The organism is Arcticibacter sp., assembly GCF_053551015.1.
On the sequence record NZ_JBMQOB010000021.1, the window covers coordinates 173,015 to 287,444 of the forward strand.

Annotated in this window: 107 protein-coding genes and 1 tRNA gene (2 of these 108 cut by a window edge); 61 read left to right on the plus strand and 47 right to left on the minus strand. The window is 47.7% G+C overall.

The features are described 5' to 3' along the window. The 4 genes in view from ACO1NU_RS14580 to ACO1NU_RS14595 are tightly spaced (at most 6 nt apart) and all read right to left on the minus strand, a layout consistent with a single transcriptional unit that may run on beyond the window. A protein-coding gene (locus tag ACO1NU_RS14580; RefSeq protein WP_448819222.1) for a THUMP-like domain-containing protein crosses the window boundary here: on the minus strand, positions 1-994 show its 5' portion. 188 nt of this gene lie to the left of the window's left edge; only the first 994 of its 1,182 coding nucleotides appear in the window; it begins with the start codon at positions 992-994; the stop codon falls past the left edge of the window. A gap of 6 nt (positions 995-1,000) precedes the next feature. Continuing rightward, the gene (locus ACO1NU_RS14585) at positions 1,001-2,260 is read right to left on the minus strand and encodes an aspartate kinase (protein WP_448819223.1); all 1,260 of its coding nucleotides are present in this window, start codon (positions 2,258-2,260) and stop codon (positions 1,001-1,003) included. Next, positions 2,253-2,744, minus strand: a complete 492-nt coding sequence (locus ACO1NU_RS14590; RefSeq protein WP_448819224.1) for an N-acetyltransferase family protein — start codon at positions 2,742-2,744, stop codon at positions 2,253-2,255. The genes ACO1NU_RS14585 and ACO1NU_RS14590 overlap by 8 nt, the downstream gene beginning before the upstream one ends. Next, the gene (locus ACO1NU_RS14595; protein ID WP_448819225.1) at positions 2,745-3,488 is read right to left on the minus strand and encodes a YggS family pyridoxal phosphate-dependent enzyme; all 744 of its coding nucleotides are present in this window, start codon (positions 3,486-3,488) and stop codon (positions 2,745-2,747) included. Positions 3,489-3,528: 40 nt separating this feature from the next. Here ACO1NU_RS14595 and ACO1NU_RS14600 point away from each other — a divergent pair, with 40 nt between their 5' ends. After that, a complete protein-coding gene (locus tag ACO1NU_RS14600; protein ID WP_448819226.1) occupies positions 3,529-4,107 on the plus strand; it encodes a DUF4296 domain-containing protein in 579 nt (192 codons plus the stop codon). Continuing rightward, positions 4,107-6,473 carry an endonuclease MutS2 gene (locus tag ACO1NU_RS14605; RefSeq protein ID WP_448819227.1) on the plus strand — a complete coding sequence of 789 codons (2,367 nt, stop codon included), beginning with the start codon at positions 4,107-4,109 and terminating at the stop codon, positions 6,471-6,473. Before ACO1NU_RS14600 ends, ACO1NU_RS14605 begins: the two co-directional genes overlap by 1 nt. Before the next feature lies 1 nt (position 6,474). Here ACO1NU_RS14605 and ACO1NU_RS14610 read toward each other — a convergent pair whose 3' ends face one another. The 3 genes from ACO1NU_RS14610 to ACO1NU_RS14620 all read right to left on the minus strand — a co-directional run bounded on the left by ACO1NU_RS14610 (position 6,475) and on the right by ACO1NU_RS14620 (position 7,780). Next, positions 6,475-7,008: a pyridoxamine 5'-phosphate oxidase family protein gene (locus tag ACO1NU_RS14610; RefSeq protein ID WP_448819228.1), complete on the minus strand. Its 534-nt coding sequence runs from the start codon at positions 7,006-7,008 to the stop codon at positions 6,475-6,477. A 79-nt stretch (positions 7,009-7,087) separates the two neighbouring features. After that, complete coding sequence (locus ACO1NU_RS14615; RefSeq protein ID WP_448819229.1) at positions 7,088-7,387, minus strand: SelT/SelW/SelH family protein; 300 nt, start codon at positions 7,385-7,387, stop codon at positions 7,088-7,090. Positions 7,388-7,399: 12 nt separating this feature from the next. After that, positions 7,400-7,780, minus strand: a complete 381-nt coding sequence (locus ACO1NU_RS14620; protein ID WP_448819230.1) for a hypothetical protein — start codon at positions 7,778-7,780, stop codon at positions 7,400-7,402. A 226-nt stretch (positions 7,781-8,006) separates the two neighbouring features. Here ACO1NU_RS14620 and ACO1NU_RS14625 point away from each other — a divergent pair, with 226 nt between their 5' ends. The 10 genes from ACO1NU_RS14625 (at position 8,007) to ACO1NU_RS14670 (ending at position 16,400) form a co-directional block, all read left to right on the plus strand. Beyond that, positions 8,007-8,453, plus strand: a complete 447-nt coding sequence (locus tag ACO1NU_RS14625; RefSeq protein WP_448819231.1) for a protein-disulfide reductase DsbD domain-containing protein — start codon at positions 8,007-8,009, stop codon at positions 8,451-8,453. An 11-nt stretch (positions 8,454-8,464) separates the two neighbouring features. Then, positions 8,465-10,162 (plus strand): protein-disulfide reductase DsbD family protein, encoded by a 1,698-nt coding sequence (locus ACO1NU_RS14630; RefSeq protein WP_448819232.1) that lies wholly within the window; start codon positions 8,465-8,467, stop codon positions 10,160-10,162. A 70-nt stretch (positions 10,163-10,232) separates the two neighbouring features. Then, positions 10,233-10,412, plus strand: coding sequence for a histone H1 (locus ACO1NU_RS14635; protein WP_448819375.1), 180 nt, complete (start codon positions 10,233-10,235; stop codon positions 10,410-10,412). Between the two features lie 156 nt (positions 10,413-10,568). After that, the gene (locus ACO1NU_RS14640) at positions 10,569-11,375 is read left to right on the plus strand and encodes a DUF2249 domain-containing protein (RefSeq protein ID WP_448819233.1); all 807 of its coding nucleotides are present in this window, start codon (positions 10,569-10,571) and stop codon (positions 11,373-11,375) included. Continuing rightward, a complete protein-coding gene (locus ACO1NU_RS14645; protein WP_448819234.1) occupies positions 11,372-12,655 on the plus strand; it encodes a hypothetical protein in 1,284 nt (427 codons plus the stop codon). The genes ACO1NU_RS14640 and ACO1NU_RS14645 overlap by 4 nt, the downstream gene beginning before the upstream one ends. Further along, positions 12,652-12,984, plus strand: coding sequence for a metal-sulfur cluster assembly factor (locus ACO1NU_RS14650; RefSeq protein ID WP_448819235.1), 333 nt, complete (start codon positions 12,652-12,654; stop codon positions 12,982-12,984). The genes ACO1NU_RS14645 and ACO1NU_RS14650 overlap by 4 nt, the downstream gene beginning before the upstream one ends. Before the next feature lie 85 nt (positions 12,985-13,069). Further along, positions 13,070-14,023, plus strand: coding sequence for an iron-sulfur cluster repair di-iron protein (gene ric, locus ACO1NU_RS14655; protein ID WP_448819236.1), 954 nt, complete (start codon positions 13,070-13,072; stop codon positions 14,021-14,023). Positions 14,024-14,069: 46 nt separating this feature from the next. Continuing rightward, complete coding sequence (locus ACO1NU_RS14660) at positions 14,070-14,498, plus strand: RrF2 family transcriptional regulator (protein WP_448819237.1); 429 nt, start codon at positions 14,070-14,072, stop codon at positions 14,496-14,498. 125 nt (positions 14,499-14,623) lie between these two features. Further along, positions 14,624-14,875 carry a YtxH domain-containing protein gene (locus ACO1NU_RS14665; RefSeq protein WP_448819238.1) on the plus strand — a complete coding sequence of 84 codons (252 nt, stop codon included), beginning with the start codon at positions 14,624-14,626 and terminating at the stop codon, positions 14,873-14,875. A 133-nt stretch (positions 14,876-15,008) separates the two neighbouring features. Continuing rightward, a complete protein-coding gene (locus tag ACO1NU_RS14670; protein WP_448819239.1) occupies positions 15,009-16,400 on the plus strand; it encodes a PAS domain-containing sensor histidine kinase in 1,392 nt (463 codons plus the stop codon). On the opposite strand, the gene ACO1NU_RS14675 is transcribed toward ACO1NU_RS14670, so the two are convergent. After that, on the minus strand, positions 16,397-17,719 hold the full coding sequence (locus ACO1NU_RS14675) for a chloride channel protein (RefSeq protein WP_448819240.1): 1,323 nt from the start codon (positions 17,717-17,719) through the stop codon (positions 16,397-16,399). The two genes, ACO1NU_RS14670 and ACO1NU_RS14675, sit on opposite strands and share 4 nt — an antisense overlap. Positions 17,720-17,996: 277 nt before the next feature. Between ACO1NU_RS14675 and ACO1NU_RS14680 the strand changes: the two genes are divergently transcribed. The 4 genes from ACO1NU_RS14680 to ACO1NU_RS14695 all read left to right on the plus strand — a co-directional run bounded on the left by ACO1NU_RS14680 (position 17,997) and on the right by ACO1NU_RS14695 (position 21,869). Then, on the plus strand, positions 17,997-18,575 hold the full coding sequence (locus tag ACO1NU_RS14680) for a YceI family protein (protein WP_448819241.1): 579 nt from the start codon (positions 17,997-17,999) through the stop codon (positions 18,573-18,575). Between the two features lie 7 nt (positions 18,576-18,582). Beyond that, positions 18,583-19,152, plus strand: coding sequence for an NADPH-dependent FMN reductase (locus ACO1NU_RS14685; protein WP_448819242.1), 570 nt, complete (start codon positions 18,583-18,585; stop codon positions 19,150-19,152). Positions 19,153-19,374: 222 nt separating this feature from the next. Further along, on the plus strand, positions 19,375-19,659 hold the full coding sequence (locus ACO1NU_RS14690; protein ID WP_448819243.1) for a hypothetical protein: 285 nt from the start codon (positions 19,375-19,377) through the stop codon (positions 19,657-19,659). A gap of 638 nt (positions 19,660-20,297) precedes the next feature. After that, a complete protein-coding gene (locus ACO1NU_RS14695) occupies positions 20,298-21,869 on the plus strand; it encodes a calcineurin-like phosphoesterase C-terminal domain-containing protein (protein ID WP_448819244.1) in 1,572 nt (523 codons plus the stop codon). A gap of 65 nt (positions 21,870-21,934) precedes the next feature. Here the strand turns inward: ACO1NU_RS14695 and ACO1NU_RS14700 are convergent, their stop codons facing one another. Then, positions 21,935-22,804 carry a UbiA family prenyltransferase gene (locus ACO1NU_RS14700; RefSeq protein WP_448819245.1) on the minus strand — a complete coding sequence of 290 codons (870 nt, stop codon included), beginning with the start codon at positions 22,802-22,804 and terminating at the stop codon, positions 21,935-21,937. Positions 22,805-22,843: 39 nt separating this feature from the next. On the opposite strand from ACO1NU_RS14700, the gene ACO1NU_RS14705 reads away from it, so the two are divergent. Genes ACO1NU_RS14705 through ACO1NU_RS14715 form a run of 3 tightly spaced genes read left to right on the plus strand, consistent with a single transcriptional unit; the run spans position 22,844 to position 25,762 of the window. Continuing rightward, positions 22,844-23,947: a type III polyketide synthase gene (locus ACO1NU_RS14705; protein ID WP_448819246.1), complete on the plus strand. Its 1,104-nt coding sequence runs from the start codon at positions 22,844-22,846 to the stop codon at positions 23,945-23,947. Next, complete coding sequence (locus ACO1NU_RS14710) at positions 23,940-24,635, plus strand: methyltransferase domain-containing protein (protein ID WP_448819247.1); 696 nt, start codon at positions 23,940-23,942, stop codon at positions 24,633-24,635. Before ACO1NU_RS14705 ends, ACO1NU_RS14710 begins: the two co-directional genes overlap by 8 nt. Next, positions 24,632-25,762: an NAD(P)/FAD-dependent oxidoreductase gene (locus tag ACO1NU_RS14715; protein WP_448819248.1), complete on the plus strand. Its 1,131-nt coding sequence runs from the start codon at positions 24,632-24,634 to the stop codon at positions 25,760-25,762. Before ACO1NU_RS14710 ends, ACO1NU_RS14715 begins: the two co-directional genes overlap by 4 nt. A 1-nt stretch (position 25,763) precedes the next feature. Here the strand turns inward: ACO1NU_RS14715 and ACO1NU_RS14720 are convergent, their stop codons facing one another. From ACO1NU_RS14720 to ACO1NU_RS14735, 4 genes are all read right to left on the minus strand, one after another. Further along, positions 25,764-27,122, minus strand: a complete 1,359-nt coding sequence (locus ACO1NU_RS14720) for a TolC family protein (protein WP_448819249.1) — start codon at positions 27,120-27,122, stop codon at positions 25,764-25,766. Continuing rightward, on the minus strand, positions 27,112-30,216 hold the full coding sequence (locus ACO1NU_RS14725) for an efflux RND transporter permease subunit (RefSeq protein WP_448819250.1): 3,105 nt from the start codon (positions 30,214-30,216) through the stop codon (positions 27,112-27,114). Before ACO1NU_RS14725 ends, ACO1NU_RS14720 begins: the two co-directional genes overlap by 11 nt. Positions 30,217-30,223: 7 nt before the next feature. Further along, the gene (locus ACO1NU_RS14730) at positions 30,224-31,264 is read right to left on the minus strand and encodes an efflux RND transporter periplasmic adaptor subunit (protein WP_448819251.1); all 1,041 of its coding nucleotides are present in this window, start codon (positions 31,262-31,264) and stop codon (positions 30,224-30,226) included. A gap of 96 nt (positions 31,265-31,360) precedes the next feature. Continuing rightward, positions 31,361-32,017 (minus strand): Crp/Fnr family transcriptional regulator, encoded by a 657-nt coding sequence (locus ACO1NU_RS14735; protein WP_448819252.1) that lies wholly within the window; start codon positions 32,015-32,017, stop codon positions 31,361-31,363. Between the two features lie 146 nt (positions 32,018-32,163). Here ACO1NU_RS14735 and ACO1NU_RS14740 point away from each other — a divergent pair, with 146 nt between their 5' ends. After that, positions 32,164-33,957, plus strand: coding sequence for a mechanosensitive ion channel family protein (locus tag ACO1NU_RS14740; protein ID WP_448819253.1), 1,794 nt, complete (start codon positions 32,164-32,166; stop codon positions 33,955-33,957). A 56-nt stretch (positions 33,958-34,013) separates the two neighbouring features. On the opposite strand, the gene ACO1NU_RS14745 is transcribed toward ACO1NU_RS14740, so the two are convergent. Beyond that, on the minus strand, positions 34,014-35,246 hold the full coding sequence (locus tag ACO1NU_RS14745; protein ID WP_448819254.1) for a Bcr/CflA family efflux MFS transporter: 1,233 nt from the start codon (positions 35,244-35,246) through the stop codon (positions 34,014-34,016). 223 nt (positions 35,247-35,469) lie between these two features. On the opposite strand from ACO1NU_RS14745, the gene ACO1NU_RS14750 reads away from it, so the two are divergent. Then, positions 35,470-35,543 (plus strand) — tRNA-Ala (locus tag ACO1NU_RS14750). A gap of 228 nt (positions 35,544-35,771) precedes the next feature. Here ACO1NU_RS14750 and ACO1NU_RS14755 read toward each other — a convergent pair. Then, positions 35,772-36,497 (minus strand): helix-turn-helix domain-containing protein, encoded by a 726-nt coding sequence (locus ACO1NU_RS14755; RefSeq protein ID WP_448819255.1) that lies wholly within the window; start codon positions 36,495-36,497, stop codon positions 35,772-35,774. Between the two features lie 234 nt (positions 36,498-36,731). After that, positions 36,732-37,163 (minus strand): toxin-antitoxin system YwqK family antitoxin, encoded by a 432-nt coding sequence (locus tag ACO1NU_RS14760; RefSeq protein WP_448819256.1) that lies wholly within the window; start codon positions 37,161-37,163, stop codon positions 36,732-36,734. Between the two features lie 190 nt (positions 37,164-37,353). Between ACO1NU_RS14760 and ACO1NU_RS14765 the strand changes: the two genes are divergently transcribed. The 3 genes from ACO1NU_RS14765 to ACO1NU_RS14775 all read left to right on the plus strand — a co-directional run bounded on the left by ACO1NU_RS14765 (position 37,354) and on the right by ACO1NU_RS14775 (position 40,329). Beyond that, complete coding sequence (locus tag ACO1NU_RS14765; protein ID WP_448819257.1) at positions 37,354-38,358, plus strand: LLM class flavin-dependent oxidoreductase; 1,005 nt, start codon at positions 37,354-37,356, stop codon at positions 38,356-38,358. Positions 38,359-38,391: 33 nt separating this feature from the next. Next, positions 38,392-39,141 carry an ROK family protein gene (locus tag ACO1NU_RS14770; protein ID WP_448819258.1) on the plus strand — a complete coding sequence of 250 codons (750 nt, stop codon included), beginning with the start codon at positions 38,392-38,394 and terminating at the stop codon, positions 39,139-39,141. Between the two features lie 90 nt (positions 39,142-39,231). Continuing rightward, entirely contained in the window at positions 39,232-40,329 is a 1,098-nt protein-coding gene (locus ACO1NU_RS14775) for a mandelate racemase/muconate lactonizing enzyme family protein (RefSeq protein WP_448819259.1), read from the plus strand. On the opposite strand, the gene ACO1NU_RS14780 is transcribed toward ACO1NU_RS14775, so the two are convergent. Next, positions 40,322-41,389, minus strand: coding sequence for an aminotransferase class I/II-fold pyridoxal phosphate-dependent enzyme (locus tag ACO1NU_RS14780; protein ID WP_448819260.1), 1,068 nt, complete (start codon positions 41,387-41,389; stop codon positions 40,322-40,324). The genes ACO1NU_RS14775 and ACO1NU_RS14780 overlap by 8 nt on opposite strands. Before the next feature lie 158 nt (positions 41,390-41,547). Here ACO1NU_RS14780 and ACO1NU_RS14785 point away from each other — a divergent pair, with 158 nt between their 5' ends. Then, on the plus strand, positions 41,548-43,521 hold the full coding sequence (locus ACO1NU_RS14785) for a DUF3857 domain-containing protein (RefSeq protein ID WP_448819261.1): 1,974 nt from the start codon (positions 41,548-41,550) through the stop codon (positions 43,519-43,521). Between the two features lies 1 nt (position 43,522). Beyond that, positions 43,523-45,457 (plus strand): DUF3857 domain-containing protein, encoded by a 1,935-nt coding sequence (locus ACO1NU_RS14790; protein ID WP_448819262.1) that lies wholly within the window; start codon positions 43,523-43,525, stop codon positions 45,455-45,457. A gap of 19 nt (positions 45,458-45,476) precedes the next feature. On the opposite strand, the gene ACO1NU_RS14795 is transcribed toward ACO1NU_RS14790, so the two are convergent. Continuing rightward, on the minus strand, positions 45,477-46,028 hold the full coding sequence (locus tag ACO1NU_RS14795) for a hypothetical protein (protein ID WP_448819263.1): 552 nt from the start codon (positions 46,026-46,028) through the stop codon (positions 45,477-45,479). A gap of 179 nt (positions 46,029-46,207) precedes the next feature. Between ACO1NU_RS14795 and ACO1NU_RS14800 the strand changes: the two genes are divergently transcribed. Further along, a complete protein-coding gene (locus tag ACO1NU_RS14800) occupies positions 46,208-47,215 on the plus strand; it encodes a TerC/Alx family metal homeostasis membrane protein (RefSeq protein WP_448819264.1) in 1,008 nt (335 codons plus the stop codon). A gap of 82 nt (positions 47,216-47,297) precedes the next feature. On the opposite strand, the gene pncB is transcribed toward ACO1NU_RS14800, so the two are convergent. Next, positions 47,298-48,479, minus strand: a complete 1,182-nt coding sequence (pncB, locus tag ACO1NU_RS14805; RefSeq protein ID WP_448819265.1) for a nicotinate phosphoribosyltransferase — start codon at positions 48,477-48,479, stop codon at positions 47,298-47,300. Between the two features lie 8 nt (positions 48,480-48,487). Next, a complete protein-coding gene (gene purU / locus ACO1NU_RS14810; protein ID WP_448819266.1) occupies positions 48,488-49,327 on the minus strand; it encodes a formyltetrahydrofolate deformylase in 840 nt (279 codons plus the stop codon). Between the two features lie 111 nt (positions 49,328-49,438). Here purU and ACO1NU_RS14815 point away from each other — a divergent pair, with 111 nt between their 5' ends. Further along, positions 49,439-49,777, plus strand: a complete 339-nt coding sequence (locus ACO1NU_RS14815) for a hypothetical protein (protein ID WP_448819267.1) — start codon at positions 49,439-49,441, stop codon at positions 49,775-49,777. Between the two features lie 33 nt (positions 49,778-49,810). On the opposite strand, the gene ACO1NU_RS14820 is transcribed toward ACO1NU_RS14815, so the two are convergent. From ACO1NU_RS14820 to trpS, 4 genes are all read right to left on the minus strand, one after another. After that, positions 49,811-51,229: a peptidoglycan DD-metalloendopeptidase family protein gene (locus tag ACO1NU_RS14820; protein ID WP_448819268.1), complete on the minus strand. Its 1,419-nt coding sequence runs from the start codon at positions 51,227-51,229 to the stop codon at positions 49,811-49,813. Positions 51,230-51,322: 93 nt separating this feature from the next. Further along, entirely contained in the window at positions 51,323-52,087 is a 765-nt protein-coding gene (gene kdsB, locus ACO1NU_RS14825; protein ID WP_448819269.1) for a 3-deoxy-manno-octulosonate cytidylyltransferase, read from the minus strand. Positions 52,088-52,117: 30 nt separating this feature from the next. Further along, the gene (locus tag ACO1NU_RS14830) at positions 52,118-52,750 is read right to left on the minus strand and encodes a deoxynucleoside kinase (RefSeq protein ID WP_448819270.1); all 633 of its coding nucleotides are present in this window, start codon (positions 52,748-52,750) and stop codon (positions 52,118-52,120) included. A 1-nt stretch (position 52,751) separates the two neighbouring features. Beyond that, positions 52,752-53,747 carry a tryptophan--tRNA ligase gene (trpS, locus tag ACO1NU_RS14835; protein WP_448819271.1) on the minus strand — a complete coding sequence of 332 codons (996 nt, stop codon included), beginning with the start codon at positions 53,745-53,747 and terminating at the stop codon, positions 52,752-52,754. Between the two features lie 139 nt (positions 53,748-53,886). On the opposite strand from trpS, the gene ACO1NU_RS14840 reads away from it, so the two are divergent. The 6 genes from ACO1NU_RS14840 (at position 53,887) to ACO1NU_RS14865 (ending at position 56,977) form a co-directional block, all read left to right on the plus strand. Next, positions 53,887-54,612 carry a lysophospholipid acyltransferase family protein gene (locus ACO1NU_RS14840; RefSeq protein WP_448819272.1) on the plus strand — a complete coding sequence of 242 codons (726 nt, stop codon included), beginning with the start codon at positions 53,887-53,889 and terminating at the stop codon, positions 54,610-54,612. Between the two features lie 44 nt (positions 54,613-54,656). Then, entirely contained in the window at positions 54,657-54,950 is a 294-nt protein-coding gene (gene gatC / locus ACO1NU_RS14845; RefSeq protein ID WP_448819273.1) for an Asp-tRNA(Asn)/Glu-tRNA(Gln) amidotransferase subunit GatC, read from the plus strand. Positions 54,951-54,985: 35 nt separating this feature from the next. Then, positions 54,986-55,747, plus strand: coding sequence for an ABC transporter ATP-binding protein (locus ACO1NU_RS14850; RefSeq protein WP_448819274.1), 762 nt, complete (start codon positions 54,986-54,988; stop codon positions 55,745-55,747). A gap of 1 nt (position 55,748) precedes the next feature. After that, the gene (locus ACO1NU_RS14855) at positions 55,749-56,306 is read left to right on the plus strand and encodes a cob(I)yrinic acid a,c-diamide adenosyltransferase (protein WP_448819275.1); all 558 of its coding nucleotides are present in this window, start codon (positions 55,749-55,751) and stop codon (positions 56,304-56,306) included. A gap of 71 nt (positions 56,307-56,377) precedes the next feature. Then, a complete protein-coding gene (locus ACO1NU_RS14860) occupies positions 56,378-56,599 on the plus strand; it encodes a DUF2795 domain-containing protein (protein WP_017258669.1) in 222 nt (73 codons plus the stop codon). A 225-nt stretch (positions 56,600-56,824) separates the two neighbouring features. Further along, positions 56,825-56,977 (plus strand): lmo0937 family membrane protein, encoded by a 153-nt coding sequence (locus ACO1NU_RS14865; RefSeq protein ID WP_448819276.1) that lies wholly within the window; start codon positions 56,825-56,827, stop codon positions 56,975-56,977. A gap of 51 nt (positions 56,978-57,028) precedes the next feature. On the opposite strand, the gene ACO1NU_RS14870 is transcribed toward ACO1NU_RS14865, so the two are convergent. Together ACO1NU_RS14870 and queA are read right to left on the minus strand one after the other, a co-directional pair. Beyond that, positions 57,029-57,703 carry a 2-C-methyl-D-erythritol 4-phosphate cytidylyltransferase gene (locus tag ACO1NU_RS14870; RefSeq protein ID WP_448819277.1) on the minus strand — a complete coding sequence of 225 codons (675 nt, stop codon included), beginning with the start codon at positions 57,701-57,703 and terminating at the stop codon, positions 57,029-57,031. A gap of 6 nt (positions 57,704-57,709) precedes the next feature. Continuing rightward, positions 57,710-58,759 (minus strand): tRNA preQ1(34) S-adenosylmethionine ribosyltransferase-isomerase QueA, encoded by a 1,050-nt coding sequence (gene queA, locus ACO1NU_RS14875; protein WP_448819278.1) that lies wholly within the window; start codon positions 58,757-58,759, stop codon positions 57,710-57,712. Between the two features lie 259 nt (positions 58,760-59,018). On the opposite strand from queA, the gene ACO1NU_RS14880 reads away from it, so the two are divergent. Next, on the plus strand, positions 59,019-60,266 hold the full coding sequence (locus ACO1NU_RS14880; protein ID WP_448819279.1) for an ABC transporter permease: 1,248 nt from the start codon (positions 59,019-59,021) through the stop codon (positions 60,264-60,266). 30 nt (positions 60,267-60,296) lie between these two features. Here ACO1NU_RS14880 and ACO1NU_RS14885 read toward each other — a convergent pair whose 3' ends face one another. The 4 genes from ACO1NU_RS14885 to ACO1NU_RS14900 form a co-directional block, all read right to left on the minus strand. Then, positions 60,297-61,271, minus strand: coding sequence for a bifunctional heptose 7-phosphate kinase/heptose 1-phosphate adenyltransferase (locus tag ACO1NU_RS14885; protein WP_448819280.1), 975 nt, complete (start codon positions 61,269-61,271; stop codon positions 60,297-60,299). Then, positions 61,268-62,464, minus strand: coding sequence for a pyridoxal phosphate-dependent aminotransferase (locus ACO1NU_RS14890; RefSeq protein ID WP_448819281.1), 1,197 nt, complete (start codon positions 62,462-62,464; stop codon positions 61,268-61,270). Before ACO1NU_RS14890 ends, ACO1NU_RS14885 begins: the two co-directional genes overlap by 4 nt. Positions 62,465-62,603: 139 nt before the next feature. Continuing rightward, positions 62,604-63,002 (minus strand): hypothetical protein, encoded by a 399-nt coding sequence (locus tag ACO1NU_RS14895; RefSeq protein ID WP_448819282.1) that lies wholly within the window; start codon positions 63,000-63,002, stop codon positions 62,604-62,606. Positions 63,003-63,074: 72 nt separating this feature from the next. After that, positions 63,075-63,851, minus strand: a complete 777-nt coding sequence (locus ACO1NU_RS14900) for an XRE family transcriptional regulator (protein ID WP_448819283.1) — start codon at positions 63,849-63,851, stop codon at positions 63,075-63,077. A gap of 89 nt (positions 63,852-63,940) precedes the next feature. Here ACO1NU_RS14900 and ACO1NU_RS14905 point away from each other — a divergent pair, with 89 nt between their 5' ends. Beyond that, positions 63,941-64,285 carry a GIY-YIG nuclease family protein gene (locus ACO1NU_RS14905; RefSeq protein ID WP_448819284.1) on the plus strand — a complete coding sequence of 115 codons (345 nt, stop codon included), beginning with the start codon at positions 63,941-63,943 and terminating at the stop codon, positions 64,283-64,285. 52 nt (positions 64,286-64,337) lie between these two features. On the opposite strand, the gene ACO1NU_RS14910 is transcribed toward ACO1NU_RS14905, so the two are convergent. The 3 genes from ACO1NU_RS14910 to ACO1NU_RS14920 form a co-directional block, all read right to left on the minus strand. Next, positions 64,338-67,535 carry a DPP IV N-terminal domain-containing protein gene (locus ACO1NU_RS14910; protein ID WP_448819285.1) on the minus strand — a complete coding sequence of 1,066 codons (3,198 nt, stop codon included), beginning with the start codon at positions 67,533-67,535 and terminating at the stop codon, positions 64,338-64,340. Between the two features lie 47 nt (positions 67,536-67,582). Beyond that, on the minus strand, positions 67,583-70,033 hold the full coding sequence (locus ACO1NU_RS14915; protein WP_448819286.1) for a penicillin-binding protein 1A: 2,451 nt from the start codon (positions 70,031-70,033) through the stop codon (positions 67,583-67,585). Between the two features lie 61 nt (positions 70,034-70,094). Beyond that, complete coding sequence (locus ACO1NU_RS14920; RefSeq protein WP_448819287.1) at positions 70,095-70,874, minus strand: nitrilase family protein; 780 nt, start codon at positions 70,872-70,874, stop codon at positions 70,095-70,097. A gap of 125 nt (positions 70,875-70,999) precedes the next feature. Here ACO1NU_RS14920 and ACO1NU_RS14925 point away from each other — a divergent pair, with 125 nt between their 5' ends. The 6 genes from ACO1NU_RS14925 to ACO1NU_RS14950 all read left to right on the plus strand — a co-directional run bounded on the left by ACO1NU_RS14925 (position 71,000) and on the right by ACO1NU_RS14950 (position 79,034). Then, positions 71,000-71,770, plus strand: a complete 771-nt coding sequence (locus ACO1NU_RS14925) for a queuosine precursor transporter (RefSeq protein WP_448819288.1) — start codon at positions 71,000-71,002, stop codon at positions 71,768-71,770. 77 nt (positions 71,771-71,847) lie between these two features. Further along, positions 71,848-72,654: a hypothetical protein gene (locus tag ACO1NU_RS14930; protein ID WP_448819289.1), complete on the plus strand. Its 807-nt coding sequence runs from the start codon at positions 71,848-71,850 to the stop codon at positions 72,652-72,654. Next, positions 72,644-74,686 (plus strand): helix-hairpin-helix domain-containing protein, encoded by a 2,043-nt coding sequence (locus tag ACO1NU_RS14935; RefSeq protein ID WP_448819290.1) that lies wholly within the window; start codon positions 72,644-72,646, stop codon positions 74,684-74,686. Before ACO1NU_RS14930 ends, ACO1NU_RS14935 begins: the two co-directional genes overlap by 11 nt. A gap of 32 nt (positions 74,687-74,718) precedes the next feature. Beyond that, positions 74,719-76,824: a ComEC/Rec2 family competence protein gene (locus ACO1NU_RS14940; RefSeq protein WP_448819291.1), complete on the plus strand. Its 2,106-nt coding sequence runs from the start codon at positions 74,719-74,721 to the stop codon at positions 76,822-76,824. A gap of 446 nt (positions 76,825-77,270) precedes the next feature. After that, positions 77,271-77,579 carry a YgaP family membrane protein gene (locus ACO1NU_RS14945; protein ID WP_448819292.1) on the plus strand — a complete coding sequence of 103 codons (309 nt, stop codon included), beginning with the start codon at positions 77,271-77,273 and terminating at the stop codon, positions 77,577-77,579. A 93-nt stretch (positions 77,580-77,672) separates the two neighbouring features. Next, the gene (locus ACO1NU_RS14950; protein ID WP_448819293.1) at positions 77,673-79,034 is read left to right on the plus strand and encodes an NAD-dependent succinate-semialdehyde dehydrogenase; all 1,362 of its coding nucleotides are present in this window, start codon (positions 77,673-77,675) and stop codon (positions 79,032-79,034) included. 2 nt (positions 79,035-79,036) lie between these two features. Here ACO1NU_RS14950 and ACO1NU_RS14955 read toward each other — a convergent pair whose 3' ends face one another. Then, positions 79,037-79,933, minus strand: a complete 897-nt coding sequence (locus tag ACO1NU_RS14955) for an aldo/keto reductase (RefSeq protein WP_448819294.1) — start codon at positions 79,931-79,933, stop codon at positions 79,037-79,039. A 105-nt stretch (positions 79,934-80,038) separates the two neighbouring features. On the opposite strand from ACO1NU_RS14955, the gene cobA reads away from it, so the two are divergent. After that, a complete protein-coding gene (gene cobA, locus ACO1NU_RS14960) occupies positions 80,039-80,782 on the plus strand; it encodes a uroporphyrinogen-III C-methyltransferase (RefSeq protein ID WP_448819295.1) in 744 nt (247 codons plus the stop codon). A 121-nt stretch (positions 80,783-80,903) separates the two neighbouring features. Here cobA and ACO1NU_RS14965 read toward each other — a convergent pair whose 3' ends face one another. Both ACO1NU_RS14965 and ACO1NU_RS14970 read right to left on the minus strand, forming a co-directional pair. Beyond that, positions 80,904-81,917, minus strand: coding sequence for a glycosyltransferase family 2 protein (locus ACO1NU_RS14965; protein ID WP_448819296.1), 1,014 nt, complete (start codon positions 81,915-81,917; stop codon positions 80,904-80,906). Continuing rightward, the gene (locus ACO1NU_RS14970; protein WP_448819297.1) at positions 81,907-82,791 is read right to left on the minus strand and encodes a lysophospholipid acyltransferase family protein; all 885 of its coding nucleotides are present in this window, start codon (positions 82,789-82,791) and stop codon (positions 81,907-81,909) included. Before ACO1NU_RS14970 ends, ACO1NU_RS14965 begins: the two co-directional genes overlap by 11 nt. A 52-nt stretch (positions 82,792-82,843) precedes the next feature. Between ACO1NU_RS14970 and ACO1NU_RS14975 the strand changes: the two genes are divergently transcribed. After that, a complete protein-coding gene (locus ACO1NU_RS14975) occupies positions 82,844-83,452 on the plus strand; it encodes a WbqC family protein (RefSeq protein ID WP_448819298.1) in 609 nt (202 codons plus the stop codon). 192 nt (positions 83,453-83,644) lie between these two features. Beyond that, entirely contained in the window at positions 83,645-84,994 is a 1,350-nt protein-coding gene (gene mgtE, locus ACO1NU_RS14980; RefSeq protein WP_448819299.1) for a magnesium transporter, read from the plus strand. A 23-nt stretch (positions 84,995-85,017) separates the two neighbouring features. Here mgtE and ACO1NU_RS14985 read toward each other — a convergent pair whose 3' ends face one another. After that, complete coding sequence (locus ACO1NU_RS14985; RefSeq protein WP_448819300.1) at positions 85,018-87,147, minus strand: FUSC family membrane protein; 2,130 nt, start codon at positions 87,145-87,147, stop codon at positions 85,018-85,020. Positions 87,148-87,259: 112 nt separating this feature from the next. Between ACO1NU_RS14985 and ACO1NU_RS14990 the strand changes: the two genes are divergently transcribed. Beyond that, complete coding sequence (locus ACO1NU_RS14990) at positions 87,260-88,516, plus strand: putative DNA modification/repair radical SAM protein (protein ID WP_448819301.1); 1,257 nt, start codon at positions 87,260-87,262, stop codon at positions 88,514-88,516. Continuing rightward, positions 88,513-89,265: a TIGR03915 family putative DNA repair protein gene (locus ACO1NU_RS14995; RefSeq protein WP_448819302.1), complete on the plus strand. Its 753-nt coding sequence runs from the start codon at positions 88,513-88,515 to the stop codon at positions 89,263-89,265. Before ACO1NU_RS14990 ends, ACO1NU_RS14995 begins: the two co-directional genes overlap by 4 nt. Positions 89,266-89,270: 5 nt before the next feature. Here the strand turns inward: ACO1NU_RS14995 and ACO1NU_RS15000 are convergent, their stop codons facing one another. Genes ACO1NU_RS15000 through ACO1NU_RS15010 form a run of 3 tightly spaced genes read right to left on the minus strand, consistent with a single transcriptional unit; the run spans position 89,271 to position 93,041 of the window. Beyond that, positions 89,271-91,544, minus strand: a complete 2,274-nt coding sequence (locus ACO1NU_RS15000; protein ID WP_448819303.1) for a penicillin-binding protein 1A — start codon at positions 91,542-91,544, stop codon at positions 89,271-89,273. An 11-nt stretch (positions 91,545-91,555) separates the two neighbouring features. Further along, entirely contained in the window at positions 91,556-92,296 is a 741-nt protein-coding gene (locus tag ACO1NU_RS15005; protein ID WP_448819304.1) for a metallophosphoesterase family protein, read from the minus strand. A gap of 1 nt (position 92,297) precedes the next feature. Then, positions 92,298-93,041 (minus strand): nucleotidyltransferase, encoded by a 744-nt coding sequence (locus ACO1NU_RS15010; RefSeq protein ID WP_448819305.1) that lies wholly within the window; start codon positions 93,039-93,041, stop codon positions 92,298-92,300. Between the two features lie 118 nt (positions 93,042-93,159). Between ACO1NU_RS15010 and ACO1NU_RS15015 the strand changes: the two genes are divergently transcribed. Both ACO1NU_RS15015 and ACO1NU_RS15020 read left to right on the plus strand, forming a co-directional pair. Then, positions 93,160-93,540, plus strand: a complete 381-nt coding sequence (locus ACO1NU_RS15015) for an SRPBCC domain-containing protein (RefSeq protein ID WP_448819306.1) — start codon at positions 93,160-93,162, stop codon at positions 93,538-93,540. A gap of 6 nt (positions 93,541-93,546) precedes the next feature. Then, complete coding sequence (locus tag ACO1NU_RS15020) at positions 93,547-93,948, plus strand: (deoxy)nucleoside triphosphate pyrophosphohydrolase (protein WP_448819307.1); 402 nt, start codon at positions 93,547-93,549, stop codon at positions 93,946-93,948. Between the two features lie 89 nt (positions 93,949-94,037). Here ACO1NU_RS15020 and ACO1NU_RS15025 read toward each other — a convergent pair whose 3' ends face one another. After that, positions 94,038-94,424, minus strand: a complete 387-nt coding sequence (locus tag ACO1NU_RS15025) for a hypothetical protein (protein ID WP_448819308.1) — start codon at positions 94,422-94,424, stop codon at positions 94,038-94,040. 163 nt (positions 94,425-94,587) lie between these two features. Between ACO1NU_RS15025 and ACO1NU_RS15030 the strand changes: the two genes are divergently transcribed. Continuing rightward, positions 94,588-96,564, plus strand: coding sequence for a heavy metal translocating P-type ATPase (locus ACO1NU_RS15030; RefSeq protein ID WP_448819309.1), 1,977 nt, complete (start codon positions 94,588-94,590; stop codon positions 96,562-96,564). Positions 96,565-96,632: 68 nt separating this feature from the next. On the opposite strand, the gene ACO1NU_RS15035 is transcribed toward ACO1NU_RS15030, so the two are convergent. Continuing rightward, the gene (locus ACO1NU_RS15035) at positions 96,633-97,646 is read right to left on the minus strand and encodes an acyltransferase (RefSeq protein WP_448819310.1); all 1,014 of its coding nucleotides are present in this window, start codon (positions 97,644-97,646) and stop codon (positions 96,633-96,635) included. 124 nt (positions 97,647-97,770) lie between these two features. Beyond that, the gene (locus ACO1NU_RS15040) at positions 97,771-98,217 is read right to left on the minus strand and encodes a KTSC domain-containing protein (RefSeq protein WP_448819311.1); all 447 of its coding nucleotides are present in this window, start codon (positions 98,215-98,217) and stop codon (positions 97,771-97,773) included. 161 nt (positions 98,218-98,378) lie between these two features. On the opposite strand from ACO1NU_RS15040, the gene ACO1NU_RS15045 reads away from it, so the two are divergent. The 7 genes from ACO1NU_RS15045 to nrdF all read left to right on the plus strand — a co-directional run bounded on the left by ACO1NU_RS15045 (position 98,379) and on the right by nrdF (position 106,457). Then, positions 98,379-99,527, plus strand: a complete 1,149-nt coding sequence (locus ACO1NU_RS15045) for a lactonase family protein (protein ID WP_448819312.1) — start codon at positions 98,379-98,381, stop codon at positions 99,525-99,527. 163 nt (positions 99,528-99,690) lie between these two features. Beyond that, a complete protein-coding gene (locus ACO1NU_RS15050) occupies positions 99,691-100,260 on the plus strand; it encodes a hypothetical protein (protein WP_448819313.1) in 570 nt (189 codons plus the stop codon). 21 nt (positions 100,261-100,281) lie between these two features. Next, positions 100,282-102,450, plus strand: a complete 2,169-nt coding sequence (locus ACO1NU_RS15055) for a cation:proton antiporter (RefSeq protein ID WP_448819314.1) — start codon at positions 100,282-100,284, stop codon at positions 102,448-102,450. A gap of 242 nt (positions 102,451-102,692) precedes the next feature. Continuing rightward, positions 102,693-102,929 carry a glutaredoxin domain-containing protein gene (locus tag ACO1NU_RS15060; protein ID WP_448819315.1) on the plus strand — a complete coding sequence of 79 codons (237 nt, stop codon included), beginning with the start codon at positions 102,693-102,695 and terminating at the stop codon, positions 102,927-102,929. A 4-nt stretch (positions 102,930-102,933) separates the two neighbouring features. Further along, complete coding sequence (nrdI, locus tag ACO1NU_RS15065) at positions 102,934-103,299, plus strand: class Ib ribonucleoside-diphosphate reductase assembly flavoprotein NrdI (RefSeq protein ID WP_448819316.1); 366 nt, start codon at positions 102,934-102,936, stop codon at positions 103,297-103,299. Next, the gene (gene nrdE, locus ACO1NU_RS15070) at positions 103,296-105,386 is read left to right on the plus strand and encodes a class 1b ribonucleoside-diphosphate reductase subunit alpha (RefSeq protein WP_448819317.1); all 2,091 of its coding nucleotides are present in this window, start codon (positions 103,296-103,298) and stop codon (positions 105,384-105,386) included. Before nrdI ends, nrdE begins: the two co-directional genes overlap by 4 nt. An 87-nt stretch (positions 105,387-105,473) precedes the next feature. Then, positions 105,474-106,457 (plus strand): class 1b ribonucleoside-diphosphate reductase subunit beta, encoded by a 984-nt coding sequence (nrdF, locus tag ACO1NU_RS15075; RefSeq protein WP_448819318.1) that lies wholly within the window; start codon positions 105,474-105,476, stop codon positions 106,455-106,457. A 70-nt stretch (positions 106,458-106,527) separates the two neighbouring features. Here nrdF and ACO1NU_RS15080 read toward each other — a convergent pair whose 3' ends face one another. From ACO1NU_RS15080 to ACO1NU_RS15095, 4 genes are all read right to left on the minus strand, one after another. Further along, positions 106,528-107,043, minus strand: a complete 516-nt coding sequence (locus ACO1NU_RS15080; protein WP_448819319.1) for a plastocyanin/azurin family copper-binding protein — start codon at positions 107,041-107,043, stop codon at positions 106,528-106,530. A gap of 358 nt (positions 107,044-107,401) precedes the next feature. Beyond that, entirely contained in the window at positions 107,402-107,896 is a 495-nt protein-coding gene (locus tag ACO1NU_RS15085; protein WP_448819320.1) for a hypothetical protein, read from the minus strand. 125 nt (positions 107,897-108,021) lie between these two features. Beyond that, positions 108,022-108,294, minus strand: a complete 273-nt coding sequence (locus ACO1NU_RS15090; RefSeq protein ID WP_448819321.1) for a phosphatase PAP2 family protein — start codon at positions 108,292-108,294, stop codon at positions 108,022-108,024. Positions 108,295-108,298: 4 nt separating this feature from the next. Beyond that, on the minus strand, positions 108,299-108,787 hold the full coding sequence (locus ACO1NU_RS15095) for a hypothetical protein (protein ID WP_448819322.1): 489 nt from the start codon (positions 108,785-108,787) through the stop codon (positions 108,299-108,301). 356 nt (positions 108,788-109,143) lie between these two features. Between ACO1NU_RS15095 and ACO1NU_RS15100 the strand changes: the two genes are divergently transcribed. The 4 genes from ACO1NU_RS15100 to ACO1NU_RS15115 form a co-directional block, all read left to right on the plus strand. Continuing rightward, the gene (locus ACO1NU_RS15100; protein WP_448819323.1) at positions 109,144-109,716 is read left to right on the plus strand and encodes an RNA polymerase sigma factor; all 573 of its coding nucleotides are present in this window, start codon (positions 109,144-109,146) and stop codon (positions 109,714-109,716) included. Positions 109,717-109,785: 69 nt separating this feature from the next. Then, a complete protein-coding gene (locus ACO1NU_RS15105; protein WP_448819324.1) occupies positions 109,786-110,778 on the plus strand; it encodes a FecR family protein in 993 nt (330 codons plus the stop codon). A 202-nt stretch (positions 110,779-110,980) separates the two neighbouring features. Beyond that, positions 110,981-114,268 carry a SusC/RagA family TonB-linked outer membrane protein gene (locus tag ACO1NU_RS15110; protein ID WP_448819325.1) on the plus strand — a complete coding sequence of 1,096 codons (3,288 nt, stop codon included), beginning with the start codon at positions 110,981-110,983 and terminating at the stop codon, positions 114,266-114,268. A 16-nt stretch (positions 114,269-114,284) separates the two neighbouring features. Next, positions 114,285-114,430: the beginning of a RagB/SusD family nutrient uptake outer membrane protein gene (locus ACO1NU_RS15115; protein ID WP_448819326.1), read on the plus strand. Its footprint extends 1,477 nt past the window's final position; 146 of the gene's 1,623 nt are visible here — the first part of the coding sequence; its start codon is at positions 114,285-114,287; the stop codon falls past the right edge of the window.

The window sequence follows — 114,430 nt, forward strand, 5'->3', positions numbered from 1 at the left end:
TGTATTCGATTTGAAAAACCTTCCCAGGAAATTCTTCCTGCAGTTTTTCGGAGGTGTAGAGATGAGTGTTAACATCCAGTTTTTTCAAACTGAATCTGGATACAAGCGTCTTGAACGCGCCGCCTTTCAACACTGCAACATCGGGTTCATACAAATAGGCAGCAGGGAAGGCATAGTCACTCACAACTTCGCTGCGTTCTTCCGAAAGCTTGAAGCGAAACTCCAATGGCCGCGCACTTCCTAGCATCGAACATACAATCTGCGCCTCTTCCGTGTTTTTCGCTGACAAGACCCAAAGGAGTTCCTTACAATCGTTCTTCACACTCACAACATGCAGCTCTTCCGTATAGCCTCTAAAAGCGATCAAACCAGATTGTATGTCCAGCATCGGTGATGTTTTAATAACCAGGCGGTCGGCTACCTGGAAAAATAGCTCCAGGTTCTCTACTACATTGGGTTCCGTATCTTCCAGCAGGAATATTTTTTTATTTTCTACTCTTCTTGACGGATCGACGTATAAGGTGTCAAATCTCTCCTCAGATCCACTAAGAAACGCGAGGGCATCATCAATTACAAACGAGGCGTTGCTGGCTCCCAGTAGCCTGAGATTGTGTTGAGCGATCTGAGAGAGCCTAGGGTTCCTTTCCACATGTGTAATAGATTCCACCTGCTTCGAGAAATAATAGCTGTCCACTCCAAACCCACCCGTAATATCAATGGCTTTTTTTCCTGTCATCAATCGGGCCTTGTATGCGGCGGTTATTTCAGATGAGGTCTGCTCTACAGAAAGCTTAGGCGGAAAGTAAATGCCTTCCTGCCTAAACCAGGTTGGCAGCTTTTTTTCCGACCGTTTCTTGCTGTCGATCTGTTCAGCCAGCTCCTTTGAACTGATTCCCTCGAACGGACTTTTCCCCAGCATCATCTTGTGAACATCAGCATGCAGGTTGTCCATTATAAACTTCTGGACGGCGGGTTTCAGTAAAGCATCATTCATCTTCAACTATTTCAAAACAACCTGAGCGGTAACGCGACTGCTTTGTTCCAGCATGATAGTTCTTCCTTTTGTAAATTCATTTAGAAGCTCTCTATCATAATGTCTCATGGTGATCAGTTGAAGGCCCTCGTTATACTTGACTCCAAAGCCCTGCTCCAGCCGCTTAATCAGACTAGAAAATGTCCGCTGGTCACTATCGATACAGCCCGACAAGCTAGTCGCTGATACCTGGACAACATTCATCTTAATAGCAACATCAGCAAAGCTCTTGTAAATGGTGCTGATATGCTCTTCCGTTATAAACGAAAGATCCTTCGTTGTGAGCGAAATCAGAATCTGGTCGTTTTTAATAATCACCGCTGGCTCCGTAACCTTCACATCCGTGTTCGTGATGCAGGTTCCAGATTCCTCAGGACTCGTAAAAGGCTTCACATATAATGGAATCTGGTGATTCTGAAGTGGCTTTATAGTCTTTGGATGGATCACGGTAGCCCCGTAATAGGTCATCTCAATGGCTTCACGGTAAGAAAGTTCGTCGTATTTCTTGGTATTGGCAAATAGCTTCGGGTCTGCGTTTAATACCCCCGGAACGTCCTTCCAGATCGTAACCGCCTGCGCTCCCAGACCGGTTGCAAAGATTGCTGCAGAATAGTCAGAACCTTCGCGACCCAGGGTCGTGCTGAAGTTCTCTGAGGTCCCTCCGATGAAGCCTTGCGTGACAATATACTGGTCGGCCAGAACGGGGAGGAGTTGTTCCCTGATCCTGTCCGAGGTCTTTTCCCAGTCCACCTTTCCTCGCCGGTAGGTATTATCTGTTTGGATATAACTCCGCGCGTCCGCCCATTTATTGCTGAAGCCGGAGCTATTCAGGTAATGACTAACGATCTTTGACGATACCAGCTCTCCTACAGAAACGATCTGATCATACAGATAGTCGTAAGTGTCATAAGGTTCCTCCTCCAGTATCCACTCAATTTCTACAAACGCGTTCGCCACGTCATCGTAAATAGGGTGGGACACATCTTCAAAGAGGTCATGGATGATGTTCTCGTGATAGAGCTTGATGGCATCAAGGATATCCTGCGTATTCTCTTTACGATCAACATAGGCGTTGACGAGCTCCTCCAACGCATTGGTTGTCTTTCCGATTGCCGAAACAACAATCAGAAGCTGAACCTCCGGTCTTAGTGATAATATATGGCCGATGTTCCTGATACCTTCTGCATCTTTAGACGAGGCCCCTCCGAATTTGTATACTTCAATCATGTATTGCTGGTATAATGCTACCGTCTGAAAGCTGATCAGCGCTTAGTGAAACATTGATCCATTCGCCCTCAAACCGTGCATTGTATTTCTTGTAAAAGTTGATAGCCGGCTCATTCCAGTCGAGCACCTGCCAGCTGACGCCGTTAAATTTTTTCTCCTTCGCTTCCTGCAGAATACGCTCGAATAGCATGGTGCCCACACCCTTGCCTCTCAGATCTTCATTTACGTAAAAATCTTCCAGGTACATCCTGCAACCCTTCCATGTAGAAAAGCGGATATAATACAAGGCAAAGCCTTCAACCTTGCCCTCTACTTCCGCCACGAATGCGGTCCAAACCGGAGCATTCCCGAATCCTGCATCGGTAAACTCTTCAATGGTCACGGTCACCTCCTCGGGAGCCTTCTCATAGAGCGCAAGCCCTTTCACCATTTCGAGCAGCTGCGGGCAGTCATCCCGATGTGCCCTGCGAATATTGATATTCATCTAATTTAGTGTTGAATCTGGTTGGTCGGATGGGGGAATAGCCGATTCTGAGGCATCCTTATTCTTCCAGTGCGGAATTACACGCTTACCGAATATCGTACTTCCGATACGAAGCATGGTACTTCCTTCTTTTATGGCGATCTGATAGTCTGAAGACATGCCCATCGATATTTCTTTAAAGGAATCCTCCTTGCGGAAGAATGATACCTTTAAGCCATCAAAAAAGACTTTCAGTTCATTAAACTCGTCTCTGATCTGTTTTTCATGCTCTGTATTGGTAGCAATACCCATCACGCCCACGATCCGCACGTGTTTCATCTCTGCAAATTCATCTGACCGCAGCAATTCGATAGCTTCATCAAAGCCGAGTCCGAACTTGGTATCTTCATCTGCAATATAGATCTGAAGCAGACAGTCAATAACCCGTTTATTCTTTGCTCCCTGCTTATCAATTTCTTTCAAAAGCTTCAGGCTGTCTACAGAGTGGATAAGGCTCACAAAAGGAGCTATATATTTTACCTTATTTGTTTGAAGATGTCCCAGTAAGTGCCATTCGATATCCTTAGGCAATTCCTCGTATTTCTCTACCATTTCCTGAACCTGATTTTCCCCGAATAACCGTTGACCGGCTTCGTAAGCCTCCATGATGTCGGCCACAGGCTTGGTCTTGGAAACAGCGATCAGCTTAACCCCCGAAGCGCTCACTTCATTCTTTAATTTCGTCAAGTTGGCTGCAATGCTCATTTATGCGTATTTTTAACCCCTAATCTGGCTAAATTACTAAATGAAGCGTTTATTGTTATTGTTTTTTGTGATCATTTTTCTTAATGCCTGTGAATCTGATGATAGGCCCGAGGGTGTGTTGGAGAAGAAGACGATGATCGAGGTGCTCACCAATGTTCACCTGGCCGATGGCTATGCAAGTTCGCTTTATTCACACAGCAGCAGAAACACGATCGCTGCCATGTACGGATCGATATACAAGAAATACAATACGGACTCGCTCGGTATTCGCAAGAGTCTGGAGTACTACTCCCGTAATCCGGCCGAACTGAAAGCCATGTACGAAACAATCGTGAAGAACCTGGAGGCCTTAGAAAAGGAACAGCGCCTGATTGAAGAGAAAAAACAACAGCAAGAACAGGATGCCTATAACAAACAACAGCAACGGCTCGCACAACAGCTGAAGCTGAAGAAAGATTCTTTACGAAATGACTCCCTGAACAAGCAATATATCAAGATCGATACGTTTAAAGTTATTCCGGTTAAAAGATGGACCTTCCAGCAAATGCTGGAAAGAGAGAGAATGAGAAAACAGGATTCCGTCAGGCGGGATTCAATGATGAAAGCGAGAATTAAATAATGATCTACCCCAATAATGCTGCTGATAAACTAGGGTTTACAGAAGTTAAATCACATATACAATCACTTTGTCTGAGCGATATGGGCCGCCAAATGGTCGATAAAATTCAGATGATGTCGAACTACGAGAATATCGGCAAGTTCCTGCGTCAAACCAGGGAGTTTAAAGAAATTCTTGAGAACGACTCCCCACTGCCTATCCGCAATCTTTTTGATATCAAGTCCCTGGCTGAAAAGATTCGTGTGGAAGGTGCTTTCCTGACTGAAGCCGAGCTTCATCAGGTTCTTCTTTCCCTTCAGACCGTATTTTCAGTCATCAGCTATTTCAATGAGCGGGAGGGACGTTATCCAACGCTGGTAGCTCTTTTCGAGCACCTGCCGATCGAGAAGAAGATCATCCGCAGCATCGAATCGGTAATTGATGAAAAAGGAAAAATAAGGGCAAACGCATCGCGGGAACTGCAGGAAATTGTTGCAAATATTGCCCGCGCTGAACAGGAGGCGAGGAAGAAGATCGACCACATTTTCAAGAATGCACAGAACAGCGGCTACACTGCCGATGGCTCTTTAACCATTCGTGACGGCCGGCTCTGTATCCCTCTGCTCGCCGAGAATAAAAGAAAGGTTAAAGGCTTCGTGCATGACGAGTCTGCCTCTGGACAAACCGTTTATCTTGAGCCTGAAGAGGTCTTTCAGCTGAACAATAAGATCAGGGATCTGGAGTTCGACAAACGCAGGGAAATTATTCGTATTCTCGTTGCCCTGAGTAATGATCTCCGACCATACGTTCCCTTGTTTATGGCCTACCATGGCCTCCTCACCAAGCTGGATTTTGTCAGAGCTAAGGCCCTCTTTGCTATCGACACGGAATCGGAGATGCCTGTCCTGGTCAACAAAGCAGAGCTCAGTCTGGTCAACGCCCGGCACCCGCTCTTGCTGCTCGCGCTCCGCAAGGAAAAGCAAACCGTTGTTCCCCTGAATATCAATATCGACGAAAAGCAACGTGTTGTCGTCGTGTCCGGCCCTAATGCTGGAGGGAAGTCGGTTTGTATGAAAACCGTCGGACTCCTGCAAATCATGGTGCAGGCCGGTCTGCTTGTACCCGTTGATGAGCATTCCGTCTTCGGCGTATTCAAACAGGTCTTTGCCGATATAGGTGATGATCAGTCAATAGAAAGCGACTTAAGTACATACAGTGCCCATCTTTCCAAGATGAAGTACTTCGTGGAGAATTCAGGAGGGAAAACGCTGGTGCTTATCGATGAGTTCGGTACGGGTACCGACCCCCTCTTTGGTGGCCCCATTGCTGAAGCGGTGCTTGATGCGCTTAATCGCAAGAAGATCCGTGGAGTGGTCACCACCCACTATTCTAATCTGAAGCTCTTCGCTAATGCAACAGAGGGACTGGAAAACGCATCCATGATGTTCAATAACCTCGAGATGCAACCGATGTATATTCTGGAGATGGGCAAGCCCGGAAGCTCCTACGCATTCGAGATCGCACAGAAGATCGGGCTGCCCGAGCCTGTGCTCAACGCAGCAAAGAGTAAGATCGGTACTCATCAAAAGAAGGTTGATACCCTGTTGGTGGATCTGGAGCGCGATAAAAAAGAGGTTTTGGAGAAGAAAGTCGCTCTGGATAAACAACAAAGACGGGTGGATGCACTGCTTCGTGAGAACGAGCAGCTCAAAGAATATCTGGATGAAAATAAGAAAGCTATCCTGAAGGAGGCCAAGAAAGAAGCGCAGTCGATTATTTTGAATGCCAACAAGCTCATCGAGAACACCATATCAGAAATCAAAGAAACCAAAGCAGATAAAGAAAGTACGGTAAAACTCCGCCAGAACCTGCAACAGGAACTGAAAAAGCATCAGGTCACAAAGGAAGCTCCAAAGCCAGTAGCTAAAGCTGATCAGGAGCTTAAACATGGCGACTGGGTTAAACTGGTTGATTCAGAGACTGTAGGGCAGGTTATTGATGTGACTAAAGACAACGTCATTCTCGCTATAGGCGACCTCCGCTCCGTCGTGAAGCGGAAAAGGGTGGAACGTGTAACCAAAAAGGAAGTACCCAAGGAAATCCGCAAGTCCTACTCCTCACAGCTGACTGACACCTATGCATCGTTCAGTCCGGAAATAGATATCCGCGGTATGAGGGGAGAAGATGCCGTGCAGGAAATTGAAAAGTATCTTGACCGGGCACTTATGATGGGTATGTCAAGCCTTAAAATCATTCACGGAAAAGGGGATGGGATATTGCGTAAACTGATCCGCGGATACCTGAGCAAGTATTCTCAGGTATCGCGGATGGAGGATGAGCATGCCGATCGCGGAGGCGATGGCATCACCTATGTCTATCTGAGCTAGTCTAGAAGTCTACTTCTTTATGTTCGCCTTCTTCATTCGCGTTGCCTTTTATGGTATTCTTCACGAGTGAAACAATCTGCGCCAGGAGAAGGTCGGGTGTATCCCAATACTCGGCCTTTTCAGGCTGTATGCGCAAAAGGCATAACTCCGGGTCTTCCTTGCCATAAGGGAACCAGGTTTTATACCTGTCGGTCCATAGCTCATCAATCTTAACCGGATCGTGTGTAACCGTCGCCGTGCCTTTTACCGTTACATACAGGTCCTGTGCCGGATCGCTGTAGTTCAGCATCACATTTGGATTTAGTCCGATCTCTGTCGTTTTTCTTGAGCTCTTCCGGGCAAACATCCAGATCAAGCCGTCGTCCCCGACCTTGAAGGTGTACATCGGGCGGCTGTCTATCGTGCCATCCGCCTCTGTGGTGGTGAGCATCGCGATTTTGATATCCGCAATCTTAGATGACAGCTCGCGGGCCTTTTTTATATACTCGATCTCGGCAAGCTGTTCCTGAACAGTGTTTCCAGTAAGTTGTGTCATAGGTACTTGTTTTATATTTTTGATATAAATACAAGGCTTGACGACCGATTTTGTTTAGATAATTTTAATTTGGATAGCTCTACCGGTCTGAGTGTCCGAGGCTCTTCCCGGGGTTCACATGGTCCCGCACCAGTTGCTTCAGCTCCTTGATCTCCGGAAAGCGTCCAGCCTGCTTCCTGTCGAAGATAATCTCGTCGTCCACCCGCACCTGAAAAGTTCCACTCGTCTCCGAAGGCTTGAGCAAAACGCCTTCCAGATCCTCCGAAAAGGTGGTCAGAAGTTCCTGAGCCATATAGGCCGAACGCAGAAGCCAACCGCACTTCGGGCAATATTCCAGGCTCACTGTTTTCTTCGTTGGTGTACTTTTATTGTCTTCCATAAGATGCTGTCTCTAAGAAATATGAAGCTCTTTACCTGTAAGTTCAAGATAGGTATTTTGCAGCTGATGAAGGTAGATGAGTTCCCTGTCCGCCGCATTTCCAAATACACCTGTCTCCCCCGAAAAAATAAATGCAAGCTGGTTGTCCGGACTGATCCATTGCCCCGTAGCTCCAGGGTCTTTTCTGAATGAAGCCTTGACGAGCCAGTCGGTCGATAACTTTACCGGATTAACCTCATTGAAACGGATTCTGAACTGGTAGCCCGGTCGCGGACTCAGCATGTCGCAAAGGAGACTGCCGGGCTGTACTTCTTTCACAGACAGGATGCCCTCCTGATTTGCTCTCGGATATACAACAATGATATTTCCTTCTCTTAACTGGCCGATATCCATACGGTCTGGTGTTTTGTTAAAGCGTGAAATAATAAACAATGCTTCATCGCGGTATCAATCCTCATCGCGATGTTACAGGTACGAATATAAAAAATAAGTAGTTTAGCGTTAGCAAAGCCTGTATTTTGTTAAACACAGGTAATAAAAGCATCAATATCTCCGTATCACTTTCAATGCAACTTTAAAAGGCAGATATTTGAATTGTTGTAAATTTCGAAAAGAAACCATGAAGAAGTTTTTTCTAGTTCTCCTGACCGTCATCATCGCACGGTCTACCCAGGCACAGGTTCTCGAACCCGTGAAATGGTCTTATGCAGCTAAACGTCTGAACAGTACCGAAGCAATGGTATTGATTAAGGCCACCGTAGATCGTGGCTGGCATATCTACTCCCAACATGTTGCTGATGGCGGCCCTGTGGCTACTTCCTTTACCTTCGCACCATCTAAAGCCTTTACGCTCGTTGGCAAGACGATCGAGCCTAAGCCAGTTACCAAGTTTGAAAAAGCCTTTGGTATGAATGTTAGCTATTTCGAGAATGCCGTGGTATTCCAGCAAAAAATAAAAATCAAAGCCGGACAGCCAGTGGTGAAGGGGACCCTCGAATTTATGGCCTGCAACGACGAGAAGTGTCTTCCGCCTGATGAAGTCAGCTTCAGTATTCCCGTTAAATAGCTTCCCCTTACATGATGAAATTCAGAAAAATAAGCGTTCTTTTCTTTTTCCTGATCGCTCTCTTTACTGCACGCGTCCAGGCGCAGGACAGCACGGAAGCTATTGACTTCAGCGATGTTGAATTTACTGAAATTACGCCTGATACTGCTGCCGACAGTTCTTCTCTTACGGCAACTGAACAAGTGCAGGTCACTACAGGAGCAGATAGCAGCAGCAAGGCTCAGGTGGCCGACGGGACAGCCGTGTCCAGACATAACCAGAGCCGTTCTCTATGGGCCATTTTCATTGCGGGGTTCCTCGGTGGGATAGCGGCACTCATCATGCCCTGTATATTTCCCATGCTTCCTCTTACGGTAAGTTACTTTACCAAAAGTGCAGCCAGTAAATCCGGGGCAGTAGTCAAAGCGGTGATCTACGGCTTATCTATCATCGTTATCTATGTGATTCTTGGCCTCATTGTTACCGTGATCTTCGGTGCCGATGCGCTGAATAACCTTTCTACAAACGGAGTATTCAACCTGCTCTTCTTTGTCATGCTTGTGGCATTTGCCGCGTCATTCCTCGGCGCTTTCGAGCTTACGCTTCCTTCATCCTGGGTAAACAAAGCAGACGCTAAATCAGATAACAAAGGCTTTGTCGGCATTTTCTTTATGGCCGCCACACTGGCCTTGGTGTCCTTCTCATGTACCGGCCCGATTATCGGATATCTTCTGGTAGAAGCCGCCACGATGGGGGCACTCTTAGGTCCTGCAGTCGGTATGTTTGGGTTTTCACTGGCCCTCGCAATACCATTCGCGCTGTTTGCCATGTTTCCTTCTCTGATGCAGTCTCTCCCTAAATCGGGTGGCTGGCTAAACAGTGTGAAGGTGGTACTCGGCTTTCTGGAGCTTGCACTTGCTCTCAAGTTTCTCTCCAACGTCGATCTTGCCTATCACTGGGAATGGCTTGACAGGGAGGTGTTCCTGAGCCTCTGGATCGTTATATTCGGTCTGATGGGCTTATACCTGCTCGGCAAGCTTACTCTCTCTCACGACTCTCCGATGAAGTTCCTGTCGGTACCGAGGCTCTTCATGGCGATCATTGTGCTCGCCTTTACGGTTTATATGATCCCGGGACTTTGGGGTGCTCCGCTCAGCTCGATATCTGCATTCCTGCCTCCGCAGCATACGCAGGACTTCGACCTGTATACTGCTTCCCTCAAAGCCGGCAACACAAACTCTTCCTCATCCGAAGGTCCGCAGCCGGCTAAGTACACCGATCTTTTCGAGGCACCATTGGGTCTGACAGCTTTCTTTGACTATGAGGAAGGGCTCGCTTACGCGAAAAAGGTGAATAAGCCCGTACTTATTGACTTTACAGGACACGCCTGCGTCAATTGCCGCAAGATGGAAAGCTCTGTATGGCCCGATTCACGGGTCTTGAATATCATTCGTAATGACTATGTGCTGATCCAGCTGTATGTGGATGATAAAACCGCATTACCAGCTAACGAGCAGTATGAGTCAGCAAGAGGGAAGAAGATCAAGACTGTGGGCAATAAGTGGAGTGATTTCCAGACTTCCAGGTTCAACGCCAACTCACAGCCGTTTTATGTATTGTTATCTCCGCAGGAAAGCGTACTCCTTGATCCTATCGGTGCGGATTTCAACATCGACAGTTATGCGGCTTATTTAAAAAGCGGCTTGGATGCCTTTAAAGCGGGAAAATAAATTCAATAAATATTCATTTACAGCAGTTTTTTCGTTGAAAAATATATATTTGCTGCAAAAGAATATTATTATGGAAAAATTCACAAAGTTGAAAGAGCTTGTTGCTTCAATGGAAGCTGATGCTGACAAATTTTACACAAAGGGTAGCGGTGCTGCCGGAACCCGTGTTCGCAAGACCCTGCAGGAAATTAAGACGCTTGCTCAGGAAATTCGTAATGAAGTAACCGAAATCAAAAACAAAGAAGCTTAATCCGCTTTTTATAATAATTAAAAAGGCTGTCCTAACCGACAGCCTTTTTTGTTTGACTGCAATTTCCATGATGAAATGATCTTCGTCATATCTGCTTTTTATAAAAGATAAACTTATCTTTTATTGTGTATTTTTGGAGATATAAAACCCATAACCATGGTTATCTCCAGAAAAACGCTCATCATTGACCTCCTGAAGGCAGAGAAGGAAGCTGTTCTCAACCGCCTCATTCAGCTGCATCCTAATTTCTCCCGCCTGCGCAATCCCGTACTAAGAAATGTACTCGCCAGAATGGTCGATATCGAGGGAGCCTGTAAAGTGGCGGGATGCGAAGTTCCTGCATTTCTGGAAGCCATGCAGCAGATCGGCTTCGTCGTTCAGGATCAGACCCCGGCAAAGCCGGCCCCTGAAGTCAAACAGGTGCCGATCTCACGCGGAACAGTCCGCGTATTAGACGTGCGACCCATACTCGCAAATAAGAAGGACCCGCTGAAGCTGATCTTAGAACATGTTGATGAATTGAGTGATGACGAATGTCTGAAGCTGATCGCGCCTTTCGAGCCGGTTCCCCTGATCCACATGCTCCGGGCAAAAGGCTTCTCCCATGAAATAGAGCAGGAGGAGGGGAGCGTCATCACCTATCTGAAGAAGGCTGCTGCCGGCGCCCGCCCTGTGGCAACTCCGAAGGCAGCCCCACGTGAGTCCGCTCAACCTGCATTTGAAGATCTCCTTCTACAGTATAAAGACCGGCTCCGAACCATAGATGTTCGTCATCTCGGCATGCCCCAGCCGATGATCATGATCCTGGAGAATCTCCAGAACATGCCGGATGAGGAGGCACTGTTCGTGCACCATAAGAAGCTTCCGGTATACCTCTTGCCACATCTGCAGGAACGTGGATACGAGCACGTCACACAGCCGACAGATGATGGAAAAATGAACCTCATTATCTACAAGCCATGAACCAGCTACCCAAAACAGCCCCGGGAATGTACCGGCTGATCATCATCCACTATCTGATCTCGGGACTATGCTTTGCCCTGCTGGCCGTTCTCCTGCTGCTGCTGAGCGGAGATTTTCCGCAGCACTATTTCGCACCGGGTACGCTCGCGATCACCCATCTTGCAGCACTGGGCTGGGGTACACTCATCATCTTTGGCGCCTGTTATCAGTTGCTGCCCGTGCTTCTGGAGTGCGAGTTATTTAGCATCCGGCTGCCCTGGATTATCCTGGCACTGTTCTTACCGGGACTATTCTGTCTTGTGTTCTCGCTCTGGACCTTTGATCCGGGCCTCCATATGCAGGTAGGGGGACTTTTACTTTCTACCTCGGTTATCCTGTTTTGCATTCTGGTGTACAAGACGGCCTCCCGGAGTCATATCCATTCGGCTTATAAAGATTTTATCCTGACATCCTGCATCTGGCTGCTGGCCACCGTGATTCTGGGAACACTTCTGGTATTTAACTTTCAATATGGATTCCTGCCCAAAGACCACCTGCACTTTCTCCGGCTGCATGCCCATATGGGTATTGCCGGATGGTTTCTCATGCTGATCATAGGCGTTAGTGCCAAGCTTATACCCATGTTCCTGGTATCCAGGGATCAACCCGCACACCTGCTTAGCTGGAGCTACTACCTGATCAATCTCTCCCTGATCCTGTTCATAGTGGATGCTTACCTGAACGGACTAAGCGCGCATACGCAGCTTATACTATTGCCCATGTTAGCTGGCCTCGGCTGCTATTTCGTGTATGTCCGCAGATGCTTCCGTTCGCGGCTCAAGAAAAAGCTCGACATACCTATACTCAAGACGGCCCTCTCCATTTTCTTCTTGTCGCTGGCTCTCTTACTGCTTCCGGCCATCATTCACTATGCCGGTGTTTCTAATGCCTGGTCTGTGAAGCTCTCGAGCCTATATGGTATGCTGATCTTCATGGGCTGGATCACAGCCCTCATTATGGGGCAGACTTTCAAAACACTGCCATTCATTGTATGGGTAAAAAAATATGAGCATCTCAGCGGTAAAGCGAAGATTCCCATGCCTGCTGATCTGTATCAACCCAGGCTCCTGCAGCTTCAGTATATCGCTTATCTGGCCTTCTGCCTGACGTTTTTCACCGGCTTCCTGCTTTCATACAGCACCCTGATGATCATCGGTGCCGTATGTATCATTGTTGCCGCATGTGCCTATCTCGGCAATGTCATTATCCTGATCACCCATAAAACAACTATCAAGCCATGAAAGAATTCAATATCACCAACCAATCCTCCTTTCGCGAACTCCAGATCATCGAGTCGCTCAGAACAGTGCTCGACCCCGAGCTGCAGATCAACGTAATCGATATGGGACTTGTGTATAACATCAGCGCGGAACCCGGGTCTGAGGAGATTCGCATCGAAATGACCCTCTCATCTTCTCACTGCCCCATGGGCGAGGCGATTCTCCAGTCGGTCAAGAACCGTATCGAAACCGATTTTCCCGGTACTGACGTGCATGTTCAGCTGGTTTGGGAACCTCAGTGGACTTATGAGAACATCACTGAAGAAGGACTTAAACAACTAAGGCGTTAAATAAAAAAAAAGCAGGATGTGACCAGCGTCATTTCCTGAACAATCAATAAAAGATATATTTGTCTTCTATTAAATCATAAACAATATGGAAACTATAGCCACCCTGAACGTAACTGAAATTGAACCACGGTTCAGACATCCGATGATTTTCGAACAATTCGACGCCCTGGAAGCAGGAGAGGGATTTGTGATTTCAATCGACCATGATCCCAAGCCATTGTACTATCAGCTCATTGCTGAACGCGGAAACATCTTCAGCTGGGATTATCTGGAAAGCGGTCCTGATAACTGGCAGGTTAAAATAGAACGTAAAACTACTGAAGAGCAGGAAGCTACTATTGGTGAGATCGTTGCCAAGGATTACCGCAAGGCGCAGGTCTTCAAAAAATTCGGTATTGACTTCTGCTGCGGCGGCAAGAAGAAAGTAAGTGAGGTGTGCAGCAAAAAGGGAATCGACATAAACGACGTGAAACGCGAACTAGCTGTCATGGACCAGGCTCAGGGTACTCCTTCTCAAAATTACCAGGGCTGGGAACTCGATTTCATGTGCGATTACATTGTTTCTACACATCATAAATACGTTAAAGATACCATTCCCTTTCTTTTAGAAATGTCTGCGAAGGTGGCACGCGTACACGGTGATGCCCATCCGGAAGTCATTGTCGCTGCTGAAGCATTTGCCGGCGTAGCTGCCGATCTGAGCCTTCATCTTCAGAAAGAAGAACAGATCCTGTTCCCTTACATCAAACAGCTGGTCGCCGCCAGAAGAGCCAACACAGCGCTGCCCGCAGCTGCTTTTGGCCAGGTTGCTAATCCGATTCAGGTGATGGAAGCAGAGCATGAGCATGCCGGAGAAGATTTATCTGAGATTCGTGCGGTTACCAACGACTTTGCCGTACCGGAAGATGCCTGCACCTCTTACCGCATCCTTTTCAAGATGTTTCAGGAGTTTGAAACTGACCTGCACCAGCATGTTCATCTGGAGAACAATATCCTGTTCCCTAAGGCCATTGAGCTTGAAAAAACATGGAATAATTAACGGCCTTTTCCTTAGAATGCGCTAAACTTGCAGGAGTTTTGAAGATATGATACTTTCTAAATCATGTGAATATGCCATCCGCGCTGCCATCTATGTCGCTTACAAGACTGTTCGCGGCGAAAAGACCGGGATAATAGAAATCTCGGAGGTCATTGGCTCGCCCATGCACTTTACAGGTAAGATATTGCAGACGCTTACCCGGAAGAAAGTTCTATCTTCATTGAAGGGCCCAACGGGTGGATTCTATATAGAGGATCCATCCTCCGTGTACCTCGTCGATATCATCCGTGCCATCGACGGCGACGGTATCTTCAAAAACTGTATCATGGGTTTAAGCAACTGTTCAGAGGCCCGTCCATGTCCCATGCACCATCAGGCAAAGCCTATTCGCGACCAGCTATGTAATGAGTTCAGCAGAAAATCAGTATTCGAAATGGTACAGTCGTACGAGAAGAATGAGTACTTTTTGCGTTGAAGATTGAAATAATTGATTCCTAGTAATTTAAAAAAAACTTGAGGTCAATCTTCCACCGATGCCCAACACTTCAGCATTCTTTTTGTTATACTTACAATTCGGAATGATAAATTAATGTAGTGTCTATGAACAATCAATCAAAAATAATAGCTGCATTGCTGGCAGGAGTTGCCGTTGGTGCCGTAGTAGGTCTTTTATTCTCTCCTGAAAAAGGTGAGGAGAACCGTGAAGGTTTAGCCGGATGGTTTAAAGACATATATGATCTGTCGAAAGAGAAAACGAGTGACCTTGCCGAAAAGGGGATGAATGCCGTAAATAAGTCAAGGAACTCAGCAGAGTCACAAGTAGATCATGCAGAAAGCGCTTTAGGCGTCTAAAACAATTCTAAAATATATTTTTGAAGCGAGATCCTGCCCCCATAAGGCTGGATCTCGCTTTTTTTATATACATTAGGGTGTATAAGCCAATAAACCCGCAATTGCCTTTGAGTATTTATTACCAGGTATCATCATGGATAGGATAAGCACTGTGAAATATTTGATAAGCTTGATCTTGGTTCTGGGTGCCGAATATTTGAAATCTTTGCTTTTAGGCAGTCAGGAAGAGGGTTTTTCGCACCTTCTTTTCACCGGTGTTATCATATTGTCGCTGCGGTTTCTAGGCAAGGGGCCCGCCATATTCGCCCTGTTTGTTTCTGCCCTGATCTCTTTCCGGGGTCTCATGTTCAAAGACGGGGACCCCTACTGGCATACACCGCATTTTCTTACCTGGGTTCTTTTCCTGGCCGAAAACGGCCTCATTATCTATATAATCGACACGTATATCCGACAGACCAACGAAGGGCTTCTTAAAGAGAAACGTTTTAAGACCCTGATCGAGGAAAGCTCCGAAGCCTTTATGCTTGTCGGGGTAAATGGCTCTGTACGTTACCATAACCCAGCGGTACACCGTATTACGGGCTATACAGAAGAAGCCCTGCGTACCATCTCCGTGTGGGAGCTCATCAAAGAAGAGGACGTTACCACGCTTAAGGAACACTTTTTTAAAGTCGCCTCTCATGCGGGTTCTTCTATTACCGTTCAGCATCGAATGAAAAAAGCCGATGGCACCTTTATCTGGGCTGAAAATGCCATCGCTAACCATCTCGATAATAAGTCCATTCAGGCGCTGGTAATGAACTTCAAGGATATTACCGGCCGCATCAGTCATGAGCAGGAAATGGGCGACTTCCTCGGAATTGCTTCCCACGAACTTAAAACTCCGCTCACCAGCCTCAAGGCCTATACCCAGGTCCTGGAGATGCGCCTGAAAGCGGAGAACAATTCCAGTTCTATACAGCTGGTTAGTAAAATGGATAAGCAGATCAACCGCGTCATTGGGATGATCTTCGACCTGCTCGATGTTACCAAACTCCAGTCGGGCATCATGTACCTGAAAAAAGAGAACTTCATGCTGAACGACCTGCTGACCGAAATGGCAGAAAACCTTGGAAATGTCCATACCTCTCATCGTATCGAATTGATGCTCGACAAGAACGTATCCCTGCACGCAGACCGCGCCCGCTTAAATCAGGTGCTGGTTAACCTGGTAACAAATGGCATTAAATATTCTCCAGGAGGGGAGAAGATCATCCTGCAAACGAGGGTAGAGGACGGCCGCGTGACCGTATCGGTGCGGGATTTTGGTATAGGGATATCTCCTTTGGAGATCAAAAATCTGTTCAGTCGTTTTTATCGCGTAAGCAGCGTAAGAGAGTCGTTCCAGGGGCTAGGGTTGGGGCTTTATATATCCAATCAGATCATCGAACAGCATCATGGAGAAATGGGAGTCGAGAGCGAAGAAAACCAGGGATCGCGCTTCTGGTTCTACCTGCCGCTGTCTGCTGCTGAAGAGCAGTCTTAATCTTCAGGTTTCCGCCTGTTCCAGAGGTATCGGGAAGACTTCCTGATCAGGTAACTCCTTTGGCCTTTCCCGGCTGCGTCAGTGCCTTCACCTTCGCCCGTATAAATATTGGGATCCCCGCTGCTCAGGTAAGAAACAAAACATGCTATGGCGAAGAAGAACAGATAGTCGGGACCGAAGAGCTCTGCGCCCATGATAGTACATGCAATGGGCGTGTTGGTGGCTCCCGAGAACACAGCCACAAAGCCCAGTGCAGCGAATAGTCCTACCGGGGCATCCAGCAGTCCCGAGAGCGTGTTCCCCAGTGTCGAGCCAATATAGAACAAAGGTGTCACTTCACCTCCTTTGAAACCGGTTCCAAGTGTAATTCCCGTATAGATCGTCTTCCAAAGCCAGCTCCATGCATCGGCGCCGCCTGCGTTAAATGCCGAAGGAATCGTAATGGCACCCGCATACTGGGCGTCTACACCCAAACCCAGGTAATCGGGTTTACCATTTAGGAAAGAGAGCAGGATAATGATGATACCTCCGGCCAGTGGGATCATCCATTTCTTCGGAGCTATCCGGAGGCTGACCTGTTTAACAGACTTCGAGAAGAGAATAAAGGCATAGCTTGCCAGTCCAAAGGCGATTGAGGCGAGAATAACCTTAGCCATCAGCAGGAGTTCATCCGTTCCTGAAAAGGCAGGTAGATGACCGATATGATACTGCGTATGAGAGATGCCCAGCAGGGAAACAACCTTATCGGCTACCAGACTGGCTAACAAACCGGGGAGCAGAAGGTTCAGCTTCAGTCGTTTAAAGGTCAGCACTTCCACCGCGAACAGCGCGCCCGTGAGCGGCGTGCCGAACACGGCGCCAAAACCGGCGGCTATCCCGGCGGTCAGCAAAACAGGTCTTTGTGCATCCGGAATCCTGAACATCCGGCAGAATGCAGCCGAAATGCTTCCTCCAATCTGTACTGCGGTACCCTCCCTGCCAGCCGAGCCGCCGAAAAGATGCGTAATAACCGTCGTCAGGATAATGATGGGCGCCATCATCCAGGGAACCCCCGCACCAGGCTGATGGATTTCTTCAATGATAAGCGTATTCCCCTTTTCGGAAGATTTCCCAATCGACTTATAGATGAAGTGGATCAGCAAGCCTGCAAGCGGCAGCGCATACAGCAACCATTCGTAACGAAAGCGGATATGCGTTGCTGAGGATAGCAGCACCAGAAACAGGCCTACAATACAGCCGATAGCCGCAGAGGTGCTGCAGATCATCAGGATCCAAAGCAGCAAACGCTTCAGCCATAAGAGCAGGTTCGGAGAGTTCAAATCGTATCGGTGAATGAAATGCCGAAGATACAAACATCAGACAAAACAAAATACCCGGATTATTTCTTTATCATGTATATAGATGTTGTAACATATATTAACTTTATCATCATGTCGCCCTCCAGTCATGTTTTGTTCCAAACCTTGATCGGCAGGAGCGAAGATGCTAGCTTTATTTTATCCGGATTCAAATATGGAGCCTGAAACACCTGGCTTGGCAGTACGCCGGACGAAACGTTTGTTACTTCATTACTCACAATAAATAAATAGCAAAACAATGAAAAGAATGATTCTTATGCTACTGATGGTGGCAGCGACTGCGACAACTTACGCACAGAAAACCTGGAAATCAGATCCTATGCACTCCAGGTTGGGTTTCAAGGTAACTCACTTGGGTATTAGCGACATCAACGGCGCCTTCGACAAGTTCGAAACGACCATAACTTATTCCAAACCCGACATGTCTGATGCGGTGATTACCCTGAATGCCGACGTCAACTCCATTAACACTGCAGTGGCTATGCGGGATAACCACCTGAAGAGCGCTGACTTTTTCGATGCAGCCAAGTATCCTGCTCTGACTTTCAAAAGCACCTCGATCGAACCTGCAGGTGGCCAGAAATACAAGGTAAGTGGTAACCTGACACTGCACGGGGTAACCAAGGCTGTAACGATGGATATGCTGTTCCGCGGTATCGTAAAGAACCCGGGAGCCAACAATGCAGAAGTGGGCGGTATTCAGGTAACAGGGATGATCAAGCGCTCCGACTTCGGAATCGGTGGTAAATTCCCTGCAGCAATGATTAGTGATGAGGTATGGATCCAGGCCGATGGGGAGTTCGGACAACCTAAATAGTTCTATAATGTACAAGTTGAAAATTATCAGTTCTACAGTAAGACCGGGAAGAAAAGGTCCCGTGGTGGCAGCATGGATCGCTGATCTGGCTAGAAATACGGGCGACTTCGATGTGGAAGTGCTTGATCTTGGAGAGATCAACCTGCCTGTAATGAACGAATCTAAGCATCCGGTAATGAAACAGTACGAGCACGAGCATACCAAACAATGGTCTGCAAAGATCGAAGAGGCAGATGCTTTCGTATTTGTAACCGCCGAATACGATCATGGTTATCCGGCATCATTGCGTAATGCGATAGAGTATCTGGTGCATGAGTGGGCTTATAAAGCAGCGGGACTGGTTAGCTATGGTGGTATCTCCGCAGGAACCCGCGCAAGTAATGATCTGAAACGGGATCTGATCACCATGAAGGTAATTCCTCTGGCTGAGCAGGTGAACGTTCCGATGTTCACACAGTTTATCGATGATCAGGATCAGTTCAGTGCGAACGAGGTGTCCCTAAAAGCGGCTGAAACGATGTTGAAATCCATTGTCCGCTGGACTAAAGGATTGAAAATCATTAAAGAAGACCAATAATTTGCCTGGCATCCTTCCATAAGAAAAATGAACCGGTCAGATCACTTTCTGGCTGGTTTTTTTGTATTTTCAAGAAAGTAGTTTCCTTTCCCTGAGTTATTTCCGCTTTTTTCCCATATTTTCACGGAAATGCAAAATAGTCAGAACCTTTCCCCCATTTCAGAAGTATAAAGATATAGAGACAATAAACAAGATTCTTTTAACCTCCAAGTATTTTTGATTGTGAAAAATATCAGTTTCCTTCAGCGGTTGATCAACTATATCAGACCTTCTTTTATCGAGGACCGGAAAAGAAAGGGTATCCTTCAGCGACTTGAAGAAATCAATGTCGAACTGATCGACGTGGCCGAGACTTGTAAAATGTACGGCGATCTGGATATGAACTTCGAGCAAGCTTTGAAGTATAAAGACTATGTTGCTCTTAATTACGAGTATGTGCGTCTTGAAAGAGAATTGTACAACCTTCCTGAACCTGAAAAAACAAAAGTCTCTGTATCCCAGAACTAACACCCCTTACTACTGCTGCGTCTTATTTTTCCTCTGATCTTCTTATTTCTTAACTACGGGTCGATATCTTTTCGCGCCCTATCTGCGAGCTCGTCTATAGTTAGTGCATATTGACTCCATATCCAGTCCATGTATGTGGTCAAAAACATGGACTCAGGTTCCTTTCAGCTTATATTTTTTACCGTTTCTTTCTCCGGCTTTCACTATCTTTTGGTCGCTGATTTCATCTCCCGGGGTGTTGGGAGAAAGTAAGGCTCCTGAACAAAGTGTTTTGATTTATCTTAACTAGTCAGAGGCGCCTATGGCCCCTGACCGAAGCTTAGCCGACGAAAGAAGAGAAGGAAGACCGGGTGTCGATGAACTACTTGGGGAATGCGATCCTGGCGGCGTTACCTGCCAGGGTCAGGAGAAAAGCACGGACCAGAGGGGATGATCACCGCAGGGCCCCAGGCACTAGTCCGGTCATGTGCAGCCGCCTGCAGGCAGTAAAAAAGCTACGCTCTTTAAAGGACAAAGGTGCAGATACCGCTTTTCCCCAGTACTTAAGCTTAAGTATTTCTTAATATATTCGAAATATAGGCTGTCTATTTTCGCCATGGAAGCGCCGGAAGCTATAGGGCGCTCGAATGTGTTTATATATGAGAAAAATTTATTTATTTACAGCGGGGCTTCTGCTTTCAGCAGGTGTGCAAGCCCAGAACATGGTGAAAGGTTATGTGTACGCTGATCTGAACGCCAATCGGAAACAGGAAAAAAATGAGAGAGGCATTGCATCTGTAGCGGTAACAAACGGTCGCGAAGTAGTGCTGACAAACGGGAAGGGCTATTACGAGCTTCCGCTGAGCAATGATCAGATTATATCCGTGATCAAGCCTGCCGGGTATAAGGTGCCGCTGAATGGCGACAACCTGCCTCAGTTCTTCTATAATCACAAGCCTGCGGGATCACCTGCGCTGAAGTATAAGGGAGTGGCGCCAACGGGTGCGCTACCGAAGTCAGTGGATTTCCCCTTGACACCTCAGAAGGAAGATTCTAACTTCACTGCCCTGATCTTCGGGGACCCTCAGCCGTATACGCTTCAGGAAGTCGACTATTTCGATAAAGGCGTTGTAGCCGAAGTGGCAAATATTCCAAACGTGGCTTTTGGATTGAGTATGGGTGACCTTGTTGGCAATGACCCTGATCTTTTCAGTCCCTACACCCGGGCGGTTAAAAAGATCGGCATCCCCTGGTATAACTTGATGGGTAACCACGATATCAACTTCGACGTGAAGGAAGATGAGATGTCGGACGAGTCGTATGAAGCTCATTTTGGTCCTGCTAATTATGCCTTCAACTATGGAAATGTGCATTTTATCGTGCTGGACGATATCCTTTATCCGGATCCGAGAGACGGACAGTCGTATTGGGGCGGACTGAGAAAAGATCAGCTGGAGTTCGTTGCCAATGATCTGAAGTTCGTGGATAAGAGCAAGCTTGTTGTACTGGCCTTCCATATACCGATTGGAGAAGCCGGGAATGATGAAGGATTCAGGGAGCAGGACCGGATCGCCCTTTTTGATCTGCTGGCTGATTTCCCCTATACGCTATCCCTCTCCGCGCATACGCATAATCAAAAGCAGCTGTTCTTCAGTAAAAAGGATGGATGGAAGCAGGAGAAGGCTCACCATCATTACAATGTAGGTACTACTTCGGGCAACTGGTACTCCGGTGAGCTGAACGAACAGGGCGTTCCGGTATCCACCATGAGTGATGGGACACCAAAAGGTTATGCGTTCATCAACTTCAAGGGAAACCAGTACGACGTGGATTATAAAGTAGCCGGAAAGGCGAAAGACTACCAGATCGAGATTTCTGCACCAAAAGTGATTGAGCACGATAAGAAGACATCTGCTGCCATCTACGCGAACTTCTTTATGGGCTCAGAGAAAGACGAGGTTCTTTACCGGGTAGGTAAAGGCGGCTGGAAGAAGATGACCTATGTGGAAGAGCATGACCCGGTATTTCTGGATGTGCTGCATAAGTATGATAATACAGAGACTTTGCTAACCGGGAAGCGCCCGAGTGCGCCGGCAGAGTCTAAGCACCTGTGGAAGGCGCCTGTTCCTTTCAAGCTTGCTCCTGGGGAGCACACGATCGAGGTGAAAGCGACGGACATGTTTGGCAAGACTTACACGCAGACAAGCACGTATAAGATTGTGAAACGTTAAATCTAAACCTATGAAAATAAAGGGCTGGTTCATGCAACAGAACGTTGCGGACCGGCCTTTTCGCTTTAATGGAGGAAGAGCAGCGATCCAAAGTAGATGAGCATGAAGAGTCCGCTGAGCAGGGTTAGAACGGTGGTACGGCCGAAGGAGGCTTGCGCCGGATCTTTCATGCAACGGATAAACCAGAAAAGGAAATAGCCAATCACCGGCGTAAAACAGATCAGGTACAAGTTGAAATTCGCACGCTCATCACGCGTATTCCAGTAATAGTACAAGAGGCAGCTACCCGCCAGGAAGAGCATTGCCGAAAAGATAAAGGAGCCGCGGACGCCCAGCAGCATGCTGAGGGTACGATCGCCCCGGCGGGCATCTTCTTCGTGCTGATAGATCTGCGTGAGCGGATAGGAGGCGCCAATCAGGCAGGAGCAAACCAGTCCAGCCATCCATACAGGAGCTTCTTGTCCCGCCTCTCCCATAGAAAGCGCATGGTAACAGCTGTAATAGATAAAGGCTCCCTGAAAGAGGAACACGATCAGGAAGCTGAGCATAGGGTATTTCTTAATCCGGATGCTTGGATGGCTGTAGGCTTTGGAGAATGAATTGTAGATGATGACGCAGACCGCAAAATGTAGGCTGACCAGTAGGGCAAGCAACACTCCGGCCCATTCCAGCATGATCGAGGTATAGTAGAGGCTGCTGCTCACTTTTGGGGGATGTTTCAAAAGGGCAATGCTGCCTTCGTCCTTGTCAAAGTAGCTGTTAAATCCATTGCTTGCCGGGTAGATGAATAAATGCAGGACGATAAAAACTACCAGGGCATGGAAAGTGTTAGGACTAGGTACTTCGCCCAGCGCAAAAAGATACACAGGGAGCAACAGCAGCGAAAAAGGAAGACGCAGATGGGCAAGGGTTGAACCGATATGTAATTCTGCCATGATTAAGCGGTGTAGATAAATTTAAAAAAACAATTGCAGATGAACAGCATCATTTCGGCTATAGGAACAAGTAATCCGGTAAACAGATTTCGGCAGGATAGAATCCTCAAATTTATGGTCGACGCGCATGAGCTGGATGATCTGAACTCCAGAAGACTCGAGAAGCTGTATCAGGTTTCCGGGATCGACTACCGCCATTCGGTGATAGATGACTTTGGAAAGGACAGGGGCGACTATGCGTTTTTCGGTAATGGAGAAGGGCTGGCACCCTTTCCAACCACCTCCAGGAGGAGCAGCCTCTATGAGCGTACAGCCCTGGAACTCTGTCTGCGTGCTATAGAAAAATGTTTAGGTTCTATAAGCTTTAACGCTCAGGAAATTACTCATTTAATCACGGTCAGTTGCACCGGAATGTACGCTCCGGGACTTGATATAGAGATTGTGGAAAGCCTAGATCTGAACCCAAATGTGGAGCGTACCTGCATCAACTTTATGGGCTGCTACGGCGCTTTCAATGCCTTGAAGGTCTCTGATTACATCTGCAGGGCACAGCCTTCGGCAAAGGTGCTCATTGTGGATGTTGAGCTTTGTACGCTGCATTTCCAGAAGGAAAATACGCTCGATAACTGGTTGGCCAATTCCTTGTTTGCCGACGGAGCCTCTGCGGTACTGGTGCAGCATGAGGATGCCACGGATGACAAGCTTTTCCGCTTGAACTCTTTTTATACGGAGGTGATCACCAAAGCACGGAACGAGATGGCATGGAGGATCGGCGACTTCGGCTATGAGATGCTGCTTACTAATCAGGTGGCCAAGCAGATTAAAGCGGGCATCCGTGATGTTGCAGATAAGCTGCTCAGAAAGGCGAATGTTGCTTTTGATGAGATCAGTCAGTTTGCTATCCATCCCGGAGGCCGAAGAATCCTGGAGGTGTGCGATGAGGTGTTTACCCTGAAAGCTGATCAGAATGCGCATGCCTATGATGTGTTGCGCAATTTTGGCAATATGTCGTCTACAACAGTGCTGTTTGTGCTGGACGAGCTGAGCAAAAAGCTGAAGACAGAGAAACGGGAGCAGCAGATCCTGAGCTTCGCGTTCGGTCCGGGTTTAACCTTTGAAAGCATGGTGTTGAGCTATGCCTGATTTCAGCAGAAGAGGCAGTGAGGACGAAATTATGGACAATTTCGCCCTCGACCACCGGGAGTTGGATCCGGTGTTGAAGGAGCTGGAGGTGATCAACAAACTTTTGGGAGGCTTCAGCGTGTTTTACGACGCCTTTAAGCAGCTGAACATGCAGAACGGCGACTCGGTGTGCGACTGGGGTTGCGGAGGAGGCGACAGCTTGCGGGTGCTGGACGAATATTTCAGGCGGCGGGAGCTACAGCTAAAGCTTGTTGGCGTGGATGCCACTGCGGCTGCTGTGGAGTTTGCCAGAAGGCGCCATGCCGGGTATCCCAATATTGAATTCAGGTTGGCAAATGTGCTGGAGCATGATTTCCGGGAAGGAGAGTTCGACGTGGTCGTCAGCAGCCTCTTTACCCACCATTTCGACGATGAGCGCTGGATCCTCCTGATCAGAAGAATGGTGCATGCCTGCCGCAAAGCGGTCATCATCAACGATCTTCACCGGCACTGGTTTGCCTATTATTCCATTGGGATGCTGACCACCTTATTTTCGCGATCGCCGATGGTTAGGCATGACAGCAAGGTGTCCGTGATGAGGAGTTTCAGCAGAGCGGAGCTGGAGGCGCTGATCCGCAGAGCAGGGTTTACACGTTTCCGCATCAAATGGATGTGGGCTTTCAGATGGCAGGTAATCATCTACAAATGAAAAAGACTCCCTCGATATTCATCATTGGTGGAGGCTTGGCGGGTCTCAGCAACGCCATACTCCTCAGCCGCGCGGGTTTCCCTGTTACGATCATTGAGCGAAAGACCTATCCCTTTCATAAAGTCTGCGGAGAGTACGTGAGCAATGAGGTGCTTCCTTTTCTTCATGAGCTGGGACTTGATCCGGCTGAAATGGGCGCCTCGGAGATCAGCAGGCTGGTGTTAACGTCACCACGCGGCAAGATGCTGGAGAGTCCGCTTGGGCTGGGTGGCTTCGGACTTAGCCGATATAAGCTGGATTATTCTTTGTATCAGATCGCTTTAAGAGAAGGTGTTGATATTGTTGAGGGAGAGAAGGTTAATGATGTGTCTTTTCTGGATGGAGTCTTCGGAGTCCAGATAGGGGGACAGCAATATGAAGCAGATCTGGTCATTGGGTCCTACGGTAAGCGCTCCAATCTGGACCAAAAGATGGGGCGAAGTTTCTTCTACGAAAGGAGCCCGTATATGGCTGTGAAGTATTTTGTTAAGGGTGATTTTGCGCATGATACTATTCATCTGGATAATTTCGATGGGGGCTACTGCGGCTTTAATAAGATAGAGGATGATCTGTTCTGCCTATGCTATCTGACCCGGAACAAGCACCTCAAGAAGTTCGGATCCATACCGGCAATGGAAGAAGCTGTACTCATGAAAAACCCTGCGCTGCGACGCCTGTTCAAGCAGGCGGAATTCGTTTGGGATAAGCCGGAGAGTATTAATGAAATCGCGTTTCAGCGCAAAAGCCTGGTGGACCAGCATATCCTCATGTGTGGAGATACGGCAGGTATGATCGCCCCCCTCTGCGGAAATGGTATGGCTATTGCCTTTCATTCGGCGAAGATCCTGTCAGGGCATATCATCCGCTTATGCGCTACAGGCTTTAGTGAACAGATCAGGGCGCAACTGGAGCGGGAATATGCGTCCAGCTGGCAACGCGAATTCGCTCTGCGTCTGAAGATAGGCAGGGGCATACAGCGAAGTTTCGGCAGGCCCCTGCTCTCGGAACTGGTCGTAAGTGCTATGCGGGCCCTGCCGGGTGCTGTCCCTGCGCTGATTGAACGAACTCACGGCAAACCTTTTGTCTAGCTCAACGGAGCACTTCTCCCTGAGTTACGGCATTTAACTCAGATTGGGCAAGCCGGTAATTCAGCTGTGCAGCATACAAGTCCGCTTCTGCTTTGGCGAGGGTTGAACGTGCGGCTAGCACGTCGGCCGGAACGTTCAACCCCGCTTCACGCTTATCTTGCTGGATCTCGAGCTCCTGGGATCTGAAGGTCAGTACCTTTTGTGCAGCATTGATGAGTGCTTCAGCCTGACTGATCTTCCGCACCGCCTTCTCAATGTCGTTATTCAGTTGTTCGATCGTGTTGGCCTCGTTTTCTTTCGCCTGCTGCAATTGCAGGGAGCGCTGACTAAGCACCTGCTTATTGGCAAATACATCCTGAATATTCCATTTGAAGTTTAATCCTGCAAAGGGATTATTGGTTGGGTAGAGGATGTTTCCCTGCTGATAGGTGTAACCTGCAATGACACCCACATCGGGAAGGTAGCTTTGTTTTGCCGCCTGTATTCCCAGCTTCGCCTTGCTTACCGTGAGCGAGGCAATGTTCAGATCTGCATTGCCGGATAAGGCTGCGGTCTGGTAGTCGGCCATAGCTTTAGGTTCTGCCCGGTCGACCGGAACAGGACTAAGGTTGGCCTGCTGAACGTCCATCCCGGTTAGACGCTTCAGGTCGGCCGCATAATCCTCGCGCTGGATCTGCAGCTTCAAGAGTTCCTGCTCCTCATCGGCGATGCTGGCTTGCAGTCCCTCCTTGTTGAGGTTGATGGTTTTGCCTGAAAGGATAGCGCTCTCCACGTCGTACAGTTTGAGTTTGGCTACTTCAAGCTTTGCTTTAGATTCTTCTTCTTTTTTCCTGTTTATCAAGATGCCGAAGTAGAGCTTTTCGACGGCTTGCTCAATCTGCTGTGCCGCTTTTCGCTTCTCATATTCTGCTATCTTAACCTCTGTTCTGCTGACCTGGATACCGGTGTTGATCTTGACCTGCTGCGTAAGGGGCTGATAGATCGTAGCCCCGGCGTTGAAGTTCCGATGCTCGCCCAGTTGGAACGATTTATCGGCAGCTGGAAGCTGGATGGTGGTGTTGGCATTCAGCGGCAGCGCGCCGAAGGACCCTTGCGGGATGACGAGTTCTCCGGTATTGGCGTTGTATTGCCAGGTGGAGTTCAGCATCACTGCAGGGTAGCGCTTGATCATGTCTTCCCGCGTTTTGGCGTTTTTCTCCTCAATCTGGAGGGACTTCACTTTGAGCAGGTGATTGTTCTGCAGCGCCGCGTCGATAGCTTGCTGAAGGGTCAGCGTTGACTGCTGCGCAAAGGCGGGCATTGCGGCAAAGGCCATCAGGCACACAGCGGCTATGCGATATGGGGTGTTTCTAGTGTTCATGTTGTTCTTCCGTTTTTGCAGTGCCTGCATTTTCCTTGTCGCGGGATTTTATCCAGCTGATGTACATCACGGGTACGGTCAGAAGTGCCATGACCATGCTCCAGATTACGCCGACTGCGATGACGCTCGCCAGCGGACTCCACATGGGTGAGCCTGAGATGATCATCGGCAGGACGCCTATTGCTGCCGCCATTGCCGTCAGGAAGATCGGGCGGAGCCGTCTTTTGCCGGCCAGGATAGCTGCATTGCGGATATCGAGTCCGCTATCAAGGAGTTCATTCGTGTGGTCGATCAGGATAATGGCGTTGCGGACCACGATACCTGAAAGGCTGATGAGTCCCACAAAGGCCGTGAAGCCGAAGTTGTTGCCCGTGATGAAGAGTCCGAATAGGGCGCCAAACAGACTCAGGGGGATGGTGAGCATGACGATGCCCGCTTCTTTGAGATTGCGGAACTGGAACAGCAGGATGAAAAAGATCAGGACCAGACTGATCATCAATACGATCATCATCTGGCTGAAAGTCTCCTGCTTGTTGGCGTATTCGCCGCCATACTCAATGTGATAGCCGTAGGGTAAAGCGATCTTATTGATGTCTGCCTTAACGCGGCTCAGAAGCTCGGAAGGGAGCAGGTCATGCTGTGTTTCACTCTGTACGGTCAGGGTCCTTACGCCGTTGCGGTGCATGATTTTCCCTGTTTGCCACTCGGGGCGAATGTCGGCGATCTGTCTCAGCGGCACGTGAGCACCGGTGACAGGCGACTCCAGATAGATATTTTCCAGGTCACTGAAGTTTCTGCGCTCATCTGCATCAAGACGCAGCACGATGTCAACAGGATTGTTTCCTTCGTACATGGTCGATACAGGGGCTCCAGAGAAACCGGTATAGACCATCTTGGATATACTCTCGGTTGTAAAGCCGAGACGTCCGGCTTCATTTCTCAGCTTGATATCGATTCCATAATAGTCTTCACGAAAGTCACTGCGCACCAATGCGCTTCCGGGTGTCTTTCTGAAGACCTCTTGTACCTGGTTGCCCAGCTTTTTCAGCATGTTGATATCGTCACCGCTGATGCGTACTTCAACAGGTGCCTTTAACGGCTGTCCCTGCTGCATCAGCTTGACCTGCGGCATGCCTTCCGGAATCAGCCGGTTAATGAGGGGCTGAAGCTCCGCGGAAAGCGACTCGGTAGTTTCCTCTGTAGTGGTATTGATCAGGATCTGTGCGTAATTGCTGATCGGTACCTCCGGAGAGAAGTTGTAGTAGAAGCGCGGCGCGCTGGTCCCGATGAAGGTGGCAAAGGATGTTACACGTTCGTCTGTTTCGACCAGGTGCTGCACCTTCATGATGGCCTGTTCTGTTTTTTCGAGCTTCGTGCCAGTAGGCATCCAGAGCTCGACAACGAACTGGTTGCGCTCGGCTGCCGGGAAGAACTTCTGCTTGATGGCTCCGAAGTAGAGGAGTCCCGCCAGAGGAATGGTGAGCATGCTCATCACAATGGTGAACCGGGGCCGTTTGCCGCACCAGTCGAGCGCCGCATTATAGCCGTTCTGCATCTTGTCAAGCAGCGATTCTTTCTTATGTCCTTCGGCCGGCTGACTATGATCATGAAGTCCTTTTTTGATGAAGGAATAGCATAGGAGCGGGGTGAGCACCATCGCAACCAAAAAGGAAGAAGCCAATGCGATGGCGACGGTAAGTGGCAGGGCATGGATGAACTCGCCAACGGCACCCGTAAGGAGAACCATAGGGAGGAAGGCGGCAATGATGGTGATGGTGGCTGCCAGGACCGGTACAAAGAGGTCTGTGGCACTGCGCCAGGCTGCGGTCCATCGGTCCACACCCTCATCCAGAAGCTCCACGTAGTTGTCGGCAATAACGATGGCATCATCCACCACCATTCCCAGGACAACAATAAGGGCAGCAAGGGATACCTGATGAAGTTCGATTCCGAAGGCATGCATCAAAGCAAAGGTGATGGCAATAGTCATGGGGATAGCCATTGCTGCGACGGTAGCAATGCGGAGCGGCAGCAGCAGGATGACCACGATGACGACGGAAACAATGGCCAGGAAGAACTCGCGGATGAAGTGCGAGATATTCTCATTGACCAGCTCGGGCTGGTTGACAATGGTGCTCAGCTTCACATCAGGAGGCAGAAGCTTTGATACTTCGTCCAGCCTGGCACTTACTTCCTCACCGAACTTGACAATGTTATTGCCTTCGAGCATCTGCACCGTCAGAATAATGGCTTTATTACCGTTGACGGTTGTTTTTGATGTAGGTTCTGCGTAATCCCTCTTGAAAGAGGCGAGATCGCCGAGGCGGATAACGGCACCCGATTTGGAAGTGCCGACGATTTGGTTGCGGATTTCCTGTTCGGTGTTGTAGTACCCACGGGTATAGAGCGGCGTGATGTTGGTCTCCGTTTTAATGTCGCCGGTCGCGCTGATGGTATTCTGCGACTGCAAAACGGTAACCACCTGCTGCAGGCTCACTCCGTACTGAGCGAGTCTTTCAGAACCGGAAGTTACCTGGATCTGTTCTTTTTGCTCGCCTACGCGTTTAATCTTAGAAACAGATTTTACGCCGCGGATATATTCTTCGACCTTCTCCGCATAGTCTTTTAGCTGGGAGTATGTCGCCGTATTGCTTTCAATACCGATAACCAGGGCTTCAGTATCGCCGAAGTCTGAATTGACAATCGGGCCTCTTACGCCGGGAGGGAGGTCGATCTGTCTGGCAAGCAGTAGCTGATGGCGAAGCTTGCTCCAGAAAACATCGGGTTGCTGTACTTTCTCTCCAAGCTCAACATTGACAACCACCATTCCGTCTTGTGTAGTGGAATACGTTTTGTCTTTGCGGACCTCTTCAAACTGGAAGAGGTATTGCTCCAATTTTTTGGTAACCTGATCTTCTACCTGGGCAGAATTAGCGCCCGGATAGTAGGCAATCACCAGTCCTTGCCTGACTGTGATCTTCGGGTCTTCACGGCGTGGCATATTGAGCAGTGAGTTTACGCCGACGGCAAATAACAGTAATAATACTGAGAGCGTTACCTGCTTGTATTTAAGTGATGCTTCAATGAAGTTCATAACGCGCTTATTTAGTCAGAGATATAGAAGCGCCGTCTGTCAGCTTCTGCTGGCCGCCGGTTACAATGAGTTCCCCCTCGCGGATTCCCGCTGTGACCTCGATCTGGTTGTCGATCAGTTGCCCGACGGTAACGTTCCGTTTATAGGCCTTCATTTGCTTGTTGTCGGCTATAAAGACGTAAGTCTGATTATCGGTATCGTGTAGGACCGCTTCGGCCGGCAAGGTGATCATCTGGCTGGTGGATCCTTTTTCTATCCGGAGCTCAGCAATCATGCCCGGTCTGATGAGTAGTCCCGGGTTGGCAAGGTCGACCTTCACGGCGAAGGCGCGGGAAGTAGCTTCCGCAGCAGACCCGATTTCGGTAACCTTACCCGTGAATGTTTTATCAAGCGAGGAGATGTAAACCTTCGTTTGATCGCCCAGCTTTACATGCTTCAGTTCGGTTTCGGGAATAAAGGCATTCACCTTTACGCGACTGATGTCAGAAACAACGAACAAGGGAGTTCCCACTCCGACGATCTCGCCTGTTTCGGCCATCTTTTTGAGCAATACGCCCGAAATAGGGGAATAAAGACGTGTGTCGGCGAGATTCTTCGCATGAAGTTTCTGTTGCTGCCGCGCCTGCTGAAGGGTGAAGTTGACTTTATTGAAATCGCTCTGGCTGACGCTGTTGCGCTCGTACATGAGCTTGACGCGGTTATATTCATCTGTTACCTGGCTGACCTGGATATCCGCCTGTGCCTTGGCGATTTGGTAGCTGGAGGGGTCGAGGCTCGATAACAGTTGTCCTTTTTTGACGTTTTGACCTTCCTGCGCGGCAATGAAGTTGATCTTACCCGCCACCATGAAGCCGAGGCGTACGGTGGTATTGCCTTCTACGTTGCCGCTGAGCGACAGAGGCGTACTTGAGCTCATGGTTGAGACGGGTTGGGTGACCACCGGGATGGCGGTGTAGCTGGCGTCAGCAGATGGGCTTTTTTTACCTGACTGGCATGAGATAAGTGCCAGGCTGAACGCGAGAACACTTACACGAAGTTTTGATGTCATGATCGCATATTTGAATCTTTAACAAAGTTGAACAAATAAGTGTGACGACTTTTTAATCTATATTAAAAAAACAAGGCAGCGATACCTTTTTAGACGTTATTTCTGTGCCCGGATAACGCTTAGCGTCTGCTGTGTGATGCCAAGATAGGAAGCGATATGGCCAAGCGGTGCGCGTAAAAGAATATCGGGATTCTCATGAAGCATTGTTTGATAGCGCTCCTGAGCCGACTGAAACTGCAGGGCGGACAAGCGGTCGGAAAAAGTTCTGAGGACATCGATGAGGAGCATTCGCATAAACTTCTCAAGTGCCGAGGATGCTTCGATATGCTTTTCGAGTGTTGGGAACCGGACGGAGCGGACGATGCTGTTTTCAAGCACTTCGATTCCGTAAGGAGATCTGCGGTTATAAAAGATACTGTCTATGGGCATGGTAAATGCGTTTTCTGCGAAGAAGTGGTGCGTGATCTCCTTGTCATTCTTCACATAGAAAGTCCTGACCAGCCCTTCTTCGATGAAATACACTTTGTTTGACAGTGTATTGGGCTCCGTGATTTTATATCCCTTTGTATAATGATCCCTTCGGAAAGCCAGATCCAGGCTTTGTTCCAGTTCAGGATTCAGGGGTAGCTGTTCCCTCAGATAGTCGCTCAATTGCATTGGTGCCGCATTTGGGAATAAAAGTAGGGATTTATCGCGTAAGCTGAAACCTGGCGGACCTATACGATAGTCAGGAAGCGGTGGAAACCTGCGCATTTAGGGCGGTGCAGGGGAGATAAAGAGATGTTAGGTGTTCGGCGCTTGTAAGCCCTGGGCCCTGTTGCGAGGCAAACAATCAGCTTGTTACCCTGTTTAGGAGATCGAATACGGTCAGCAATGGCCGGCAAACCGATTTTTACATTATGGTATTTAATTTTCGTACTCTGAAGAGATGTTCCGCACATTTCCTGTTGGTTTTTTTTACCCTTGGTGCCCTGACCAGCTATGGACAGGATGGTTTTCTAAAGAGTGACACAACGGCGGCCGAAGCCGCGCCAGCGCTGCCACCTGATTCTTTAGGACGCAGAACACCCAGAGGAACAGTAGAAGGCTTTATCAGTGCTGTAGCAGAAGAGAATTACGAAAAGGCTGCGATGTACCTGAGGACGGATAAGGTACTAAAGAAGAACCGCAATAAGGTGAAGCTCGCCCAGGCACTGGAACATGTAATGAGTGACGGAACCATCTTTCCATATACTTTGATGAGCAATGATGAGAAGGGTAAGCAGGATGACAACCTGGGGCCAAGTCTCGAGCGTATCGGCACGGCTTCGGTGAACAACGAGTCCTTTGATCTGCTGCTCGAAAGCACGACTGCCAAAGACGGCGGAACTATCTGGCTGTTTTCGTCAGAGACGATCCAGCGCCTGCCAACGCAGGTCGAGGCAGCACCTATGGCGCCTTTGATCGACCGGCTGATGCCGGAAGTGCTCAACAGCACGAAATGGGGCGGGGTGCCTATCAGTCATTGGTTCGGCCTGATATTGCTGATCGTTGTAGCATACGTCATGGCTTGGGTGCTCACAAAGGCTTTTCTGCTGCTGATCCCCCTCTTGTGGAAGAAGTCGCGGAACGACCCCTATGCAGGGATCCTCAGAGCGTTTTCTCTGCCCGTGCAGATTTACCTGACGGTTTTATTCTTTGTGATCTGCAGCAAGGAGGCCGGCATTTCCATCATCGTACGGCAGCGGTTTAGCAACCTGACGGTGGTTGTGGGACTGGTTGCCCTGTTGCTGCTGCTCTGGCAGCTGCTCGACACGTCGACCCGCTATGTTGAGAAGCGAATGGGCAAGAGACGCAATCAGGCGGCAGTATCGGCAGTGCTGTTCCTGCGCAGGGCCGCAAAGATTGCCCTTGTTTTTGTAGGGATCATCATGGTGCTGGGTACCTTCGGATTTGATGTGACTACCGGAATAGCTGCTCTCGGAATTGGAGGTATCGCCCTGGCTCTGGGTGCTCAGAAGACGGTCGAGAATTTCGTGGGAAGTGTGACACTGATCGCTGATCAGCCCGTGAGAGTAGGGGATTTCTGTAAAGTAGGCGATATCGTGGGAACCGTTGAACAGATTGGAATGCGGTCGACACAGATCCGGACGAATGACCGTACGGTGGTGACGATCCCCAATGGGGAGTTTTCTTCTTTGAAGATCGAGAACTTCTTCCATCGCGACCGCTTCTGGTTCCACCCGGTGTTCCGTATCCGGTTTGAAGCGACGCCTGATCAGCTACGCTACCTCCTGGTGGAGATGAGGGCGGTGTTGTATGCGCATCCGAAGGTTGATCCTTCATCTGCGCGGGTGCGATTTATAGAGATTGGCACCGATGCGTTTAAGCTAGAGGTTTTCTCCTATATATTAGCCGCGGATTTCGACCGTTTCCTGGAAATTCAGGAAGATATCTACTTGCGAATGATGGATGTGGTAGCCGCCAGCGGTACTGGTTTTGCACTATCGTCTCAGACGGTGTATCTGGCACGGGAAAAGCAGCCATCAGAAGAGAAGACGGCTGAGGTACATGAGACGGTAAAAAAGTGGGTTGAGGATGGAGATCTGCAGATCCCTGCTTTCGATCCTGAGCGCATCAAGGATCTGCAGAATAAGATCGTATATCCGCCCGAAGGCTCCAGTGTTTACAAGAACGAGCAAAAGGGGATCTAACCCGACTGCCTGCTTAGCCGACAATGCTAAGGTTGTATTGCTCAGGCCTGCCCGGATTAAAGGGCAGGCTCTGCCTTCGCTTCGCGGCGTGATACTGAGTAGACCATCCACATGACCAGAGCCGAGAGAATGGTTACCAGAAAGTAGCTGTATCCCAGGTTTAGTTCATCTTTGGCAGGGAAGAGGCTGACTACACCATAGCTGAGGAAAGATACGATGACATAGGTGATCCCGCCCGTAAGTCCGCTCGCCACGCCAGCATTGTTGGGGAACCTGCCCAGACAATAGGTGAAGTAGTTGTTAAAGATATACCCCGCGGTAACGTGGATGATAAAGGCGAAGAATATCATGCTGTAGAGGTTCGATACCAGTGGGATGCTGAGCAGCATGACGACGACGAAGAGTAGCTGCAGGCCGTTGTTGACGACCATCTTTTTTACAAAAGGGCGATTGATGGTTGCCTTGCCTGCGAATCCTCCGGTCATCCAGGCAAATCCCAGAATCAGTGAACTGTATCCGGCAATGATCGGATTTCCATTGAAATGGTGTTCGATGATGAAGGGCCCGGTCATATTAAAGACCATGACCATGCAGTATGCAAGACCCAGCATGACCAGGCCGAGACTGAAGCTAGGAGTCTTCAGCATGTTGCCATATATCCCGGATATTTTACTGAGATGGAACTCACTGTAGGTTTTTAGCGTTTCACCGCTATAGATGAATTCAAGGGCTGCCAGGATCAGGGCCATTGCTGCCAGAAAATAGAAGTTAGACTCCCAGCCAAAGGCGTTTTGCAGATAACCGCCCACGAAGGGGGCAATGATCGGACCCGTTGACCAGATAATGGAGAACAGGCTGAGAAAATGCTTCAGCTTGTCGCCTTCGTAAACGTCCACAAAGAAAGCCCGCTTGGCAACGATGATGGCGGCGACGGTGAACCCGTGTATGATACGCATCAGGTAAATGAGGTAGATATTGTTGGTAGTTGCGATCACGACGCAGGAGGCAGCGAATATGAGCAAGCAGACAAGACTGATCTTATATCTTCCGAAGCTGTCGACAATGGTGCCTATGAAGAGCTGTGATACTCCGTAGGTGATGAGGAACAAGGTGAGGGTAAGCTGTACCTGGCCGCTGCCTACACCCAGCACATTGCACATAGATGGCAGTGAGGGAAGATAGATGTCGGTTGCGAAACCCGATAACGGGAGCAGGGCAAAGGCAAGGATAGTGGATATTCGTTGATTGCTGTCTTTGAGAGGTTTTGTAGTAGTAGAATGGTGCGTCATAATTTTTGCAATTATACGGCATGCAGAATTGTAACATTTCACACGATTGTAAAGAGTTAAGCCGAATTGTTCCTGGGAATAGTAGTCGCGTGATATTCAGGCTGCAAAGCGGAGGCCTAATTCTATCAGGAATTAAAGTAATTGGGCACCAGATGATTAAAACATTATTTTTGAAAAGCCTTTTCGTTTTTCAGGAATCCACTATATTTGCGACACAGTTTAGGGGGGATTAGCTCAGCTGGCTAGAGCGCTTGCATGGCATGCAAGAGGTCATCGGTTCGACTCCGATATTCTCCACTTCACAAAAAGGCTTTTAGAATTTCTAGAAGCCTTTTTTATTGGGTAAAATCACAGAAACAATATTCGCGGATTGATCTGCACTTATCGGCAAATTTCCCTTTGACAATCCGAGGCTTAGAGACTGTTCTGTTCCAATCGTTGCCAAAATCCAATTTCAAGGATTCCATCGCAGTGTATCCAAGGGTTTTCATGGGAGATACTGAAGAGAGCTAAACCCCAATACTGTCAAATGATATTAAACGCTATCGCGAAGCGGATCAGTTGCGAGAATGATTTAGATTCAAGCTTATTCAGGATGTTCTTCCTATGATTATTGACGGTATTAAGTGAAATAAACAATTTGCAAGCAATCTCGTAGCTGCTTTTATCATTAGCAATAAGCCTGATGATTTCCTTCTCACGTGATGTCAGGGTGATGTATCTGCAAAAATTCCTTTTTACGAAGCTGTTCTGTTCCAATAGGTAATTCAGTTGCTGGCCAGCATATTCGATTTTTTCCACGTCTACTGCAATATGAATGAGTTGAAGCGCACCATTAATACCGGTACCCGGAGAAAACAAACTATGTGTCAGGTACCATCTAAAATCAGCTGTCGGGTTAGACCTGACGCGTTGAAAAAACGAATACGATGCGGTATGATCATTCTGATTGATGAATTCCTCCAAACGGGGTCTTAGATCATTCAATTCTTCATTAGGGAAAAAGTTCAGGAAATAGGCAGATCCCATCTCCTTCAATTCATCATTGGTATGCTTCAGGATATCACAACCTCTTTTATTCATATAGAGATTGGTCATTGTGCCCAAATCCTGTAGCATCACACTACCTGGAATATGGTCTCCCAGATCGTATATCGTTAAATGCTGATTTTCAAGATAACGACCCAGTGAAAAAATGGCTGCCTGGCAACTAACATATTCACTTAATAAGGCGGAGTTAAGTGGTTTCATACTAAAAATGTAAGTAATGGTCAGTTAAGCGAGCAAGGGAGAAGGGAGATCAGTACACCGATAGAAGTTTTGTTAAAGTACTATAAATCATTTAACATGAGAAAATTTTTTTGAGAAAAATTCTTTCTAATTGAAAATGCATATTTGTAGTTTAATTGGTTCTGAAGATAGCTTCCTAAGCCCGCATATTTTGGACGATTGCTTACCCGGCTTAATATGCTTTCCGCGGTAGAATTACCGTGCGGAGGCCTGGTCAGCACTCCTGGCGCTGATTAGTTTCCCCTTATCGTAAACCTTAACTGAATCCAGGCTTCCGTCTTCCTTGTAGAATTCCCACTTTCCGTCATAATACCAATGGATCATCTTGTCGGTTCTGTCGAGCCCGGTGTTGCCGGTGGATTCAACTTGCTTGTTGGGATAGTAGTTGATGACGTGGGCTTTGTTCGCCTTAAATTTTTCCTGTCGGAAAAGGATGCCATTGGTGTAATGCTTCCAGGTACCTATTTCATTGCCTTTACGGTATCTTCCTCTGGAAGTTAATAGTTCTTCGGATGTGGAATCCTGATAAACCCACCTGCCATGGCGCAGATTGTTTTTAAATTGGTTAATGCGGCAGGACGCGGCCAGGATACACAAAATAACAAGGCTTAAGATTTTGTATTTCATAGGATTAAAGATATAACTAATCTATTAGTTATCAAAGGAGGCCAGCGGAAATTAAATTTGAGATCAAACAGTTGGCTTATTGAATGATGCTATGTGAAGACAAAGTCATTTAATAGACTCGGGAGGGACTAATCATATCATAACAACTATTTTTGGAGTTTTGATGTTAGATAGATTAGTAAAGATTAAAATGAGTACAACAAAGCTTCAACATATTCCATTTTCAGTATTAGACCTGGCGACAGTGGTTGAGGGACAAACCCCTGCTGACTCCTTTAAGCATAGCCTTGAGCTTGCCCGCCACGTTGAGCAATTGGGTTATACCCGCTATTGGCTTGCTGAGCATCATAATATGCCGAGTGTTGCCAGTTCCGCAACAGCTGTTTTGATCGGCTATATTGCTGGTGGTACACAAACCATCCGTGTGGGATCAGGAGGAATTATGCTACCCAACCATGCTCCGCTCATTGTTGCCGAGCAGTTTGGCACCCTTGAGTCCCTGTACCCCGGGCGTATTGACCTGGGACTGGGCAGAGCGCCGGGTACGGACCAGCTTACCGCATTGGCTATTCGTGGCGAGAACATGCACGGTGCCCACCATTTCCCGAGCGATATTAGACGTCTCCAGCAGTTTTTCTCTGAAGACAACTTCGACAGCAAAGTAAGGGCAATCCCCGGTGAGGGTCTGGACATCCCTATCTGGGTTCTGGGATCAAGCACAGACAGCGCACGTGTAGCAGCAGCAATGGGCTTGCCTTATGCATTTGCCAGTCATTTTGCGCCGACCTACTTTATGGAGGCCATTAAACTTTATCGTGATAATTTCCAGCCCTCAGAACATCTTTCCCAGCCTTATGTTCTTGCTTGCGTGAACGTGATAGCGGCGGATACTGACCAGGAGGCGGAGCGACTATCGACTTCGGTGAAGCGTATGTTTATGGGTATTGTAACCGGAAGAAGAAGCCTGTTGCAGCCACCTGTGGATAGCATGGACAATATCTGGAACATTTACGAGGAGCAGGCGGTTAATCAGATGCTGACCTATTCGTTTATAGGCGGTCCGGGTAAATTAGCCCATGACCTATCGGCTTTTGCGGAAAAGACTGGAGTGAATGAAATCATGGCCACTTCGCATATCTATGATCATCAGGCACGGCTGAAATCGTACCAACTCTTTTCAGAAGTGTTTAAATAAAGCGTTCAGCAGCAGCTAATAAATAAGAGCCCTATGGAAAATACATCATCAGCTATCAGCATACTGTCCATTGACATTGGCGGATCATCAATCAAGGCCACCATCGTAAGCAGGGAGGGCGAGATGCTTCAGGAATACAAAAAGTCGAAAACTCCTAAGCCTGCGAGTCCGGCTGAGGTTCTGCGAGTCATTAAGTTGCTGATAAAGGACTTTCAGGCTTATCACCGGGTATCGGTGGGATTTCCGGGCTATGTAAAGAACGGGGTAATCTGCACCGCTCCTAATCTGGGCACAGCCATGTGGAAGGGGGTTGACCTGAGCAAACTTCTAGGTGATTCACTGGGTAAACCGGTGCGAGTAGCGAACGATGCAGACCTTCACGGACTCGGTGTGGTAAGCGGCAAAGGTCTTGAGCTGGTGATAACCCTGGGTACAGGCTTCGGGACCGCGATACTGATGGACGGTATCCTGCTGCCGCATCTGGAACTTGCACATCATCCTGTGACTAAAAAGCGCACCTACGACGGATTTATAGGCGATAAGGCCTTTATTGAAATCGGAAAAAAGAGGTGGAACAGGCGTATGAAGCAGGTTATCCGGGTTCTGAAAACAGTCTTCAACTATGATCGCCTGTACATTGGTGGCGGCAACGCGGATGAGCTCGAATTCAAGCTGGACGACAATATAGAGATCATTACGAACCGTGACGGTATAAAGGGCGGCGCTCGCTTATGGCAGCTGCACGATGAGGAGGTGTTGCGACCGGAGAACGTCCAGTCCTGACCAGAGCTCCCTGCGAGGGAAATCTTTTGCTTGTAGCGGAATTTTAAGAGCTCTTGCTTATCTTGGATAAAAAAATAAGCAGGCAGCTTGATGAAAATAGAAAAAATTGATATTTATCGCTTCAGTATCCGCATAGAACCTTTCGCCATCGCTACAGGAACCATGCATTTTGCACAAAACGTCTTTATCCGTGTACACGCGGAAGGAGGCTTGTACGGAGTTGGTGAATGTTCTGCGTTTCCGATGATTGTCGGGGAGACGCAGGAGACCTGCCTGGAGATGGCCAGGAACTTTGCCAGCATCTGGAAAGGGAAGGACGCTCTGGATATCGAGTCGCGTCTGCACGATCTGGATTCCTTTGCTGCGAAAAATACGACCATCAAGAGCGCTTTTGATATGGCGCTCTATGACCTCGCTGCGAAGCATGCCGGTCTTCCGCTGTATCGCTTTCTGGGCGGCACAAAGAGAGCGGTGGAAACTGATATGACGATAGGTATTGCTCAAACGCAGCAAATGGTGGACGCGGCTCTGAAGTACAAGGGACAGGGTGCCCGTGTGCTGAAGATCAAGCTGGGGAAGGATGCCGCAGAAGATGCGGCCCGGATGAAGGCGATCCGTAAGGCCGTGGGAGAGGAGATGATCCTGCGGATCGATGCTAACCAAGGCTGGTCTTTTGAAGATGCGTTATATGCGTTGAAGGATATGGACAGGCTGAACATCCAGTTCTGCGAACAGCCAATGAGAACCTGGTACGACGACTATCTGACACTGCTTCGAAGCGAGTCTCCGGTCAGGATCATGGCAGACGAAAGCTGCTACAATCATCATGATGCCAGGCGCCTGATCAACTCACGTTCCTGTGATTATCTCAACATCAAACTTTCAAAATCCGGCGGAATACATGAAGCCCTGAAGATTCATCAGCTTGCTTCTGATGAAGGGATGCCGTGTATGATCGGCACCATGCTCGAAAGCCGCATCGCCCTTAGTGCTACTCTTCATCTGGTGTACGCCTGTCCGGGTATAACTTTCTTCGACTTGGATAGTTGCCTGCTCGGCTTCCTGGAGGATCCCGTGAAAGACGGCCTTCGTTATGAAGGTTTCTTCCTTGATATTGATGAACTTCCCGGAATAGGTGCCGATGCTGACGAGGCCTTTCTCGAGAAGTGTGAGCGCTGGACTATATAAGCTGCTTTTCCCGGTAAGCTTCCCGAAGTACCTGAGCTAAGGTTTCCAGATCTTCATTGGTATGCAGCGCATTGAGCACCACCCGTTTCAGGCTTGGGCCTGAAGGGTCGGGATAAGCAAAAGCGGAGATGAGGATGTTGTGTTTGTCGAAAAACTTTTCGTCCAGCTCTGCTGGCAGAATAAATACCGGGAAGTTGAGATTGTATTTCAATCCTGGAAGATCGTGTGTCAGTTCTGCAAGGCGAGTGATATTCCCCTGCAGCTTTGCACGCTGTGCGGCATAGATGTGTTGTCCCCGGATAAATGCATAAATCAAACCTGGGGAAAGCGGCGACACAGAAGTGTATTCAACCGAATTGCGCAGACGATCAGCATCCTTCCGGGAACAGCTGATAGCTCCACCAGTAATACCAAAGGCCTTTGAGAGCGAGTAGGTGAACGTATAATGCACGTGAGGGTGCCTGGGTACCTTGCTGCTTACGCCTCTACCCACCGCTCCAATCAACCCTATGCCATGCGAATCGTCTATGATGACGTTAACGGGTTGCCGGATTTCGCTCACAAATGAAAAATCATACATCGTTGCTGTAAGGGGACTAAGGGAATCACTGGCAATAGCAAGGGGCTTATCCTGATCACGGATTTCCGCCTCATGAACTAACCAGGCAGACCATTCTGCGAAATCCGTGTATGGCGTGCTGTTCCGTGCTATAGCGGGATGGGATTGTGGGGCGTTGAAGAGGTCGGCAGCCCGATTGGCCGTTGCCAGCTGCCCGGCTGCGAAGCCGGAGGGGAGCAGCACCGTATCCTCTGATCCCGTGATTGCCGATAATAATGCTTCGCATTCCTCAAATATCTTCAAACGTGTGTTTGATATTCGCGAAGACGGGAACAACCAGCCGAATTTTGCCATACCCTCGGCGACGAGATCCACAAATTCTTCCTGATGGCTAAGTCCGAGATAGTTATATCCGGAGAAAAAAAGAATCTGCCGCCCGGCGGCATGTGCTGTACGTCCCGCTTTGCCATCGAGAAAAAATGCTTCACTCTTGTCGCTCATATGCCCTGAATAGTCGTGTTTATAGCAGCAATTTATCGTTTTATCAGGGGCATTTAAAATCTGAAGCATAATATTCTTCCCTTTAGAAATTTAAAATAGTACTTCCAGCAAAAGATTATTCAATATTTATACCTTTAGCGAACCTAAATCTTATTATCATGAAACCTTATTCCATCATTGTGTCCTTTTTGCTGTTTTTTCTACTGCAAGGGGCAACGGCTCAGACCTATGTTCAACCTTACGGAAAAGTAGATCAGGCAACATTTGACTTGAAACAATGTCCCTTTGAGCCGGACGCGAATGCCATGGTGTTGTTCGATAAAGGTGACGTCTACTTTAACAGCGATTTTGACATTGTCTATCAGCGTCATAAACGAATCAAGATTTTCAATGAGCATGCTAAAAATGAGGCGGATTTTCGTATTGAATACTATTCGATACGCGATTACGAAAAGATCATTAGCGTGCAAGCTCAAACAATCAATCAGAAAGATGGTAAGACGGTGATCACCAAGCTTGCGAACAATCAGAAGTTTACACAGCAGGTAGACAAATATCGTTCGGCAATAGTATTTACGCTTCCCGACGTTCAGCCGGGATCCATTCTGGAAATAAAATATACGCTGCAAACAGCTTCTTTTGGGAACTTTCCCACCTGGAAATTCCAGAGCTCACTGCCGGTGGCTTATAGCGAACTGACCACTTCAGTTCCCGACATGATCATCTATAAGCCCCTTATTCGTACTAGTCAGCCCTTTGAAAAGAATAAGACCTCTTCGGCATCAGGTTCCTACACTTCCGGAGGACAGGTGATCACGTACAATAAGGATGTGAGGACAATGGCTTTAAAAGATGTTCCATCACTGCCTGAAGAGCCGTTTATGACATCCAAGGCAGATAACCTTCAGTCTGTTATGCATCAGCTGGTTCAGATCAGGCCCGTCGGTGGATTTGTAAGTACCGGAAACGATACCTGGGCAAAGATAGGCGCCATGCTTGTCGATGACGAGGATTTTGGAAGCCAGTTCAAGAAGAAACTTGAGGGTGAACAGGAACTTATACAGAAAGCATCGGCCATGTCTTCCAACGATGCCCGCATAGCCTACCTCTTCAAAGAAGTAAAGACGAGGATGAAATGGAACGAGCACGATAACTGGTACACCAACGACGGAATTGGCAAGGCCTGGGAGAAGAAAACCGGGAACTCCGCTGAGCTAAACCTGATTTTGTACAGGTTACTTTATCAATCGGGCGTGAAAGATGCACAACCGATGGTTGTAAGCACGCGCGACAATGGCAGAGTGAACGTTGCATTTCCCTGGATCTACCAGTTCAACCGGGCAGTGGTCTACATACCGATTGATAGCGCACGGTATTATGTTCTTGATGCAACAGAAAAGTCGAATCAATACAATATTGTACCCCGCGATCTCCTGAATAACTTTGCTCTGATTGTAGACCGGGAGAACAAGACAGCAGATGCTAAATTCCTGCAAGCTGCCCAGCCCTCGATAGAAAATATCCTGGTTCAGGGAAGCATTAATCCTGAAGGCCTTATCACAGGAAAGGTGAAGCAGTTTTATTCGCTTTATAACCGGAGCAATCTGATGAAAAGACTGCTTGAAAAAGGGAAGGAAAAAAACAATGAGCTTCTTTCGGATAAGGACAGTAAGCTGAAGGTAGAAGGGGTGAATCTGGAGCATGATGAGGCAGACTCTCTTTTCATTAATCAAGACTTCAACTTCAATATTGAGACTGCGGGATCGGACGGTAATTACATATACTTCAATCCAAATATGTTCAGCTCTCTGAAAATAAATCCATTTTTAAAAGAAAGCAGAAAAACCTTAATAGATTTTGGTTGCGGCAACCAGCACTTTATACAGGGTGCCTATTCCATTCCTGCAGGCTATGCGGTAGATGTTCTTCCCAAGTCGATCAATATGGTGATGCCGGATAAAAGCATCACGTTCAAACGCGTTACAGGGGTGCAGGAGAACACAATAGTAACACGCTTCGTGATCGACTTCAAGAAAAGTATTTACTTCCCGGAAGACTACCCGGAGCTGCATGAATTCTACAAACAAATGTATCAGATGCTAAACGAGCAGATCGTCCTTAAGAAAATCTAATATGTTCCTTTCGAAAATCTGGGGTACCTTGTTACTTGTTGTAGCAGGTTCCCTCTTTATCGATGCTTCTGCGCAGAAGAAGCAGGCAGATCTTTCACTGTATACTGCATCGGCCATTCCCGACTCGATGAAGAAGAATGCAAACGCGGTAATCCGCATGTCTAAAACAGATGTGCAGGTGCGGTCGTCTTCTAAAGTGGCGATCAAAAAACATCAGATTGTCACCATTCTCACTGACAAGGCAGAGGATGATGCAACCCTTGTTCTCTATTACGATAAGAAGTTCCTGACGGTCAGCGACCCGGAGATGATCGTGTACGATGCAGAAGGTAAATTGCTCAAGCGCTATCGCAAAAGTGATATGTACGACAGGGCGGCATACGATGGTGTCTCATTACTCACCGACGATCGGATGATTGTTGCGAGTCACACCATAGCAAGCTATCCCGTAACCGTGGAAATTAAATACGAGTACACACGGAACGGCTTCCTTGATCTGTCCGACTGGTATATCCAGCCAGAAGAGACCTCGGTGATATCATCATCTTACAACATTATGGTCGATCCATCTATAGGATTTAGATTTAAAGAGAAGAACATTGACCTGAAGCCAAAGAAATCGACTGTGGAAGGTCTGGATGTGTATTCCTGGACGGTATCAGATCTGAAGGCTCAGAAGCTGGAGGAAGCGACACCCGGCTGGGTCGTCCTACCTTCTATTTCTTTTGCAGCCGACAAGATCATGTACGGGGGGCATGCAGGCGACTTTAGCTCCTGGTCGGGTTTTGCTGCCTGGCAGAGCACGCTTAACAAGGATGTGAGTGACCTGTCGCCACAGCGGCAGGAGGAGATTCGCAATTCGGTTGCCTCGTTCAAGACAGACAGGGAAAAAGCCAGGTTCCTTTACGAAGCGATGCAGAAGGAAATGCGCTATGTAAGCATTCAACTGGGCATAGGCGGGCTCAGGCCCTTTCCTGCAAGTTTTGTCGATACCAAGAAATACGGTGATTGCAAAGCACTATCCAACTACATGCAGAGTGTTTTGAAAGCAGCAGGGATTACATCTTACTATGCCATCGTGAATGCCGGCGAGAATGAAGAACCGGCTCTTCCGGAATTTGTTAACAATCACTTTAATCATGTGATTCTATGTGTCCCGCTTGCAAAGGACACCATATGGCTGGAATGCACCAATTCCAATGTTGCCTTTGGAAAACCCGGAACTTTTACGGAGAACAGATATGCGCTGCTGGTGAAGGATGGGGGTGGGGAGCTTGTTAGGACACCTGCCAGTAGGATGGAAGATAATGTGTTTACTGCTGAAGCTAAGATAGCGGTATCCTCGTCCGGCTCTTCAAAGGCCGACATCAAGCTGACAAGCACCGGATCCTATCGGGACATTTTCCTGGGCTTGTCCGCCAGTAAACTGGAAAATCAGAAGCAATACCTGATCCGGTATCTTAATCTACGCCAGCCAGACCAGTTCGTTATCAGTGAAATCAGTGATGTTGATGGGAAAAGAACCACTGGCATTCAGCTGGATTATAGTAATCTGAGTGAAATGAAAACCGGGGATAAGGCATTCTACCGGCCCCGTATCCTCGATATCTGGAAAGCGACCCTGCCTGCGAAGGATAGCCGGAAAACGGATGTTTACTGGTCTTGCCCGTCGATGAGCAGCCAGGTATCTGATTATACGTTTCCTGCCGAAATCGAAGTGGAGGCCTTGCCTGCCGATGTCTCACTAAAATTTTCATACGGCAGCTTCGAAACCCGCTACTCCTACAACAAGGAGACCAACACGGTTAAATGCAGCAGCCAGTTCATCTTGAATAAACACGTTATACCTGCCGCTAAATACAAGGAAATGCAGGTCTTCATGGACGACATCTCTCGTAGCCTAAGCAGAAAGCTGATCGTTCGCAAGAAAGCTTAATGAAAGCGTGTTTAAGGCCTCAGGGCCTTAAACACGTCTTTTGGGAAATGATGGTGTCTTTCCATTGCTGTAGTTTCTCAGGACTGTAGAACTTAGCCGGCGTCTCCAACTTACAGATTCTGATGCCTTTCTCCTGGCAATGGGCAGCTATCGCACTCAGCTGTTTCTTCGTGTTAGGTATGCCGTTGAACGTTTTTCTCGTGAAATACACCGCTTTTAACCGGGGAAGCGAATCAATGATCGTCAAGATGTCTTTCCACTCGGTGGCACTGGAGTCAATAAAAGCATCGTCTACATTTCTTTCCTCGCCGGCAGGCACCTTAATGCCGTGGATCAGATCAGCAAAGTCTACTTTATGTGCAGCCATAAATCTCCGCTTTTCTTCAAGCGCCGCATCTTTCAACGGCTCTTCAGCCCAGCACTGAGGCAAGAGGTGCCACAAAAATGTCCGTTGCCTTCCATAGAAAAAGTCCGTTCCATCCTCGGTATCTCCGCTGAATATTCCCAATATCAGGATTTCTGTTTCCGGTGCGATTCTATGGTCTCTGAACTTATGTAATATCTGGGGCATGCTCTGCTATTTTGCTAATTATGCAGCCAAGATACTACATTATCGTCAGGAAGCCTTCCTATGAGGATCTCAAGCCCACATCCCCTCTGTAATTATTTGATTGAAACTCTATCTTGTGCAGTGCTGGCAGATGATAATATGGATTTTAGTTATTAGGTTTGCCACAAAAATTTTTATAGATGGATAATTTGATATATCACCCGGGACTCATCACTTTCTTCGGTGTATTGGTCTTGATCATGTTGCTGCTTGACCTGGGTGTGTTTAATAAGAAAAGCCACGTTATATCAAATAAAGAGGCTATGTGGTGGTCTATCGCCTGGATCGGTCTGTCTATGGCCTTCAGCGGTGCTATATACTACTTCGCGGGCTTTGAAAAGTTCACCCAATATCAATCTGCGTACTGGATCGAAAAGGCGCTGTCTGTAGATAATCTTTTTGTGTTTATTCTGGTGTTCTCCTTCTTTCGCGTGCCAAGGGAAGTACAGCATAAAGTGCTGTTCTGGGGGATTTTAGGCGCCTTATTCTTCCGTGCGATCTTTATATTCGCCGGTGTTGCTCTGATTGAGGCTACCTATCTGAACAAGATATTGAGTTACTTCGGGCGGGAAGGATTCAAGTACGACATCAATATTGTTCTTTTTCTGTTTGGTATATTCCTGCTGTACGCCGGATTCAAGTCATGGGGCGGACATGGGGATGATGATGAAGATAAAGATTACAGCCAGAGCCCCGGGGCTCGCCTGATCCACCGCTTCTTCAAGGTCAGCAAGAACTTTGACGGTGATAAGTTCTTTACTGTTCAGAACGGTGTGAAGATGGCAACTCCTTTGTTAGTTGTCGTGACTGTTATCGAATTCTCCGACTTGCTCTTTGCGGTTGATTCCATCCCCGCGATATTTGCTATCGCTCCGGATGATCCCTTTATTCTGTACACCTCTAACATCTTTGCTATTTTAGGATTGCGTTCATTATATTTTCTGCTAGCGAATTTCATGTACATGTTTAGTCGTCTTACATACGGATTAGCGATTATCCTGGCCTTCATTGGTCTTAAAATGGTTGTCAGTCCTTTCTACCACATTGAGTCATCGCATTCACTTATGGTAGTTGTAGGCGTCCTGATCGGTTCTGTGGCCGCATCCATTATGTTCCCGATAAAGCCGGAACCTGAAACAAAGAAATAGCTTTCAGCCAGACATAAACGAAGAGAGGTCCCGGGAACATCCCCGGGACCTCTTCTCATTTATAAAGCTTTGTAAAGATCTTTTATTCGAGACCTAAAATCTCCTTCGCCAGATGAATCATCTTCAGATCGCCAGTGTGCTTACCTGTCTCGTCGGAAAGCTTGACTACCGGAACCCATGTCTGATTTTCAGGGAGCGCCTCTGTCATTTTGATCACGATGTTCAAGGGTTTTAATCCCACATCATTGGTGAAATTTGTTCCTATGCCAAAAGACATGCCAATCTTGCCTTTGCAAAAAGTTGCAATACGCTCAACTTTGTCGTAGTTCAGGGCATCGGAAAAGATGATGGTCTTCGACAAAGGATCAATTCCCATCTTCTTATAATGGTTGATTGTCTTCTCTGCAAACTCGACAGGATCACCGCTGTCATGCCTCACCCCATCAAATAATTTCGAGAATTTCTTATCAAACTGCTCAAAGAAAATCTCCGTGGTATAGGTGTCAGCCAGTGCGATCCCCAGGTCGCCGCGATACACAGCCGACCAGTGTTCGAGACCCAGCAAGTTCGACATTTTGAAGCCATACTTCGCTGCATGAAACATAAACCATTCATGGGCGTGCGTGCCAATAGGTTTTGTATTATTTATCATGGCGAAGTGTACATTGCTGGTTCCCACAAAGGTACCTGTGCCAAATTCACTTAATGCTTTAACGACTTTACTGTGCACATGATAGGAGTGACGCCTGCGCGTCCCGAACTCTGCAATGGTTACGCCCAGCTTTCCATATTTTTCTATCTTTTCTTTGTTGATCGCATTCACCTGCTCGGGGGACACAGGTTCTGCACCCTTCACGTAGTAATAAAGCTCTGAGATTAGTGCCATCAGCGGAACCTCCCATAAAATGGTACGGTACCAGTAGCCCTCAATGCTCACCCTCAGATCAGTGCCGTTCTGCTCAATACGCACTTCTTCCGGGTTATACCGGTAGCCTTGAAGGAAGTCCAGATAGGTGGGTTCGAGATAGGGGCAAGCTGATGCCAGATAAGTCTTTTCCTCCACGCTGAGCCTGAGTTCCGACATCCGGTCTACGGCTTTCCGAAGTATCTCCGCGAAGCCTTCGGGGAACTCATGTTTGCCGCGGTTGATGAATTCGTATCTGGCCATCGAGTGCGGAAATAGCTTAACCACACCCTGCTGCATCGTGATCTTGTAGAAGTCGTTATCGAGCAGGGAACTTAAGTAAGGTATCTGATCAGTCATCTCTTTATCTACTCAAAAACGATTGTTTTGTTTCCGCTCCTGAAAACCCGATCCTGAAACACCAGCTGCATCGCCTTGCTCAAAACGGATTTCTCGATTTCTTTACCCGCAACCACCATGTCCGACACCGAGAATGTATGGTTTACCGGGATGGTCTGCTGAACGATGATAGGACCTTCATCCAGATCATTCGTCACAAAGTGTGCAGTTGCGCCGATCAGCTTAACGCCCCGCTCAAAAGCCTTCCGATAGGGACTTGCGCCTATGAAAGCCGGAAGAAACGAATGGTGGATATTGATGATTTTACCTTCGTAGTCGGCAATAAACTCAGGGGAGAGGATGCGCATAAACTTTGCCAGAACGATATAGTCCGGGTCATATCGATTGATCACATCCTTGAGCTCCTGCTCGAACTCCGGTTTTGTCTTATTTTCGTGCGAGACATGGTAGAACGGGATATCAAAACGCCCGGTGATCTCGCTTAGGTGATCATAATTCCCCGCAACACAGCAGATTTCCGCATCCAGAGTATGGAATTGGTTCCGGATTAAGGCATCTCCAAGGCAATGGTATTCTTTCGTTACGAGAACAACGATACGCTTAAGCGCTTTTGGATTAATGGATATCTGAGCAGACTCCGGCAGATCTGAACGCAGTTCTGCGGTTAAGTTTTTCTCATCAAACGAATCGCCTGTACATTCGATCCGGGCAAAGAACTGATTCTCAACTTCATCAACAAATTCCCTCATAGCTGTAATATTCAGGTCGTGTTTGCTCAGCACACGTGCAATAAGAGCAACCAGTCCTACTTTATCACTGCACTGGATGAGTATCAAATTTTTATTCATTTCCGAAGATAGTAAAAGCACAGAAAATCTAAATATTGTTCGAAAACTGCATCTACAAACAAACACTTATTATAAAAATGTTGTTAGAGTTGAAATCTTAATACCACAAGCATGAAAAAATTAATTTACAGCCTATCACTTACAGTCGCCATGTCACTTGGCCTGTACTCTTCATCTGCGAATGCGGCAACTGAAGTCCTCAAAGATCCTGCGAAGACAGAAGAAACGATGACCACAGAGCAGAAAGAAGCAAAAATCAACCAGATTAAACAGCGCGTTGAAGAAATCAAAGCGATGGACAAGTCTCACCTTAGCAAGCAAGAGCGTAAGGAGTTGAAAAAAGAAGTCCGTGAGCTGAAAAAACAAGCAAATGCGATTGGTGCAGGAGGTGTTTACCTTTCTGTAGGAGCTATTATCATCATTATCCTGGTTCTTATCCTGATCCTATAATCACACCCTATTATTCTCTAACAACAAAAGCCGCTATAAATCAGCGGCTTTTGTTGTTTTAATCCATCCCTCGAGTTCGCCCTGCCTGACGAACATATAACCATTAAACTTCGAGTACACCGGAACAAGCTCTCCCGATTGAATCGTCTTCATGGCTCCGGTTTCCTCATCCGGCCGGTCCAGCAGCCTACTGTCAGTTTTCAGCGTAAGCCGCTCAACAGCCTTGTCCAAGGCCGTCACGCTCCTTGCCGGGAGATAGCCTTCCCGTCCATCCGGCAGCGCAACCTTATACCAGGAAGAACTCGCAGAGAAGATCCAGAGGAAGGTATGGCTTCCCAGGGACGCGATTGTTGTGGCAGAGCTCGATGGTCCATTTAGCAACTTCACACTACTCGTAGTCCGGTACGTTTTACCAAGGCCCGAAACACTTGCACGAACCGGCTCAGCCTTCTTAATTGTCGGGTTCACATAAGGATAGGGATCTATCGCTCCCGAATTTCCATAAAGTCCCAGATGTAAATGGGGAGCACCTCCGCGCGCATTCCCGGTATTACCTACCAGGCCCAGCGTATCACCAACACGCACCATCTGTCCCTCCGACACTAGCTGGGTATCCAGATGTGCATAGTAAATGCTGAAGTTCTTTTTATCGGGATGAAGGAAAACCACTTTACCTCCCAGATGATTGGTGCCCACACGCCTGATGACGCCGTCCGCTGCTGCCACTGCGGGCGTTCGCCTCGGCGCAAAGATGTCAATTCCTTCATGCTGGCGTGCTCCTCCGTCCCTTGCTGCTCCCCAAAAGCTCTGCATCTTACCGCCGGGGACAGGAAAGGCAAGCGAGGGCCCGCTCGTTATCGTCAACGTATATTCCCCTGCAGTTAACAGCTCAGGCTGCAAACGCAGAATATAGAACGCGTTGTCGTCTTCCGCCTCATAGTGGAACGGCCTGCCGCCGGTATCCGCGTAGGCAAGCAAGCGTTTATCTTCGCCCTCATGGTCGCGCCAAAGGTCGATATACACCGTAAAGCCCTCCACAGGTTTCTTGCTAAAGTCAATGCTGATTTTCGTTCCCTTCACCGCCTGGAAGCGGAGTGCCGTAGCTTTCGCTTGGTTTGATGGGAAATAGCCGGTTTCGCGATAAGGAATGCTGACGCTTAGTGGATTTTCCAGACTTCTCGCTGCTGCGGAGAACCACTCGCGACCTAGTGCCGTTTCTGAGAGCCCTGCATTACGCAGATTGCTGGCATACTGGTCATGGGGACTCACTTTCTTGAAAAGTCCCGCAGGTCCGTTCTGACTACATGCCGTGAGCACAAGCAAGCCGAAAAAATATGTCTTTCTGATAGATGGTAGCATGGCCAGATAACATCTCGCCAGCTGATATTGTTGCGGGTAAGGTAGAAATGAAGAATCCCGAATCTTGTGAATTCGGGATTCTGGAGCGCTCATCTAATAAAATTCTTTTTAAGTATCCGACGATCTGAAGTCTCGGATGCATGATCAGGTGTTACAACACAGCGATCTCAAAAGAGTTTTGATTATTTATGATTTATTTTCTTTTAGAACAGTTTTCAGGTCTTCGGGGGTATCGATGGCTCTTGCCTCAATATCGGTAACTGCTACTTTGATCTTATAACCATTCTCCAGCCAGCGCAGCTGTTCCAGTGACTCAGCTTTTTCCAGTAAGGAAACCGGCAACTTCGTTATCGCCTCCAGGATATCCGCCCGGTAGCCATAAACACCAATATGCTTATAGAAGGTATGTGCCGATAGCCAGCTGTCAGGGCTCCTGTCGCGCAGGTAGGGTATAGGCGTTCGACTGAAATAAAGGGCCTCTGAATGCCTGTTCAGAATAACCTTTGGTGAGTTTACGTTGTGCAGTTCTTCGTTCGAACTCACAATCTTAACCAGCGTAGCCAGCTCAGTCTCCTGATTGCTGAAGCAATCGCCAAGCAGATCAATCTGCCGCGCGTCGATGTAAGGCTCATCACCCTGAATATTAATGATCACATCAAACCCAGGCAGATGTCTTGCCGCTTCCGCACAGCGGTCTGTACCACTCTGGTGCGTATTCGCGGTCATGATCACCTTTCCACCGAACCCTTCCACATGCTCCCGGATGCGCTCATCGTCCGTTGCTACAGCGACTTCGCTCAGGGTAGCTGACTTGGACGCCTGTTCATAGACCCGCTGGATCATACTCTTTCCATGGATATCTATAAGCGGTTTGCCGGGAAACCGGGTAGACGCATACCTTGCGGGTATAAGTCCCAGTATGCGTACGGGAATGGATGATGTTGATGACATACCTGTTGGTTTGTTGGTTTAGTTTATGTATTAAAATAGGCCGTGGAACTCACGCTCAATATTTTGAATGATAAAACCGAGATCTTCCGGATTGTTGGAAAAGTCCAGTTTGTCTTTGTCTAATATAAGCAGTTTCCCTTCTTTATATCCGTCAATCCATTTCTGATATTTATCATTCAGTTTAGACAGGTAATCGAGGCGTATACCTGCTTCGTAATCCCTGCCTCTGCGCTGAATATTATTAACCAGGGTAGGTATGGACGCCTTCAGGTAGATCAGCAAATCAGGAGGCTTGATGAACGAGGTCATATTGTCAAAAATAGACCGGTAGTTCTCATAATCCCTGGCCGACATCAGTCCCATCTCGTTCAGGTTCTCGGCGAAGATATAGGCATCTTCGTAGATCGTACGATCCTGAATTACACTATGATCCATCGCCTGGATCTCTTTGATCTGGTTGAACCTGCTGTTAAGAAAGTAGATCTGGAGATTGAAGCTCCAGCGTTTCATGTCGTTGTAGAAATCTTCCAGGTATGGATTATTATCCACAGCCTCGAAATGCGCTTCCCAGCCAAGATGCTTGGCAAGTAATTCCGTGAGGGTGGTCTTTCCCGCACCTATATTCCCAACAACAGCGATATGGACGTTTTTTAAATTCTGCATTCTAGAAAGATTTGAAGCCAATAATCTCGCGAACTTCCCTAATGGTCTTCGCCGCACTTTCCCGCGCTTTTTCTGCACCCAATTTTGAAACCTTGCGCAGGTATTCGGTATCCGCGGCGATATCGTTTATTCTCTCCCTGATCGGCGCAGTAGAAAGTACCATGTCCTCAGCAAGCTGCTTTTTTAAATCACCGTATCTGATCTGGCAGCTGTTATACAAATCATCAAAATGCTTGTAGGTATCTTCAGTAGAAACTACCTGAAGCAGGCTGAACAGGTTCTGAATAACCTCTGGCTTTTCCTGGTTCATTTCTGTGGGACCGCCATCCGTTACAGCGCGCATCACCTTCTTCCTGATGATCTCAGGTGTATCTGAAAGATAGACCGCATTCGCTTCCCCTTCAGATTTTCCCATCTTACCCTTCCCGTCCAGTCCTGGTATCTTTACGAGGTTGTCGGAAAATGTAAAGGCATAGGCTTCAGGGAAATATTCTACGTTATATAAACGGTTAAACCGGTTTCCGAAGGTGCGCGACATCTCCAGATGCTGCTCCTGGTCTTTGCCTACAGGAACCTTGGTTGCCTTATGGATGATGATATCTGCAGCCATCAAAACCGGATAGGTCAGCAGTCCCGCGTTCACATTGTCCGGATGTGCTCTTACTTTATCTTTAAAAGACGTACTTCTTTCCAGCTCGCCCATATAGGCATTCATATTCAGGTAGAGGTAAAGCTCAGCTACCTCAGGAACATCCGACTGGATGTAGATCGTCGCCTTTTCAGGGTCGATGCCCGAAGCCAGGTACTCCACAAGCACCTGCTTCACATTGCCGTGAAGGTCACTGGGAGTAGGATGAGTGGTCAGAGAGTGATAGTCTGCAATAAAAAAAAAGCAATTATATTCATTCTGCATTTTTACGAAGTTTTTCACCGCTCCGTAATAATTGCCTAAGTGAAGTTTTCCGGTACTGCGTATGCCGCTTACAACTGTTTCCATAACTGGGCGAAAGTAAGGATTTTTTATTTTTTACGGCTATAAAACTGTTATTGGCGCGGGCGGTATGTCTCATGAAAAACGATGCCCCAGCTTCAACATCTCTTCCGGATATTACCGAAAATATCTATGTTTGAACTGAATGAAGCGATTTCTTAGGCGAACCCATTTATATTTTTACCATTTCATCGTAGGCATTTTTCTGGTGCTGCTTTATCCCTTTCTTTATTTTTTCTCAAGGAAGCCAGAGCGCTATAAGCAGCTGAACAAATGGAGGAGGTTCTACTCGGCGATCTCGTCTGTTACCGCCGGTTTTTTCTTCCGCTACCATGTGGAGGAGCCCATCGACTGGAGCAGGCAGTATATCATCTGCGCCAACCATACCTCCAATCTCGATATTCCTTCCGTGTCATATCTCGTCAAAGGGAATTTTGCCTTTATGGGCAAAGACGATCTGCTCGACAACCCGGTTACCGGCCTGTTTTTTAAGACAATCGATATCCCGTTGAACCGGGATAGTAAAATGTCTGCATTCAGAGCGTTTAAGCGCGCGGGCGAATACCTGATGTCGGGCTTATCCCTCGTGATCTTCCCCGAAGGCGGTATTGCTGAAGCCTATCCTCCGAAGCTGGCCGACTTCAAAAATGGCCCTTTCCGCCTTGCTATAGAACACCAGGTGCCCATCATCCCCGTCAGCATCCCCGACAGCTACGAGAAAATGTGGGACGATGGTGCACAGTATGGAAGCCGCCCGGGCATTAGCGACATCTATGTGCATGCCCCCGTATATACAGAAATGTTACGTTTAGAAGATACGGATGAGCTTCGAAGCCGGATATATCATATAATTAATAGTAAATTAGCCTGACCGAACATCCCAAATGGTGACGTCGGTCGAAAATACAAGCGAACATGAAATTAGATAACCAGACGATTGAGCGTATGGCTCACCTTGCCCGGCTCGAAGTTAGCGAAGAAGAGAAAGTTTCCTTGCTGAAGGATATGGAGAACATTTTGAGCTTCATGGAAAAGCTGAATGAACTCGACACCAGTGGTGTTGAGCCGCTTATTTACCTCACAGACGAGGTGAACGTCCTCCGTGAAGATATCGCCTCCAAGGATATTCTTCCTGCCGATGCATTGCAAAATGCGCCGCATCATGATGATTCCTATTTCAAAGTTGCCAAAGTAATCGAAAAGATCTAGCTGTAACAATCTCTAAGCCCGATCATCTAAGGTGTATGCAAAACGAGCCACTAATCAGTATTAAAGACGTTGGAAGAAAGTACGTTATCGGGGCTGAGATCATCCATGCGCTGAAATCGGTATCCCTCACCATTAACAAAGGTGAATTTGTTGCCTTGATGGGTCCCTCGGGATCGGGCAAATCCACACTGATGAACATACTGGGCTGTCTGGATACGCCGAGCAAGGGTGAATATATCCTCAATGGCATTCACGTGAGTGAGATGACGGAGAACGAGCTCGCCGAAGTCCGCAACAAAGAAATTGGCTTCGTCTTTCAAACTTTCAACCTGCTTCCCAGAGCCAGCTCGCTCGATAATGTAGCCCTTCCGCTGGTATATGCCGGTGTTTCCAAGGCAGAAAGGAATGAGCGCGCATTCAAAGCGCTGGAGAACGTGGGGCTTGGAAACCGGGTGGAGCATAAGCCTAATGAACTATCCGGCGGTCAGCGTCAGCGCGTGGCCGTAGCACGGGCGCTTATCAATAATCCCTCTATTATTTTGGCGGATGAGCCGACCGGTAACCTCGATACCCGCACCTCGGTGGAGATTATGGGCTTACTCGAAGAAATCCACTCGAAGGGAAATACCATCATCCTGGTTACGCACGAAGAAGATATCGCCCAGCACGCGCACCGTATTGTGCGTATGCGTGACGGACTAATAGAGAATGATTACCTGAACGACAACATCAAATCTGTTTCGCCGCGCCTCCAGGACATGAACGACAAAGGCGTCGACTTCGAACAAATTAATTAGAATGAAGATTTATACCAAAACAGGAGATGCAGGGAGTACCATGCTTATAGGTGGATTGCGTGTTCCCAAATCCCATATCCGCATTGAAGCTTACGGCACCGTTGATGAGCTGAATGCATACATCGGGCTGATCCGCGATCAGGATCTGGCCGATTACTATAAGCACATACTCAGACAGGTTCAGGACCACCTCTTTATTATGGGTTCCAATCTGGCTGCAGCTCCCGACAAGTCAAAGATGAAGCTTCCTGAGCTGCTGTCCGAGGATATTCAATTGCTCGAACAGGAAATTGACACGATGCAGGATAGCCTAAGCCCACTGCGCCATTTTATTTTGCCGGGTGGATCTACACTCGTTTCTTATTGCCATATTGCAAGATGTATATGTCGCCGCGCCGAGCGAATCACTGTCCAGCTGGAACAGGAAAGTTTCGTCGACAAAATAATTTTAATATATCTGAACCGTTTAAGTGATTACCTGTTTGTGCTCTCAAGGAAAGTAGCCCAGGATAATCAAATCGAGGAAACTGCCTGGTTTCCAAGGGAAAATAAGAGTTGAAAAAAATACTTGACAAACTAAATATTTTTATTATACTTTTGCGAAAATTTAAATCTTAAATTCTAAGAAATATGTATTGGACTCTAGAATTAGCATCTCACCTCGAAGACGCTCCCTGGCCAGCGACTAAGGACGAATTAATAGACTATGGAATCCGTTCAGGAGCTCCAGTTGAAGTGATTGAAAACTTACAGGCGCTGGAGGATGACGGCGAGCCTTACGAGAATATCGAAGAAATATGGCCGGACTATCCGACCAAAGACGACTTCTTCTTTAATGAAGACGAGTATTAAAAGCCTTGCCCTCTGGTAGGGCTTTTTTGATTTCTAAAACTTTTCAGTCGCCACACGTACGACTCAGTCTTGTCTGCGCCCACCCTAGATTCTAATATTCATTTTTCCCTGATTATCAAAATGTTTTGCAGTCTTTTAAAATTTAATTTGTAAAAAAATAAACAAAGAGTCGCTTTTAGCATTCTTATGGTATAATTAATTATCTATCACGAAAACTATAATACTATGGGAAATCTACTTTATGTCATCGCAGTCATCTTGGTAATCATTTGGGCGGTGAGTTTCTTAGGCGGATACGCTACAGGCGGAATTATTCACATCTTATTAGTGATTGCAATCGTTGCTGTCCTTCTACGTGTCATCAGGGGAGCGTCCTAGTCAGGAATTTTATAACGTAATTAAGATCTGTTCGAAAGGGCAGATCTTTTTTTATGCCTTTAGCTTAAGGTAGAGCGCGGCAACAGCAAGATCCTCGGGATAGGTGATCTTAATATTAGCAGGGGAACCAGTTGTGGTGAATATTTCAAATCCTGCTTTCTCAACCACGGAAGCATCATCTGTGAAGAAAGGTGAAAAAGCCTGATGGTAAGCTTCCCGCAAAATGCTGCTTTTAAAAACCTGCGGCGTCTGCACAATCATCACTTCAGCACGTGCTAAGGCAACAGTGCCTGTTCCGCGAGCCATTCTCAGCGAGTCGCGACTTTCCGTCACCGGGATGACCGAGCCCAGTCGCTCTGCCTCTCTGAAACAGCGGCTGATCAGCTCATCATCTATCACCGGTCTCACAGCATCATGAACCGCCACCAGCGATTCGTCTGCCTGGATATGTATCAGAGCATTCTTAACCGAGTCAAAACGTTCGGCACCACCTGCAACGAGGGTATGGGGTATAAAAAAATTGTGCTGAACACAAAGTTCCTGCCAGTAGGCGTGGAAGTCTGCGTTCAGCACAAGTATAATTTCAGGCTGCCGTTCGGAGTTGAAGAAGGCTTCAAGGGTATGCATCAGAACCGGCTTCCCCAACAACAAATGAAATTGTTTGGGCAAATCAGCGTTCATGCGCTTCCCGGAGCCTCCGGCAACTATGATGGCGTAACCGTTCAATGCTCTTTAGATGATCAGCATGGCATCACCATAGCTGTAGAAACGATATTTCTCTTTTACAGCTACTTCATATGCGTTCATCACATTCTCATATCCACCAAAAGCCGAAATCATCATCAGCAGGGTTGACTCAGGAGTGTGGAAGTTAGTGATCATGGAATTCGCGATGCTGAAATCGTAAGGAGGGAAGATGAACTTGCTGGTCCAGTCGTTCGCTGATTTCAATCTCTTGTTGGCTGACACTGCTGATTCGATGGTACGCATACTGGTAGTGCCAACGGCACAGATACGACGCTTCTCATCAATCGCCTTGTTTACCAGGTCAGCAGTCTTCTGCTCAATGATAAACTGCTCTGAATCCATTTTGTGTTTGGTCAGATCCTCTACTTCAACAGGTCTGAATGTACCCAAGCCCACGTGCAGGGTCACTTCTGCAAAGTCGATTCCCTTCAGCTCTAATCTCTTCATTAACTCACGGCTGAAATGCAGACCTGCAGTAGGAGCAGCAACAGCACCTTCGTTTTTGGCGAAGATGGTTTGATAACGCTCTTTATCTTCAGCAGTAGCTTTACGCTTGATGTATTTAGGAAGCGGTGTCTCTCCAAGAATTTCGATATTGCGTCTGAACTCTTCGTCTGTGCCATCGAAAAGGAAACGGATAGTACGTCCGCGGGAAGTAGTGTTGTCGACAACTTCGGCAACCAGGAGGTCGTTCTCTCCGAAGTAGAGTTTATTTCCTACCCGGATCTTACGTGCAGGATCTACAAGAACATCCCATAGGCGCAGTTCTTTATTAAGCTCACGTAGTAAGAACACTTCAATAGTGGCACCTGTCTTTTCCTTGTTACCGTACATACGGGCAGGAAATACCTTGGTGTTGTTCAGGATCATCACGTCTTTTTCTTCGAAGTAATTGATCACATCTTTGAAGATTTTGTGCTCTATCGCTCCAGTATTGCGGTCAAGTACCATTAAACGTGCCTCATCCCGCTGATCCGAAGGATTGTGTGCTATTAAAGAATCAGGTAGATTGAATTTGAACTGGGATAATTTCATATACGAATACTCAATTTAGGGCGCAAAGTTAGTGAAAAATAAATTTAAACATGAATATTTTATAACCTCCTGGGTGCTAGATTAGTGTGAATGGGAGATGAGCATCTGTTCTACAGGTGTCGGTGAGTAGTGGTTCATGTACCCGTTCGGCACCTCTCTCTTACCCCGGCGCTATGCTGCATTTGAGAAGGAAGTATAGGCTTTATTAAAATTTTGGCGAAGTGTAACTAATTGATAACAGCTTTGTCTAAATTTATGTATGATCGTCTTAAAGCTGATTCTCGAGAGTTTTTACTTTGCTTTTTCTTCGCTTAAGGAGAACAAGCTGCGAACGTTTTTGTCGCTGATCGGTATAACGATCGGCATCATGACGATCATCGGCGTATTCTCGGCTGTAGATACGCTGCGAAACAACCTTCAGAGCAGTGTCGACAAGCTGGGCAGCAATACCATTTATGTTCAAAAGTGGCCCTGGGAGTTCGGTGGCGATTATCAGTGGTGGAAATATATGAACCGGCCGAATGCTTCAATACGCGACTTTGAGAAACTGAAAGAGCGGATTACGAACGCGGAAGCTTTGTCCTATAATGTATGGGCCGGCAACCGGACTATCAAATACAAGAGTAACAGTGTGGAGGGCGCACAGGTATCGGCCGTCACTCACGACTACTACAAAACCTGGAACTTTGATCTGGATGACGGGCGGTATTTCTCGGAAGCAGAGTCGAAAGCGGGCAGTCCCGTCGCGCTTATCGGCTACAGCGTTGCCGAAGGATTATTTCCCAATCAGAAAGCCGTGGGCAAGACCATCAATGCCATGGGGCGTAAGATAACCGTCATCGGCGTCTTTGCCGAGGAGGGGGAAGACATGCTGGGCACGTCTGCTGATAAAACGGTGCTTCTGCCACTTAGTTTCGCTAGAAACGTAATCGATATTCAAAGTGAACAATATGGACCGGAAATCTCCGTGAGGGGGAAACCGGGGGTGCCTGTGGAGGAGCTGGAAAGTGAACTCAGGGGACTGATGCGCTCGGTGCGACGCCTTAGTCCGCTTCAGGACGATAACTTCTCACTAAATAAGTCAACTGTGCTGACCGCGCAGCTCGACAGCATGTTTGCCGTCGTGAACCTGGCAGGAGGGGTGATCGGTATCTTTTCGATCCTGGTAGGAGGTTTCGGGATCGCCAACATCATGTTTGTGTCTGTAAAAGAGCGAACGAATATAATCGGAATTCAGAAGTCGCTGGGGGCAAAGAATTACTTCATTCTGCTGCAGTTCCTCATCGAGGCGGTGGCTTTGTGTCTTATGGGAGGACTCATCGGGCTGGGTATCGTGTATCTGCTCGCCTTTATCCTGCATATGATTGCAGACGTCGACATTATTGTAGATATGAGTAAGGTGGTGTTGATGTTTATCCTGTCCACCGCTATCGGTTTGATCTCCGGGATTATCCCGGCCTTTATGGCTTCGAGGCTGGATCCGGTGGAGGCGATAAGAAGTAAGTAAGAGCGACCTGAGTACAACTCTTACTTGCTATTAAAGTTTTTGTGCTTCTTTGAGAAGTGTATCCTTGTCTATAGAGACTACACCCACATGCTCGCAAACCAGGCCACCAGCCAGATTGGCTACAGCTGCGGTTTTGAACACGTCGAGGCCGCCTGCCATACAGACCGCTGCGGTGGCAATGACCGTATCTCCGGCGCCTGATACATCCGCTATCTTGCGGATATGCGCGGGAATAATTTCCCTGTGGCTCGCCGACTGCATAAAGACTCCAAGTTCAGAAAGGGTTACCATAATATGATCAGCCCTCAATGCTTGCTGTAATTCCCTTGCCGCAGCTTCCAGCGACTCGCTTTGTCTCATATCAATCTCCATCTTCAAACCTTCACGGAGTTCTTTCAGATTAGGTTTGAACAGCGTGACATCTTTGTAGTGGAGGAAGTTTCTTTTCTTGGGATCTACCACGGTAATGATCTGCCTGGCTTTAGCCTCGGCAACTACCGCAAATATAAGATCTTCGCTGATCACGCCTTTATCGTAATCTTCGAATATGATGGCGTGAATCTCTGTGCTTTGAAGAATGCCGATGATGCGGCCGAACAGTTCATCGCGAAGGGACGGGTGCAGCAAAGCATCGGTTTCTTCATCGATGCGCAGCATCTGCTGATTCTGCCCAATGACGCGGGTTTTAACCGTTGTTGGTCTTCCTTCTGCAACGATCATACCTTCAGCGGAAAGCTGATGCTCTTCCAGCAAATGAAGGAATGCCTGACCTTCGCCATCATTCCCGATAACGGAACAGATGAGAGGTGTTGCGCCGAGTGATTGAACGTTCAGGGCCACATTGGCGGCACCACCGAGACGGTTCTCCCGCTTCTTAACAGAAATGATGGGCACAGGAGCCTCTGGGGAGATGCGTTCTACAGCTCCCCAAAGGTATGAGTCCATCATGACGTCTCCAATGATCAGAATGTTCAGTGTATCGAACTTACTGAATACGTCGATCATTTTAAGTTTGCTAGTGTGCTCTTGATCCGCTTGCAGGCTTCTATGAGTTTTTCTTCAGAAGCTGCGTAAGAGATCCGGATCGAGTTTTTGTCGCCAAATGCATCTCCGCTCACTACGGCTACGTGTCCTTTGTTGAGGATGTGCAGCGCCAGTTCGTCGGAAGTATTGATCACTTCGCCTTCTTCAGTGGTCTTTCCGAAGAAAGAGCTGACTTCCGGGAAGAAATAGAATGCACCGGCAGGCAGGTTTACCTTAAGTCCCGGTATCTCTTTCAACAGGTCGAAAACCAGGTTACGACGTTTTTCAAAAACTACCTGCATTTCCTTAACACTATCGAGTGTGCCATTATAGGCAGCAACACCGGCTTTTTGTGTGATAGAGCAGGTTCCTGAAGTGATTTGGCTCTGAAGTTTGTCGCATGCGTTAGCAATCTCTTTGCTGCTGGCAGAAAAACCAAGTCTCCAGCCCGTCATCGCGTATGCTTTAGATAATCCGTTGATGATGATCACACGGTCTTTGATGCTTGCAAATTCTGCAATAGACACGTGTGCATCAAGGAAGTTGATATGTTCGTAGATTTCGTCTGATATGATATAGATCTCCGGATATTTCTCGAATACCTTTACCAGTGCCGCCAGCTCTTCCCGAGTGTACACCGTACCTGTAGGGTTGTTAGGAGAGGAGAACATGAATAACTTGGTTTTCGGCGTAATGGCTGCTTCGAGTTCTTCAGGCGTGATTTTGAAATCTGTTTCCAGCGTGGTATTGATGAATACAGAAGTTCCTTCCGCTAATTTAACGAGCTCTGAGTAAGACACCCAGTAAGGAGTGGGGATGATCACTTCTTCGCCGGGATTTACCAGGCAAAGTATCGCATTGGTGAGCGATTGCTTCGCTCCCGTAGATACCACTATTTGATCAAAGTTATAATCGAGGTTATTTTCACGCTTTAACTTTTCTGCAATAGCCTTGCGCAGTTCCGGATATCCCGGTACCGGCGTGTAATAAGAAAAATTGTCGTCGATTGCTTTTTTCGCTGCATCTTTTACAAAGTCAGGCGTGTAAAAGTCTGTTTCCCCAAGACTAAGGCTGATCACGTCAACCCCTTTTGCTGCCAACTCCCGTCCAAGTTTAGCCATTTTGATGGTGGCCGACTCGTCGAGGTTATTTATGCGGTTAGATAAGATACTCATATTGCAAATATATATTAATTGTGGTTAATGGTAGAGGCGATTGCAAAGAAAGACCAGGCTTATAATGGCCTGAGTGGATGCTCAGGAAACAAAAAAAGCGACATGAAATGCCGCTTTTTATAGGTGGGAGAAAAGATGGCTAGTTTGCCGGTGTTTCACGCACACGGCCGGGACCGCCATTTCCCATTCCGTTACGCTGCTCAGTGATAAAGGTCTCGTAGCTCTTCTTCTGAACATCGGTCAGTACTTCTTTGATCTTCTCCTGATTTTGCTGCTGGAAGCCACGCATCTGGCTGCGCATAGCCTCACGGTCTCCCTGTGCTCCTGCAGCGTTCCTCAGGCTATCCATAGCCTTGCTTTGTGTAAGCAGGATAGCCGAAATTTTCGTTTTCTGATCATCCGTCAGCGACAGGCGCTTGTCTAGCATTTCCAGGCTGCGCTTTGCCATTTCTTCCGGGTTACGCTGCGGACGTTGCTGCGCCTGACTGAAGGAGATTGTTGCTACTAAGAAAGCGATTAACAAAAGATTCTTTTTCATATAGGTTCTTTTTGGAGATATAGACGCCAAATGGAACCGCTGGTTTAACCTGATGATATTTATTTCTATGCGTTAGTTTTTAGATTGATTGATCTGGGCTATTGATTTCTGCATCTGCGCCATCATCGCTGTGAGGCTTTCCATGGTTGGCTCCGGTGCCGGATCAGGGAAACTCGTAGAGATGTAGGCTTTTGCCTTCCAGACTTCGAGAATGTCTTCTGCCTGTACAGCATAGGGATCGTAAACCGGATTGTCGGAAATCAGCTTAATGGTCTTGTTTTCCCGGTAGCGGTTTCCGGCTCGTTTATAGACTATACCATCAGACTTAGTAATGAAGACATAGGTTTCGCCAACTTTTACGTCAGTCCAGTTTTCGATGTACTCGCCGATGACCAGGGTGCCGGGCTGCAACGGGAGCATCGAATCACCTTTCAACTCAAAGGCGCGGAACGTACCCTGAGGAAGGAAAGGAAGCCTGAACTTGGGCAGTTCACTGATGTATTCGGGGTCTGCATACCCGTTCAGATAGCCTGCGCTGGCTTTCACGGGAACCAGTTCTATATTCTCGCGATCTTCTGCATCTACTGAAATACTAAGCACGCGAACGCCTTTTGCATCGGCTTTTTGCTTGGGTTTCCACTTTTCAGTGATCTTTTCATTGATCAACTCATCCATGCTGAGTTCATAAAACTCTGCGAATTTTTTTAGCAAATCATATCTGGGCTCTGCGCGGTCTTCCTCATAGGCTCCTACAAGAGATCGTTTAATCTCCATTAAATCAGCGAATTGCTGCTGTGTAAGGCCCTTGCTTTTTCTTAGGTATCGTAGATTGTTCGAAATGTTGCGCATTTTAAAATAAATTTTGAATTACTAATAATGTTAGTATCTTTATGCCAATAAAATTAGCAAATAATTCTCATATATAAAGGCGAAAAATCATGAAAAGATTTGTTTACGTAATTACTGACAGAAACCGTACTTCCCTACATGTCGGCATGAGTTCTGATTTACTGAAGACCGTAAGTTTTTATAAAGAAATGCCCAATCTGTTTTTCGACAATACTAGTCAACTTAGCAGACTGATTTATTTCGAGGAGCTCTTATCTGAAGAGGACGCATTATATCGTTTTAACCAGATTTGCAAATTCACGAGAGCACAGAAAGAGAAGTTGATTAGAGAGGTGAATCCGGATTGGATTGATCTGGCTCCCGGTTTAGAGTATGAAGAGGAAGTAATGCGTGCAGATATTTCAGCTCTTCTTAGAATAAGAAAAGCGGCTTGAGTGAACCGCTTTCCTTGTATTGCTTGAAAATAAAATAGAACTGCTGCTTTGCTTACCAGCCGGGAGCGAAGGTCAGACCGAATACACCGGCTTTGATGTCCTTACGTTGAAATGGAAATGCGTAGTAAGGCTCCAGAACAAAGTAACCAAACATATTTACCCGGAGGGAAATACCGGCACTCATAGCGGGTATCCGCTCGATCGTTGACGAGGAATTATTAAGAACTGGATTCTGCGAAGGAATGTCGACCTGCTGCTGATTTTCGGATGCTTTCCATCTCAGTTTTGAGTTTTGGTTGTAAGCGATACCGATATCAAAAAACAGGTTCAGATCACTAAACAGGAATTTAGATTCTACGGCAGCGAGTTTCTCGGGACCCGTAAAAGGAAGGCGCACTTCGAAATTGGCCACGGCTATTTTAGAACCGGATAATTGATCGAAGGAAATTCCAGCATTATTTACTCCATTATTAGCATAGAGTGAGCTCGACTCATATCCACGGATCAGGTATGGATAGCCGATAAACAGTGGATATAAGGCACTCTGATCTTCTCCAAAACGCGTATAGCTGTAAAAGCGTCCGGCCAAGGTGACGGGTTTGATCCTGACGTATCTGCGCAGGTCGGCACTAAACGCATTGAAGGTATAGTCACCGATATAGCTTTCAACGCCCAGACGGAATCGGAAGCCGCTTAGTGGTGAGGTTACACCAGAGAAGGAGTTATCACCTACAAAAGCCGCGTTGGTCTGATAAATGGTGAAGGAATTGAAACTGTATCCCGGATAGGCACTTGCCAGGCGATCACCTTTTAATTTACGACGGTCTGAGTCGAAAGGGTAGTTGTCAATGCCGGTCACTTGTCCCGTACCTTCATCTACCGTTGCAATATAGTAGTTAGCCATCCGGTCGATGCGGTAGCTGTAGTAGGCAGCACCTAAACCGACTTCAAAACGGAAGATTCGGGAGAAGGGGTATATCCCGAAAACCTGCACCTGATCTTCAAACGTCCGCATGAGGTCTGTTCCCTCAACATAATTGTAACCGGTTTTAGCTGGGTTATCTCCTGCCTCAATCTGGCTAACATAGAAACCGGAAAGGTAGGGGATGTGCGAGATGGAGGTACCAAAGTTCACACGCCCCTGCTGATTGATATAAGCGAACTGCGCACCGAAGTCGTGGATTTCACCATTGATTGCGGCGGTGGCAAAAATCTGGTTTCGGCCGAGGATGTCACTGAAGATACCTTGAACACCGCTGGAAAGACCTGTACCGAAACGACCAACAGAGGCTCCGACTCCGTTACTCGCCAGATAGTCGAGTTTAAACTGAGGTTTGTACTTCGCATCTGTGATCCTTTCGGTACCGATGGTTTCAAAACGCTCAAAGTTTCTCAGGTTGGCATTGATCAGGTCTACACCTGTTTGCCTCAATGGCGGCAACGTGGCAGCTTCGAAATTGATCGCGACCGGATCGACTGGCTGCGGCTTGAAATCAGACGCTTTTGCATTATAGATGGTGTACTTCTGTGAGCGGTAGTACGAGTACAATACATCGTCATTTCTGGATACACTTAATGCAGGCGAGTACTCGGTGATGCCGCTGATCCCTGTAAAGTAGTCGGTCAGCTGTTCCACCTGTTCACTGGCGAGGGTATAGCGGTAAAGGTTCCTGAAACCATCGCGGTTGGAGAGGAAATAGATCTGTTCGCCGCTTGAAGAGAACTGCGGATTGAGGTTATTTGCTCCCTGGAAAACATCGATGTTGGTGATGGCTTTTGTAGAAAGGTCCATTGTCGCCAGGCTATAGGAGATATCCACGGAAGTGGAACCGCGTTCCAATGTTGTCCTGTCGCTGGTAAACAGCAGTTGCTTTCCATCGGGCGAGAAGGATGGCTGGTAATCGGAGTACTTGTCGTCTGTAAGTTGGGTGATCTTCTTTGTCCTTGTATTGAAAAGGTACAGATCGCTGTGACCTTCTTTCAAGCCAGTAAGGGCAATGTCTTCTCCATTAGGCGACCAGGCAAGGTTACTGAATTCGCGGACGTCGCCGAGCGACTCCGTCATGAGTACTTTGCCGTTGTCTACATTGACGATCATGAGTTTGTTGCGTCCCTGGGCGAAGATCGTGAAAGCAAACTTCTTGCTGTCGGGAGACCAGGCACCCGCAGATTCAATGAAGCTGAACTCATCAATATGGGTGTTCGATGTTCTGCTGGTTAGCTTTCTGATCACCTGTCCCGTCTTCGCATCGGCAAGGAACAGGTCTATACTGAAGAGTTCTTTCTCGGAGAGAAAGGCAACATACTTCCCGTCGGGAGAAATAGCAGGAGCTACGTTCATCTCTCCGCCGTTTTTGTTGTCTATCAGTTTGTTTCCTACAGGCACCTGGGAAGTATCTTTCAGCATCGGACGATATGTGTTTTCGATACTGGTACGCCACAGGTTGGAGAGAGTCCGCTCGTCGTATCCGAAGGTTCGGCGAATAGCGTTCTGGTAACCGAACTTGGCCGTCGCTTTGAAGAACGGAACGATGATGGTATCCCCGTAGGTGGAGCCGACGTATGACCAGAATGCCTGACCATAGCGGTAAGGGAAATATTTATTGCTCTCTGTCAGATCGCGCAGGGTTGGGATGTCTTTATTCAGGTAGGCATCGCGCATCCACATGGCGGTGAAGGCGTCCACCTTTCCAATAGAAAGGTACTCTGCCATACCTTCCACCATCCAGAGGGGAAGATTACCGATGTTCTCGAGATTTGTCGAATCTCCTTCGATAAGGGAGTGGTACTGAAAGGCGTGGACAAGCTCGTGACCCAGCACGTGACGTGTTTGCTGGTTGAGCTGCATCATCGGCATGACCACCCGGTTCTTCATTCCTTCGGTAACACCACCGGTTCCTACGCTGATGCTGCCGGAGATCGCCGTAGTTTGCTGGAAGTCGGCATGGTTGTTATACAGGATCACAGGGTTCCTCCGGGAGAAGGTATCTCTGAAAACCTGCTGGTGAAGGTCATACCAAAGTTCACTTTCCTGCATGAAGCGCTTAACCAGGCTGTCATTCTTCAGGTAGTAATATAGTTCAAAGTGAGGAGATTGGTTGACCTGAAACTTCAGGTTTTTATAACGGACTTTATTCTGTCCGAAATATTGTGCCTTTGCAGGTAGGGTGAGCATGAGCAGACAAAGAACAGAGAGGCAGCAGACAGCCCCCTTTATCAGACTCTTCACATTTAGGTCTAAGTGTTTCATATACGCTGATTTATATGGATGCTTATAGAGAACAGATTTTCAGTTGTTTAATTGTTCTGTTCTTTATTTTGTTTTCTTTCTTCGCGCCTCTCTTGTCTCTTCCTTTTTCTTTCAGACCGCGAGTCTTCTGGTTCGGTTTGCTGACTGGTGTTTTTGGGTGGCTGAGCCTCCTGTTTTTCTGCCGGTACCAGCGCATCTTCATGATCATAGAGCGATTCATCAATGATGAGTGAATCCGGTTCCGCCAGTGAGTCTACAGCGGTTGTGTCGGCAGCCGAGGTGTCAATGGTGTAGCGCGGAGACGGGCAGTTGTATTCTCTGTTGATCTTGGTGCCTGGAGCCGGGAATGCGCCGTATGTATAACCGGAGTTAGAGTCGTGGTAGACTTTCTCCATGAACCTTCCGAAGATAGGAAGTGCTGTATGCGAACCTTCTCCTGTTCCGGATGTGCGGAAATGGACACTTCTTTCGTCGCAGCCTACCCATACACCGGTTACGAGGTCTTTGGTAATACCCATGTACCAGCCGTCTACGAAGTCAGACGAAGTACCGGTCTTGCCGCCGATCTGGTTGCCTTTTTTCCAAAGGTCCCATTCCCAAAGAGACTGGGAGGTTCCTCCCGGTTCTTCCATACCACCTCTGAACATGTACAGCATCAGCCAGGCAATTTCCTCGGTGAGCGTTCTTTTCTGTTCGGCCTTGAAGTTCTCTAGCACGCGACCATCATGATCGGTGATCTTTTCTACGAGAATAGGCTCGGTGCGAACGCCTTTGTTCAGGAATGTTCCGTAAGCCTTTACCATTTCGAATACGGATACATCCGCTGATCCCAGACTGATGGAAGGGACAGACTTGAGGTCGCTTTCGATCCCGCAGTCATGGGCGTATTTGACAACATTGTCCCAGCCTACCTGCTCGGTAATCTGTGCAGTGATGGAGTTGACTGATTTACCCATGGCCCAGCGCATGCTCATTTCCATTCCGGAGAATGAGTAGCTTGAGTTTTTGGGCTCCCAGTATTTGGTAGAGTCGTCTTCCTGATACTCGATCCGAACGGGCTTGTCTACAAACTTATCGCATGGAGACATTCCGCTCTCCAGGGCGGCCAGGTAAGCAAAGGGCTTAAAGGTTGATCCGGCCTGACGCTTTGCCTGGTTGACGTGATCGTACTTGAAGTGCTCGAAGTCGATACCGCCCACCCATACTTTGATGTGTCCGTTAAAAGGATCGAGCGTCATCATTCCCGTGTTCAGTATACTCGCGTAGTACTTGATGGAGTCGATGGTTGAATATTCTACCTCTTTATCGCCGTCCCAACTGAAGATCTTCATCTTCTTGGGCTTATTCAGGTAGGCATCGATAGAATCCTGGTTGCCGTTATATTTCCTTTTCAGAGCGGCATAGATGGGCAGGCGTTGCGCAGCCTTCTGCGGGAAGTCAGGGATGACCTTTCCGTCGGATGTGCGCCATGGTTCCTCTTTTCCCCAGGCGTTATTGAGGCGCTTCTGCAGGATCTTCATCTGTTCGGCAACGGCTTCTTCGGCATACTTCTGCAGTCGGGAGTCGATTGTAGTGTAGATCTTGAGTCCGGATTCGTAGAGGTCATAGCCATTTTCTTCGGCCCAGTCACTGAGGTAACGTTCTACCGCCGAACGGAGGTAGGAGTCGCCACGTTCTTCTTCTGTGATCTGTCCCTTGCGGATATCAAGCGGGCGCTTGCTGTATCTGGTAAATTCTTCTTTGCTAAGGTATCCGTACTTTTCCATCTGGGATAGAACGACATTTCGGCGTTCCAATGCTCTCTCCGGATGGTTCTCAGGATTATAGGTTGTGGTTGCTTTCAGCATCCCGACGAGGAGTGCAGATTGTTCTATATCAAGCTTTTCGGGCTCTCGGTTAAAGTAAAGCTTAGATGCTGTTTTGATACCGTAGGTGTTGCTGCCGAAAGGCACGGTGTTCAGGTACATGGTCAGGATTTCCTCCTTGCTGTATTGTTGCTCCAGCTTCATGGCTGTAAGCCATTCTTTGAACTTGTAAATGATGGTCCTGGCCACGGGAACCTTGCGGATGAGTCCCTGTTGTTTATTGTTACGTGTGCGATAGAGGTTTTTGGCGAGCTGTTGCGTGATCGTACTGGCTCCACGTTTATCGCCCGACACGGTAGAAACCATGCTGGAAAGCAGGGAGCGAAGGTCAACACCGGAGTGGTTGAAGAAGCGCACGTCTTCGGTAGCTACCAGGGCGTTGATGGTTCCCTTGGTAATTTGCTTGAACTCTATGGGACTACGGTTTTCCTTATAATACCGGCCTATGAGGGTGCTGTCGGCTGTGTAGAGCTCGGAAGCGATCCGCATATTGGGCGCCTGAATATCTTTGATTGTGGGTGAGTAACCAAAAAGCCAGAGAAAATTGATTTCTATGGTACAAAAAAAGATGATGATAAGATAAAGGATGATGACAAGATAACGTAAGGGCTTGATCTTAATTTCTTTGAACATATACGTGTCGGAAAATAGCTTATCCTGAGTATGTAAAAATATATTGCTGCTGGTGAATGTATTAATCTTTTATCTCAAAGTGGTCTGCATCCTTCAGAAAGGGAAGTGTTCTTCTCACCCTGTGCAACTCATCGTCTGAGATGGAGAATGTATAAAGATCCTCGTCGTTTGGTTTATAGTAAACGGTCTTTCCGTTTGGATCGATGCACATCGAGTCGCCGGCATGGTAAACTTCATTGCCGTCGTGACCTACTCGGTTTACGCCGATTACAAAGGCCTGATTCTCTACCGCCCGCGCGGGAATCAGTGTCTTCCAGTGCGAGGAACGTTTTTCAGGCCAGTTAGCCACAACGAGAAGGATATCGTATTCAGCATCGGTATTGCGAAGCCATACGGGAAAGCGGAGGTCGTAGCAGATAACGGGACATATTTTCCATCCGTTGAGTTCTACAAAGAGTTTTTCTTTGCCCGGGGTATATACACGATCTTCTTTGCCGAGACCGAAAAGATGTCTTTTATCGTACTTCTCGAAAGTTCCGTCGGGTCGCATCCAGATGAGACGGTTAAAGAATTTACCATCTTCTTTTATAGGCAGGCTGCCGGTTACCACACAGCTGAAGCGCTGAGCCTGTTCAAGCATCCACTGCATCGTGGGGCCGTTCATTTCTTCAGCCAGGGATTCTACATTCATGGTGAAGCTGGTGCTGAACATCTCCGGTAAGACGATCAGGTCAGTCTTTTCGCGGATCGATGATAACCTCAGCGACAGGTTCTTCAGGTTCTTTTCTACGTTTTCCCAGAAGAGGTAAGCCTGAAAGGTTGTTATTTTTAAAATGCTCATCAATAATATTCAGATCGTAAATGTAAGACTAGATAACGTTTTATTCTGATGATTGGTCTATTCCAAAAATGAAAGTGTAAAAATGAGGAAAAATTATAGCTTTACTGTTAAGAAAGCGGAATATTATGATAAAAGAGGGTCGGCAAAGCAAGCTGTTTCTGGTGCTTGGCGCCTTTCTGGTTGCCAATACCATATTGGCGGAGCTTATTGGTGTAAAGATCTTCAGCGTGGAAGAGTCGCTGGGAATGAATAAGCTCGACATGGATCTTTTCGGAGTTCCTGGACTGTCGTTCAATATGTCTGCCGGCGTGCTTACCTGGCCGCTTATTTTTATCACTACCGATCTGATCAACGAATACTACGGCCTGAGGCAGGTGCGATTCCTCTCGCTCATCACTGCTATGCTGATTGCCTATGCGTTTATCATTATTGGTTTTGCCATGGACCTTGTACCCGCTGATTTCTGGGTAAAACAGGTGATTGAGGGTAAGGAGATTGATATGAACCTGGCCTTTTCAGGCGTTGTGGGGCAGGGAATGTGGATCATTGTAGGGTCGATCATCGCCTTTTTGGTGGGTCAGTTTGTTGATGTGGCCATTTTCCACCGGATCAAAAAGGCAACCGGGGAGAAGGGCCTCTGGCTGAGAGCAACAGGCTCTACCGTGGTGTCGCAATTCATTGACAGCTTCGTGGTGATCTTTATTGCTTTTTACCTGAACCCTCAATATAACTGGAGCTGGCAGATGGTGGCCGCTATCGGCTTTGTCAATTACTCCTATAAGTTCATTGTTGCTATCAGGATGACGCCGATACTGTATCTGCTGCATGGCTTGATCGACCGGTTCCTCGGTAAGGAGACGTCTGAACAGCTGCGTTTACAAGCAGCAAAGGATTAGTTGTTGTACAATATTTTTTAAGTTTTTTTCTTGCCAATTAAAATTTTCTAATTTTCGGCGGACCAATTATCACCTGCATGAAAGTGCGCCGCCCCTTGTTTTTCCTGCTGCTTTTGGCTGCTTCAGCAAGGGCTCAGTACGTAAACACAGGATCCAGGATGGTGTCTATGGGGAATGCGGGCGCGGCTATGCAGGACGTATGGTCTCTGCAGAGCAATCCTGCGGGTATTGCAGGCCTGCTTCGTCCTGAAGTTGCGCTGACTTATCAGAAGAACTTTCCGGGAACAAGCCTGAGTACACAAGCTGCGGCTGTGGTTCTACCGTTACAGTCGAATGTCTTCGGACTAGGCCTTCAGCGCTTTGGTTTCTCGGCTTATCAGGAGAGCCGACTAGGCTTTGTTTTTAGCAGGCGGTTTGGCGATGCGCTCTACACGGCTCTTGGGTTCAATTATCATCAACTAAGCATTCCAGGTTACGGCAACACGAGTGCGTTCTCAATTGATGCCGGCCTTCAATACCGGCTTACAAAAGCGCTGCGGGTGGGAGCGAGTATTTCGAATCTGTCGGGTTCAGGCTATGAAGAGTCAGCTTCTGAATCTATTCCGCTGGAAGTATCTGTGGGTGGCGCCTATCAGTTTTCGGATGAACTCTTATGTACTGCCTCGTTAGGGGCGGGTAACGATAGTAGTGGATCAGACTTTCGCATCGGTATGGAATACAATGTATTGAGTTGTCTTGCTTTAAGAGCAGGTTTAGGCATGCACCCTTTTAATCAAAATGCCGGGCTAGGTTACAAGATGGAACATGTTCATGTTGACATCGCGATCAGCAACCATTTTGTGTTGGGATATACACCTCAGATTTCACTAAGCTATGCGTTTTAGGGCTCTTCTGGTCACGTGTTTGTTGATGCTCCTGGCGCTTGGTACCCGCGCGCAAACAGAGACGGCAGATCCGGTGATCGGGTCGATACTGGAGACCATCGCTGAGAACGGGCAGCCGGAAGAGGACTATTCAGAACTGGCCGAAAGACTTCATTACATCAAAGAACATCCTATTGATCTGAATACGGTAACGGCAGGGGATTTATGTCAGCTGGTGTTCATTAGTCCACTCCAGGCAGAAAATCTGATTCGCTACAGGGAGGAGAACGGCGCGTTTACAGACTTGCAGGAACTGCAGCTGATCGATCTTTACACCTGGCCGCTGATTGAGCAGCTGCTGCCCTTCGTGGAGATCCGCAAGTCCGGATTGTTGCAGCGGGATCTGGCGCGTGTTCCCGGCAGGTTGGAGTGGATGAGCACCTTTGGAAAGGTGCTGCAACACCAGAGGGGGTATCAGGCCGATGACTCCGTTCGGCACTACGAGGGTTCGTCCTTTCGGCTGGTGTCGCGCCTGCGGTATTATCAGGGGAATAAAATTTCGGCGGCAATTACCATGGAGAAAGACGCGGGTGAGCGACTTGCTTTTCAAAACGGGGCTAAGGGCTTCGATTTTTATTCGGCCAATGTGTTTATCAGAGGAAGCCGGCTAATCAGAAAGGTGGTACTGGGTGATTACTCCCTGCAGTTTGGACAGGGCCTTGCCTTATGGTCGGGACTTGGGTTTGGCAAGGGCGCCACTATCAGTGGAATCGCAAAGACGCAGGCGGGTGTGAGGCCTTATTCATCTACAAACGAATCTGGGTTTTTCCGGGGATTGGCAGCCACCATGGTGTTCCGCAAGCTGGAGATCAGCCCTTTCATTTCTTACCGGAAGATAGATGCTTCTGTTGTGGACGGCGACTCGCTGGGAGCTGCTGAGATCAGTTCCATTAGCGTTACGGGGCTGCATCGTACAACTTCGGAGTTGAATAAAAGGAACGCTGAAGGGCAAATGGTGCTTGGCTCTGTTGTGCAATACGAGCATAAAGGATTCAGACTGGGAGCATTAGTGTCGCGGACGCATCTTAGTAAAGCTCTCCACCCGGGTGACGCGCTTTATGAGCGCTTTGATTATTCGGGATCTGATCTGACGACAGGTTCGGTATACTCCAATTGTACCTGGAAAAACACCTACTCATTTGCAGAGCTGGCACATAGTATTGGCGGGGGACTGGCGATGATTGGTGGCATTATGGGGAGCTTGTCGCGGCAGGTTTCTGCTATTGTGCTCTACCGCAACTATCAGGCAGACTATCACTCCTTCTTCAACGGTGCGGTAGCGGAGGGGACGGGTGTTGCTAATGAACGTGGGCTCTACTCGGGACTGAACATACGTCTGAATTCGAAGTGGGAGTGGTCTTTCTATGCGGATCTGTTCCGTTTTCCATGGATGCGTTATCGGGTAGATGCCCCTTCGGTAGGGAAAGAGATCGTCACGCAGGCGGTCTGGTCGCCCTCTAAACAGACCAAGCTATCGTTTCGGTTCAGGTCTGTCGGCAAGCAGCAGAATGATGCCGTGGAGAATGCGGTAAACTACTTGGTGCCGGTACAGAAGGAGAATTACCGCTTGGATCTGATATACTCCCTGAATAAAACCTGGACTCTCAGGAACCGGGCAGAGTTGGTGCGCTATCAGAAAGATTCGGTCGTTCAATATGGTTCTGTTCTCTATCAGGATGTGATCTTTAAACCTTTGGGCGGGAGGTTTAGTGGAAATTTAAGAGTAGCATGGTTTCATACCGGAGGATTTGATTCCAGGATTTACGCGTTTGAGAATGACGTGCTGTATAGCTATGGGATGACATCTTACCAGGACCGGGGGATTCGGTTCTATTTGAATGGCAGGTACCGCGTGGGGCGGGACATGGATATCTGGCTTCGTTATGCCTGTTCAAGTTACCGAGACAAGAAGGAAATAGGAAGTGATATGGATCTGATAGCAGGAAACACGAAGTCTGATGTCAGGCTTCAGTTCAGGTATGTTTTCAGATGAGGCCTTTTATCAAACCTGTTTTTCTCCGGCTAATGCTGCCGATGTTAGCGGGTATCATTCTCGGTCGCAGTTATGGCGCTGATGCGGCGATGTATTCAGTCGCCAGATGTATCGCACTACTATTATCGGTTCTCATGCTGCTGCTGCATGTGAACTACACGCGGTTCAGCATGTACATGAGGCCCTGGTTTCCCGGTCTGGTCTTTCAACTTTTTATCCTGACGCTAGCTGCCCTGCATACTGCGTCAGGTTTACCGGAACATCAGCCGGACCATTTCAGCTCTTCGCGGGCAGAAGGATTTCTGATAGAAGTATGTACTGAGCCGCAGGAAGGACCATCCATCACCAGATGTGAGGTGCGCGTACTTAGCGGGCTCAGGTCATCTGCGCCAATCAGGTGTGAGGGGAAGATGCTGCTTTCGCTGCAGAAAGAACCGGATTTGAGCAATACTATTTCGATTGGCGACAGGCTGATAGTACCGGGTCGGTTTACTACGATCCAGGGACCGAGGAACCCAGGTGAGTTTGACTATGCATCTTATATGAGTAACAGAGGACTGCGGCATCAGGCTTTCTTTAAAATGTCGGAAGTAGAGTATGCGGGACACGCAGCCTGGAATTATATGTATGCAGCCGTGGAGCTGCGGAGGAAAGTTGTTAGGAAGCTCGACACTTACGTGGGCAACAAAGAGTCGGCAGCAGTTATATCGACATTGCTGCTGGGATATAAAGCAGACCTGAGAAGGGATATTCTGAATACCTATAGTAGCACCGGAGTGATGCATGTGCTTTCCGTTTCAGGCATGCATGTAGCCATAGTTGCCGCGCTCGCAGGTTATCTGCTCGGCTTTTGGAAAGGCCGTAAATTGAGCGTGATACAAGCGTTGCTGATCATTGCTTTGGTCTGGATGTATACATTGCTTTCAGGCCTGTCGGCGGCGGCATGCCGCTCGGCTGTTATGATCAGCTTCGTGATTGCAGGCCGGTTGCTGGACAGGAATGCAGATATGCTCAATTGCGTACCGGCAGCAGCATTCTTCCAGCTCTTGTTCACGCCCATGTGGTTATTTGATGTTGGCTTCCAACTGTCCTATATCGCTGTTACGGGACTGGTGATATTGTATCCGCTGATGAACGGGGCTTTCGCCTTCAAGAACAGAGCTTTCAAGACGCTCTGGTCTTACCTCGCCTTTTCAATGGCAGCGCAACTGGCCACTTTCCCACTGTGTTTATATTACTTCAATCAGTTTCCCGTGTATTTTCTGGCGAGCAACTTATTTATCATGCTGCCCGTGACGGTTGTGATGTACTCTGGTGTTGGTTTTCTACTGCTGGCATTCATCCCATTCACGGAGGTTCCGCTGCGCACGATGGCCTGGTTGATGGAAAATGGTATCGGTGTATTGCACTACGGACTGCGGGTCATTGAGAAGCTTCCTTTCTCCAGTATGCACGGCTATCGTCTCCACCTTACGTTCTATCTGTTGATATATTTGCTTGTAGCTACTTTGTATGTGGCGGTACTTAAGAAGAGCAAGCAAGCCCTCTGGTGTTCGCTGATTATCGGACTGTGTATCGCTTCAACATATTCGGTATGCGGACTTATCGTCTGGAAAAGAACCTCGGTGGTAATCTATGCTGTAAGAAACCACTTCGCCATGGCTTTCATCCGAAGGGGAACAGCAACCATTGTAAGTGATATGAACGTGGATGACAAGGCAATGGCGTATTCGGTCATGCCACTGATCAGGGACAGGAACCTGGAATTAAAGAAGATAGTGAATACGAGATCATCGTTTTACGAAGCAGATTTCAAAATTTCCTCAGGAAGGATCCGGTTTTATGATCTGGAGTTGGACATTATAGAAGGCGATGGGCATAGTGGGAGTAAGGGCAGACCCTTGTCTGTTACAACCGGGAATGCACGGTCAGTAGCAGGAGGACGAAATACCCGGCGGATCATCCTTCTTCATAATGACCCGTATGTGGATCTTTTGCAGTTTGATAACTTGACCTTCGTCGTGGTTGGAGATAAGAATCGTGGGCGTAATATAGCACACTGGTTGGAGCAAGCAGAGTCGCTGGAAATGAAAGTTCATGACCTTAAAAGGATGAATGCCTGTGAGTTGGAATGGTGACCCTTGGTTAGAGGGGTGAAAAACCCTTATCTGGGTGAGATAAGGGCTTGGTTTATAATTAGCCAGATGAGCTTGATCAAATATATGTAAAAATTTAAAGTAACAAAGTTATTTTCATTTAAATCAAAAATAAATTCTTGTGTAAAGCGTTCCCGCGTGTTTTATAGGGTTATTCTCGGGTTTGCATTGTTCAATGTATTGTAAATCAAGTTCTTATTGCCGGTTTTTTTCCGGGAGTCAAAGCAGGAGGTAGGATATGGAAGCGATATAAAGCATACAATTCACGTCTTTTAAGATCAGAAAGCCCGATGGGCAGTAATTTTCCTGGCTTAATCCTCCTTGTTTAAGTATCCGAGGGGCTGAAACTGAAGATAGATTTTTTTAAAATATTTTTAAACAGAGCACGTTTCTTGCTGTTGTTAGGAAAACATCTAGACAACAAAACTATGGATAAGCAAATAGTAGACACTTTAAAAGAGTCATTTAACGGCCCTCTTCTTCAGGATAATCCTGACGCGAACGTAGGCAAATCAGAAAGAATTATCTCATTGGGCACAGGCGCATTCATCTTATTTAACGGAATAACCAATATATTCTCGCATCCTTTGATTTCATTAGGTAAGATTATGATTGGTGGTTCTTTATTACAACGCGGACTTACCGGATACTGCCCGCTGAAATCTGCCATTGAAGATTCTATAGAGACACCTGCTCCGCGACCTTTAATTGCATCGCAGAGCATTCCTGTTTCTTAAGAACGGATTTAGCTTCTATCAATAACCTTTATATTCGAGGCCTGAACTCTTAGAGCTCTGGCCTCTTTTTGTTAACGAATAATGCAGGCATATATGAAAGCCATTAATCCCCTTACGGGAGAGCTTATAAAAGAATATCAAGCAGACACGCCCTCGGAAACGGCTGCCAAGCTTGAAAAAGCAGAAAGGGCCTTTCAGGACTGGAAGACCTTATCTTATGCAGAACGTGCAGGGTATCTGTTAAAGGTTTCCGACGTGTTGGAGTCAAAAAAGCGGGAACTCGCCACATTGATGGCGAGGGAAATGGGTAAACCCCTCCGGGCGGGCATGGGCGAGATTAGCAAATGTGCGCTTGTATGCCGCTATTATGCGGAAAACGCCGGGAAGTTTCTCCAAAAGGATGCGATCAGTACTGACGCTTCAGAGAGCTACGTCACTTTTCAGCCATTAGGTGTGATACTGGCTGTTATGCCCTGGAACTTCCCTTTTTGGCAGACCTTTCGCTTTCTGGCTCCGGGACTGATGGCTGGTAATGCGGCTGTTTTGAAACATGCATCCAATGTTCCGGGATGTGCTCTTGCCACAGAAGAGATCCTCAGAGAAGCGGGTATCCCTGAATACGTATTTCAAACGCTCCTCATTAGCAGCAATGAGGTAGAGGAGATTATAAAGAATCCGATTATCAAGGCAGTAACACTGACGGGAAGCACCGATGCAGGTATGAAGGTAGCGGGACAAGCAGCATCTCTGCTGAAGAAAGCTGTTCTGGAGCTTGGAGGAAGTGATCCCTACCTGATCTTTGAAGATGCCGATATAGAGCTGGCTGCTACGAAGTGTGCGGAGAGCAGGCTGATCAATGCGGGGCAAAGTTGTATTGCCGCCAAGCGGTTTATTGTTCTGGAAGGTGCGGCAGAAAGCTTCATCTCCAGGTTTAAAGAAAAAATGGCTGCGCAACAGCCTGGCGATCCCTTGGATGAGAAGACGAGCATGGGGCCGATGGCGACAGTAAAGCTGAGGGACGAACTCCATGAACAAGTACAAAAGAGCATCGAAGCGGGGGCTGAGTGTATCCTTGGAGGAACGGTTGAACCGGGCCCGCATGCGTTTTATCCGCCGACTATTCTCACCAATGTAAAAAAAGGGATGCCTGCTTACGATGAAGAGCTGTTTGGTCCCGTAGCCTCGGTCATTGTGGTGAAAGACGAGGAGGATGCGCTTCGTGTGGCAAATGATACGACTTTCGGTCTTGGTTCAGCCATCTTCACAAGCGATCAGGAACGTGCTGTGCGGATTGCGGAGAGAGGGATAGATGCCGGGTGTTGTTTCGTTAACGACTATGTACGCTCGATACCCGAGCTCCCTTTCGGAGGTGTAAAGCAATCCGGTTACGGCAGAGAGCTCGGAATCTATGGGATTCGTGAGTTCGTGAATATCAAAACGGTTTACCGGGCATAGCGCTAGCGGAACTTGTCGTAAACACCTGCTTTAAGACTCTCACTCAGGAAGTGATGCTCGGCTGAACTAAGTTCAGGTGCAGGTGAGTCTTTGATGATCTCATGCAACTGCTCCAGGGTTCGGATGCCTACGACCGCAGATGCTACAGGTTGCTTTTTCAGCACATACATGATAGCGGCCTGGGAAACGCTCCTCTTTTTTCCGGCAACAAAGCTGACTGCTTTAGCTGCCGTTTCCACGTCTTCTGGAGTATACTCCAGATAGGGGCGGGCGGGTTTATCGACCAGTAGTCCTTGTGCAAGGCTGCCTCTTGCGAGCACCGATATCTGATTTTCCTGAAGAAGCTTCAGCACACTTTCTTCGGGCCTCCTGTCGAGCAGACTGTATTGCATCATCACGCTGGAGATGCCTGATTTATGAACATATTCCCGAATAACCTGCGGCCGGATAGAAGATATGCCGTACGCCCGGATTTTTCCTTGCTGCTGCAAAAGGGTAAAAGCTTCGAGAATATCATCTATAGGATCTTCGATCGTTCCCCCATGAAGCTGATACAGATCGATATAATCCGTCTTTAACCTTCTCAGGCTCCCTTCGACAGCCTGTATGATGTAATCTTTGCCGGGAGCCCAGTCCCATCCGCTGCCATCTTCTTTCCATTTATTCCCCACTTTCGTGGCAACGATACAATCTTTACGGCGGCTATTCAGCAGGGTTCCGATACGCTCTTCGTTCTCACCTTTGTCATACAGATCCGCTGTGTCAAAAAAGTTGATGCCTGCGGCGATCGCTTCGTCAACGATCTGTCTGTTCTGCTGATCGTCCTTTCCAAGGGACATGCATCCAAATCCTATTTCGCTAATCCTGATATCTGAGTTTCCGAGTTGATTGTATCTCATATCGTTCTTTCTAGTATGCCCTAAAATTAAGGTTATTTCATGTATTCTCCTTTTAAGGGGCAATCTTTTCAAAAATGTTGCTAATTTCCCAATCTAATAACATTTATGCAGGAAAAAGAGTTTACACCGGAACTGTATGTTGTGGGTGCTGGTCCGGGTGACCCCGAGCTTATCACCCTCAAAGGGTTGAAGGTGATCCAGCGTGCCCCCGTCATACTATACGATAACCTGGCCAATAAAGAGCTGCTTGACTATGCCCGTCCCGATTGTGAGCTGATATATGTAGGCAAGCATCCATATGGGGATTATACAGCCCAGGAAACCATCCATGAGATCATACGGGATAAAGCTTTCGAAAGAGGTATGGTGGTGCGTTTAAAAGGCGGGGATCCCTTTATTTTCGGACGCGGCTTTGAGGAAGTCCTGTTTGCCAGGCAGCTGGGTATTGCTACATACTATATTCCTGGTATTACCAGCATGCAGGCTTCAGGCTTTAGTGATATTCCACTGACTCACCGCGCCATCAGTGAGGGTATCTGGGTGTTGACGGGGACAAAGAAAGACGGGGGACTATCTTCAGATCTGCGTCTGGCTATGAAAAGCAATGCGACGGTAGTCATCTATATGGGCATGAAGAAGGTACATGAAATTGCGGATACGTATCTTCAGGAGGGCAGAGGTGATACTCCGGCTGCGATTATTCAGCATGCTACACATTTTAAAGAGAAGTCGGGAAGTGGCTTTGTGAAAGATCTCCCCGCAATCGCCGAGCGCCATCATCTTACCCATCCTTCCATCATCATCATTGGGGGCGTGGTGGCTTTAAAGGACAGTACTCCCGGTCTTTAAAGCCGGCTTTAGGAGGTGTATTTAAAGAAGGATAGCCTCAAGGCGCGAGCGTTCAGCCGGGTAATCCCACATACTGGAAGTCCGTTTTTGTACAGGTAAATAGATTTCAGCTAAAGCTAATTTACAGCTCGCTGAACTGCTTTTTACCCAGAACAAAGTACTGCCATACAATCGACTTCTTATAGAGACCCTTATCATTAAATGGCATGCCGCTGGCAGCTCTTTTAGCCCGGTTTCGCCGGAGGTCTGAAAAGAAGGAGCGATGCGCCTTACTGATTGCTGCAGCGTGCTTGAATTTACCTGCCGCCGCAAACTTGAGCAGCGTGATAAAGTCGAGCCAGAACCGCATGAAGATGACATAGAAACATCTGTTGGTATCGAGGTTCTTCAGCAGCATGGACAGATTGTTGCGGAAGTTCAGATAAGTCTTGTAGGGGTTCTCTGTTTCAAGGGTTCCGCCGCCCACATGGTATACGGTGGAGTCGGGGCAGTACATGATCTTCAGTCCCCTGCGCTTTAACCGCCAGCAGAGGTCGATCTCCTCCATATGGGCAAAGAAATCGGCATCGAATCCCTGAGCATCTTTCCAATACCTGCTCTTGATAAAGAGCGCGGCACCGCTAGCCCAGAATATTTCGGAGGCCTCGGTATACTGACCTTCATCTTTCTCTACCGTGTCGAATATCCTGCCCCGGCAAAACGGGTATCCATAAGCATCAATGAAGCCACCTGCGGCACCAGCATGCTCGAAGAGCTCCGGACTATAATAGGCCCTGATCCTGGGTTGTGCAGCTGCGATCAGCTCATCACTTTCCATCAAGTCGATAACCGGTTCAATCCAGTTTTGAGTGACCTCAACGTCTGAATTGAGGAGGACGTAATAATCCGCCTCCACCTGCTTGAGTATGGTATTGTAGCCACGGGCAAATCCTTCGTTATGCTCGTTCTGAATAACTTCAATAAAGGGAAAGTTCCTTTTGACATAATCTACAGAATCATCAGCCGATGCATTATCAGCTACCACGATCCTGAGATTGGGGTATGTGGAGTTCACTACAGACGGAAGAAATTTCTCGAGAAGGGCCTGGCCGTTCCAGTTTAAAATAACTATAGCTACGCTCGGTTTATATGACATGACCTTGTAATTCTTTAAACTTCCATCGCTTGTGCGACCAAAGCCACATTTCCGGTTTCCTGATGATAATCTTCTCCAGAAAGCGCGTATGGGTCTCCGTTATCTCGTATTCTGCTGTTGTTTCCGGATTTTCGAATAAGGTCGTCAGATGGCATTCATAGAATCCACGTCTTACACGATCCAGATGGGCATAGATTACGGGCATATTCCTCTTCATAGCAATCTTTTCGATTCCCAGGAAGATGGGAGTACGCTGGTTGAGGAAGTCAGTGAAATATTGAGTTTCGCTTTGCACAGGCGTTTGATCACCTACAAGCGCGAGTGAAAAGGTTTTAGACTTGCAGGCATGCAACGCGCGCAGCGTGTTTTTCATAGGAACCATAATGGCGCCGAAGCGTGAACGCCAGCCGTTCATGATCTGCTCGAAGTTTTTGTCTGAGAGTGGTTTATACACTACCATACAGGGCTCCGGGTAGAGGGATGATATGATCGGCGAGCCCCATTCCCAATTGCCGTAATGCGCTGTGACGATCATGACCGGCCGCCCCTGATTGTAAAATTTCCTGATCTCATCCTGGTTGGTGATGTGCAGTCGCTTCTGTATAGAGGCTTCAGACATAGAGGCCATTTTAAGCGTTTCAACCATCACATCCACGAGGTTGAGATAAAATCTCTTTTCAATCCTGCTGAGTTCTGCGCTGGTTTTCTCCGGAAAGGAGTTCCTGAGATTGCCCATCACTACAGTCCGGCGGTATTTAATCACATGATAGAGGAGGATATAGACAAGATCGGCAAGAAAATACAGTACCCGGAACGGAAGTAATGAAACAATATATAGGGGATATCTGATAAGGCTTTTAAGAACCTTCTTCATCTGTATTTTTATAGTTAATTTCGTGCCAGTAAATACAAACATAGTACATAGCATGCACAAAGGCGCAATCTTTCCTTTATTTTACCTGCCACCCGTAGAGTTTTTTAGCCAGATGAAGGCCCATAAAGAACAGATCGTTATTGAGGCTTCGGAACATTTTCCTAAGCAGACATACCGGAACAGGGCTTCCATAGACTCACCGCAGGGTAAGCTTGACTTGATTGTGCCCGTTATTAAAGGCTCAAAAGTACACACGAACATCAGGGACGTGAAAATTAGCTATGACTTCAACTGGCAGAGACTGCACTGGATGAGCATACAGACCTCCTACAGGCGTTCTGCATATTTCGAGTTTTATGAGGACGCTTTCGCCCGCTTCTATGAAGAGAAATGGGATTACTTGTTTGACTATAACGTGGAGTTGCTGGAGCTATTGGCAAAAAGTTTGAAACTTCAGCTCCCTTATACCCTGAATTCGGGTTATGAAGAGACATACCCGGATATGGATGATTTTCGGAAATCCATCCATCCAAAGCTACCTTCAGATCGGACATTCAAGGAATACTTTCAGGTTTTTGGAGAACGGAACGGCTTTCTTCCTAATCTCAGCATCATTGATCTGCTGTTTAGTCAGGGCCCTCAGAGTGCTTCTTTTCTCTAGTTCAGCCTGTTAGCTGGTCGAAAGGGTACTGGTCCGAAGACGTCTTTGCTGAAGGGTAGCTTTACACGCTCACCCAACCAGCTGACCGGGGTAGAATGCTTTTGTCATGCTCATTTAATCCTTGAGCAAACTGTATCGCTGTTCTGAAGTTTAAAAGCTGTATCCCGGATACATTTACTATTTTAGCGCGCAATGCAATCTTTTGAACTGAACAGAACGGATATTCAGCGCCTTAAGCAGGCGCTTGAGAGTGGGGACGATGAACTAAAAGCCCTGCTTTCGGAATATCATGCGTCAGAAATTGCAATTCTTTTTGCCAGCCTTCCCCAGGAATCGCGCGACTACATCATCAATATTCTTCCTTCAGAGACCGCTTCAGAGGTCATCGCAGAGATGGATGCAGAGATACATCCCGAAAGGATATTGGAGAACCTGCATCCTGAACGACGTTCCGAGATCATGGAAGAGCTGGACTATGATGACGCCACCGATATCTTAAGTCAGCTTTCAGAAGATACTCAAAATGAGATCCTGAGCGACCTGGATGAAGAGGATGCCACTCACATCCGTAACCTGTTGTCTTTTGAGGAAGACACTGCCGGTGGTTTGATGAATACCCAGGTGCTGAAGGTCAACAGCAAATTGACCAAAACAGAGGCCCTGGATCAGATTATCAGGCAATCAGAGGAGATGGAGGAGTTCTATACCATCAATGTGGTGGACAACAGAAATATCCTGCTGGGAATCGTATCATTGAAAGATATAATCAAATCGCGTAATACAGTTCTTATCAGGGATCTCATCAAGGATGATTTTGTCTACGTCAAGGCCAATACGGATCAGGAAGAGGTTGCCCGGCTAATCTCGCAATACAATCTGACCAGTATTCCCGTAGTGGATGATCAGATGCACCTTCTTGGCCGCATCACCTTCGATGACGTTATCGACGTAATGGAAGAAGAAAATACCGAAGATATCTTGAAGATCTCCGGGGTTTCTGAAGATGAAGCGCTTTCTGGTAACTGGAAAGAGGCCGTCAGGAGCCGTCTTCCATGGTTGGTCGTTAACCTGGGTACAGCCTTCCTCGCTTCCTCGGTAATCCGGTATTTTGAACCCACCATCAGCAGATTGCTTCTGCTCTCTGGCTACATGACGATGATTGCAGGGATGGGAGGAAATACAGCTACACAGGCGCTTGCCGTTACTATACGCCGTATCTCACTCAGCGATCTGACCGATAATCAGGCTTATAGAACGGTACTTAAGGAGTTCACGGTCGGACTCATTAACGGGGCATGTATAGGACTTGTCGTCTTTCTTTTCGCCGTGTTTTATGATGGAAACCTCATGCTCGGTCTGGTGATCTTTACAGCCATGACGGGAAACCTTGTTCTGGCGGGTATCGCCGGCTCATCAATCCCGCTGATCTTGAAACGCATAGGTATTGACCCTGCCATTGCTTCTTCTATTATTATTACGACGTTTACTGACGTGTTTGGCTTCCTGCTGTTGCTGGGCCTCGCTTCCAAGCTCCTTCTATAGCTCCTAATCTTTCACTGTCCTCATCAGTCTTCTGCGATCCTCTGTGTGGTTTTTAAAATATCTCCAGCAGTCTTATTCACAAATTCAAGTTGATCGGTAATGAGTCTGCTGTCTTTATCATCCGGCAACGACGGAAGATGTGGATCCACCAATAAGATATCCGTTTCAGTAAACGGCTCCTCGTCTCCCCGAAGTTGTTCTATTCCTTCACAAAGTTGGTATAAAGCACGTCTGATCAGCTTAATATGTGCATGATCAACCTGCCTCGTTCCATCATTTCTCAATGCAGAGATCAGCGTTGCGATGTAAGAAGATAGTTTATGGTTTAAGACCATGAATTTATTAGCCTCCCGCACTTTGATCTGTTTGCTTTTGGGCTCAGAGAGCATCCGCTGGTAGGCTGAAGCCATGTTTGCGGAACTTACATAAAGCTCTTTCCTGATGAGCTTATATTCCGTAATATCCAGATCTTTTCCTACAAGTCCCTCTGCCACCTTTGTCAGGTAATGGTAGTTGGCTATAAGCAGCTTTCGCATATACCTTTTCAGCTGCGGATATTCCCACGATGGGAAAAGTACATAGCTGGCGATGAAGGCGATGAACGAGCCGATGAATGTATCCAAAATCCTTTCCTGAACCAGACTCAGATTTCCCATCCCTATGAAGCTGAACATGATCAGTATATAAGGGGTCATGAATAAGACGCTGACAACATAATTCAGTCGTTGGAAGCTATAGGCGCCTATCATGAAGATCAGGAGGAAGAAGAAACGAATGGTCGTGTCTTTTACATAGTAGACGATGAGGGCTCCGGCGATACCTCCGATGATGGTGCCGATGAGACGCTGATAATTTCGCGTCTTCGTCAGGCTGAAACCCGGTTTTAAGATCACGAGAATGGTCATCAATATCCAATAACTATGGTGGCCGAGGGGAAGCAGCTTCGATGCGCAGTAACCGATCACAGCTACAATGGCCACACGAAGCGCATGCCGGAAGGTAGAGGATTTCAGACTCAGGTTCTCGATGAACAGCTTCAGGTCAATGCTCTGCGTGTTCACGAAGCGTCCGAGGTCTTTTTCATTGCTCAAGACCACCTCGCCAACGCCTTTCTTGCTGAAGTAGCTGTACATATTATCAATGCGGCTAACCATGTTTCGCACGTTGATCAGGATCTTTTTCAAGACGAGGTTATTTTCCACCTGATCGATCCGGGTCTTCAGCTCCTCAAGCTGGAGCTTGAAGTCCTGAAAAGGACGGGGTCTTTCATTGGCGTTGATGTCATACCCCATATTTGCCAGCTCACGGGCAATATTGTAGATGATCTTATTGAAGTCTTTTAAGATGCCCGATGCAGCGTAGTTAGTTCTTATCGTTGAATAGTCGTAATGCGTGGCCATCGTTTGCTCAAACAGGTCAAGCACATCGATAAAGACCAGCGTCAGTACCCTCGCCGTGTTGGTCGGGTCCTTCAGGAACATCTTGTTCTTGAACAGGATCTCGCGAACATTATCCTGCTGCTGGTGAACAATGATCTGCTGGTCGATCAGCTTTTTATACGTCTCATCAAAATCCGCCTGCTCATCATAGAATAGAGCTTTCAGCTTCAGATACTCTGCCACCTGATCAATGCACTCCGCTAAAGCGTGCTGTGCTATACGATATGGCCTGAACTGCGAAACTGCCAGACTGAGACCCATATACCAGATTCCGCCGGCCAGCAGGAAACCCGTGTACTCGAGGATGGTCTTCAGGGTAAAATCCTGGTCAATGTTGATGATCATGATCAGGAGCACCGCGGTACCTATGGCAGAGGCCCTGTTCCCGAAGATGTTGAACATGGAAAAGAAGAAGCAGAGGAAGAAGACCTCAGCAACAATCAGTAGCGGGTAGTCGTTGATCAGGCCGGTAAGCAGCGATACGATGATCATGAACAGAATGCAAAAGAGCATTCCATTACGCTTATGAACAACGGGTCCTGGATTATCGGGAATACTGGTGGTGATGGCGCCCATAGACACTGCAATTCCTGTTTCGAGGTGGCCGAGTTGGGATAGCAGAAGAGAGGGCAGTAGAACTCCGAAGGAGATTCTAAGCCCGTCAGCAAAGTATTGACTGTAGATGAAATTCTTTATTTCACGGGTTTGCTTCATAGAGAACGTTGTACCTGGCTAAGTTAAAAAATGTATTGCGCATTGGATAAGTGCCCACGAATTTAGTTTCACTTCTTTCTTGTATTGCTAAATAAATTAGTAATTTTACCCTATGTCAGAACGAGTAAGAGAGAAGTTGAGAATACTTGCAGATGCGGCGAAATACGATGTGTCCTGCGCCTCAAGCGGCAGCAAGCGTAAAAACACGAATAAAGGTCTCGGAGATACGGGAAGTGGAATCTGTCATACCTATACTTCTGACGGCAGGTGCGTATCCCTGCTAAAAATTTTACTAACCAACTTTTGCATCTATGACTGCGCCTATTGCGTCACCAGAAAGAGTAACGATATAGAGCGAACGGCCTTCACCGTCAAGGAGGTGGTCGATCTAACCATCAACTTCTACAGACGCAACTATATAGAAGGCCTGTTTCTAAGTTCGGGGATTTTTAAAAACGCAGATTATACCATGGAGAGGCTGGTACGCGTAGCGAAGGAATTACGTCTGCAGCATAAATTCAATGGTTACATTCACCTGAAGACTATACCGGGTGCAAGTGATGAGCTGATGAAAGAGGCAGGGCTTTACGCCGACAGGCTTAGTGTGAACATTGAAATACCCACTGAAAGCGGGCTGAAATTGCTGGCCCCCGATAAGGACCGGCAGGATATGATCCGGCCAATGAATTATCTCAAGCATGAGATCATTCAGAATAAGGAGGAGCGAAAGCTCTTTAAAAAGTCCCCTTTGTTTGTTCCCGCGGGACAGAGTTCCCAGATGATCATTGGTGCAACAAAGGAAACTGATAAGGATATTATGTACACGGCTGATAGCATGTACCGGAATTTCAGTCTCAAGAGGGTCTATTATTCGGGATATGTGCCCATTAGTAATGATAGCAGGCTCCCTATGCTGAATACCGCGGTCCCTATGGTACGCGAGAATCGGCTTTATCAAGCAGACTGGCTCATGCGCTTCTACGGGTTCAACGTGCGTGAACTGCTGAATCCTGCAACGCCGCACCTGGATCTCGACATAGACCCTAAGCTGGGCTGGGCCCTCAGAAACCTCAACCAGTTTCCTATAGATATCAATAAGGCAGACCTTCAGCTTATCCTGCGGGTTCCGGGTATAGGGCTGCACTCTGCACAGAAGATGGTTGCGGCACGGAAGTTCCAGCGTCTCAATTGGGATCACCTGAAGAAACTGGGAGTAGCTTTAAACCGCGCCCGCTACTTTATCACCTGCAGCAGCAGGGATTTCGAGCGTCGCAACCTCTCTGCCACGCAGATCAAACAGTTCATTCTGGCTAGTTCATCCAGTAAATACCTGAAAAGCCAACCGGCACAACTGGAACTGTTCACATGACAATACTTATCTATGATGGCAGCTGGTTTGGACTGCTATGTTGCATCTTCGATGTCTACGAGTACAAGCTGGGAGCGGTGAGCGTAAGTACACCGGAACGATATCAGCCTGATGCATTCAGTGCACCGAGGGAGGTTCATACGGACACTCAGCACGCTGCCCGTGTGTCAAAAGGCTTACTTAAGAACGTCTCCGCTAAGGCGTACGCAGATCTGTATGCATGCTTTCTTTCAGAGCTGCCCGAAGTACCCGCTTTGATCGTTCGTTATGCAAGGGCGGTCTTCTCCGAGAAGCTTTCAGAGACCGCTTTCGGGAATCCAGATGTACTGAGGGTGACACAGATCTCTAAAATGGTGAGTCGCGAGCGCCATCGTATGAAGGCCTTTATACGTTTTCAACTAACAGCAGACAATATCTACTTTGCGGAAGTTGAGCCGGATTTCAATGTTCTTCCGCTGATCACGGGACATTTTAAGAACAGATATGCCGATCAGGAATGGATTATTTTTGACAAGAAGCGTCAATACGGGATCTATTATGACCTTCAGAAAGTGGAGGAGGTGCAGTTTACCTTCAGTGAGGGGAAATCAAACCCCAACGCGTTTGCGGAGAGTGAAGCGCTCTATAAAAATATGTGGAAAGACTATTTCAAGCATGTCTCCATTGATTCACGGAAAAACACAGCTCTGCATTTACGCCACGTACCTAAAAGGTATTGGAAACACCTCATCGAGAAGCAAGTCTACTGACCCTCTTACTGTTCGTCCTGGTTCTTCTTTTTCCGTTTGAAGATGCCCAGTCCTTTCTTAAAGATCCGCTTGAAGAAGCTTTCCTTTTTTACTGGTTCCTCCACAATCACATCTTCTACGAAAAGCGGACAATTTAGCCGGGCAGCAAGTTCTGAACTCAGAGGTCTGAATTTGCTGTAACGGTAGGTTGAGAATGCGGACTTCGCGACCAGCGATTTCATGAAAGTGGCCCATACCGGAAGTGCTGTATTCGCTCCCTGACCCAATTTCAGCGAGCGGAACCTGACAAGTGGATTTTCTGCTCCCACCCATACGCCTGTTACCAGCTTGGGCGTGATACCTATAAACCAACCATCGGCCTGGTTCTGCGTAGTGCCCGTTTTGCCAGCCATATCCATGCTGAGACCGAACTCTGTTTTAAGCCGGGAAGCACTTCCCGCATCAACCACTCCTTTCATCATTTCGAGCATTGTCGCTGCATTTCCTGCGGAGATTACCTGCTGGCTTTTTGCCTCTTTGGCCTGAAAGACTACGTTGCCCTCCCGGTCCCTGATCTGGGTAATAGAAAAAGGCTTGACCAGGCGGCCCGTGTTGGCATAGACGGTATAAGCCCCTACAAGCTCAAGCAGCGAGAGGCTCGCCGCGCCAAGTGAAATAGAAGGAACTGTCGGGATTTCACTCGTGATTCCCATCCGGTGAGCAAGAGAGATTGTCTGGGAGATCCCGGTCTGCATCATCAGCTGCGCAGAGACCGTATTAACCGAGTAGGCAAGGGCTCCTTTCATGGAATACTTGCCGCTATAATTTCCATCAGCATTCTGCGGCGACCAATTCTCAAACTGCGGATAAGTCAGCCTTTTGTTCTCGATCATCATGCAGGGATCAATTCCTTTCTCCAGAGCCGCTGTATACAGGATCGGCTTAAAGGTGGATCCGGCCTGTCGCCTCGAAAGGATATGGTCGTACTTGAATACCTGATGATTGATCCCGCCAACCCAGGCTTTCACCTTCCCTGTAGCAGGCTCAATGGAAATCAACCCTGTATTGAGTATTTTTTGGTAGTATTTAATGGAGTCCAGCGGACTCATCGTCACCTTCTTATTCCCCGCCCAAGAAAAAAGCGTCATGGGGCGCTTCTCATTGAATATCTCCCGAATGGCCTCCTCTGGTTTGCCTGCCTCCTTCAACAGTGCGTAGCGATCTGATTTCTGCATAGCGCTCGTGATCACCGAGGTGTTGCGACCCCAGGGTGCCTGATTCCCCCAATGCTGGTCGAAGGTCCGCTGTAGCTTCGCCATTTGCGTGCGCACCGCCCGCTCTGCTGCCAACTGAATACGTGAGTCGATGGTTGTGTATATCTTCAGCCCATCGGTGTACAGGTCATAAGGTTTTTCATCTGCATCCATATGTGTCTCTGCCCATTTAAGAAGCTGCTTTCGGAGGTACTCCCGCAAATAAGGTGCAATGCCCTGGCCCCCGCGGCTCTTGTTATAGCTCAGGATGAGAGGTCTCAATTTGATGGAGTCTGCCTCTGCAGGCGAGATGTATCCTTCTTTCAGCATCTGGCTAACTACGACATTTCGTCGGGCAAGGGAACGCTCAGGATATCTTGCCGGATTATACGTGGTATTGGCTTTTAGCATCCCGACGAGCACAGCTGCCTCTTCCATCTTCAGTTCTCCGGATGTTTTATTAAAAAATACCCTCGAAGCTCGTTCTATCCCGTAGATATTGCCGCCCATGGGCACCGTGTTCAGATACAGCTCGATAATTTCTTCCTTGCTGTATACCGACTCGAGGCGTACCGCCGTGATCATTTCCCTAATCTTATTGATCGGAGTACTGAAAAGGCGGTGGGATTTCCTCGGAAAGAGGTTTTTGGCAAGCTGCTGACTTAAGGTGCTTCCTCCGCCGGAGCTCTCATCCTGCAATAAGATCGACTTGACGACTACCCGGAATAAGCCGCGAACGTCAACACCATTATGGTCGTAGAATCGCGCGTCTTCAGTCGCCACCAGCGCTTTAACAACATACGGAGAAATGGACCTGTACCTGACGTTGGTGCGGTCTTGTATGAAGTAGCGGCCGATCAGCACGCTATCGGCTGTATAGATCTCAGACGCGCTATTATTCTGCAGCGACTTAAGCCGCTTTTTACTGGGTACCTCTCCGAAGAAGCCCAGATAAATAGCAAGGTAGAAGATAAAGCCAGCCACTATCAGAGACAGTACAAGCTTAACAAATAGTCGTAGTGCGAAGGAGGTAGAAGGACGCATCATGGATGCAAATATCAAACTTCCAGAACAAAGAAAGGAAATTCGTACCCGATACGCGTTAAAATAGGCTTCGCCACATTATAGACTGGCACCCCTCCAGACGTTTCACCTTTCAGCTGTCCAACGTGCGCATGCCCATGGAATGCAGCTACCACGTTCCTTCTGGTGAGCGGCTCAGCAAGTCGCGATGAACCAAGAAATGGGAATATCTGCTCAGGCTCACCCTTTACTGTTTCCTTTATCGGCGAATAGTGAAGGAGCACAATTTTCTTGATGTTCTCATGCTCCTGATCCAGTCTGGCCAATGCCCTGTCCAAATGCAGGGCTTCATCCACCGCTTCCTGAACAAAGGCCTTCATGGCACCTTCTCCGAACATCGACAGCATATGTCCGTCAAATCCTCCACCGAAGCCCTTAACCCCGGCAAATCCAACTCCGTTCACCACAATCGCTTCTCCATCCAGGATCGTCATATTGTTGTTTTGGAGTATCTGCCTGATAAGCTTATGACGGCCCTTTTCATAGTCGTGGTTACCCAGTACTCCGATTACGGGTATGGTACATGATTTCAGTTCCTGTGCCAGTACTTCCGCTTCTCCTTCATCACCTGTGTCTGTCAGATCCCCGCAGATCAGCAGGATGTCCGCTTGTCGCGATACTTCCTTGAAGTATTCAGACCATTTACCTTTATCAGATTCTCTAATGTGTACATCCCCAACGGCTGCAATCCGTACTTTCTTGGTTTCGTTCTCCATTCTAGACAGTTTTAATCGTACATACCTTGTAGTCCCATTCCTTGATATCGATCTTATATTGAGTTTGATCGATGATAGGTCCGCGACAAACTTTTTCCAGCGAGGCCGGAATATCATATTGTTCTCTCGCCCGCTCCATTAGTTCATCAAATAACCACTTCGGAATGATGTCAGTATATTCAGACGGGTACACGAACTGAAAAATAAGTATTTGAGCCAACAGGAGATGCCAGTGCTGATCAAGACGGAAGAGGATTCTTTTCCAGTCCAAATGCTTGCCGTACTTCAGCAGCGTATGGTTGATGTCTGCACTGTCATGCCTTTCCCTGTTTTGCACGTAGATCTTACACCAGATCAGCTCTTCAGCCGGAATATACTTAACAGGTATGCCCTCAAAAACCCCACTAGGTGCATGTTCGTACCAGGTATCATCCACGGTGCAGATATTATTTACCGTGTCGAAAATGATATCGATGAAGAAATCGCCCTTATAAACCTTTGCGAGCCATCTCACGTCGGTGAGCTCCGTCTCATATCCATTGTCGGCGAAATGCTTCAGGATTTTGGTGTATTCACTGGGTTTGCAAAATATGTCCAGATCTTTTGTGTCGCGGAAAATGCCTGTATAGTTGAACATCGCGAAGGCTCCACCCAACATGTAGTGAGCGCCGCTAGTATTCAGTATTTCAAGGGCTTCTCTGTATATCTTATTTGACTCTGTTTTCTGTTCCTCGGTTTCGATCATATATGTGCGCGCTATAAATGCAGTATCTATAACCCGGTACAGGCATGGAATGTTTGCCGATGTAAATACCGATCTGTCATCTTATGCTTATCTTTGAGGTTAGTACAAGCAAAAAAGCATGAAAGATTTTTCCAAATATTATATCATACCTGCCTCTCCGGAGGAGGTCTATATGGCGCTGACAAACCCAGTCACCATTCATTTGTGGAGTGGCGAAGAAGCGGAGATGTCCACAGAGCCGGGCTCTGAATTCTCCCTCTGGGAAGGCAGTATAGTAGGGAAGAACCTGGAATTTGAACACGGTAAAAAGATTGTTCAGCAATGGTATTTCGGCGATCAGCCTGAAGAATCGATTGTTACCATCAAGCTTCATCTTCACAAGCACGGAACGTCTGTAGAGCTAAAACATACCAATATCGCCGATGAAAACTATGATGATATTGTGGAAGGCTGGAATGAGGTGTATTTTCAGTCGCTCGAAGATTTCTATAGTGAATAAGCAAGGATGCTGATTGATGTTGTTTGTGCCCTGATCGTGAATGATCGGGGGGAGGTGCTGGCGGCGCAACGTAGTGCGTCTATGGATCTTCCTGGTAAATGGGAATTCCCTGGCGGAAAGCTGGATTCTGGAGAGACTCCAAGGCAGGCCCTGGTCAGGGAAATACAGGAAGAGCTGGATATGTCCATTGCTGTACAGGAAGAGCTTCCCGCATCGGTTCATCGGTACGAAAAGAAAAGTGTCCGCCTAATTCCTTTCGTTTGTTCCATATTATCCGGAAATATCAGTTTGAAAGAACACCAGGCCCATGGCTGGTTCAAGCACACGGAGCTGGCGGCGCTCGACTGGGCAGAAGCAGATATCCCCATCCTCCAGCACTATCTGAACAAACACTCCGGCACTATCTGAACAAACACTGCAGCGTTAGTCAAATAGAAACAGCGATGCTACCTGATAGAAACAAAGGGTATGCCTGAAGGCATACCCACCTTATCACTTTATTTTCTTAATTCGAGGACCTGTACGCCGTCTGAGCCGTCGGTCGACTTCAGGATCTGTACTTTGCGCGAGTTCTCTACCTGTATCCAGGTCTTGTTAAATTCATCATCCGCACCATGGATGGTTACATAGTTATCAAATAAGTTCCATTTAAACGTTGTCAGGCTCTCCACCTTGTTGTTCAGGATGGAATATTTAACCTCCTTCTCGCCGGTCTTGTTGCTCTTGAACTTCATCGTCCCGATATTGGTCACCGTAACTTCGTTTTTACCCCCGGGCACAATTCGCTGGTAGCGTGCAATGTTCCAGGTGCCCACAATTTTCTCCGAACAGGAAGAAAGAGAAAGCAGCGCGGCGGCGAGTGTCAGGAATGGGAGGTGTTTCATAGATGTAGTTTTTGAGTCCGTAATATGCTTTTCAGCCTTCCTAATCCGAACAAGGAAGTACTTTGATTGTTTTTGTTTAGACTCCTCCTGTTACCGACAAAGGAAAAAAGGCGTATTTATCTCCCCTATATCAATATATTTGAACACAAGCATTTCATAGACTATGTCAGAACATCATCATCACGATCATGATCATCATGGAGCTCACAACCACGATGGCATCTTCGGATCTAAGACAGAACTAAGATTCAGTATTCTTGCCGGATCATTCCTCACGCTGGGATTCTTTCTTTTTTTTCTGGAAAGCGTAAATCATTGGATTCCGCTCTTGCTGTATATCGTATCATTCTTCTTCGGTGGCTTTTTTGCGTTGAAGGAAGCCGCTGCCAGTATTTCGAAAGGACGTTTCGATATCGACTTCCTGATGCTGGCTGCTGCTGTGGGAGCCGCGACCTTGGGACAATGGTCTGAGGGAGCTTTACTGCTCTTCCTCTTCAGTCTCGGTCATGCCCTGGAACATTCCGCGATGAGCAAAGCTCATAAATCCATAGCTGCATTATCTGAACTCAACCCCAAGACAGCTTTCGTGAAGAAGGGCATTGAAGTGGTGGAAGTCAGGATAGAAGAGCTGCAGATTGGTGATCTGGTGATCGTGAAGCCTGATGCCAGGATCCCTGCCGACGGCGTTGTGGTGAAAGGTGCGGGGCCTGTTAACCAGGCACCCATCACGGGAGAGAGTGTGCCTGTAGATAAACAAGCTCTTGAGGATGCAGATGTGAACGTTGTCAATATCAATGATCTTCATCCTGAGAATCGGGTTTTTTCAGGGACTATAAACGGAGGCTCGGAGCTCCAGATTCTGGTGCTTAAGCTCACGGCTGATTCTACCTTGTCCCGACTCATTAAGCTTGTCAGCGATACCAGGGCCCAGAAGTCCCGTACCCAGATATTTACCGATGAGGTACAGATCTACTACGTTCCGGGAGTCATTGCTCTCGTGGCGATGTTACTCTGCGCATTTTTATTCATAGACGAACCTTTCAAGGATAGCTTCTACCGGGCGATGGCGGTCCTTGTCGCAGCGAGCCCCTGTGCACTGGCCATATCCACACCCAGTGCTGTGCTGAGTGGAATAGCGCGTGGTGCCCGTGGCGGGGTGCTGTTTAAAGGCGGTGGTCCTCTGGAAGAGCTTGGAGGCCTGAGAGCAGTTGCCTTCGACAAAACAGGCACACTTACCGAAGGAAAGCCAAAGCTTACATCGGTGACCGCCGTAAACGGCGCATCAGAGCAGGAGGTTCTGCGTCTCGCTGCAGCTGTGGAGCACCACAGTAATCATCCTATTGCTGCTGCCATTGTAGCTGCCGGAGAAAAGGTCTCAGACTTGAAAGATATTGCAGTCAGCAACGTGACTTCTGTAGCAGGTCACGGCATCAGTGCAGACGTGGAGGGCTCCCGGATATTGATCGGGAATGCCGCTATGTTCGGCGACTTGACCGAAGACATCCGCCAGCTTGCAGCTTCCAAAGAACGCGGTGGGCATACCACCATCGTGGTTCGACAGAATGATGCTACAATAGGCGTCATCACCGTAATGGACACACCGCGACCGGAAGCCTTAGAAACGATAAAAAAATTGAAGAAACTGGGCATTCGCCGCATGGTAATGCTAAGCGGCGATAATCAGCAGGTGGCTGACTCTGTTGCGCAACAGATTGGGATCACCGAAGCATGGGGAAGTCTGCTGCCTGAGCAGAAGCTTGAATCCATTGATGCGCTGTTGAAGAGGGAAGAGCGCGTAGCGATGGTAGGCGACGGCGTGAACGATGCACCTGCAATGGCGAAAAGCAGTGTGGGTATTGCCATGGGAGCTGCAGGGTCTGATGTGGCACTTGAGACTGCAGACGTGGCCCTGATGAGTGATAATCTGAGTAATCTGCCTTTTGCCATTGGCCTCAGCAGACAGTCTCATCGCATCATCAAGCAGAATCTTTGGATTAGTCTGGGCATGGTGGCCATCCTGGTTCCGCTTACCATTCTCAACGTCGCCAATATCGGAATTGCGGTCGTAGGTCACGAAGGTTCAACACTCCTTGTGGTGTTCAATGCGCTGCGCCTGCTGGGTTACCGTTACAAAGGCTAAGTCGAAAGTTCCACAGCGATTAAACTCCGTTCTCAAGCTTGCATGGTTCAAAAGGCATTGAACTGCCTTTAACCGGAAATATACTTCCCTGCGGGGAGTCTGCTTAGTGAAAAGATAATGACTCCTGATACTGCCATACATAGCACAACACTCAAGGGGATGGACAATAGCGGATGCTGCATGAACCAGCTGAGCTTGATCTGGCTAAGTGTCAGTACATGAACAAGGTATATTCCATAGCTGTATCTGCTGATGAAGGCACTAAGTCTGGAAGGCATGCCCCAGTTGATGTTTCTGAACAGCATGAATATCCCTACAGAATACATCAGGATGTTCGGACTCGCGTAACCATACAGGCTGGCGTCAAAACGCTCATGTTGACTCGAGATCCAGAAGGTACCCACTACCGTAATGAGAAAGCCGCTTAGCGCCAGAAACAGCCAAAGCGGCTGCATATTTCCTTTAAACTGCCGGTTGCCCAGATAGTAACCCAGCGGCAGATACCCAACATAGCGTAATACATCCGGAACCTTCAGGGCTTCTCCAAAAAGATCCGCACAAAAAACGCCAATAAAGCACAGTCCGCTCAAACCAAGAAGAGCAGGACCGGACATTCTTCTGACCCACTTGCCCAGAACTGGGATTAGCAGGTAAAGGCCCATGATCATGTAAACATACCAGAAATGGTAGGAAATGCTGTCCTGAACAAGCTGCTTGCCGAATAAACTCAGATACTCTGACGGCGACATCTGCCACAGACGTCCCGACTTAATCGCCAGTTGGAGCAGGCTGTAAATCAAGCTCCAGAAGAGAAAGGGAAAAACAATCCTCGAAAACCGCCGTCGGTAGAAATCCAGGGGGCGGCTATGGGTCCTGAGTAGCAACGCGCCGGAGAGCATCACAAAAACAGGCACACAGAAACGTGCCAGACAGTCAATCAGATGTCCCGTCCACCAGGTGGCGCTAGCGATTTGTCCGAAAAGAGAAGGTATGGAAGCGGCTGAATGAACAGTGACTACGCCGACTATGGCAGCGGTACGCAGCTGATCTGCCCAGATAAACTTCTCTTGTTGTTTTATCATCACACGCTTCAATGAATATTATCCGCCGAAATTAGTGAAAGCGGGCGCACGGAGGGGGCCGCTTGCGAATGGAAATAAAATGGCCCTTGTCTGATAAGAAACAAGGGCCATCCATCTTAAGGTCTTATGCCGTCGCCAGCTTGCTGACGTTGCGGTAAACGAACTCGTTATAAATATGTCTTCTCGCGAAACGCCCCGGAGAATCAGCATTGATCAACTTGGTGTAAATGCCCTTTGGTACGTCGAAGTACTCATATGCACTGCCGTCCATAAACTTGATCTTCAGCGTTTGAGATTTATACTCAAAATCAGCGATAGCGCTTGTGCCGGTAGTAGTGCTGTATTCTTCCTGATTGGCAACGCGCGTTTCAGGTGCAATGCTAACCAAAAAGTGGTAAGCCTCAATGATCTCCTTGCTTCTTGCTTCCGCTTTTAATTGTTCCTCCGGATTGTCCTGAAACTTGTCAGGATGGCAATCCTTCATAAAATTACGGTAAATAGTTTTCAGTTCTTTTAACTCAGTACTGTCATTAACCCCTAGGAGCTTTCTAAAATCTACAATCTTCTTCATGAATGTTTTTGGTAATTATGCCTTTGAAGGAAAAAAGGCAAACGAGATGCGGTATGCTTTATTTTCAAGGAATAAGCCGCAAAGGTAAGAAAAATTCTCGTACGATGATCTGCCGCCGGAGAAATGTTTTACTTTGCGGAGACTTTGATAGAAAGCGGTTTATGAAAAAGATCATCTTCCTGAGACTCCTCATGTGCCTCTGCGCTCTTAATACATGGAGCTTTTGCCTTTCGCATAAGTCCGGAAGTCATCTGCACGAGCAGCAAAGCGGGCCTTCCAAAGTTGTTCAGCCACAGGGGAAGACCGTGGTTTATATTTCAAATGCCGACAGCCGGGAAATCTTCGTCATGAAGCTGGACACCACTACCGGGCAATTAAGCTTCATCGAAAGCGAGCCCACCAGCGGCAATGTGATGCCCCTGGCGCTAAGCCCCGATCACCGTTACCTGTATGCTTCGCTCAGATCAGAACCCTATGCAGTCAGCACTTTTTCTATCAACCCCCAAAATGGAATGCTCGATCACCTCGCGACTGCCAAGCTGCCTGTTAATATGGCTTACCTTTCCGTCGATCAGTCTGGACGATATCTTTTCGCTGCATCGTATTCCGGGAGCAAGGTATCCGTTAATTTTATCGGACCTGATGGGATGCTTCAGCCAGAACCCCTGCAGGTCCTAAGCACAGGAAGGAATGCTCACGCTATCGTTGCCGATCATCTTAACAGGCACGTATATGTGCCGAATCTGGGAGACGATCAGATACTGCAGTACACGCTCGATCCCGGCACGAGAATGCTGAGGCCCAACGATCCACCTCTCATTAAAACCGCTAGCGGAGCTGGACCGCGTCACCTTGCAGAACATCCAGAAGGGCGCTTCTGGTTCCTGATCAATGAGCTGGATGGTACAATAAACAGCTACGAAAGCGGGCAATCAGGTGCATTGAAGTTTTTGTCGTCTGTCAATCTCATGCCTGAAGCGCATTCCGGCAAGCCCTCTGCCGCCGATATTCACGTCCACCCCTCCGGGCTATTTCTTTATACCACAGAACGCGGCTCCAATACCCTTTGCGCTTTTAGAATAGACCCCCTAAATGGGAAATTGACAGTCATCGCTCACTACCCGACAGAGACGCAGCCACGCAGTTTTAATATAGATCCCAGTGGTAAATTCCTTATTGTGGCGGGACAGCAGTCGCACCGCCTAAGCGTGTACCGGATCAACCCGCAAAGCGGCACATTAAGCAAGGTGTCAGACGCCGCCGCGGGCAGAAATCCCAACTGGATTGAGGTTATTCAATTAGCCAGATAGTATAACAATCCTGGAACAAAAAGCTATTAATTTCAGTTTAGAGACTACAATCGATAACTTTACCGCATACGTGTTCTATAAAAGATGAAGTGACGAAGGCGTGTTTTTCGGATAATGTGCTTACAGACGCTTCCACGACTATGAAATACCAAACTATATTTTGATGAGAAATATTTGCTTTTTACTGGCTGTTTTGTTGCTTTCAAGCGGTTGTTACGATAAGAAGAAAGAAGATGCTTTACGAAGAAAAGAGATCGAGCTTTCTCAAAAGGAGCAGGAGTTGCTTCTGAAAGAAAAGACGCTGCAGATAAAGGAGCAGGAATTAACAGAACGGGTAAAGCAGTTGGACACGAACAGCGTAAATCCTGCGGACACCGCCATGTATAACGCAGATCTGGTAGGTACCTGGGCCGTGAAGATGATTTGTACCGAAACAAGTTGTCCGGGTTCAGCCATCGGTGATACCAAAAATGAACAATGGGAACTCGGATACCAGAACGATGTGCTCATCGCCAAGGCAACCGTGCGTGGCAAACTGGTGCGCGTGTATTCGGGAGTTTCCACCGCCAGAGGTATTGAACTCACGGCCAGGCCCAGTGAAGAACAAGCCGATGCATCCACGCGAATGATCGTCAGGATGCAGATAAACTCAAGCGGAAAGCTTACGGGCGTCCGTGAAATACTCCGTTCCGGCGATTGCAGGATCGTTTACGCACTGGAATTATCCAAATAATTCAGCCCCTAAGAGATGTCTATGTTGATGGTGTTATTGTCGAACCTTGAATTTACATTACCTCTGAGGAATCCTGTTATGATCTTCTCACTGGTACTGTTCATCATACTTTTTGCCCCTATATTATTTAATAAGATCAAAGTGCCCCATATTATCGGGCTGATCATTGCCGGCGTGATTGTCGGACCTTATGGATTGAATCTCCTGACGCGCGATAGCAGTATTGTGTTGTTTGGTACGGTGGGACTCCTGTATATCATGTTCCTTGCGGGACTGGAGATCGACATCAGTGAGTTTAAAAAGAACAGGAACAAAATCGTGGTATTCGGGCTTACTACCTTTCTCCTTCCCCTCATTGTAGGCTCATTAGCCAGCTACTACGTGCTCGGTTACGGCCTTTTGTCGTCAGTTCTCCTGGCCAGCATGTTCTCTACGCATACGCTGATTGCCTATCCCATCGCCAGTCGCTACGGTATATCCAAGAACCGGGCTGTTACCCTCACGATTGGCGGAACCATGATCACCGATATCCTCGCCCTCCTCATCCTGGCTGCTATTGCCGGGGTCAGCAAAGGGGATGTATCATCCTCCTTCTGGGTTCAGCTTGGCGGCTCCTGCATCATGTTCGTATGTGTGGTGTTTTTCCTCTTTCCACCCATGATCCGCTGGTTCTTTAAGAAGTTTGAAGACAGCATCTCGCAGTATATCTTTGTTCTGGCCATTGTTTTCCTTTCTTCCTTCCTCGCGGAAGCGGCAGGTATCGAAGCCATCATTGGAGCCTTCTTCTCGGGACTCGTGCTGAACAAGTTCGTACCACATTCTTCTCCGTTGATGAACCGCATCGACTTTGTCGGCAATGCCCTCTTTATACCTTTCTTTTTGATCGGTGTCGGTATGCTGGTCGACATCAGGGTTCTTTTCAATGGTGTTGGTGCATTGAAGGTAGCAGGGGTGATCGTACTTGTTGCTGTATTGACCAAATACCTGGCAGCCTTATTTACTCAGAAGATCTTCAAGCTCTCCGCAGCCGAAGGGAAGATGATCTTCGGCTTAAGTACTTCGCATGCTGCAGCCACACTGGCCATTATTCTGGTGGGCTACAACATCATTGTGGGTGAAACAGCTGCCGGTGAGCCTATCCGTCTCTTAAATGAAGACGTGCTAAACGGCACCATTATTCTTATCCTGGTCAGTTGTGCTATCAGCTCCTTTGTGGTGGAAAAAGCCTCTCAGACCCTTGCACTGGAGGAAGAGAGCATGGACCTGGCCGCGGAAAACACAGATGAGAAGATACTGATCTCCCTGGCATATCCCGAAACGGTACAGGACCTCGTCGACCTCGGCCTGATCCTCAAACCACGAAAAAGCAATATTCCTGTTTACGCGTTGCACATCGTCAGCGATGAAAACACCTCCGGAAGTACGCAGGTCGCCGGAAGAAAGATGATGGACAAAGCCATCAGCCACGCCGCCGCTTCGGAAAATACGCTGGAGCCGCTTACCCGCTACGATATCAACGTGAGCAATGCCATCACCTATACGATTAAGGAGCATGCCATCACCGACGTCCTGATAGGCCTTCACCGCCATAGCAGCCAGCTCCAGTTCCTGGGTCCGGTAGCCGGGAACATTCTCCAGCGGGTGAACGAAACTGTCTATATTTACAAACCGCTGCAGCCCATCAATACCCTAAACCGGATTGTTGCCGCTGTACCGCCCAAAGCCGAGCTGGAACCGGGTTTCATCCACTGGCTGGGTAAGGTATACAACATTGCCCGCGAGGCAGCCCTTCCGCTGGTGTTCTACGCCAACGAAGCCACAATGGATGCCATTCAGACCGTGGACCAGACCCGAAACACCATGGTGGTAAAAACATTCCAGCAGTTCAGCAACTGGGAAGACTTCCTGATCCTGAGCCGGGAGCTGAAGCAGAACGACTTGTTCCTGATTATTTCTTCGCGCAAAGGTCATATTTCTTACACCCGCGAGCTCGACAAGCTGCCTTACTACCTGCACCAATATTTCAACAGTTTCAGTCTGCTGATGATCTTCCCGAAGCAGCTGGAAAGCGGAATCAATATGACCGATATTGAGCAGGCAGATGGTAACCTGATTGAGGTTCTCGCCGACAAGATTGGAACAGTTGGACGTGCCGGCTCTATACTGAAGGGATGGATGCGACGTAAGTAGCATCACGCTATTGTACATAAGCCAAATCCCATAGCTTACATAAAAAAACTCGTTATTTCACGTCCTGTCATTGTCATAATCGCGGATCTCGTGATTACTTATCAACAGGTGTCGATAACTTGTCGCTTGCGTTGATGCTTGATATCGCAATTTTGTGACCCGGCTTCATCAGCATGAAAGATCTTCTCTCATGCTGACGAAACCGAAGCGAAAAATTACTTAACATTCAAACATCTCTGGCAATGAAAAAAATCATCAAATTCGAAAAGGAAGACTGCGCTCCATGCAATATGGTATCTGAGTACCTGAATATGAAAGGTGTTCAATATATCACTGTAAACCCTTTTGATCAGCCTGAAATGGCGATGAAGTACAAGGTGCGCTCGGTTCCTACCGTAATCGTTGAGCACCAGGACGAAATTCTGCACCGCATCATCGGCTTCAAGCCTGAAGAGCTTCAAAAAGCACTCGCCGTATAGAAACATGTGGATTTATTACGATACCAAAACCGGCAATGTGGAGCGGTTTATGGAGAAGGTACGCGAACTGCGCAGCTGGCACCTTCAGCGAATAAGTCCGGATCTACAGGCGGAACACCCCGGCCACCTCGTCACGTTTACCACACGTATGGGCGAGGTGCCCGATACGACCCTGCAGTTCATGAATCAGTATGGCAGCTGTATCCAGACCGTGTCGTCCAGTGGAAATAGGAACTGGGGACAGAACTTTGCCCGTGCCGCCGACCAGGTTTCATCGCATTACCAGATCCCGGTGTCGCTCAAGTTTGAGCTCGCAGGCACCAGGAAAGACGTTACGAACTTCATTGAAATAATAGAACAATATACATGATTGCAAAAAAATGGATCTTGCTGAATAACGAGATCATGAGAAAGCAGGATGACGAATATAGCCTGCACAAAGACAAAGAAGCAGTCAGATCTTACTTCCTCGACTACGTCAATAAGAACACCGTATTCTTCTATACGCTGAAGGAAAAGATTGACTACCTCATCGAGAATGATTATTACATCAACTTCTATGAGTGGTACACCTTCGAAGAGATGAAGCAGGTTTACGATATGGTCTACGCCCGTAAATTCAGGTTCCCATCGTTCATGAGTGCATTTAAGTTCTTCCAGAGCTACGCTCTTCGGGACGACTCCGGTGAGAAGTTCCTCGAGCGCTACGAAGATCGCGTGGTCGCCGTAGCCCTGTTCCTTTCGCGCGGTAACCTGGAAGAAGCCATGTCTCAGGCCCTGATCCTGATCAATCAGGAGTATCAGCCTGCAACACCAACCTTCCTTAATGCCGGAAAAAAGCGCTCGGGAGAGCTCGTTTCCTGCTTTCTTGATGAGGTAGGCGATAATCTCAACGGCATCGGCTATGCCATTGATTCAGCCATGAAGCTTTCTTCTATCGGCGGCGGCGTATCTTTTAATATGTCGAAGGTGCGTGGGCGCGGCGAGTCTATAAAAGGGGTGGAGAACCGCTCAAGCGGTGTCCTGCCCGTAATGAAGATCCTGGAAGATACCTTTTCCTATGCTAATCAGCTCGGTCAGCGCGCAGGTGCAGGTGCGGTCTATCTGAATATCTTCCATACGGATATCGAAGAGTTTCTGGACTGTAAGAAGATCAACGTCGACGAGAAAGTTCGCATCAAGTCCCTTTCTATCGGCGTCATCGTTCCCGATAAGTTTATGGAACTTGCCGAGAAAGACGAGTCCTGCTACCTGTTCTATCCCCATACGGTGATGCTGGAGTATGGCAAGTACCTCGATGAGATGGATATGGACCTGATGTACGAAGAGCTCATCACTAATCCGAAGGTCAAAAAGAAGAAGATTAATGCACGTCACCTGCTCGTTAAGATTGCGCAAACGCAGAAGGAGAGTGGATACCCCTATATATTCTTCAAGGATAACGCCAACCGGGGACATGCCTTAAACGCACTAGGAAGCGTGAAATTCTCTAACCTTTGCACCGAGATCATGCAGGTATCAGAGGTATCTGATATCGAAAGCTACGGCAAGGAAGACACAATCCGCTACGGGATATCCTGTAATCTAGGCTCCCTGAACATCGTCACCGTCATGGAGAACAAGCGTGTGAAGGAAGCAGTGAAAACAGCGATGACCTCTCTGACCGTCGTTTCAGATATTACCAACATTGAGATGGTTCCCTCCATCCGGAAGGCGAACGAAGAGCTGCACAGTGTAGGTCTGGGAGCCATGAACCTTCATGCTTTCCTCGCCCGAAACTTCATCATGTATGAGAGCGAAGATGCGTTAGACTTCTGCAATGTCTTCTTTATGATGGTCAATTTCTATTCTATTGAACGCTCGATGGAAATTGCCAGAGAGAGAAAGAAAACCTTTAAAGGATTTGAGTCATCCGATTATGCTTCAGGTATTTATTTCGACGGATACATCCGGGATGATATTCAACCCAAAAGCGAAAAGGTAGCCCGGCTGTTTGAAGGAGTAGAGATCCCCGGCAGAGAAGATTGGGAGCGCCTGAAAGCTGAAGTAGCCGAACATGGCATTTACCACGCGTACCGGATGGCCATTGCGCCGAATCAGTCTACTTCGTATATCATGAATTCAACGGCTTCCGTGATGCCCGTTGTAGATGTGATAGAGGTGCGCGAATATGGCGACAGCACCACCTATTATCCGATGCCGTACCTGACCAACGACAATTACTTCTTCTACAAATCGGCATACGACATGGACCAGAAGAAGGTATTGCGACTGATCTCGGTCATTCAGCGACATGTGGATCAGGGAATCTCCACCATCCTGCATACCAATACCAAAGACAGTACGCGCGACCTCGCGGTGTATTATATCTATGCCCATAAACTGGGACTGAAATCCCTGTATTATACCAGGACCCGAAAAGCCGGTATTGATGAATGTGTATCCTGCGCAGTATAGTGCCGGAAAAAGAAGCTTAATGATGAGGTGCCGGATTTCCCGTCCGGAACCTCATCATTTATTTGAAAGACAATTTTGTATCCATAAATGAAACAATATACAGCAGTTAACTGGAATACCCCTGAAAACGATTATGCCGGCATGTTCTGGGAACAGAATATCCGTCAGTTCTGGGTAGACACCGAATATATACCATCAAAAGACATCGATAGCTGGAAGAGCCTGGAGCCCGGAATTCAGGATGCCTATAAACATGCGCTCGGAGGATTGACCCTGCTCGACACACTGCAGAGCCATACGGGTATGCCGAAGATCATCGACCACATCGACTCCTTGCAAAATAAAGCCGTCTTGTCGTTCATGTGCATGATGGAAGCCATCCATGCCAAATCGTATTCCACGATCTTTACAACGGTTTGCAGCACCCCGGAGATCAACGAGCTTTTTACCTGGGTTCAGGAGAATAAGCGCCTGCAGTTTAAGGCTGCTACTATCGACCGTTATTACCGGGTGCTCGATAAGGCGCAGATTACCGACCATGAGTTGTTCATGGCCCTGGCGGCTTCTGTGCTTCTTGAATCCTTTCTCTTCTATAGCGGCTTCTTTATGCCGTTATGGTTATGCGGACAGGGACAGATGGTAGCGAGTGCAGATATCATTAAGAAGATTGTTGCGGACGAGTCCATTCACGGTGTTTTTGTAGGCCTCCTGGCGCAGGACGTTTACAAAAGACTAGACGACAAGGAAGAAGCCAGACGCGAGATGACCGAGCTGATGAATATCTTGTACGAAAATGAACTGAAGTACACAGATGAGGTATATACCGACATTGGTCTCACCGCAGAGGTAAAGGAGTATGTGCGTTACAATGCCAATAAGGCGCTGATGAATCTCGGCTTTGAGGAGGTGTTTGATGTGAAGGACATCAACCCAATCGTGTTGAATGGCTTGAATGTAGATACCACGCAGCATGACTTCTTCTCCAAAAAGTCGACTAACTATGAAAAGGCTACAGAGATCGTGCACCTACGGGATGAAGACTTTCAGCTCGCCGTAGATCGTTACAATTAACAACAGAAGTTTATCCGGAGTCGGGGGAGGCTCAGCATTGCAGTTTCGCCTCCCTTGACTGGATACGCTTTTATTCGGCGATCAGTTTTCCGCGCATAATGCCGTAGTGGCCGGGAAAGCTGCATATATATTCGTATTCTCCTTTTTCAACTGTAAAGGTGATGGTGTCAGACTCATTGGGACCCAGTAGTTTGGTGTGCGCAACTATCGCTTTGGAACCTGTAGGGATGAACTCGGTTGCCTTGCTCGCTATGGCTTCCGTAGCGAATGCGGCTACGTCTGTAGCTGGCTTCAACAAGACCCAATTATGTCCCATTGCTTCTTTGGATAATACCCCCGCATTCTTGAAGGTTAAGGTTACCTTTTCACCAGCCCTTACTCTGATTTCATCCAGGTCGAATCTCATTTGATCATTGCCTGTGACAACGACCGTATTCCTGATGACCGGAGCGGCATCTGTACTTTCACTGGTCGCTTTCTGCGTACCGGCTGCTGCGTCGGTATTTTGCGATTTCTTTTGGTCTCCCCCGCAAGAAGAGATGATCAGTGCTGATGCGAAAGCACCTAGTAAGAAGAGTTTTCTCATGACATTGCATTTATGTGGTCTTCTCAAGTTTACGAAATAAGGCAGCTCAGAGAAATGACCATAGTCATTTTCAGGTTTTCTGACAAAAGGATTATAATAGGATACAGTGCTTGATGTGAAGTGTATTGCTGTATATTCAGGCTATAAAGGCCGCGCAAGTACAAACAGACCGCAGTCAGCATGAGTAGTGCTGCGGAGTCGGGATGATCAGCTCTGTGTTCCGCTTTCCTTGTATTGATGATCCACTTATCGTGCGGCGGCGCAGAACGAGCTTTTGAAGCAGGTTCTCCGCGGTTAAATTTTGTTGAACGTGCTGATTATACACGTCAGGTATTTCAGGCGCAAAAAAGCGAGATCGCTAATCGTAGTCTGGACAATTGGACGCGCCAAATGGCCTTTTAGAAGAGTGTCTGAAAAGGATATGTACTGATTTTTTGGTAAATGCAATGATGTCTCGGAGATCATCAAGCTCTGCTGAAATTCGTTGCCCCTCTTCCACTAAGGCACGCTTGTTACTTACCGGGCGGTTTTCAGCGGTTTCTTTCAGCACGCAGTGGTAATCATTCAGGTCCTCTTCAACTTTATTCGTCAGGATCTGAAGAAAGGTGATCTGTCGCCCAAGGCAGTGAATCCGGAGGTCGAAATGGTCATCCGGCAAGGGGCTGCATCTGTCGAGCGTATGGGAAATATACCTTAACTGGTCTCTCAGAAAACCAGCAGTCGATCTGCAGTTGCGGAACAACTGGTACAGGTAAGAGGAGGGATCCCTGCCATAAGCGGCAGAGAGCGCCTGCTGGAGATACTTGCTCGCGGTACGTGAACAGTCTGGACGCCGGATGTATATTGAGCCCATTTTCTGATGCTTTTATAGATCTAATGTCACACACTTCGGGCGCTATGTGGATGACGGCGGTCAGGCAAGCGACTGATTCTCATTGAGCTTGTTCAAACTGATAAGAGACGGTCAGGGACGGGTCTTCACTGCAGTGAGCTCTGAAACATGATCCCTACCGTACCGTTCGCACGGTACGGCAAAATAGTGGCGTGCGACTTTGTATGAAATAGCTTCTCTTTTAGCCAGGGATAGGCCGCGTAACTGATCTTGGTCGAAAGGATGCCTACACCGGCTCCTCCTACAACATCACTGAACCAATGCTTGTTATGCGTCAGCCTTAATGCGCCAGTAAGGGCAGCTAAAGGGTATCCGGCATATCCCAACAATGGCGCCTGGTCCTTATATTCCTGATGCATAAACTCAGCCGCTGTGAAGGCCGTCGCTGTGTGTGCTGAGGAAGGATCTTGGATCTCCCGCGGGACGGGTTTTGTGAAAGTGATCCTTGCCGAAAGAGGCAGATAGTTTGCTCAGCGTATTTGCCATCAGGTATAAATTGGTTTGATCTATGAGCTTGCTTCTTCCTTTAATTCCAAAGGCTTCTAGCGCGTACACCATGGCCGCCGGACTGTATTGTAGGCCATTTTCTACGGGAGCGGAAAAATGCTTTTTGCCCTCCATTATCTCGTGATTGAAATGATGATCGATCTGGCTGACTACCTGGTTCTCCATGGACATCATTCCATAAGAGACAAGGACAGAAGGGAGGATAAAAGTAAAAATCGGGTGATGGCTGTTTGTCGAGCTGTCGCCCGGCTCAGGGCTTGGTACAAGCTGATTGATACTTCCCGCTTCCACAATCGCCGGAATCAGAACGATGATGATGCCATACAATAGCCACTGGTTTTTCATCCTGTTTTCATCAATATTCTTTAAATAACGTTCTTCTGCTCAAATAGATATTCAAGTTCAGAAATAAATGTAGGCGTTGTCGGTCCGTAGATTAGTGCAATCGCGTCCTGCTTCGGTGCTCGTATCTGAAGATTCGCGACGGCCAATATTTACGTGCGGTGGTGATTTTGAATAACTGCACAATCCTGATACGAACGTACAATTTTATTCAGCAGTCTTTGCACTTGCCGGATGAAGGGTGTATATTCAATAAATAAACCAATAAGCCGCCGGCGGATGTTAACAAAGCGACCCGCCGAACTATTTGTTCGATACTTCTTAACCTGCTACTAACCATGTATTTTCAAGATGACCATATGTTGTTATCCAGAATCAGAGAGGGTGATGAAGCCGCCTTTGCTAGATTCTACGAACAGCATTGGACATCAATCCACCGCTTTGTTATGAAGTATGTCAAATGCAGAGATCTGAGCGATGATGTTACGCAAGACATTTTCATTCGTTTGTGGGAAGGCCGGGCAGATTTGCCGGAAATAGCATCGTTAAGATCTTATCTGTTTATTGTAGCCAGAAACGCAGCATTCAACTTCTTGAAAAAAGCCTCAGTGCAGGAAAATCTGAAAGAGAAGATCGTACTCGCGGCTGTTGAAAGCAGCAATCCTACGGAGGATAATCTGCTTTCCGCAGAGTATCTGGATCATCTGAAAAGAGCAGTAGAGACGCTTCCAGTTCAAACGCAGAAGATATTTAAGCTTTGCAGGGAAGAGGAAAAGAGTTATCAGGAGGTTTCCCAAATGCTGGGTATATCCAGGGATGCTGTAAAGAAACATATGGTAAGATCAATGAAGCTTTTGCGGCTGGCTATTCAGAATGGTCTGCACATGCTGTTGTCGATTCTCGTAGTCCTCGCTTGGGCTTGGTACAACTAATTGAAATTATTTTCCACCTAGGGGTACCCTTATCCCATTTGCTGGTGTCTTTATTCATGAGACCGGATTATGAACAAGACGCAATTTCATAAACAACTTCTTAGCCGCTACAAAAACAACGAAGCTTCTTTGGAGGAGATTGAGCTGTTGTTTCACCTGATAAAAACAGGAGAGATTGCGGATCTGCACGCTAACCAATCGGACTTCGTTTATCAGCCTTCTGAAACAAAAACGGACCTGCCGGAGCAAAAGCGTTCCGCAGGAACGATAATGATCAAAAGGTTTAGCCTCTTGAAAGTTGCTGCTACCATACTGCTAATGGTTTCTGTCTCATTGATACTCTACAGGAAGAAGGAGGAGATCCGCGACATGGTCGATCCGGTACGTATAGTCCGCGTAGAGGTGCCGTATGGGAGAATGCGAAAGCTGCAACTTTCTGACGGAACGGAAGTCTGGCTTAATGCGGGGAGTTTACTGAAATACCCAGAGAAGTTTAACAGGGATCAGAGGGTCCTGACACTTCAGGGTGAAGCTTTTTTCAAGGTATTTCACGACGCAGAAAAGCCTTTCATTATCCGCTCGGGTAATCTAAATACGGTCGTTTTGGGTACCTCCTTCAATGTGAGGACATATGAAGATAGCCCTGCTCAAGTAAGCGTCCGATCAGGGAAAGTTTCGGTCGCGGAAATATCCCTGGCTGAAGCGAAAGAAGTTCCGGCAAAACAATGTACGGTTGTGTTGACAAAAGATCAGCAGGCTACCTATTTGGGAAATAAGGGTTTCACCATCCGCGAGAACGTACCAGCAGGAGAATATATGGGTTGGCAGAGCGGCGAGCTGAGTTTTACGGGTAAGACCCTTGCTGAAATGACACCCGTTCTGGAGCGCTGGTATGGTGTGAGGATCGAGATGGAAAGCAGCAACCTGGCAAATTGCAGGATGGTCGGTTCTTATAGGCAGGAAACCCTTGAGAACGTGCTGGAGGCGATGCGCTTCGCACTAAGCATTACTTACAAAATTGAGGGTAAACACGTGACGATCCGCGGAGGATCATGCAAATAAGGGCGTAAGAAGGCCCGACTGTCGGCAGCGCAATACATCTATTTAATCAATTAACCAAAAAACGACATGCAAACTTAACATAGCTTCTATGTACGATTCAGGCTTTCAGAAAGTCTGAAGACAGCACCTGCAAACACTTTGGTCGGTCGTTGCAGGCGCTAGTGAGTTCAACGAATAACCTTTCATTAAACCTTCCTAATTTATGAAAAATTTAAAGCATACGTTATTTCTTATGTCATTGAAAGCCGTGCTGTCCATCTTCGTCGTTTGCTTGTCGTCTTTCATGCTTGTTGCTGAAGACGGCCGTTCGCAGACGCTGAACGACGTAAGTGTCCGCGTCCCGGCGAGGGAATCGGACCTTAAAAGCGTGTTTGCGGTTATTGAAAAGCAAACGCAGTTCCGGTTCTTTTACGACAAGAACCTCATTGACCATCATACGAAGGTGCAGGTAAAAGGCGAGCAGGCCTCGGTTGCAACGATATTGGAATCAGTCAGCAAACAAACCGGCTTGATTTTCAAACAGATCAATAATACGATTTCTGTGAAGCTGACGGCGGTACGGGCTGGAGAGCCAGGTGGCAATCAGCAGTTACAGGTTGCCGTGAGTGGACAGGTAACAGACGAACGGGGTAACACGCTGCCGGGTGTCAGTGTGAAGATCAAGGCGGCGGAAGGAGGTACCAGTACTGACGCGACCGGTAAGTTCCGGATATTGGTCCCTGGTCCGGAGAGCGTACTGGTCTTCAGTTTCATCGGATTCGTATCAGAAGAACGCACAGTGGGTAGTTCAGGTGTACTGAATGTAAGCCTCAAGGAACAACTCACCAACTTGAACGAGGTGGTCGTTATTGGCTATGGTACCCAGAAAAAGGCCGATGTGACTAGTGCTGTAACGAGCGTGAAGGCAGAAAACTTCGTCCGGGGCGCTGTAAAAGATGCGGGACAGCTCCTGCAGGGTAAAGTGGCGGGACTTGCCATCGCTACACCAAGCGGAGATCCTACAGCTTCCACTCAGATTTTGCTGCGTGGTACAGCAACTCTGGGAACGAGCGTGCAGCCATTGATCCTGATCGATGGGATACCTGGCGACCTGAACACAGTTGCTCCTGAAGATATAGAGAGCATGGATGTTCTGAAAGACGGTTCTGCCGCCGCGATTTATGGTACGCGGGGAACCAACGGCGTCATCCTGATCACCACTAAAAAGCCAAGTGGAACGATCGAGCCGACTATAGATTATAATGGTTACGCCAGCACACAGGAATTTGCCAATCTTCCGGAGATGCTGAATGCTGAAGAATACAAGGAAAGATTGCCTTTGCAAGACTTGGGCAGTAATACCGACTGGGTGAAGGAAGTAAGCAGAAGCACGCCCCTGAGTAATGGTCATAATGTTTCACTGAGAGGCGGAAGTGCGAAGACGAACTACGTGGGTACGCTGGGCTACCGTTATTTCGAAGGTGTATTTCTGAAATCAGATAACCGGACCATCAACGGGCGCATTGATGTCAATCATAACATGTTCGACAATAAGCTGAAGCTCAACTTCAACGTTCTAAATACAGATAACAAGTATAATAGTCTTGGTAGCGGAACCAGCTTCAATACAACCGTATGGAGGCAGGTGCTGGGAAGAAACCCGACGGCTCCGATACGTAATGAGGATGGTACCTGGCAGGAGCAAACGGCCATTGCCGGGTATGAGAACCCGCTTTCGTTGCTGAATGAGTCGTACGGAGAGAACCAGTCTCAGACTACTCGTCTGAGTGGTAGTGTGGGATGGACGCCCATCAGCGGTCTGCAGCTGAAAGGGCTTGTGTCGAGAAGTAAGGCTAACAGCGAGTTCGGTTACGCAGAGACTAAACAGCATATATCAACCGTCCGTGATGGCCGGCAGGGATATGCTTCCAAGAGTACCGGGCAAAGCATAGACAACCTGTTCGAGTTCACCGCGCAGTATAGCAAATCCTTTAACAGGCATAACTTTTCCGCACTGGGCGGGTACAGTTATCAGCATAATACAAGTGAAAGCAGCAGCATGCAAAATCTGGATTTCCCGGCGGGGAATTTCAGTTATATAGACAATATCGGTCAGGGGACGGCGCTACGGAATGGTCTGTCGGGTCTAAACAGCGGAAAATTTGCTTCCAATCTGATCGGTTTCTTCGGAAGGCTGACCTACAATTATCAGGAGAAATACCTGCTGACCGCTAACCTGCGCCATGAAGCATCCTCGCGCTTTGTTGGTACAAAAGATCCTTGGGGTACCTTTCCAGCGGTATCTGCAGGGTGGAGGATCAGCAAGGAGCCTTTTCTGAGCAATGTCAGCTTTCTCGACGACCTGAAAATCCGTGCAGGCTATGGTGTTACAGGTACTGCTCCTGACGATCTCTTTTTAGGAGTGAGTCAGCTGGGTTACACAGACCCTATAACGGGACGCGCCATTACCTACCTGATTAACGGGGAGTGGATATCAGGATTAAGTCCGATCAGCAACCCGAATCCTTATCTCAAGTGGGAAGTGAAGAAAGAAACAAACGTCGGTCTAGATTTTACCGTTCTGAAAGGCCGTATCGGAGGTTCGGTGGATTACTATTACCGCCGCACCAATGGCTTGCTTTATGACTATCCGGTTCCATCACCTCCGAACCTCTATAGTTTCACAAAGGCCAATGTTGGGGTGATGCAGAACAAGGGCATTGAAGCGTTGCTTAACTTCCAGCCGATTCAAACTAAGAAGTTCTCCTGGTTCTCCAGCTTCAACTTTTCTACGAACCGGAATAAGCTGGTTTCCCTTTCCAACGATCTGTATCAGACGACTAACAATTTCATCAATGTGGGATTTACAGGCTCGCCTGTACAGACGTACACGCACCGTGTAGAGGTGGGTAAGGAGATAGGCAATTTCTTTGGTTATAAGATCGTCGATATCAATGAGGATGGCAGCTGGGTTTACGAAAATCAGGCAGGTGAATTGTCGAACACGAAGGCTGAAGCAGACAAAAAGGTTCTTGGGAATGGCCTCCCTAAATATTATGCAGGATGGAACAATAACTTCACCTATGGGAACTTCGATCTGGGCATCACCATGCGGGGAGCGTTCGATTATCAGATTCTCAATTTTCAGCGCATGTACTCGGAAGTTCCCGGCTTTTCATTATATAACCAGCTGAGTTCCGCGTACGACGAGGTGTTTGGAAAGGCGGTGCTCAACAAGAACATTCTTCCGGAATACAACAGCTACTATGTCGAGAATGGTGATTTCTGGAAGATCGACAATATTACGCTTGGCTATAAGCTGAACCTGCCTTCACAGCATTTTAAATCAGCCCGGATCTACGTGTCGACACTGAACACCTTTACCATCACCGGCTACAAGGGAATGGATCCGGAAGTGAACCGTCTGGGTCTTTTCCCGGGAAATGACGACCGCGACAAGTATCCGACCACTAGGGTATATACGCTAGGCTTAAGTCTTTCTATTAATTAAATCATCACCTATCATCATGAATACAATAACAAGATATACTAGTATACTCGCTTCAGGACTTCTGTTTTTAAGCATTCAGGCGTGCACCAAATTAGAGGATGAGAGCTTTACCGACATCATCGCATCGAGCTATGTTCCGGGGAAAGACGATATAGGTTCCTT

What these genes read in the sequence shown, in the direction of transcription:
- ACO1NU_RS14585 (WP_448819223.1), bottom strand. Translation starts at nt 2,260, where the DNA reads ATGATTGAAGTATACAAATTCGGAGGGGCCTCGTCTAAAGATGCAGAA.
- ACO1NU_RS14590 (WP_448819224.1), bottom strand. Translation starts at nt 2,744, where the DNA reads ATGAATATCAATATTCGCAGGGCACATCGGGATGACTGCCCGCAGCTG.
- ACO1NU_RS14595 (WP_448819225.1), bottom strand. Translation starts at nt 3,488, where the DNA reads ATGAGCATTGCAGCCAACTTGACGAAATTAAAGAATGAAGTGAGCGCT.
- ACO1NU_RS14600 (WP_448819226.1), top strand. Translation starts at nt 3,529, where the DNA reads ATGAAGCGTTTATTGTTATTGTTTTTTGTGATCATTTTTCTTAATGCC.
- ACO1NU_RS14605 (WP_448819227.1), top strand. Translation starts at nt 4,107, where the DNA reads ATGATCTACCCCAATAATGCTGCTGATAAACTAGGGTTTACAGAAGTT.
- ACO1NU_RS14610 (WP_448819228.1), bottom strand. Translation starts at nt 7,008, where the DNA reads ATGACACAACTTACTGGAAACACTGTTCAGGAACAGCTTGCCGAGATC.
- ACO1NU_RS14615 (WP_448819229.1), bottom strand. Translation starts at nt 7,387, where the DNA reads ATGGAAGACAATAAAAGTACACCAACGAAGAAAACAGTGAGCCTGGAA.
- ACO1NU_RS14620 (WP_448819230.1), bottom strand. Translation starts at nt 7,780, where the DNA reads ATGGATATCGGCCAGTTAAGAGAAGGAAATATCATTGTTGTATATCCG.
- ACO1NU_RS14625 (WP_448819231.1), top strand. Translation starts at nt 8,007, where the DNA reads ATGAAGAAGTTTTTTCTAGTTCTCCTGACCGTCATCATCGCACGGTCT.
- ACO1NU_RS14630 (WP_448819232.1), top strand. Translation starts at nt 8,465, where the DNA reads ATGATGAAATTCAGAAAAATAAGCGTTCTTTTCTTTTTCCTGATCGCT.
- ACO1NU_RS14635 (WP_448819375.1), top strand. Translation starts at nt 10,233, where the DNA reads ATGGAAAAATTCACAAAGTTGAAAGAGCTTGTTGCTTCAATGGAAGCT.
- ACO1NU_RS14640 (WP_448819233.1), top strand. Translation starts at nt 10,569, where the DNA reads ATGGTTATCTCCAGAAAAACGCTCATCATTGACCTCCTGAAGGCAGAG.
- ACO1NU_RS14645 (WP_448819234.1), top strand. Translation starts at nt 11,372, where the DNA reads ATGAACCAGCTACCCAAAACAGCCCCGGGAATGTACCGGCTGATCATC.
- ACO1NU_RS14650 (WP_448819235.1), top strand. Translation starts at nt 12,652, where the DNA reads ATGAAAGAATTCAATATCACCAACCAATCCTCCTTTCGCGAACTCCAG.
- ric (WP_448819236.1), top strand. Translation starts at nt 13,070, where the DNA reads ATGGAAACTATAGCCACCCTGAACGTAACTGAAATTGAACCACGGTTC.
- ACO1NU_RS14660 (WP_448819237.1), top strand. Translation starts at nt 14,070, where the DNA reads ATGATACTTTCTAAATCATGTGAATATGCCATCCGCGCTGCCATCTAT.
- ACO1NU_RS14665 (WP_448819238.1), top strand. Translation starts at nt 14,624, where the DNA reads ATGAACAATCAATCAAAAATAATAGCTGCATTGCTGGCAGGAGTTGCC.
- ACO1NU_RS14670 (WP_448819239.1), top strand. Translation starts at nt 15,009, where the DNA reads ATGGATAGGATAAGCACTGTGAAATATTTGATAAGCTTGATCTTGGTT.
- ACO1NU_RS14680 (WP_448819241.1), top strand. Translation starts at nt 17,997, where the DNA reads ATGAAAAGAATGATTCTTATGCTACTGATGGTGGCAGCGACTGCGACA.
- ACO1NU_RS14685 (WP_448819242.1), top strand. Translation starts at nt 18,583, where the DNA reads ATGTACAAGTTGAAAATTATCAGTTCTACAGTAAGACCGGGAAGAAAA.
- ACO1NU_RS14695 (WP_448819244.1), top strand. Translation starts at nt 20,298, where the DNA reads ATGAGAAAAATTTATTTATTTACAGCGGGGCTTCTGCTTTCAGCAGGT.
- ACO1NU_RS14700 (WP_448819245.1), bottom strand. Translation starts at nt 22,804, where the DNA reads ATGGCAGAATTACATATCGGTTCAACCCTTGCCCATCTGCGTCTTCCT.
- ACO1NU_RS14705 (WP_448819246.1), top strand. Translation starts at nt 22,844, where the DNA reads ATGAACAGCATCATTTCGGCTATAGGAACAAGTAATCCGGTAAACAGA.
- ACO1NU_RS14710 (WP_448819247.1), top strand. Translation starts at nt 23,940, where the DNA reads ATGCCTGATTTCAGCAGAAGAGGCAGTGAGGACGAAATTATGGACAAT.
- ACO1NU_RS14715 (WP_448819248.1), top strand. Translation starts at nt 24,632, where the DNA reads ATGAAAAAGACTCCCTCGATATTCATCATTGGTGGAGGCTTGGCGGGT.
- ACO1NU_RS14720 (WP_448819249.1), bottom strand. Translation starts at nt 27,122, where the DNA reads ATGAACACTAGAAACACCCCATATCGCATAGCCGCTGTGTGCCTGATG.
- ACO1NU_RS14725 (WP_448819250.1), bottom strand. Translation starts at nt 30,216, where the DNA reads ATGAACTTCATTGAAGCATCACTTAAATACAAGCAGGTAACGCTCTCA.
- ACO1NU_RS14730 (WP_448819251.1), bottom strand. Translation starts at nt 31,264, where the DNA reads ATGACATCAAAACTTCGTGTAAGTGTTCTCGCGTTCAGCCTGGCACTT.
- ACO1NU_RS14735 (WP_448819252.1), bottom strand. Translation starts at nt 32,017, where the DNA reads ATGCGCAGGTTTCCACCGCTTCCTGACTATCGTATAGGTCCGCCAGGT.
- ACO1NU_RS14740 (WP_448819253.1), top strand. Translation starts at nt 32,164, where the DNA reads ATGGTATTTAATTTTCGTACTCTGAAGAGATGTTCCGCACATTTCCTG.
- ACO1NU_RS14745 (WP_448819254.1), bottom strand. Translation starts at nt 35,246, where the DNA reads ATGACGCACCATTCTACTACTACAAAACCTCTCAAAGACAGCAATCAA.
- ACO1NU_RS14755 (WP_448819255.1), bottom strand. Translation starts at nt 36,497, where the DNA reads ATGAAACCACTTAACTCCGCCTTATTAAGTGAATATGTTAGTTGCCAG.
- ACO1NU_RS14760 (WP_448819256.1), bottom strand. Translation starts at nt 37,163, where the DNA reads ATGAAATACAAAATCTTAAGCCTTGTTATTTTGTGTATCCTGGCCGCG.
- ACO1NU_RS14765 (WP_448819257.1), top strand. Translation starts at nt 37,354, where the DNA reads ATGAGTACAACAAAGCTTCAACATATTCCATTTTCAGTATTAGACCTG.
- ACO1NU_RS14770 (WP_448819258.1), top strand. Translation starts at nt 38,392, where the DNA reads ATGGAAAATACATCATCAGCTATCAGCATACTGTCCATTGACATTGGC.
- ACO1NU_RS14775 (WP_448819259.1), top strand. Translation starts at nt 39,232, where the DNA reads ATGAAAATAGAAAAAATTGATATTTATCGCTTCAGTATCCGCATAGAA.
- ACO1NU_RS14780 (WP_448819260.1), bottom strand. Translation starts at nt 41,389, where the DNA reads ATGAGCGACAAGAGTGAAGCATTTTTTCTCGATGGCAAAGCGGGACGT.
- ACO1NU_RS14785 (WP_448819261.1), top strand. Translation starts at nt 41,548, where the DNA reads ATGAAACCTTATTCCATCATTGTGTCCTTTTTGCTGTTTTTTCTACTG.
- ACO1NU_RS14790 (WP_448819262.1), top strand. Translation starts at nt 43,523, where the DNA reads ATGTTCCTTTCGAAAATCTGGGGTACCTTGTTACTTGTTGTAGCAGGT.
- ACO1NU_RS14795 (WP_448819263.1), bottom strand. Translation starts at nt 46,028, where the DNA reads ATGCCCCAGATATTACATAAGTTCAGAGACCATAGAATCGCACCGGAA.
- ACO1NU_RS14800 (WP_448819264.1), top strand. Translation starts at nt 46,208, where the DNA reads ATGGATAATTTGATATATCACCCGGGACTCATCACTTTCTTCGGTGTA.
- pncB (WP_448819265.1), bottom strand. Translation starts at nt 48,479, where the DNA reads ATGACTGATCAGATACCTTACTTAAGTTCCCTGCTCGATAACGACTTC.
- purU (WP_448819266.1), bottom strand. Translation starts at nt 49,327, where the DNA reads ATGAATAAAAATTTGATACTCATCCAGTGCAGTGATAAAGTAGGACTG.
- ACO1NU_RS14815 (WP_448819267.1), top strand. Translation starts at nt 49,439, where the DNA reads ATGAAAAAATTAATTTACAGCCTATCACTTACAGTCGCCATGTCACTT.
- ACO1NU_RS14820 (WP_448819268.1), bottom strand. Translation starts at nt 51,229, where the DNA reads ATGAGCGCTCCAGAATCCCGAATTCACAAGATTCGGGATTCTTCATTT.
- kdsB (WP_448819269.1), bottom strand. Translation starts at nt 52,087, where the DNA reads ATGTCATCAACATCATCCATTCCCGTACGCATACTGGGACTTATACCC.
- ACO1NU_RS14830 (WP_448819270.1), bottom strand. Translation starts at nt 52,750, where the DNA reads ATGCAGAATTTAAAAAACGTCCATATCGCTGTTGTTGGGAATATAGGT.
- trpS (WP_448819271.1), bottom strand. Translation starts at nt 53,747, where the DNA reads ATGGAAACAGTTGTAAGCGGCATACGCAGTACCGGAAAACTTCACTTA.
- ACO1NU_RS14840 (WP_448819272.1), top strand. Translation starts at nt 53,887, where the DNA reads ATGAAGCGATTTCTTAGGCGAACCCATTTATATTTTTACCATTTCATC.
- gatC (WP_448819273.1), top strand. Translation starts at nt 54,657, where the DNA reads ATGAAATTAGATAACCAGACGATTGAGCGTATGGCTCACCTTGCCCGG.
- ACO1NU_RS14850 (WP_448819274.1), top strand. Translation starts at nt 54,986, where the DNA reads ATGCAAAACGAGCCACTAATCAGTATTAAAGACGTTGGAAGAAAGTAC.
- ACO1NU_RS14855 (WP_448819275.1), top strand. Translation starts at nt 55,749, where the DNA reads ATGAAGATTTATACCAAAACAGGAGATGCAGGGAGTACCATGCTTATA.
- ACO1NU_RS14860 (WP_017258669.1), top strand. Translation starts at nt 56,378, where the DNA reads ATGTATTGGACTCTAGAATTAGCATCTCACCTCGAAGACGCTCCCTGG.
- ACO1NU_RS14865 (WP_448819276.1), top strand. Translation starts at nt 56,825, where the DNA reads ATGGGAAATCTACTTTATGTCATCGCAGTCATCTTGGTAATCATTTGG.
- queA (WP_448819278.1), bottom strand. Translation starts at nt 58,759, where the DNA reads ATGAAATTATCCCAGTTCAAATTCAATCTACCTGATTCTTTAATAGCA.
- ACO1NU_RS14880 (WP_448819279.1), top strand. Translation starts at nt 59,019, where the DNA reads ATGATCGTCTTAAAGCTGATTCTCGAGAGTTTTTACTTTGCTTTTTCT.
- ACO1NU_RS14885 (WP_448819280.1), bottom strand. Translation starts at nt 61,271, where the DNA reads ATGATCGACGTATTCAGTAAGTTCGATACACTGAACATTCTGATCATT.
- ACO1NU_RS14890 (WP_448819281.1), bottom strand. Translation starts at nt 62,464, where the DNA reads ATGAGTATCTTATCTAACCGCATAAATAACCTCGACGAGTCGGCCACC.
- ACO1NU_RS14895 (WP_448819282.1), bottom strand. Translation starts at nt 63,002, where the DNA reads ATGAAAAAGAATCTTTTGTTAATCGCTTTCTTAGTAGCAACAATCTCC.
- ACO1NU_RS14900 (WP_448819283.1), bottom strand. Translation starts at nt 63,851, where the DNA reads ATGCGCAACATTTCGAACAATCTACGATACCTAAGAAAAAGCAAGGGC.
- ACO1NU_RS14905 (WP_448819284.1), top strand. Translation starts at nt 63,941, where the DNA reads ATGAAAAGATTTGTTTACGTAATTACTGACAGAAACCGTACTTCCCTA.
- ACO1NU_RS14910 (WP_448819285.1), bottom strand. Translation starts at nt 67,535, where the DNA reads ATGAAACACTTAGACCTAAATGTGAAGAGTCTGATAAAGGGGGCTGTC.
- ACO1NU_RS14915 (WP_448819286.1), bottom strand. Translation starts at nt 70,033, where the DNA reads ATGTTCAAAGAAATTAAGATCAAGCCCTTACGTTATCTTGTCATCATC.
- ACO1NU_RS14920 (WP_448819287.1), bottom strand. Translation starts at nt 70,874, where the DNA reads ATGAGCATTTTAAAAATAACAACCTTTCAGGCTTACCTCTTCTGGGAA.
- ACO1NU_RS14925 (WP_448819288.1), top strand. Translation starts at nt 71,000, where the DNA reads ATGATAAAAGAGGGTCGGCAAAGCAAGCTGTTTCTGGTGCTTGGCGCC.
- ACO1NU_RS14930 (WP_448819289.1), top strand. Translation starts at nt 71,848, where the DNA reads ATGAAAGTGCGCCGCCCCTTGTTTTTCCTGCTGCTTTTGGCTGCTTCA.
- ACO1NU_RS14935 (WP_448819290.1), top strand. Translation starts at nt 72,644, where the DNA reads ATGCGTTTTAGGGCTCTTCTGGTCACGTGTTTGTTGATGCTCCTGGCG.
- ACO1NU_RS14940 (WP_448819291.1), top strand. Translation starts at nt 74,719, where the DNA reads ATGCTGCCGATGTTAGCGGGTATCATTCTCGGTCGCAGTTATGGCGCT.
- ACO1NU_RS14945 (WP_448819292.1), top strand. Translation starts at nt 77,271, where the DNA reads ATGGATAAGCAAATAGTAGACACTTTAAAAGAGTCATTTAACGGCCCT.
- ACO1NU_RS14950 (WP_448819293.1), top strand. Translation starts at nt 77,673, where the DNA reads ATGAAAGCCATTAATCCCCTTACGGGAGAGCTTATAAAAGAATATCAA.
- ACO1NU_RS14955 (WP_448819294.1), bottom strand. Translation starts at nt 79,933, where the DNA reads ATGAGATACAATCAACTCGGAAACTCAGATATCAGGATTAGCGAAATA.
- cobA (WP_448819295.1), top strand. Translation starts at nt 80,039, where the DNA reads ATGCAGGAAAAAGAGTTTACACCGGAACTGTATGTTGTGGGTGCTGGT.
- ACO1NU_RS14965 (WP_448819296.1), bottom strand. Translation starts at nt 81,917, where the DNA reads ATGTCATATAAACCGAGCGTAGCTATAGTTATTTTAAACTGGAACGGC.
- ACO1NU_RS14970 (WP_448819297.1), bottom strand. Translation starts at nt 82,791, where the DNA reads ATGAAGAAGGTTCTTAAAAGCCTTATCAGATATCCCCTATATATTGTT.
- ACO1NU_RS14975 (WP_448819298.1), top strand. Translation starts at nt 82,844, where the DNA reads ATGCACAAAGGCGCAATCTTTCCTTTATTTTACCTGCCACCCGTAGAG.
- mgtE (WP_448819299.1), top strand. Translation starts at nt 83,645, where the DNA reads ATGCAATCTTTTGAACTGAACAGAACGGATATTCAGCGCCTTAAGCAG.
- ACO1NU_RS14985 (WP_448819300.1), bottom strand. Translation starts at nt 87,147, where the DNA reads ATGAAGCAAACCCGTGAAATAAAGAATTTCATCTACAGTCAATACTTT.
- ACO1NU_RS14990 (WP_448819301.1), top strand. Translation starts at nt 87,260, where the DNA reads ATGTCAGAACGAGTAAGAGAGAAGTTGAGAATACTTGCAGATGCGGCG.
- ACO1NU_RS14995 (WP_448819302.1), top strand. Translation starts at nt 88,513, where the DNA reads ATGACAATACTTATCTATGATGGCAGCTGGTTTGGACTGCTATGTTGC.
- ACO1NU_RS15000 (WP_448819303.1), bottom strand. Translation starts at nt 91,544, where the DNA reads ATGATGCGTCCTTCTACCTCCTTCGCACTACGACTATTTGTTAAGCTT.
- ACO1NU_RS15005 (WP_448819304.1), bottom strand. Translation starts at nt 92,296, where the DNA reads ATGGAGAACGAAACCAAGAAAGTACGGATTGCAGCCGTTGGGGATGTA.
- ACO1NU_RS15010 (WP_448819305.1), bottom strand. Translation starts at nt 93,041, where the DNA reads ATGATCGAAACCGAGGAACAGAAAACAGAGTCAAATAAGATATACAGA.
- ACO1NU_RS15015 (WP_448819306.1), top strand. Translation starts at nt 93,160, where the DNA reads ATGAAAGATTTTTCCAAATATTATATCATACCTGCCTCTCCGGAGGAG.
- ACO1NU_RS15020 (WP_448819307.1), top strand. Translation starts at nt 93,547, where the DNA reads ATGCTGATTGATGTTGTTTGTGCCCTGATCGTGAATGATCGGGGGGAG.
- ACO1NU_RS15025 (WP_448819308.1), bottom strand. Translation starts at nt 94,424, where the DNA reads ATGAAACACCTCCCATTCCTGACACTCGCCGCCGCGCTGCTTTCTCTT.
- ACO1NU_RS15030 (WP_448819309.1), top strand. Translation starts at nt 94,588, where the DNA reads ATGTCAGAACATCATCATCACGATCATGATCATCATGGAGCTCACAAC.
- ACO1NU_RS15035 (WP_448819310.1), bottom strand. Translation starts at nt 97,646, where the DNA reads ATGATAAAACAACAAGAGAAGTTTATCTGGGCAGATCAGCTGCGTACC.
- ACO1NU_RS15040 (WP_448819311.1), bottom strand. Translation starts at nt 98,217, where the DNA reads ATGAAGAAGATTGTAGATTTTAGAAAGCTCCTAGGGGTTAATGACAGT.
- ACO1NU_RS15045 (WP_448819312.1), top strand. Translation starts at nt 98,379, where the DNA reads ATGAAAAAGATCATCTTCCTGAGACTCCTCATGTGCCTCTGCGCTCTT.
- ACO1NU_RS15050 (WP_448819313.1), top strand. Translation starts at nt 99,691, where the DNA reads ATGAGAAATATTTGCTTTTTACTGGCTGTTTTGTTGCTTTCAAGCGGT.
- ACO1NU_RS15055 (WP_448819314.1), top strand. Translation starts at nt 100,282, where the DNA reads ATGTTGATGGTGTTATTGTCGAACCTTGAATTTACATTACCTCTGAGG.
- ACO1NU_RS15060 (WP_448819315.1), top strand. Translation starts at nt 102,693, where the DNA reads ATGAAAAAAATCATCAAATTCGAAAAGGAAGACTGCGCTCCATGCAAT.
- nrdI (WP_448819316.1), top strand. Translation starts at nt 102,934, where the DNA reads ATGTGGATTTATTACGATACCAAAACCGGCAATGTGGAGCGGTTTATG.
- nrdE (WP_448819317.1), top strand. Translation starts at nt 103,296, where the DNA reads ATGATTGCAAAAAAATGGATCTTGCTGAATAACGAGATCATGAGAAAG.
- nrdF (WP_448819318.1), top strand. Translation starts at nt 105,474, where the DNA reads ATGAAACAATATACAGCAGTTAACTGGAATACCCCTGAAAACGATTAT.
- ACO1NU_RS15080 (WP_448819319.1), bottom strand. Translation starts at nt 107,043, where the DNA reads ATGAGAAAACTCTTCTTACTAGGTGCTTTCGCATCAGCACTGATCATC.
- ACO1NU_RS15085 (WP_448819320.1), bottom strand. Translation starts at nt 107,896, where the DNA reads ATGGGCTCAATATACATCCGGCGTCCAGACTGTTCACGTACCGCGAGC.
- ACO1NU_RS15090 (WP_448819321.1), bottom strand. Translation starts at nt 108,294, where the DNA reads ATGCATCAGGAATATAAGGACCAGGCGCCATTGTTGGGATATGCCGGA.
- ACO1NU_RS15095 (WP_448819322.1), bottom strand. Translation starts at nt 108,787, where the DNA reads ATGAAAAACCAGTGGCTATTGTATGGCATCATCATCGTTCTGATTCCG.
- ACO1NU_RS15100 (WP_448819323.1), top strand. Translation starts at nt 109,144, where the DNA reads ATGTTGTTATCCAGAATCAGAGAGGGTGATGAAGCCGCCTTTGCTAGA.
- ACO1NU_RS15105 (WP_448819324.1), top strand. Translation starts at nt 109,786, where the DNA reads ATGAACAAGACGCAATTTCATAAACAACTTCTTAGCCGCTACAAAAAC.
- ACO1NU_RS15110 (WP_448819325.1), top strand. Translation starts at nt 110,981, where the DNA reads ATGAAAAATTTAAAGCATACGTTATTTCTTATGTCATTGAAAGCCGTG.